110 protein-coding genes and 2 pseudogenes (2 of these 112 running past the window's edge) are annotated in these 113,017 nt (G+C 64.6%); 58 read left to right on the forward strand and 54 right to left on the reverse strand.

Annotation, left to right across the window (positions count from 1 at the left end):
- Both CI41S_RS20355 and CI41S_RS20360 read left to right on the forward strand, forming a co-directional pair.
- On the forward strand, positions 1-302 hold the final stretch of the coding sequence (locus CI41S_RS20355) for a bifunctional helix-turn-helix transcriptional regulator/GNAT family N-acetyltransferase (protein ID WP_139861297.1). 571 nt of this gene lie to the left of the window's left edge; only the last 302 of its 873 coding nucleotides appear in the window; its start codon lies off the left edge, out of view; the stop codon is at positions 300-302.
- Positions 303-379: 77 nt separating this feature from the next.
- Complete coding sequence (locus CI41S_RS20360) at positions 380-883, forward strand: peptide deformylase (RefSeq protein WP_139861298.1); 504 nt, start codon at positions 380-382, stop codon at positions 881-883.
- Positions 884-942: 59 nt separating this feature from the next.
- On the opposite strand, the gene CI41S_RS20365 is transcribed toward CI41S_RS20360, so the two are convergent.
- The 3 genes from CI41S_RS20365 to CI41S_RS20375 form a co-directional block, all read right to left on the reverse strand.
- Positions 943-1,416, reverse strand: coding sequence for a VOC family protein (locus CI41S_RS20365; protein WP_139861299.1), 474 nt, complete (start codon positions 1,414-1,416; stop codon positions 943-945).
- A 430-nt stretch (positions 1,417-1,846) separates the two neighbouring features.
- A complete protein-coding gene (locus CI41S_RS20370; protein WP_172628116.1) occupies positions 1,847-2,548 on the reverse strand; it encodes a methyltransferase family protein in 702 nt (233 codons plus the stop codon).
- 39 nt (positions 2,549-2,587) lie between these two features.
- A complete protein-coding gene (locus CI41S_RS20375; protein WP_139861300.1) occupies positions 2,588-2,875 on the reverse strand; it encodes a hypothetical protein in 288 nt (95 codons plus the stop codon).
- Between the two features lie 65 nt (positions 2,876-2,940).
- Between CI41S_RS20375 and CI41S_RS20380 the strand changes: the two genes are divergently transcribed.
- Complete coding sequence (locus tag CI41S_RS20380) at positions 2,941-3,402, forward strand: GbsR/MarR family transcriptional regulator (protein ID WP_139861301.1); 462 nt, start codon at positions 2,941-2,943, stop codon at positions 3,400-3,402.
- Between the two features lie 38 nt (positions 3,403-3,440).
- On the opposite strand, the gene CI41S_RS20385 is transcribed toward CI41S_RS20380, so the two are convergent.
- Positions 3,441-3,956 (reverse strand): hypothetical protein, encoded by a 516-nt coding sequence (locus tag CI41S_RS20385; RefSeq protein ID WP_139861302.1) that lies wholly within the window; start codon positions 3,954-3,956, stop codon positions 3,441-3,443.
- A gap of 12 nt (positions 3,957-3,968) precedes the next feature.
- Positions 3,969-4,799, reverse strand: coding sequence for a class I SAM-dependent methyltransferase (locus tag CI41S_RS20390; RefSeq protein ID WP_139861303.1), 831 nt, complete (start codon positions 4,797-4,799; stop codon positions 3,969-3,971).
- 86 nt (positions 4,800-4,885) lie between these two features.
- Between CI41S_RS20390 and CI41S_RS20395 the strand changes: the two genes are divergently transcribed.
- Together CI41S_RS20395 and CI41S_RS20400 are read left to right on the forward strand one after the other, a co-directional pair.
- Entirely contained in the window at positions 4,886-5,839 is a 954-nt protein-coding gene (locus tag CI41S_RS20395; protein WP_139861304.1) for a LysR family transcriptional regulator, read from the forward strand.
- Between the two features lie 99 nt (positions 5,840-5,938).
- Positions 5,939-6,577 carry a glutathione S-transferase family protein gene (locus tag CI41S_RS20400; RefSeq protein WP_139861305.1) on the forward strand — a complete coding sequence of 213 codons (639 nt, stop codon included), beginning with the start codon at positions 5,939-5,941 and terminating at the stop codon, positions 6,575-6,577.
- Positions 6,578-6,683: 106 nt separating this feature from the next.
- Here CI41S_RS20400 and CI41S_RS44495 read toward each other — a convergent pair whose 3' ends face one another.
- Together CI41S_RS44495 and CI41S_RS44500 are read right to left on the reverse strand one after the other, a co-directional pair.
- Positions 6,684-7,019: an SDR family NAD(P)-dependent oxidoreductase gene (locus CI41S_RS44495; protein ID WP_244626611.1), complete on the reverse strand. Its 336-nt coding sequence runs from the start codon at positions 7,017-7,019 to the stop codon at positions 6,684-6,686.
- A gap of 37 nt (positions 7,020-7,056) precedes the next feature.
- Positions 7,057-7,440: pseudogene (locus tag CI41S_RS44500) on the reverse strand (SDR family NAD(P)-dependent oxidoreductase); the annotation flags it as partial.
- Between the two features lie 559 nt (positions 7,441-7,999).
- On the opposite strand from CI41S_RS44500, the gene CI41S_RS20410 reads away from it, so the two are divergent.
- A complete protein-coding gene (locus tag CI41S_RS20410; protein ID WP_139861306.1) occupies positions 8,000-9,862 on the forward strand; it encodes a Vps62-related protein in 1,863 nt (620 codons plus the stop codon).
- 81 nt (positions 9,863-9,943) lie between these two features.
- On the opposite strand, the gene CI41S_RS20415 is transcribed toward CI41S_RS20410, so the two are convergent.
- The gene (locus CI41S_RS20415) at positions 9,944-10,834 is read right to left on the reverse strand and encodes a LysR family transcriptional regulator (RefSeq protein WP_139861307.1); all 891 of its coding nucleotides are present in this window, start codon (positions 10,832-10,834) and stop codon (positions 9,944-9,946) included.
- A gap of 328 nt (positions 10,835-11,162) precedes the next feature.
- On the opposite strand from CI41S_RS20415, the gene CI41S_RS20420 reads away from it, so the two are divergent.
- The gene (locus CI41S_RS20420; protein ID WP_139861308.1) at positions 11,163-11,897 is read left to right on the forward strand and encodes an SDR family NAD(P)-dependent oxidoreductase; all 735 of its coding nucleotides are present in this window, start codon (positions 11,163-11,165) and stop codon (positions 11,895-11,897) included.
- A 41-nt stretch (positions 11,898-11,938) separates the two neighbouring features.
- Positions 11,939-12,538 (forward strand): NADPH-dependent F420 reductase, encoded by a 600-nt coding sequence (locus CI41S_RS20425; RefSeq protein ID WP_139861309.1) that lies wholly within the window; start codon positions 11,939-11,941, stop codon positions 12,536-12,538.
- Between the two features lie 129 nt (positions 12,539-12,667).
- On the opposite strand, the gene CI41S_RS20430 is transcribed toward CI41S_RS20425, so the two are convergent.
- The 8 genes from CI41S_RS20430 to CI41S_RS20465 all read right to left on the reverse strand — a co-directional run bounded on the left by CI41S_RS20430 (position 12,668) and on the right by CI41S_RS20465 (position 30,990).
- A complete protein-coding gene (locus CI41S_RS20430; RefSeq protein WP_139861310.1) occupies positions 12,668-13,570 on the reverse strand; it encodes an HNH endonuclease in 903 nt (300 codons plus the stop codon).
- Positions 13,571-13,971: 401 nt separating this feature from the next.
- A complete protein-coding gene (locus CI41S_RS20435; RefSeq protein WP_139861311.1) occupies positions 13,972-14,748 on the reverse strand; it encodes an HNH endonuclease in 777 nt (258 codons plus the stop codon).
- Complete coding sequence (locus tag CI41S_RS20440) at positions 14,745-16,727, reverse strand: chromosome segregation protein SMC (RefSeq protein ID WP_172628117.1); 1,983 nt, start codon at positions 16,725-16,727, stop codon at positions 14,745-14,747. The genes CI41S_RS20435 and CI41S_RS20440 overlap by 4 nt, the downstream gene beginning before the upstream one ends.
- On the reverse strand, positions 16,711-21,522 hold the full coding sequence (locus CI41S_RS20445) for an Eco57I restriction-modification methylase domain-containing protein (RefSeq protein WP_139861312.1): 4,812 nt from the start codon (positions 21,520-21,522) through the stop codon (positions 16,711-16,713). The genes CI41S_RS20440 and CI41S_RS20445 overlap by 17 nt, the downstream gene beginning before the upstream one ends.
- Entirely contained in the window at positions 21,522-24,308 is a 2,787-nt protein-coding gene (locus CI41S_RS20450; protein WP_244626612.1) for a DEAD/DEAH box helicase, read from the reverse strand. Before CI41S_RS20450 ends, CI41S_RS20445 begins: the two co-directional genes overlap by 1 nt.
- The gene (locus tag CI41S_RS20455; protein WP_139861313.1) at positions 24,308-29,455 is read right to left on the reverse strand and encodes a DEAD/DEAH box helicase; all 5,148 of its coding nucleotides are present in this window, start codon (positions 29,453-29,455) and stop codon (positions 24,308-24,310) included. The genes CI41S_RS20450 and CI41S_RS20455 overlap by 1 nt, the downstream gene beginning before the upstream one ends.
- A gap of 40 nt (positions 29,456-29,495) precedes the next feature.
- Positions 29,496-30,380: a nucleotidyl transferase AbiEii/AbiGii toxin family protein gene (locus CI41S_RS20460; protein WP_139861314.1), complete on the reverse strand. Its 885-nt coding sequence runs from the start codon at positions 30,378-30,380 to the stop codon at positions 29,496-29,498.
- Positions 30,373-30,990 carry a type IV toxin-antitoxin system AbiEi family antitoxin domain-containing protein gene (locus CI41S_RS20465; RefSeq protein ID WP_139861315.1) on the reverse strand — a complete coding sequence of 206 codons (618 nt, stop codon included), beginning with the start codon at positions 30,988-30,990 and terminating at the stop codon, positions 30,373-30,375. The genes CI41S_RS20460 and CI41S_RS20465 overlap by 8 nt, the downstream gene beginning before the upstream one ends.
- A 279-nt stretch (positions 30,991-31,269) precedes the next feature.
- Between CI41S_RS20465 and CI41S_RS20470 the strand changes: the two genes are divergently transcribed.
- The 4 genes from CI41S_RS20470 (at position 31,270) to CI41S_RS20485 (ending at position 37,067) form a co-directional block, all read left to right on the forward strand.
- Complete coding sequence (locus CI41S_RS20470) at positions 31,270-32,466, forward strand: DUF932 domain-containing protein (RefSeq protein ID WP_139861316.1); 1,197 nt, start codon at positions 31,270-31,272, stop codon at positions 32,464-32,466.
- A 174-nt stretch (positions 32,467-32,640) separates the two neighbouring features.
- A complete protein-coding gene (locus CI41S_RS20475) occupies positions 32,641-34,752 on the forward strand; it encodes a ParB/RepB/Spo0J family partition protein (protein WP_139861317.1) in 2,112 nt (703 codons plus the stop codon).
- A 65-nt stretch (positions 34,753-34,817) separates the two neighbouring features.
- Positions 34,818-35,849 carry a DUF7146 domain-containing protein gene (locus CI41S_RS20480; protein WP_139861318.1) on the forward strand — a complete coding sequence of 344 codons (1,032 nt, stop codon included), beginning with the start codon at positions 34,818-34,820 and terminating at the stop codon, positions 35,847-35,849.
- A gap of 294 nt (positions 35,850-36,143) precedes the next feature.
- On the forward strand, positions 36,144-37,067 hold the full coding sequence (locus tag CI41S_RS20485) for a DUF2493 domain-containing protein (protein WP_139861319.1): 924 nt from the start codon (positions 36,144-36,146) through the stop codon (positions 37,065-37,067).
- A gap of 7 nt (positions 37,068-37,074) precedes the next feature.
- Here CI41S_RS20485 and CI41S_RS20490 read toward each other — a convergent pair whose 3' ends face one another.
- Positions 37,075-37,809, reverse strand: a complete 735-nt coding sequence (locus CI41S_RS20490) for a hypothetical protein (protein ID WP_244626613.1) — start codon at positions 37,807-37,809, stop codon at positions 37,075-37,077.
- Between the two features lie 311 nt (positions 37,810-38,120).
- Here CI41S_RS20490 and CI41S_RS43595 point away from each other — a divergent pair, with 311 nt between their 5' ends.
- The 16 genes from CI41S_RS43595 (at position 38,121) to CI41S_RS20560 (ending at position 48,040) form a co-directional block, all read left to right on the forward strand.
- Positions 38,121-38,288, forward strand: a complete 168-nt coding sequence (locus tag CI41S_RS43595; RefSeq protein WP_008125146.1) for a hypothetical protein — start codon at positions 38,121-38,123, stop codon at positions 38,286-38,288.
- Between the two features lie 127 nt (positions 38,289-38,415).
- Positions 38,416-38,859, forward strand: a complete 444-nt coding sequence (locus CI41S_RS20495; RefSeq protein ID WP_139861320.1) for a hypothetical protein — start codon at positions 38,416-38,418, stop codon at positions 38,857-38,859.
- Between the two features lie 561 nt (positions 38,860-39,420).
- On the forward strand, positions 39,421-39,747 hold the full coding sequence (locus tag CI41S_RS20500; RefSeq protein ID WP_025587398.1) for a DUF736 domain-containing protein: 327 nt from the start codon (positions 39,421-39,423) through the stop codon (positions 39,745-39,747).
- Positions 39,748-39,933: 186 nt separating this feature from the next.
- Positions 39,934-40,191, forward strand: a complete 258-nt coding sequence (locus CI41S_RS20505) for a helix-turn-helix domain-containing protein (RefSeq protein ID WP_139861321.1) — start codon at positions 39,934-39,936, stop codon at positions 40,189-40,191.
- Between the two features lie 93 nt (positions 40,192-40,284).
- Positions 40,285-40,551 (forward strand): DNA -binding domain-containing protein, encoded by a 267-nt coding sequence (locus CI41S_RS20510; RefSeq protein WP_139861322.1) that lies wholly within the window; start codon positions 40,285-40,287, stop codon positions 40,549-40,551.
- A 129-nt stretch (positions 40,552-40,680) separates the two neighbouring features.
- A complete protein-coding gene (locus CI41S_RS45375; protein ID WP_430650034.1) occupies positions 40,681-40,992 on the forward strand; it encodes a transcriptional regulator domain-containing protein in 312 nt (103 codons plus the stop codon).
- Entirely contained in the window at positions 40,940-41,437 is a 498-nt protein-coding gene (locus CI41S_RS20515) for a DUF2285 domain-containing protein (protein ID WP_139861323.1), read from the forward strand. The genes CI41S_RS45375 and CI41S_RS20515 overlap by 53 nt, the downstream gene beginning before the upstream one ends.
- Before the next feature lie 135 nt (positions 41,438-41,572).
- Positions 41,573-41,854 (forward strand): helix-turn-helix transcriptional regulator, encoded by a 282-nt coding sequence (locus CI41S_RS20520; RefSeq protein ID WP_139861324.1) that lies wholly within the window; start codon positions 41,573-41,575, stop codon positions 41,852-41,854.
- 11 nt (positions 41,855-41,865) lie between these two features.
- Positions 41,866-42,750: a replication initiator protein A gene (locus CI41S_RS20525; protein ID WP_139861325.1), complete on the forward strand. Its 885-nt coding sequence runs from the start codon at positions 41,866-41,868 to the stop codon at positions 42,748-42,750.
- A 208-nt stretch (positions 42,751-42,958) separates the two neighbouring features.
- Entirely contained in the window at positions 42,959-43,597 is a 639-nt protein-coding gene (gene parA / locus CI41S_RS20530; RefSeq protein ID WP_139861326.1) for a ParA family partition ATPase, read from the forward strand.
- Positions 43,594-43,848 carry a ribbon-helix-helix protein gene (locus CI41S_RS20535; protein ID WP_139861327.1) on the forward strand — a complete coding sequence of 85 codons (255 nt, stop codon included), beginning with the start codon at positions 43,594-43,596 and terminating at the stop codon, positions 43,846-43,848. The genes parA and CI41S_RS20535 overlap by 4 nt, the downstream gene beginning before the upstream one ends.
- On the forward strand, positions 43,845-44,366 hold the full coding sequence (locus CI41S_RS20540) for a DUF2840 domain-containing protein (RefSeq protein ID WP_139861328.1): 522 nt from the start codon (positions 43,845-43,847) through the stop codon (positions 44,364-44,366). Before CI41S_RS20535 ends, CI41S_RS20540 begins: the two co-directional genes overlap by 4 nt.
- Positions 44,363-44,908, forward strand: a complete 546-nt coding sequence (locus tag CI41S_RS20545; protein WP_139861329.1) for a S26 family signal peptidase — start codon at positions 44,363-44,365, stop codon at positions 44,906-44,908. The genes CI41S_RS20540 and CI41S_RS20545 overlap by 4 nt, the downstream gene beginning before the upstream one ends.
- Before the next feature lie 35 nt (positions 44,909-44,943).
- Positions 44,944-45,279 (forward strand): DUF736 domain-containing protein, encoded by a 336-nt coding sequence (locus CI41S_RS20550; RefSeq protein WP_139861330.1) that lies wholly within the window; start codon positions 44,944-44,946, stop codon positions 45,277-45,279.
- 3 nt (positions 45,280-45,282) lie between these two features.
- Complete coding sequence (locus CI41S_RS20555) at positions 45,283-46,059, forward strand: lytic transglycosylase domain-containing protein (protein ID WP_139861331.1); 777 nt, start codon at positions 45,283-45,285, stop codon at positions 46,057-46,059.
- 244 nt (positions 46,060-46,303) lie between these two features.
- The gene (locus tag CI41S_RS20560; protein WP_139861332.1) at positions 46,304-48,040 is read left to right on the forward strand and encodes a relaxase/mobilization nuclease domain-containing protein; all 1,737 of its coding nucleotides are present in this window, start codon (positions 46,304-46,306) and stop codon (positions 48,038-48,040) included.
- A 45-nt stretch (positions 48,041-48,085) separates the two neighbouring features.
- On the opposite strand, the gene CI41S_RS20565 is transcribed toward CI41S_RS20560, so the two are convergent.
- On the reverse strand, positions 48,086-48,301 hold the full coding sequence (locus tag CI41S_RS20565) for a hypothetical protein (protein WP_139861333.1): 216 nt from the start codon (positions 48,299-48,301) through the stop codon (positions 48,086-48,088).
- A gap of 163 nt (positions 48,302-48,464) precedes the next feature.
- Here CI41S_RS20565 and CI41S_RS20570 point away from each other — a divergent pair, with 163 nt between their 5' ends.
- From CI41S_RS20570 to CI41S_RS20630, 13 genes are all read left to right on the forward strand, one after another.
- Entirely contained in the window at positions 48,465-50,459 is a 1,995-nt protein-coding gene (locus CI41S_RS20570; RefSeq protein WP_139861334.1) for a conjugal transfer protein TraG, read from the forward strand.
- Between the two features lie 7 nt (positions 50,460-50,466).
- Positions 50,467-50,901, forward strand: a complete 435-nt coding sequence (locus tag CI41S_RS20575; protein WP_139861335.1) for a ribbon-helix-helix protein, CopG family — start codon at positions 50,467-50,469, stop codon at positions 50,899-50,901.
- Between the two features lie 216 nt (positions 50,902-51,117).
- Positions 51,118-52,053: a P-type conjugative transfer ATPase TrbB gene (gene trbB, locus CI41S_RS20580; RefSeq protein ID WP_430650035.1), complete on the forward strand. Its 936-nt coding sequence runs from the start codon at positions 51,118-51,120 to the stop codon at positions 52,051-52,053.
- On the forward strand, positions 52,050-52,382 hold the full coding sequence (locus tag CI41S_RS20585) for a TrbC/VirB2 family type IV secretion system protein (protein ID WP_028745376.1): 333 nt from the start codon (positions 52,050-52,052) through the stop codon (positions 52,380-52,382). Before trbB ends, CI41S_RS20585 begins: the two co-directional genes overlap by 4 nt.
- Positions 52,382-52,663, forward strand: a complete 282-nt coding sequence (locus tag CI41S_RS20590) for a VirB3 family type IV secretion system protein (RefSeq protein WP_139861337.1) — start codon at positions 52,382-52,384, stop codon at positions 52,661-52,663. Before CI41S_RS20585 ends, CI41S_RS20590 begins: the two co-directional genes overlap by 1 nt.
- An 8-nt stretch (positions 52,664-52,671) precedes the next feature.
- On the forward strand, positions 52,672-55,110 hold the full coding sequence (trbE, locus tag CI41S_RS20595; RefSeq protein ID WP_139861338.1) for a conjugal transfer protein TrbE: 2,439 nt from the start codon (positions 52,672-52,674) through the stop codon (positions 55,108-55,110).
- On the forward strand, positions 55,107-55,871 hold the full coding sequence (trbJ, locus tag CI41S_RS20600; protein WP_139861339.1) for a P-type conjugative transfer protein TrbJ: 765 nt from the start codon (positions 55,107-55,109) through the stop codon (positions 55,869-55,871). Before trbE ends, trbJ begins: the two co-directional genes overlap by 4 nt.
- Before the next feature lie 10 nt (positions 55,872-55,881).
- On the forward strand, positions 55,882-56,268 hold the full coding sequence (gene trbK-alt / locus CI41S_RS20605) for a putative entry exclusion protein TrbK-alt (RefSeq protein WP_139861340.1): 387 nt from the start codon (positions 55,882-55,884) through the stop codon (positions 56,266-56,268).
- Positions 56,269-56,272: 4 nt separating this feature from the next.
- Complete coding sequence (trbL, locus tag CI41S_RS20610; protein ID WP_139861341.1) at positions 56,273-57,631, forward strand: P-type conjugative transfer protein TrbL; 1,359 nt, start codon at positions 56,273-56,275, stop codon at positions 57,629-57,631.
- The gene (trbF, locus tag CI41S_RS20615; protein WP_054362435.1) at positions 57,631-58,314 is read left to right on the forward strand and encodes a conjugal transfer protein TrbF; all 684 of its coding nucleotides are present in this window, start codon (positions 57,631-57,633) and stop codon (positions 58,312-58,314) included. The genes trbL and trbF overlap by 1 nt, the downstream gene beginning before the upstream one ends.
- 2 nt (positions 58,315-58,316) lie before the next feature.
- Positions 58,317-59,339 (forward strand): P-type conjugative transfer protein TrbG, encoded by a 1,023-nt coding sequence (gene trbG / locus CI41S_RS20620; protein ID WP_244626687.1) that lies wholly within the window; start codon positions 58,317-58,319, stop codon positions 59,337-59,339.
- A complete protein-coding gene (locus CI41S_RS20625; RefSeq protein ID WP_139861343.1) occupies positions 59,336-60,547 on the forward strand; it encodes a TraB/TrbI/VirB10 family type IV secretion system protein in 1,212 nt (403 codons plus the stop codon). Before trbG ends, CI41S_RS20625 begins: the two co-directional genes overlap by 4 nt.
- 1 nt (position 60,548) lies before the next feature.
- A complete protein-coding gene (locus CI41S_RS20630; protein ID WP_139861344.1) occupies positions 60,549-60,779 on the forward strand; it encodes a DUF2274 domain-containing protein in 231 nt (76 codons plus the stop codon).
- 26 nt (positions 60,780-60,805) lie between these two features.
- On the opposite strand, the gene CI41S_RS20635 is transcribed toward CI41S_RS20630, so the two are convergent.
- Complete coding sequence (locus CI41S_RS20635) at positions 60,806-62,212, reverse strand: amidase (RefSeq protein ID WP_139861345.1); 1,407 nt, start codon at positions 62,210-62,212, stop codon at positions 60,806-60,808.
- Positions 62,213-62,357: 145 nt separating this feature from the next.
- Here CI41S_RS20635 and CI41S_RS20640 point away from each other — a divergent pair, with 145 nt between their 5' ends.
- On the forward strand, positions 62,358-62,921 hold the full coding sequence (locus CI41S_RS20640) for a TetR/AcrR family transcriptional regulator (protein WP_139861346.1): 564 nt from the start codon (positions 62,358-62,360) through the stop codon (positions 62,919-62,921).
- 57 nt (positions 62,922-62,978) lie between these two features.
- Here CI41S_RS20640 and CI41S_RS45380 read toward each other — a convergent pair whose 3' ends face one another.
- Positions 62,979-63,137: a DUF2867 domain-containing protein gene (locus tag CI41S_RS45380; RefSeq protein WP_244626614.1), complete on the reverse strand. Its 159-nt coding sequence runs from the start codon at positions 63,135-63,137 to the stop codon at positions 62,979-62,981.
- A 25-nt stretch (positions 63,138-63,162) separates the two neighbouring features.
- Between CI41S_RS45380 and CI41S_RS44505 the strand changes: the two are divergent.
- Positions 63,163-63,267 (forward strand): annotated as a pseudogene (locus tag CI41S_RS44505) (DUF2274 domain-containing protein); the annotation flags it as partial.
- A 36-nt stretch (positions 63,268-63,303) separates the two neighbouring features.
- On the opposite strand, the gene CI41S_RS20655 reads toward CI41S_RS44505, so the two are convergent.
- The 13 genes from CI41S_RS20655 to CI41S_RS20715 form a co-directional block, all read right to left on the reverse strand.
- On the reverse strand, positions 63,304-64,212 hold the full coding sequence (locus CI41S_RS20655; protein WP_139861348.1) for a LysR family transcriptional regulator: 909 nt from the start codon (positions 64,210-64,212) through the stop codon (positions 63,304-63,306).
- Positions 64,213-64,344: 132 nt separating this feature from the next.
- Positions 64,345-64,905, reverse strand: coding sequence for a DUF2867 domain-containing protein (locus tag CI41S_RS20660; protein ID WP_244626615.1), 561 nt, complete (start codon positions 64,903-64,905; stop codon positions 64,345-64,347).
- A gap of 7 nt (positions 64,906-64,912) precedes the next feature.
- Positions 64,913-65,719 (reverse strand): SDR family NAD(P)-dependent oxidoreductase, encoded by an 807-nt coding sequence (locus tag CI41S_RS20665; protein ID WP_139861349.1) that lies wholly within the window; start codon positions 65,717-65,719, stop codon positions 64,913-64,915.
- Between the two features lie 93 nt (positions 65,720-65,812).
- Complete coding sequence (locus CI41S_RS20670; RefSeq protein ID WP_139861350.1) at positions 65,813-66,598, reverse strand: acetoin reductase; 786 nt, start codon at positions 66,596-66,598, stop codon at positions 65,813-65,815.
- An 8-nt stretch (positions 66,599-66,606) separates the two neighbouring features.
- The gene (locus tag CI41S_RS20675) at positions 66,607-67,293 is read right to left on the reverse strand and encodes an NADPH-dependent F420 reductase (protein WP_139861351.1); all 687 of its coding nucleotides are present in this window, start codon (positions 67,291-67,293) and stop codon (positions 66,607-66,609) included.
- Between the two features lie 36 nt (positions 67,294-67,329).
- The gene (locus CI41S_RS20680; protein WP_139861352.1) at positions 67,330-67,791 is read right to left on the reverse strand and encodes a nuclear transport factor 2 family protein; all 462 of its coding nucleotides are present in this window, start codon (positions 67,789-67,791) and stop codon (positions 67,330-67,332) included.
- A gap of 48 nt (positions 67,792-67,839) precedes the next feature.
- Positions 67,840-68,607, reverse strand: a complete 768-nt coding sequence (locus CI41S_RS20685) for an SDR family NAD(P)-dependent oxidoreductase (protein WP_139861353.1) — start codon at positions 68,605-68,607, stop codon at positions 67,840-67,842.
- A 60-nt stretch (positions 68,608-68,667) separates the two neighbouring features.
- Positions 68,668-69,366: an NADPH-dependent F420 reductase gene (locus CI41S_RS20690; RefSeq protein ID WP_139861354.1), complete on the reverse strand. Its 699-nt coding sequence runs from the start codon at positions 69,364-69,366 to the stop codon at positions 68,668-68,670.
- A 187-nt stretch (positions 69,367-69,553) separates the two neighbouring features.
- Positions 69,554-70,465, reverse strand: coding sequence for a LysR family transcriptional regulator (locus CI41S_RS20695; RefSeq protein WP_210242686.1), 912 nt, complete (start codon positions 70,463-70,465; stop codon positions 69,554-69,556).
- A 144-nt stretch (positions 70,466-70,609) separates the two neighbouring features.
- A complete protein-coding gene (locus CI41S_RS20700) occupies positions 70,610-70,981 on the reverse strand; it encodes a DUF427 domain-containing protein (protein ID WP_139861355.1) in 372 nt (123 codons plus the stop codon).
- 106 nt (positions 70,982-71,087) lie between these two features.
- Entirely contained in the window at positions 71,088-71,498 is a 411-nt protein-coding gene (locus tag CI41S_RS20705; protein WP_139861356.1) for a nuclear transport factor 2 family protein, read from the reverse strand.
- Positions 71,499-71,595: 97 nt separating this feature from the next.
- The gene (locus CI41S_RS20710; RefSeq protein ID WP_139861357.1) at positions 71,596-72,393 is read right to left on the reverse strand and encodes an NADPH-dependent F420 reductase; all 798 of its coding nucleotides are present in this window, start codon (positions 72,391-72,393) and stop codon (positions 71,596-71,598) included.
- Positions 72,394-72,781: 388 nt separating this feature from the next.
- A complete protein-coding gene (locus CI41S_RS20715) occupies positions 72,782-73,663 on the reverse strand; it encodes a LysR family transcriptional regulator (protein ID WP_244626616.1) in 882 nt (293 codons plus the stop codon).
- A 263-nt stretch (positions 73,664-73,926) separates the two neighbouring features.
- On the opposite strand from CI41S_RS20715, the gene CI41S_RS20720 reads away from it, so the two are divergent.
- Together CI41S_RS20720 and CI41S_RS20725 are read left to right on the forward strand one after the other, a co-directional pair.
- Entirely contained in the window at positions 73,927-74,355 is a 429-nt protein-coding gene (locus CI41S_RS20720) for a nuclear transport factor 2 family protein (protein WP_139861359.1), read from the forward strand.
- Between the two features lie 179 nt (positions 74,356-74,534).
- Positions 74,535-74,822: a helix-turn-helix transcriptional regulator gene (locus tag CI41S_RS20725; RefSeq protein ID WP_139861360.1), complete on the forward strand. Its 288-nt coding sequence runs from the start codon at positions 74,535-74,537 to the stop codon at positions 74,820-74,822.
- Here CI41S_RS20725 and CI41S_RS20730 read toward each other — a convergent pair.
- Together CI41S_RS20730 and guaA are read right to left on the reverse strand one after the other, a co-directional pair.
- Entirely contained in the window at positions 74,788-76,044 is a 1,257-nt protein-coding gene (locus CI41S_RS20730; RefSeq protein WP_139862081.1) for a tyrosine-type recombinase/integrase, read from the reverse strand. The two genes, CI41S_RS20725 and CI41S_RS20730, sit on opposite strands and share 35 nt — an antisense overlap.
- A gap of 293 nt (positions 76,045-76,337) precedes the next feature.
- Positions 76,338-77,933 carry a glutamine-hydrolyzing GMP synthase gene (guaA, locus tag CI41S_RS20735; RefSeq protein WP_172628118.1) on the reverse strand — a complete coding sequence of 532 codons (1,596 nt, stop codon included), beginning with the start codon at positions 77,931-77,933 and terminating at the stop codon, positions 76,338-76,340.
- Positions 77,934-78,071: 138 nt separating this feature from the next.
- On the opposite strand from guaA, the gene CI41S_RS20740 reads away from it, so the two are divergent.
- Entirely contained in the window at positions 78,072-78,443 is a 372-nt protein-coding gene (locus CI41S_RS20740; RefSeq protein ID WP_139861362.1) for a nuclear transport factor 2 family protein, read from the forward strand.
- A 142-nt stretch (positions 78,444-78,585) separates the two neighbouring features.
- On the forward strand, positions 78,586-78,918 hold the full coding sequence (locus tag CI41S_RS20745; protein ID WP_139861363.1) for a DHCW motif cupin fold protein: 333 nt from the start codon (positions 78,586-78,588) through the stop codon (positions 78,916-78,918).
- Positions 78,919-79,090: 172 nt separating this feature from the next.
- Here the strand turns inward: CI41S_RS20745 and CI41S_RS20750 are convergent, their stop codons facing one another.
- Positions 79,091-79,543 carry a winged helix-turn-helix transcriptional regulator gene (locus tag CI41S_RS20750; protein WP_139861364.1) on the reverse strand — a complete coding sequence of 151 codons (453 nt, stop codon included), beginning with the start codon at positions 79,541-79,543 and terminating at the stop codon, positions 79,091-79,093.
- 105 nt (positions 79,544-79,648) lie between these two features.
- On the opposite strand from CI41S_RS20750, the gene CI41S_RS20755 reads away from it, so the two are divergent.
- Entirely contained in the window at positions 79,649-80,893 is a 1,245-nt protein-coding gene (locus tag CI41S_RS20755) for an MFS transporter (protein ID WP_210242689.1), read from the forward strand.
- 112 nt (positions 80,894-81,005) lie between these two features.
- Here CI41S_RS20755 and CI41S_RS20760 read toward each other — a convergent pair whose 3' ends face one another.
- Positions 81,006-82,304 carry an RsmB/NOP family class I SAM-dependent RNA methyltransferase gene (locus CI41S_RS20760; protein WP_139861365.1) on the reverse strand — a complete coding sequence of 433 codons (1,299 nt, stop codon included), beginning with the start codon at positions 82,302-82,304 and terminating at the stop codon, positions 81,006-81,008.
- 359 nt (positions 82,305-82,663) lie between these two features.
- On the opposite strand from CI41S_RS20760, the gene CI41S_RS20770 reads away from it, so the two are divergent.
- On the forward strand, positions 82,664-83,500 hold the full coding sequence (locus tag CI41S_RS20770) for a metallophosphoesterase family protein (protein ID WP_139861367.1): 837 nt from the start codon (positions 82,664-82,666) through the stop codon (positions 83,498-83,500).
- A 149-nt stretch (positions 83,501-83,649) separates the two neighbouring features.
- On the opposite strand, the gene CI41S_RS20775 is transcribed toward CI41S_RS20770, so the two are convergent.
- The 4 genes from CI41S_RS20775 to CI41S_RS20790 form a co-directional block, all read right to left on the reverse strand.
- A complete protein-coding gene (locus tag CI41S_RS20775) occupies positions 83,650-83,898 on the reverse strand; it encodes a hypothetical protein (protein WP_139482938.1) in 249 nt (82 codons plus the stop codon).
- Positions 83,899-84,065: 167 nt separating this feature from the next.
- Positions 84,066-85,088, reverse strand: a complete 1,023-nt coding sequence (locus tag CI41S_RS20780) for an NADP-dependent oxidoreductase (protein ID WP_139861368.1) — start codon at positions 85,086-85,088, stop codon at positions 84,066-84,068.
- A gap of 248 nt (positions 85,089-85,336) precedes the next feature.
- Positions 85,337-86,827: an IMP dehydrogenase gene (guaB, locus tag CI41S_RS20785; RefSeq protein WP_139861369.1), complete on the reverse strand. Its 1,491-nt coding sequence runs from the start codon at positions 86,825-86,827 to the stop codon at positions 85,337-85,339.
- A gap of 191 nt (positions 86,828-87,018) precedes the next feature.
- Positions 87,019-87,264 (reverse strand): hypothetical protein, encoded by a 246-nt coding sequence (locus CI41S_RS20790; RefSeq protein WP_139482941.1) that lies wholly within the window; start codon positions 87,262-87,264, stop codon positions 87,019-87,021.
- A 140-nt stretch (positions 87,265-87,404) separates the two neighbouring features.
- Here CI41S_RS20790 and CI41S_RS20795 point away from each other — a divergent pair, with 140 nt between their 5' ends.
- The 3 genes from CI41S_RS20795 to CI41S_RS20805 all read left to right on the forward strand — a co-directional run bounded on the left by CI41S_RS20795 (position 87,405) and on the right by CI41S_RS20805 (position 89,975).
- Positions 87,405-88,892, forward strand: a complete 1,488-nt coding sequence (locus tag CI41S_RS20795; RefSeq protein WP_139861370.1) for an MFS transporter — start codon at positions 87,405-87,407, stop codon at positions 88,890-88,892.
- A 322-nt stretch (positions 88,893-89,214) separates the two neighbouring features.
- Positions 89,215-89,673, forward strand: coding sequence for a phasin family protein (locus CI41S_RS20800; protein ID WP_172626881.1), 459 nt, complete (start codon positions 89,215-89,217; stop codon positions 89,671-89,673).
- 107 nt (positions 89,674-89,780) lie between these two features.
- Complete coding sequence (locus tag CI41S_RS20805) at positions 89,781-89,975, forward strand: hypothetical protein (protein WP_139861371.1); 195 nt, start codon at positions 89,781-89,783, stop codon at positions 89,973-89,975.
- Between the two features lie 27 nt (positions 89,976-90,002).
- Here the strand turns inward: CI41S_RS20805 and CI41S_RS20810 are convergent, their stop codons facing one another.
- The 3 genes from CI41S_RS20810 to CI41S_RS20820 all read right to left on the reverse strand — a co-directional run bounded on the left by CI41S_RS20810 (position 90,003) and on the right by CI41S_RS20820 (position 92,909).
- On the reverse strand, positions 90,003-90,830 hold the full coding sequence (locus CI41S_RS20810) for a Crp/Fnr family transcriptional regulator (protein WP_172628190.1): 828 nt from the start codon (positions 90,828-90,830) through the stop codon (positions 90,003-90,005).
- A 159-nt stretch (positions 90,831-90,989) separates the two neighbouring features.
- On the reverse strand, positions 90,990-91,679 hold the full coding sequence (locus CI41S_RS20815) for an RlmE family RNA methyltransferase (protein ID WP_139482946.1): 690 nt from the start codon (positions 91,677-91,679) through the stop codon (positions 90,990-90,992).
- Positions 91,680-91,865: 186 nt separating this feature from the next.
- A complete protein-coding gene (locus CI41S_RS20820; RefSeq protein ID WP_139484131.1) occupies positions 91,866-92,909 on the reverse strand; it encodes a Ppx/GppA phosphatase family protein in 1,044 nt (347 codons plus the stop codon).
- A gap of 201 nt (positions 92,910-93,110) precedes the next feature.
- Between CI41S_RS20820 and CI41S_RS20825 the strand changes: the two genes are divergently transcribed.
- Positions 93,111-95,483, forward strand: coding sequence for a xanthine dehydrogenase family protein molybdopterin-binding subunit (locus CI41S_RS20825; RefSeq protein ID WP_139861373.1), 2,373 nt, complete (start codon positions 93,111-93,113; stop codon positions 95,481-95,483).
- A gap of 448 nt (positions 95,484-95,931) precedes the next feature.
- Here CI41S_RS20825 and CI41S_RS20830 read toward each other — a convergent pair whose 3' ends face one another.
- Positions 95,932-96,726, reverse strand: coding sequence for a hotdog family protein (locus tag CI41S_RS20830; protein WP_139861374.1), 795 nt, complete (start codon positions 96,724-96,726; stop codon positions 95,932-95,934).
- Positions 96,727-96,859: 133 nt separating this feature from the next.
- Here CI41S_RS20830 and CI41S_RS20835 point away from each other — a divergent pair, with 133 nt between their 5' ends.
- The 3 genes from CI41S_RS20835 (at position 96,860) to CI41S_RS20845 (ending at position 100,372) form a co-directional block, all read left to right on the forward strand.
- Positions 96,860-97,354, forward strand: a complete 495-nt coding sequence (locus CI41S_RS20835; protein WP_139861375.1) for a YaiI/YqxD family protein — start codon at positions 96,860-96,862, stop codon at positions 97,352-97,354.
- A gap of 4 nt (positions 97,355-97,358) precedes the next feature.
- Positions 97,359-99,173, forward strand: a complete 1,815-nt coding sequence (locus CI41S_RS20840) for an ABC-F family ATP-binding cassette domain-containing protein (RefSeq protein WP_139861376.1) — start codon at positions 97,359-97,361, stop codon at positions 99,171-99,173.
- A gap of 119 nt (positions 99,174-99,292) precedes the next feature.
- On the forward strand, positions 99,293-100,372 hold the full coding sequence (locus CI41S_RS20845) for a D-TA family PLP-dependent enzyme (protein ID WP_139861377.1): 1,080 nt from the start codon (positions 99,293-99,295) through the stop codon (positions 100,370-100,372).
- A gap of 369 nt (positions 100,373-100,741) precedes the next feature.
- On the opposite strand, the gene CI41S_RS20850 is transcribed toward CI41S_RS20845, so the two are convergent.
- Positions 100,742-101,644, reverse strand: a complete 903-nt coding sequence (locus tag CI41S_RS20850) for a LysR family transcriptional regulator (RefSeq protein WP_139861378.1) — start codon at positions 101,642-101,644, stop codon at positions 100,742-100,744.
- A 92-nt stretch (positions 101,645-101,736) separates the two neighbouring features.
- On the opposite strand from CI41S_RS20850, the gene CI41S_RS20855 reads away from it, so the two are divergent.
- On the forward strand, positions 101,737-102,954 hold the full coding sequence (locus tag CI41S_RS20855) for an MFS transporter (RefSeq protein WP_139861379.1): 1,218 nt from the start codon (positions 101,737-101,739) through the stop codon (positions 102,952-102,954).
- Positions 102,955-102,956: 2 nt separating this feature from the next.
- On the opposite strand, the gene CI41S_RS20860 is transcribed toward CI41S_RS20855, so the two are convergent.
- The 8 genes from CI41S_RS20860 to CI41S_RS20900 form a co-directional block, all read right to left on the reverse strand.
- Positions 102,957-104,198, reverse strand: coding sequence for a BaiN/RdsA family NAD(P)/FAD-dependent oxidoreductase (locus tag CI41S_RS20860; RefSeq protein ID WP_139861380.1), 1,242 nt, complete (start codon positions 104,196-104,198; stop codon positions 102,957-102,959).
- 123 nt (positions 104,199-104,321) lie between these two features.
- The gene (locus tag CI41S_RS20865) at positions 104,322-105,239 is read right to left on the reverse strand and encodes an SDR family NAD(P)-dependent oxidoreductase (RefSeq protein WP_139484122.1); all 918 of its coding nucleotides are present in this window, start codon (positions 105,237-105,239) and stop codon (positions 104,322-104,324) included.
- A gap of 259 nt (positions 105,240-105,498) precedes the next feature.
- Positions 105,499-105,978, reverse strand: a complete 480-nt coding sequence (locus CI41S_RS20875) for a MaoC family dehydratase (protein ID WP_139861382.1) — start codon at positions 105,976-105,978, stop codon at positions 105,499-105,501.
- A 3-nt stretch (positions 105,979-105,981) separates the two neighbouring features.
- Positions 105,982-107,712 carry an AMP-binding protein gene (locus CI41S_RS20880; protein WP_139861383.1) on the reverse strand — a complete coding sequence of 577 codons (1,731 nt, stop codon included), beginning with the start codon at positions 107,710-107,712 and terminating at the stop codon, positions 105,982-105,984.
- 133 nt (positions 107,713-107,845) lie between these two features.
- Positions 107,846-108,733, reverse strand: a complete 888-nt coding sequence (mmsB, locus tag CI41S_RS20885; protein WP_139861384.1) for a 3-hydroxyisobutyrate dehydrogenase — start codon at positions 108,731-108,733, stop codon at positions 107,846-107,848.
- Positions 108,734-108,757: 24 nt separating this feature from the next.
- Positions 108,758-109,840 (reverse strand): enoyl-CoA hydratase/isomerase family protein, encoded by a 1,083-nt coding sequence (locus tag CI41S_RS20890; RefSeq protein ID WP_139861385.1) that lies wholly within the window; start codon positions 109,838-109,840, stop codon positions 108,758-108,760.
- A complete protein-coding gene (locus CI41S_RS20895) occupies positions 109,837-110,982 on the reverse strand; it encodes an isobutyryl-CoA dehydrogenase (protein ID WP_139861386.1) in 1,146 nt (381 codons plus the stop codon). Before CI41S_RS20895 ends, CI41S_RS20890 begins: the two co-directional genes overlap by 4 nt.
- Before the next feature lie 128 nt (positions 110,983-111,110).
- Entirely contained in the window at positions 111,111-112,607 is a 1,497-nt protein-coding gene (locus CI41S_RS20900) for a CoA-acylating methylmalonate-semialdehyde dehydrogenase (protein WP_139861387.1), read from the reverse strand.
- A gap of 121 nt (positions 112,608-112,728) precedes the next feature.
- Between CI41S_RS20900 and CI41S_RS20905 the strand changes: the two genes are divergently transcribed.
- Positions 112,729-113,017, forward strand: partial view of a LysR family transcriptional regulator gene (locus CI41S_RS20905; protein ID WP_139861388.1) — the beginning only. Its footprint extends 650 nt past the window's final position; the window shows 289 of its 939 coding nt (coding positions 1-289); its start codon is at positions 112,729-112,731; the stop codon falls past the right edge of the window.

The raw sequence follows: 113,017 nt of genomic DNA on the forward strand, positions 1-113,017 counted from the left end.
TCATCGTGGCGATGTCGGACGGCCTGCCAATCGGCTGCGTCGGGCTGAAAGGCGGCGCCGGCGAGTTCGCGGAGATCAAGCGGCTGTGGGTGGCGCCGGCCGCGCGTGGACTGGGTCTCGGCCGCCGCCTGATGGACGCAGCCGAAACCGCCGCGCGCGAGCTCGGCATCGCGGTGCTGCGGCTCGACACCAACAGCGCGCTGGCCGAGGCCGGCCAGCTCTATCGCCGGAGCGGCTGGACCGAGATCCCGCGCTTCAACGACGACCCCTACCCCGATTTGTTCTTCGAGAAGCGTCTCTGATCGGCGCGCCGCGATGTACTGCGCACCGAGGGATTGTGCGTGTTGTCCGCCGCCGCGTGCTGGCTTATGACCATCGCATGACCATCCGTCCGATCGTCCGCTATCCCGATCCCCGCCTCGACCTCGCGGCTGAACCGGTCGACGTGTTCGACGACCCGTTGCGCGAACTGGCGCAGGACCTGCTCGAGACCATGCACGCCGCGCCCGGCATCGGGATCACCGCGCCGCATGTCGGCATTGCGCTGCGGGTCGTGGTGCTCGACCTCGGCGCGGGCGAAGGGCCGCAGACCTATGTCAATCCGGAGATCATCCGGGCCTCGCCGGAGACGATCCTGCACAAGGAAGGCAGCGTCTCGATGCCCGGCATCAACGACGAGGTGGAGCGCCACGCCCGCGTCCGGGTCAAGTATCAGGACCTCGACGGTGTCGTGCAGTTCGAGGAAGCCGACGGGCTCCGCGCGGTCTGCCACCAGCACGAGATCGATCAGCTCGACGGCATGTTCTGGATCAAGCGGCTGTCCCGCCTGAAACGCGAGCGGCTGATCAAGCGCTACGAGAAGATCGCGCGCAACCGACACTAGCCGCGTAGCCCGCATCAGCGCAGCGACATGCTGCTATGTCATGCGTCGTAGTGACGTCCTCATCCCGCGGCAGCGCGCTCGATCGCGGCGATGTCGATGTTTTTCATCGTCAGCATCGCCTCCATCGCGCGCTTACCGGCGGCGCGATCGGGGCCGTTGACCAGCTCGAGCAGCCGCCGCGGCGTGATCTGCCAGGCAAAGCCCCAACGATCCCTGCACCATCCGCACGGTGCTTCCTGGCCGCCATTGCCGGTGACGGCGTTCCAGTAACGGTCGGTCTCCTCCTGGCTGTCGGTCAGGACCATGAAACTCACCGCCTCGTTCGGCTTGAAGTTCGATCCACCATTCAATCCGACGAAGCGCCGGCCGAGCACGGTGAACTCGACCGTCAGCTCGTCGCCCTGCCCGATGCCCGGGATCGGCGACACATGGCCGGCATCGACGTGGCTGTCGGGAAAGGTCGCAGCATAAAACTCCGCCGCTTCGCGGGCGCGGCCTTGATCGAACCACAGGCATGTCACGAGGTCGGTCATCGCGGTCTCCTTGTTGTCAATTGGCGTGTGGTGCGGAGCGCCATCAGCACACAACTCGGCGACAATAGTTTGGCGGGCCGCCATCAGTTCCGTCATCCTGAGGTGGCCGCTTCTTCAGCGGCCCTCGAAGGATCGACGGCCCCGCTGGTGGCCGATTCATCCTTCGAGGCTCGCGTTGCAGCGCAAGTGCGCTGCAACGCTCGCACCTCAGGATGACGGGTTGGTTTGCTCAGCTTGCTCGGTGTCATCACCCGGCTTGACCGGGTGATCCAGTATTCCAGAGACGGCGGTGATGGAAGCGAGAGGCCCCGGCGTACTGGATCGCCCGGTCAAGCCGGGCGATGACAACGGTAGATGAGGGCAAAGCTTCACACCCTCTCAGGATGACGGGTCAGGCATTTGCGCAAGTCACCGCATTCAACCACCGCCGTCACCACACGCCGGGCAGCAGCCGGTAGCGCGTTCGGCTTGCATAGTCGGCGTAGCCCGGCAGTTCGGCCTGCAGCAGGCCATCCTCGAACCGGGTCCGCACCACCAGCAACACGATCGCGAGTGCCGCCGGCAGCAATCCCCACCAGGAGCCCAGCGCCAGCGGAATGGCGATGAACATCGCGATCGCGGCGGTATAGCCGGGATGCCGGACGAAACCGTACGGCCCTGATGTGATCACGCGCTGCGCCCGCTCCTTCTGGATACGGACGCCCGGCTCGAAGAACGGATTGACCGCCTGCGCCCAGGTCGTGATTGCGATGCTGCCGGCGAACAGGAGATAGCCGAGCACGACCACCGAGGGCGGCACGGCGGACCATCCCATCCGGCCGGCATCGAGCGCCGCGATCGGGATTTCCAGCACCAACACCGGCAGCATGACGGACAGCAGGATCAAGTCCCACGTCTTGGTGCCCGGCTGGATCCGGCTGCGCGCGCGGTAGATCATCGGATTGACCTTGGCCAGCAGCAGCGCGGACAGGCCGAAGCCTGCGACGAGCGCCCCGACGAAGATCCAGCCTGGACGCCAGCCGATATCGCCTGCCGGGACGAAGACCAGCGCCAGGAGCATCAGGGGCAGCGAGATGCCGTAGAGCACCGCCATGGCGCGCGACATCGGTTTTGGGTCGACGACAGAGGTCATGATTTGCACTCCCATATGCCGGCACTTCGCCGTTGCCGGTCAGGCGTTCGCCGCTGCGCGCGGCCGGCCGGAAAACCAGCCGAAATACAGGCACACGGCAAACAGCACGAAGTGGATCGTCCCGCGCGTGAGGCTGAGCTGCGGCGACTGGACGGCGTTCGTCCAGATCAGCGGGACCGGAAGATCAGCCAGATAGAAGTAGAACTGCATCCCGCTGCTGACGAAGAACGCGCCGGCGAGAAACTTGCGGTACTCGCGGTAGCGCACCGCGACGTAGAACGTTGGCAGCCCGACGACGATGATTGCAGCCACGAGATAGGGAAGCATGGCGCCCTCCTGAACTCGGAACTTGCCCGCTATCCTAAATCCATTATATTCGGAATATGCCGAATATGTCAAAGAAAGAAAAACTCGGCAAGGCCGAGCGGAGTTTCATCGCGGATATGGCGCGCGTGCTGACGCCGTGGGGCGTGCCGCCCGCCGCGGCGCAGCTGTACGGCTATTTGCTGCTGTGCCCTCGCCCGGTCAGCCTCGACGAGATCACCGATAGCCTCGGCATCAGCAAGAGCAGCGCCAGCGTCGCGGCGCGCCTCCTGGAGAGCTACACGCTGGCGCGCCGGCACCGCGAGAGCGGAACCAAGCGCGCGCTCTACGCCGTCGCCGAGGATTACGAGACCATGATCCAGCAGCAGAACCGCCTGCTCGATGCGATGGCCGACCAGTTCAATACCGGACGGGCGATCACCGCCTCGAAGGAGGTGCGCGCCCGTCTCGGCGAGATGGCGGACTTTTACCGGATCATGCGCAGCGCCATGGACGACGCCATCGGCCGCTGGAAACGGAACCGGCCGTGATGTGATAGGCTAGCGGGTGAAGCCGCTGCCGGTCCGCGTCATCGAACGGGCGAGGCTTGCCGCATCTCCGCCGCAGGCTGCCGGACCAGCAGGATGAACGCCGCGACATGGGTGATCATCAGCAGCGGCACGTAGACGATCGGGATCACGTAGTTGGCGCCGAGCTCGCCGGCGATCGGCGCAAGGCCGATCTGGATGCCGTGATAATAATCGACGAGGATGTCGACCGCGCCCACGAGGTTGAAGCCGACGACGAACGCCCAGAACAGCGGACGGATGCGCACCGCGAGCAGCGCCAGCATGGCCAGCACGCCGGTGGCGAAATCGCCATAGGCGGCAAAGCTGGCGAAGTCGGCCGGCAGGTTGGCGCCGACCACGCCCGGCACCAGGAAGGACAGTCCGAAGAAGCGGAAGCTGTGCAGGGCCGCAATGGCGCGGTGCGCCGCGACGCGATCCATCGCCGCAAGCCTCGGCCACGCATAGACCGAAAAGCAGAGCAGCCACGGGACGTAGCCGAGCGCGAGATGGATCTGGAAGACGGTTGCCGTGGACATCTCAAATTCCTTTCAGGCGTTGATGGACACCGCTTCGAACACCGCGGTCAGGACGCCGAGCCGGCCTTCCATCAGATTGCGTCCGAGGTTGCTGGAGAGCTGCAGAAAGTCCGGCCCCATCACGACGCCGAGATTTGGCGACGGCGGCGGCCCCGACGCGCGCAGTTGCGCAAACCAGGCTTTGCCGGCCTCGGTGTCGTCCTGCCAGGCCAGGGTGCGAAAGCCCACCGGCTCGATCGCCGCGCGCGTCGCTGCGTCGGTCAGCAGAAAGCTGGTGGCCGGCGTGCGCGCCCACGGCACCGGATAAAGCGGCTCGCCGCTCTTCGAGACGATGTCGAAGATCGCAAGGCGGCCGCCCGGCTTCAGCACCCGGCGGATCTCGCGATAGAGCTGCGCGCGGTCGGCGATGTTCATCGCCACATGCTGCAGGAGCGCTGCGTCGAAACGGCCGTCGTCGAACGGAAGCTTTTCCGCGCTCGCGACTTGAAACGACACCTGCCCGCTCTGCCCGGTCCGCTCGGTCAGATAGCGCGCGGCATCGACGAACGGCTCGCTGAGGTCGACACCGGTCACCGCGCAGCCGCGGCTCGCGGCGAGAAAGCGCGCCGGGCCGCCGATGCCCGACCCGACATCCAGCACCGACATGCTGGCCGTGATCCCGGCAAGGTCGGCAAGCTCGGCGGTGGCAGGCAGCCCGCAGGTGTGGAACTGGTCGAGCGGCGCCAGTTGCCGCGGAGTCAGTTGCTGGTTTTCCGGCCCGAGCACGGCCAGCGCCGTCCTCAGCCGCGCGGTCAGGCCGGTTGCGCGATAATGGTCGCGCACGCCATCAAGAACATCGGTCATGTCGGAATTCCTCCGGGATTCAGGTCCTGGCCGCAGAGATAGACGCGCTTCCAGCGAGCGACTATCCGCGATAATGTTGTCAGGCCATGAAGCAGAACTTCACAGTCCGGCAAGGCGCGCTCGACGGCGTCGAGACCTTTCTCGCCGTGGCCCGGCAGCGCAGCTTTCGCCGCGCCGCGGCGGCGCTCGGCGTCACGCCGTCGGCCGTCAGCCAGGCGGTGCGCGCGCTCGAGGCACGATTGGGCGCGGCGCTGTTCGTCCGCACCACGCGCAATGTCGGCCTGACCGAGGCCGGCCAGCGCTTCTTCGAACGCGCGGCGCCCGCCTTCGCCGAGCTGATCGCCGCGGGCGAAGCCGCGCGCGACCTCGGGCAGCGTCCGGCCGGGCTGCTGCGCCTCGCCGTGCCCCGCGGCGTCGTGCCGCTGATCCTCGAGCCGATCATCGGCCCGTTCTGCCAGGCCTATCCCGAGATCGAGCTGGAGATCGCCGCCAGCGACGAGATGGTCGATCTCGCGGCCGGCGGCTTCGACGCCGGCATTCGCTTCGGCCAGTTCATCGCGGCCGACATGGTCGCGGTGCGGCTGACCGCGCCCTTCCCCTTCGTGGTGGTCGGCAGCCCCGACTATCTGCGCGCGCGCAAGCGGCCGGAGCGCATCGCCGACCTGCGCGACCACGCCTGCCTGCGCATCCGCCGCGCCAACGGATCGATCGCGCCGTGGTCCTTCATCGACGGCAACAAGACGATCGAGGCGATCGTCGCCGGCCCGCTGGTCGCGCACGACTATCCGACGCTGCTCGGTGCGGCGATCCAGGGCGTCGGGCTGGCGCAGGTGCCGGCGCCGATCGCCAAGGCGCCGATCGCGGACGGCCGGCTGCGCGCGGTGCTGACGCCGTTCGCGGTCACGACGCCGGGCGTGTTCCTGTATTACTCCGACCGGCGTCAGGTATTGCCAAAACTGCGGGTGTTCATCGAGCACGTCAAACTGCGCAACGCGGCAGCGCCGCGCGGCGGAACGCGCAAGCCGAAGCAGACCGCGTAGCGGCGCCCGCCGTGCACCAAAAAGAATTCAGTATCTGCTGTCGGGCGGCGCGCCAAGCGTTCGTCCTCGGACTGCCAGGCTGGAACGAGGAGAGACACGATGACCATCACCATCACCGCCTTTGAGCGCTCGCCGGACGGCGGCAAGGGACTGGCGCGAGACTCGCGGGTCCGCTGGGCGCTCGAGGAAGTCGGCCAGCCCTACGAAGTCCGGCTTGTCTCATTCCGCGCGATGAAGGAGAAGGCCCATCTGGCGCTGCATCCGTTCGGCCAAATCCCGACCTATGAGGAAGGCGACTTTGCCCTGTTCGAGACCGGCGCGATCGTGCTCCACATCGCCGAGCGTTACTCGGGCCTGCTGCCCGACGATGCCAACGCCCGCGCCCGCGCCATCAGCTGGATGTTCGCCGCGCTCAACACGGTGGAGCCGCCGATCCTCGAACTGGTCACCGCCCGAATTTTCGAGGCCGACAGGCCCTGGAGCAAGGACCGCCTGCCGCTGGTGATGGATCGCGTCCGCGAACGGCTGAACCAGCTCTCCGCGCGCCTCGGCGATGCCGAATGGCTCGACGGCGCCTTCGACGCGGGCGACCTGATGATGGCGTCGGTGCTGCTGCGGCTGCGCGCATCGGGCCTTCTCGACGAGTATCCGAACCTTGCCGCCTACGTCGCCCGCGGCGAAGCGCGGCCGGCGTACCAGCGAGCGTTCGCGGCGCAGCTCGCTGTGAATGCCCGCTGACCACTGACTGTCGCAGCCCGCACAGGCAACGCGAGATGCGAGAAAGCTGCGACGTCCTGTTGGGCGAGCCCCTGATATCGCCGGGCTCGTCCGTGTTGCTCTCCCGTCAGCTCGGGTTCATCGCCGCAAAGATCTCTTCGTAGCGGCCGTCGCGCTCGGCGCTTCGCCTGGCGCGGTCGCGTTCGACCAGCACCTCGCCGCGCGCGTGATCGCCCCGCGCCAGAAGCTGCATCACCTCGGCGACATAGGCATCGAGGGGCATGGCGCGCGGGTCGGACGCCTGCTGCGTGCCGGTCAGCTCCGTCTGCACATAGGGTGGTGCCAGTTCGAGCACCTCGATCGGAACATTGCGGAGCTGATGCCGCACCGATTGCAGCCAATAGTGCAGGAAAGCCTTGCTGGCGCAGTAGGTCGGGAAAATCGGCCCGCGGCACGAAGGCAAGGTTGGAGCTGGTCGCGACAATCGTCGCTTTCGGCTGCCGCTTCAGCAGCGGCAGGAACGCTGCCGTCGTGCGCAGCACGCCGAGGATGTTGGTCTCCACGATCGCCGCGGCATCGGAAACATCCCAGCCGTCGGCGGTCATATCCTCGGCGCGCGAGATGCCGGCATTCGCGATGAGCACGTTCAGCTCGGGGAATCGCGCGCGAACTTCGGTCGCGAGCCGCGGCAACGCGGTGGGATCGTCGAGATCAAGCGGCATCCCGACAAGCCCGGGCCGGGCCGCCGTGACGCGGTCAAGCAGCGCCTGCCGCCGTCCCGTGACGATGACGCGGTTGCCGCGTGCGTGAAATGCCTCCGCCAGCCCCCGGCCAATGCCGCTGGTGCCGCCGGTGACGAGGATCGTATTGCCAGTCATATTCATGGGTGTTGCCTTTCCATCGGGATCTGATCACCGGAAAGACGACGGCGGCCTGCGGCATGTGCCGGCCAGCCGACAGCACGCACCGTGACGCGGCCAGGCCGCGCCAACAATGGACACGTCGATCGGACAAGCGCCCGCAGAGGAGGAATTGGGTGGCATACCGTTGCGTCTTTCCGCCGAGATCTCCCTGCTGGGACCCTCTCGACCAAGGACGCGTTGGATGACGGTAACGCCTACGGCAGCGCGGGTTGACCGGCTGCGGGACCATGGGTAGCGGCGCAGGCCGAGATCGTCAAGACCGCAACACTGTAGCCGCAGAAGCGAAGCGACGCGCGGGACGGATCGCGTTGCGGGACGGCCCGGCCGGCCCCGGATATCGCTACGCTCATCCGGGCTACGCTTGCCGTTCAGCTTTCGAGCAATGCCAACACATTGACCTGCGGAAGCCGTTAAATCACCGCGACATACAACCATTTATAGTACACTTTTAGTTGAGTGGCTTTGCTCGCATGAATCGGCAGTATGACTCGCATACTTAGCGTCTTTGGGGAGCGGTCCGATGGCTTGGGGTTCTCTGACAGAAATTGTCGCGATGTTCGCACCGAGGGCGTTCCTGGACTCGCAGGAAGTGAACTTCCCCTCATCGACCAACGACTTCTGCGCCCAGGTCGGATATCAGGTCTCTGACGGACCGTACTTTCCGCCGCCGTGGCAGTGGAGTGACATCAAGACATTCGGCCCGCAGGATTTCCTGTCGGTCCCGCCCACGGTGCCCAGCACCTTCGTGGGCGGCAATCTGACCGACGCGACGGCCTACGTCCACGTCAAGGCCGTGCAGGGCCAGGCAAATCTGGTCGATATCCAGTACTGGCTGTTCTACAATTTCAACGGCGCGGAGACGCTGCGGGTCGAAGCGCCCCTGGTGAGTCCGGGCGAGATGCCGCTGCCGCAGTCCTACCATTTTGGCGACTGGGAATGCGTCACCGTGCGGGTGAACAGCAGCCAGCAGGTCGTGGCGGTCTGCTTCTCCCAGCATTCCACCGAGCAGTGGTGTCTGCCGAGCGAGGTGACCTTCACCGGCGCCAATCCCCACGTGTACGTGTCGAGGGGCTCGCACGCGAACCGCCCGGAACCGGGCGGGCCGTTCTGGATCAAGGCCATCGACGTCAACTTCATGACGTTTGGCCCTGTCGACTATGCCGACGGCGCCGGGAAGGTCGTGGATTACTGGAAATCGTTCGTGATCGTCGCCAACGATGCCCCGCAATACTTCCCCGACCAGCCGGCCGATCCCGGCTGGCTGAAGTTTCAGGGCACATGGGGCCAGCCATTGTCCACGCCGTTGACGCCGCAACAGGTCGTGGAGGGGATCCTGCTTGCGGCCAGCAAATCGCCCGTGATGGCTCCGTTCATATCGGTGCTCGGGACCATCGTGGGTTCGACCACCCTTGCCCTCGAATTCGCCGGCATTATCGACTTCTCGAAGAACGCTCCGACCAATCCGCCCACCAAGGGCCTGTGGCAGAATGCACTCCCGCTCGAACCGCCGCTGTCGAGCAAGTTCGCTCCCGCGCTGGCATCGTTCGAGCAGAGCTCGGACGCGATCGAGCTGGCGCTGGTGTTCGTCGTCAACGACAGCAGCAATGAGATCTGCACTGCGTCCACCACCGACGGGGTGGACTGGACCGCAGCGACCGAGGTCAAGCAGACCAGCCGGGCCGCGCCGTGCCTGGTGCCGTTCAACGGCGGCCTTTGCCTCGCGTTCATCTCCAACGACGGCGGTCACCGGATCCTGACCTGCCTGTCGACCGACGGCCAGAGCTGGGCAGGCAACTATCACACCGGGCAGACCAGCCCGGCCCGGCCCGCTTTGGCTGGCTTCGACAGCAAATTGTGGGTGGCGTTCATCTCCAACGACAGCAGCGACCGGCTGCTGATCTGCTCATCGGCGGACGGCAAGACCTGGTCGGACAACGAGCAGGTCACCGGGCAAACGACGTCGACCGGGCCGGCGCTGGCCTCGTTCAACGGCAAGCTCTGGGTCGCGTTCGTTGCAAACAACAGCAGCAATCAGCTGCTGCTGTGCTCATCGCTCGACGGCAAGGTCTGGGGCGCGAACGCGCTCGTACCATCGGCCGCCAGCCCGCAGCAGCCTTCGCTGGCCGTCTTCAACAACAAGCTCTGGCTGGCATTCCTCGACGATGACAACGATGTCTGGATCACCTCGTCCAGCGACGGCCTGCTCTGGAGCATCAAACCGCAGCCCACCAGACTTATGAGCCAGGCGGCCCCTACCCTAACGGTGTTCGACGAGACGCTCTACCTCGGGTGCATCGACAGTTCGAACCGGATCACACTGTATTCATCGCCCGACGGCGCGACGTGGTCGGAGGGATCGGTGATATTTCCGCCGGCGGTTTGAGGGAGTGGAGGACGCAATTTCCTTGCGGAGCGATGCCCTGCTCCCACTCGATTGTTCGCATCGTACCTAATGAGTTGCGCGTCAGTCGAGCGATATCGACAGCCCCGCGAGAAGCGGCGCGTACGCGGCGAGCCTGCGGGATACGAACTCAGTGAAGAGCCGCACGCGCTTCGTCTTGCGTGTCTCCCCCTGCGTGAGCAGCCAGAGCGTTCCGTACATGTGCAGGCCGGTGCCCGGCACCCTCACCAGCAGGGGGTCGGCATCGCCGACGAAGCACGGCAGCGTCGTCATCCCGATCCCCCGCCGTACCGCGGCGATCTGCGCCTCGGCGTCCGTGACCCTGAACGGAACCCCTGCGGTGCGAACCTCGCGGACCCAATCCGGGATTCCATGAATGCTGATGACGATCCACCTGACGGGATCAGGCGCGCCGCCACGCGACGCGGCGAGCCGATCGCGGGACATGTAGACGGCGCCGAACACCTCCGGCCCCTTCAGGCCGTGAAGATTGAGCGGCAGGGTTTTGCGGTCGTAGACAACGCGGATCGCGACGTCGGCCTCCCGGTTGGTCAGATTTGCCAGCTCGCCGGACGACAAGATGTCCATCTCGATGTCCGGATGCAGGCGCGCGAAATCGGCGAAGTCCGGCATCAGCAGGTGTGTCGCAAGCGGCGGTGGCAGCGTCACCCGCAGAAGCCCGCGCACGCTCTGGTCGCGCCCGAAGATGCGCGTCTCCAGCTGGTGCGACGAGGCTTCCATCTGATCCGCGAACTCGAGGACCTCCTCGCCCGCGGCCGTCAGGCGGTAGCCCGACGGCAACTTCTCGAACACGTGCACCCCGAGCCGTTCCTCGAGTTGGCTGACGCGTCGCAGCACGGTCGAGTGGTTCACCCCGAGGCGCTCCGCGGCAGCCCGCACCGAGCCTCCGCGCGCGACGGCAAGAAAGTAGCGAACGTCATCCCAGTCGATCATGGTGCAATCCGGCACCGCTGGGGTGCGCCATCCAAAGCCCCTGTCCAATACATCGAACAAGCACTTCGTATGTAGGTAGCACGGGCGGCCCATCACAGCCCTTGCCGACACGCGCGGCGTAATTCCGAACAGCAGACACCGATCGTCGCGGCCGGCTTCCGTCGTCCAGCCGGATCGATTTCGCACCACCGATGTGCGCGCTTCCGCACTCAACGGCCGACGCCGGCCGGCCTACTTCGAGCTTCAGGTTCTCGGGGCCTCCGCGGACGAGCCAAAGACGGGAGCCTGAAGGAAGTGTCACGTCGCAAATGGGAACAGAGAAGAAATCATGGGAAAGCTTGAAGGTAAGATTGCAGTCATCACGGGTGGATCGAGCGGCATGGCGCTGGCGAGCGCCAGGCGGTTCGTTGAAGAAGGCGCCTATGTTTTCATCACGGGCCGCAGGCAGCAGGCGCTCGACGAGGCCGTCAGGCTGATCGGCGGAAGCGTGACCGGCGTGCGCGGCGACGCGGCCAATCTCGACGACCTCGACCGTCTGTTCGATACGGTCAGGCGGGAAAAGGGCAGGATCGACGTCCTGTACGCGAGCGCCGGTATCGGCGAAGCCGTCCCGCTGGGCGAGATTACCGAGCAGCACTTCGATGCGACCTTCGGCCTGAATACGCGCGGCACGCTGTTCACGGTCCAGAAGGCGTTGCCGCTGTTCAACGATGGCGGATCGATCTTCATGACCGGGTCGGTTGCTTCGGTGAAGGGTTTTCCTGGTTACAGCGTGTATGCGGCAAGCAAGGCGGCATTGCACGCATTCGCACGCGGATGGCTCAACGAGCTGAAGGGCCGGAATATCCGGGTCAACGTGCTGCACCCGGGGCCGATCGCCACGCCGATGCAGGACCAGGTTCTCACCGAGGAGGCGAAGCGGATGTTCGAATCCCTGATCCCGCGGGGAAAGATGGGTCGTCCAGAGGAAATCGCGGCGGCCGCGCTGTTTCTTGCGTCAGACGATTCGAGCTTCGTGAACGGACTGGAGTTGTCCGTCGACGGCGGCTTCTCGGCGATCTGAAAGGCCGAGCAATCAATATCAACACAGATCGGAGAAGCATCATGAGCTATGCGATTGTAGGATTCGGTAAGGTAGGCCAGGCCCTCGCCCACGCCTTCGCCCGCAAGAACATCGAGGTGACCGTGGCGAGCCGCCGGCCGCCCCAAGCGTTGGCACCGCAGGCTCGCGCGATTGGACCCACGGTCGTCGCCAAGTCGCTGCGGGATGCACTCGAGGCCGACACGATCATCCTGGCGGTCCCGTTCGGTGAGCATCGCGAGGTTGCGAAGGCCCTGCCGAGCTGGAAAGGCAAGACGGTCATCGACGCGATGAACGCGCAAGTTCCCCTTGAGGAGCTGGATGGTCTCCTGTCCTCCGCCTTCGTCGCCAAGGCGTTCACCGGCGCCAGGCTCGTGAAAGGCTTCAATCACCTGATCGCGGCCAAGCTGGCTGCCGATCCGATCGTCGAGGGCGGGCACCGGGTCGTCTTTCTCTCTGGTGACGACGAGGACGCGATCGCTCCCGTGGCAGCCCTGGCCAAGCAACTCGGGTTCGCACCCGTCAAGCTGGGCAAGCTCGACGAGGGCGGCGCGCTGGTGCACGCACGCGGCCGCGTTTGGGGCCCGCTGATCTTCCAGGATTTGTTCAAGAAGGAGCAGTAGTCGATCTACGAGCGTGTGATTGGGCCCGAGAGACGAGCAGCCCGCATGAGCGCAGCGACATGCGGGGCCGGTTGCGATGCGCGCACAGGCCGGTCCCGGATATCGCGTCGCTCATCCGGGCTACGCTTCCTATTGCTTGAAACAGTTCTCGCGGTGCCACTTTAGGAAGTGTGGGTGCGGACGATCCGACAAACGGTGCGGTCCAAGCGCGCGACCCGACTTGTTGATGATCGACCGTATTCCCTCAGGGTCGTTCGTCTGGCGCGAGATCAATATCTCCAAATCATCGGCCAAGCCAATGAGACCGCGATCAAACATCCAGTGTGCCGTGCCCGAAAGCGCCAGGCCATTGCTGACGATATCCGGCCCGTTCGCTTCCACTGGTTGAATATGTGCAGCAGCGACTTCCGCTCGTCCTTTGCCATTAATGAGTCTGAGCCCAGTGATGGCGCAGCGTTCCTCGTAGGCACGGAGCACGACACGACGAAAAACCTGGTCGCGCATAATCCTCGACATCGTCACGCTTACACGGTCTCGTTCTTGGTCATGTATGAAGGGCGCTTGTGCTCCTTCGCCAATATCGAGAGACGGGACGTCATTGTCGGAACGAGGCAACAGAGGCGTTTCTTCCTCGAAGCCTAGTTTGACAATCCTAGCGAAGTCTTCAGGCGAGAGTGGACGAACCGCCGACTGAGCCCGTCCGGAAATGCGTCCCTGGTCATTGAGAACACCCCGCTCTACTGGTCCCGTGGCACTGTTGAAGGGGACGGGATTTGCGAAATCGAGATAGCTTCCAGGCTCGATCAGCGCGAGATACATCCCGGAGATGCCGGGGTCTGGGATAACTTGGCTCACCTTTGCGATAGCAAAGTAACCTTTTGTCTCAGTCACTTTGCTTGGCTCGTAGTAGACAATCCAGTCGCCAATACAGGCCTCGACGCGGCGCAAATACTGGCTGGGGAATTGATACTTTTCCGCAGGACTATCCTCGTAGATCGAGTCCGACCGATGAATGAATACCCCAAATCCCATAACTTCTTCGGCCCGGACTTCCTGATCTATTTGGCCTTCGTGACAATGCTCCAAGAACTTATCAGGCGCTTGGTCTTTCCAAGCGACGTCACTCCCACTCGATTGTTCTAAACCCAGCTAGGTCATTGATCTGGCTGGGTTTTTTCTTGTCTCCGGCGCCGAAAGCCGACCCATGGGCCGTCAAAATCTTACGATGTTGATTTTAAAGAGAAAATCGTCGGAAAAAAAATATCGCGATTTCGCCATCTATCGACATCAATCGCCCGATGACTACCGACGCGTCGCTCCACAGCGCCGTTCGGCGCGCCTCAAGAAGTACCGTCATTCGAGCCATATCACGCTTCATCAAGCAGCGCCATTAAGCCGCGGCCGGAGTATCGCGAGCGCTCCGCTTCCCTTGCCTATCTCTGCATCCAAACGTGGTTACGGTGATAGGCTAGATAGGGCCGATGCTCGTCCCGTAGTGCCAACCGTAGCGTCTTTCCTACACCTAGCGCTTGATACGCGGCGACCTCCAACTGAGGAGAGGTTAAAATCGCGCCGTGGTCGTCGAATGTCACCAGCCCCGAATCGAATGCAGCGTCCCACAAAGCGGACAGCAGAAGTCCGTTATGCACATCGAGGCGCTGCGCATCGGTCGTGCAATCGGACCATGGGATCATATGCGAGGCCCTCAGCAGCGCAGGACTCGAAATTCCACTCAACGGGCAGGTTCCGTTCCAGTATTCCATCAGGGCATCGCGAAAGATGTTCTGTCCGATCCTGAATTTTTGTGCACGTTCGCCTTCAGTCTCGCCGAGACCCGCGACAGCGTTTTCGTATTTCTCAAGGGGAAAGTTGGGCAAGCTAACCGACAGGCGGTACACAGCTTGGACCCCGGCATGCAACTCATCACGCGTGGCAAACACGAAGGCACCTGCGTGACCTTTGGCGCAAGGTGCCGCGGGTTGGGCGTCCAGCGCCCGCGCCACTCCCGGCAGCATCAGAGACAGAAAGAATGGACCGGTGCCGTTTGCGGCGGCCAGTGCGATCTCCCCTGGCGCGCTGGCCGACCGGAAGAAGATCCATCCACCAGCCTCTTCAGGACCAATACGGTATCCATGCTCGTTCGCGGCATCGCGCAACTCAGAAAGAAGGCCGAAGGGATAAGCAGGAAGACGCCCTTCGGTGCTGCTCATAGGTCAACCCCGAGCAAGCGCTGTGCCGGCGGATCGCCATGCAATTTTAGCTGCAGGTAGGGACGTTCCCTGAACTCGGTCGGAGGCGCCGTGGTTGTCGTTACGATGTATTGAAACAGTGGTTTTTCGCCGACGCGCTCCAAATCCTGAACGATATCGAAGAGCCGTCCATAAATTGACAAGCCAAGATCGGCCTCACGCGGGCTGTCGTGAAGCAGAAATGACGGCACCCGCGTCGCGCCTTCAATGCTCACGCACATCGCAGCGAGGTCGAAAGCCAGAACCTTGAGAGAGTCGATCGCGGCTGTCCTGCGGTCGCCGCCCATGTCTACCGACAGATCAAGCCCGTTCCCGCTAAGGGTGATCCGGCCCTTTGCATCGTGGCCGACCAGCCGTCGGACGATCGGGTCGAACTTCTCGCTCATGCGTCCGAAAACCCGGGCCTGTTTGTCACGAAAGGCGCCCAGCCGTTCTCTCTCAGTCTCTAGTTTTGCGCCCAATTCGCGCAGACGCTTGATACCCGCCTCCTGCGTTTCGAAGAGTTCTGCCAGGCGCTCAACATCGTCTTGGAGCCTGCGCGCGGAGTACCAAGTGGACTCTCGGGCATCCCGGGCCTTCTCGATGTTCGCGACGTGATCGACGGATCGATCGAAGTGCTGCTTGGCCAGCGCAATCTGCGGCAAGAGCTTCGTCTGCTCTTGCCGCAGATCCTCAACTCGCTTCGCTTGGGAGTCGTGATCAGCTTGTCGTTGATTCCAACGCTGCCGGCAGGCGTCGGCATCAGGAATTTTGTGCGAGAGCTTGCAGCCCTCTGCCAAAGCGCGGTCGATGGGGACTTCGCATATCGGGCAGATCGGGCTTTCAGCCTCGACTTTCGAATAGGAAAGCCCCGGCAATTCCCCGCGTATCATCGCCAATGTGCGTTCTTCAGCGGGGATTAGTGCCCCGATACGGATACGTTCGCCTTCAAGGCGCGCCAATTCATTTCTCGCGGCCTCTCGTTGCTCGCGTGCTGCGGTGAGTTCAGCGTCGCCACCAGTCGGAATCTTACTTGCCGACGCCAAGCGCGTACTGGCGGACCTGCGCATAAGCTCGATCAGCAATGGCATCTCTGGAAGCGACTGTCCCTCAAGGCCGAGGCCCGTAACGAGCCGTGTTTGCGTGCGTTCGATTTCCCACCGGCGATGGCCAATCTCTTGATCCAGGACTCGGCGCTCCTCGCTCAGGCTATTCACTTCACCACGCGTGGCCTGTTCCTCAGGCGTGATCGCCATCAGAAACGAACGGAGCGCCTCAAGCCTTGGTCCCTTCTCCTGTCCGCTCGCGGGCATCGGTGAATCGGAGTCCGAGCTCGGTGACCGCCAGTCAAGGACATCGTCAAATCGACACTCTTGGTCCCGCGTGAGCCAGGCGAGCGCGATCGGCCAAATAGGCCCGTTTGCTTGCGGGCGAACCAATTGGGCAAGCGCTGTGGTGACGATTTGCTGATCGATCGCCTCGACGAACGGCTCCATTCCCGTTGAAGCGCCCTCGCCAGCGGCGATCTCGTCGAGATTTCCGCCCGGTACAGCCATATGTCGCCGACGCACACCAAGTGGGCGAACGATCGCCCAGCAGATTCCGTCTAGTATGACCTCGGCACCCACGATGCCGTTCAAGAATGCAATGCCGATCCGATCACGTTGTGGCTCGGTGGCGAAGCGATCCTCGCCGAGGCAATAGCGGATAAGCCGGCAGAAAAGCGTTTTGCCGCTACCATGCCCGACGGCATTTGTTTGACCCGCCAAAGCGGCATCATCTGCTCCATCAGGTGACCAGACGATGTTCAGGCCGGGGCGAAGCTCGATGTCCCGCACCTTCTCCCCACCAGGCTCCTTCCATACGACAAGTCGTCGAACCCAAAGCCGTGGCCCCTCCAACCCTTCAGCGGGTGTGACCGTCAGAAGCTGCGGGTCGAGAAGGTCAGGCTGCTGCGGCATTGATCACCCACTGCTGTATGTCAGCGGGCAGCGAATCCACCGCCGCATCTAGGTTGATGTCCTCCAGCGCATCGAACACGAAGCCTGAGCGACCGTCTGGCCATCCAGAAGTGCCGATGGTGTCCAAGCCAGGACCAGGTGCCCATGTCCCACGCTCGAGATCCTCCACCAGCCGCCCGTTGCCACGGTGGTTTCGCAGAGCGCCACCCCACGCTGTGTTGTTCCTCGCGACGAACGTCGCGACATTGCCGGCAAGAGGATCGGCCTCCACCCCTATCAGGCGACGCCACTCAGCCGCTTTGGCGGGAGGCAGGAGCGGAACAAGTAGACGCGGCTCCATGACGAATGCAGCAGCGAGACGAACGTTTCGGATCAACCTCGGCCCATCCATCGCCTTGAGAACCGCAGCCAAGATGGCTCCCGTGTCTCCAGCGTTGGATTGTTGAGTCCGAGCCCATGCAGCATCTGGCAGAGTGACATCGAGCGACGTCGGCCGGATGGAGCGGAGCTCAATTGGTTGGCTTGCCATGTGCGATCCCGACAATCGGTCATAGGCTTCGAGCACAAGGCGGCGCGTGCGAAACTCGCCCAGGGCAGTCTCTTCGTTGCGCTTGAGAACGCGAAAGGTTTCCGAGGGATATTCCGCCCCATTGGTGTCGGCTGGATCGAGCACATAGCGAAGCTCATCCCGCGTAAGTCCGTATTTGATTGCAAACAACGCATCGAGGTCGGCACGCAAAGCCGCGCGGCGCAGCAAATCAAAGGCGAACGGCGGACCCGAATGACCAAGGTCTTCCGCCCAAAGGCGCATTGAGTGCGAGGTATATGTGAGTTCGAGCACGCGCGATGCGATGAAAGAATGATCCTCGCGGGTGAATTGGTGTGGGCCGAGAACAGGCAGCTGCTTCATGTAGTAATATTTAAAGGACGTACCACCAGCTTTCTGTCGTGCAGCGAAATCGAGTGGCAAGGAGATCAAATTCGCCAGAAGCGGGACCGCAGTCTCAACGCCGCGCGTATGATGCATCATCAAGATCTTATCGCCCGCTCCCACCTTCGGAAAGACGGACGCAATCACCGTCCGTTCGTCCGTGGAGCGACAGATATCTCTCCAGCCCATCAGCCAACGCGGTTGTTTACGACTAATAAGAGCGGCCGTGAGCGCAAGCGGGTCTGCGCCCTGCGCCTTGATGAAAGCGATATCGTCTTCCGATAATGGCGTCTCGCGGCCCATCTCGCGCGCGCCATCAGCGTTCTTGTTGAGCCAAGTCGCAAATGTGCCACCGACGATGCCGCGCTCAAGGGAACGGGGGCCCAGCACATCGCGCAAATGCGACCGCGCCCGGTCAGCGGAGCGCGCCAAGTTGCTTGCCTGGAGGTCGCTTGGGTCGAGTGTGCCGAGCACCCATTGCGCCAGCACCTTCAGGCAGCCCTCGGCATTGTCCTTCCGGAAGTATTGCTTAAGCCGAGCGGGTACGCGAGCTGCCCGCAGTTCCGTCTCGGCCAGCGGCACCCAGTACCAAGGATCCGCCTCATAGCTCGAATCGGCCTTGATCGCATCCGGCGTTGAGGGCAGTGAACCGTCGCCCGGCCGCTCGGAAAGACCGGCATACGAGCCGAAGCGGTGATCGAAATGATGAATCATCTTCGCTTCTAAGAGCGGAACATAGCGCCGCCCGTCGGCATGGCACCAGTCGGTCCTGTCACGTCGGAAGTTCTCCCCGGTAAGCTGAGCGGCTGTGCGGAAGTACCCACTGTCGTTCGACATGTGGAACAGCGTTTGAAAGGTAACGCCCCAGGGATTCACATCACCATCCGGATGACTGGGCCGATCGCGGATCAGCACCGGCGCGGCCCGGTAGAGCCTGCGGGTCAGATCGCGGTCGACCTTTGTGCGGAAAAGTGGCGCGGTGAGCGTGTTTGGATTGAACAACTCGAAATCTTCAGGTGTGAGTTCGATCTGCCTCCGCTCGTCGGCCAAATGGTCGAGTTGTCCGATCTCAAATGACGCACGAACTCCGCGGCTAGATTCGCCGATACTCAGCAGAGAGAAGGACTTTCGATCGTCCGTGGTTGGAAACCACCTCCTGATCTCGTCAAAGCTCAACAGCGTCGCGAGCTGGTTGTTCGCGACAAGATTGCCGAAGAAAGCACTTGTCGAACTATCGGTCGCAATCCCTGTCGGAACGATGACGCCAGCCCGTCCCCGCGCTCGGACCAGACGAGCAAAATGTTCCGCAAACAATGCATAGGTGTTCACGTCGCCCATGCCGCTGAGTGGGAAACGACCGCTCTTGCGCACAAAGACGCTGGCAGCCTCCGCGGCACGGCTTGCGAACTCAAACTCGGCGGCGAGATCTGCCCGAGCAGTGCCGGCTTCGGCCTGTTTCAGTGCCTTTATGAGCACTGAGCGCGCTGCCTTGTTCGGCGCCGTGGCAATCTCGGGATCGCGCGCTGCGAAGAACTCCTGCTCCTGCAGCTTGATCCTTTCCCATGGAGGATTGCCCACCACGACATCGAAACCGCCGCGTGCCATGATGGCGGGGAATTCAAGCGGCCAATGGAATGCACTCACCCCGCTTGCCGTCCTCTCGATCGTCCCTACGAGCGGGCCTGGGAGTGCGTCGCCCCGCGCTGCCGCCCACATGTGATCAGTTTCGGGCATCGTTGTCGCTATGTCGGCCGGCCCTGGCACAGCACCGGTCTTAGGCTGGAAGAACGCAGCCACATAAGCATCGCAGGCCAGTTTCAGATTGAACCACCCCGGCCCTTTGTGAAGTTGGTTGAAGGCCCTCTCTTTGGCAGCAATCTCGGCTAGTGTATTCTCGGGCATCTCCGCCAGCATGCGCGCTGCGTCGATAAGTGCTGCCGGTGGTTTAAGGCTGGCGAGGAAGCCCGTTGAGCCTTTGCCCTCGCGCTGTTCCTTATTGCGCCGAAGATAGACCTTCGAAAGTTCCTTGTCGTCTCCCGCCAAGGGCTCGTAAGCTTCATCGGGAATGCCGTCGCGCAACGCCTCGATACTGAAAACACCGATTAAGCTGTCGCCGCAGCGAATATGGTTGTCGAGAAAGGTAAGTGGCTTTCCTGGCTCCAGCGCCTCAATCCAAAGCGCGACCTTTGCGAGTTCAACCGCCATCGGATTGCGGTCGACGCCGTGGATCGAATGGCGGACGACATCGCGCATCGCCGCCGGGTAATCGGGAGCCTCGCTGTCGCGCAACTGCGCCACTCGCGCCGCCATCCGGCGCGCGGCGCCAAGCAGGAAATGACCTGAGCCGCATGCTGGATCGATCACCGAGAGCCTAAGGATCGCCTCGGCCCCTCCCTCCGCTTCCGCCTGCACGAGCACAGGTTCGAGCGTGGAATCGAGCAGCGTCTGCACGAGACTGTCCGGCGTGTAGTAACTGCCGGAAGTCTTGCGTGCATTGCCTTTCGCTTCATCGGCCTCGGCAAAGCCGAAGCGTCGTCCATGGTCCTCCCGAATAGGCACAAGCTCAAGCAAACCTTCGTAGACGGAGCCAAGCTCTTCCGTCGCCATGTCGCGCCAATTAACGCGCACGCGCCGCCCATCTTCGATGAGCCAGCTCAGGTGGAAGATAGCCCGCAGGAATGCTCGGTTCGGCAGTTTCGCATCGTCAAGATCGACAGTCTCACCGCGCGTGAAAAGGCCGCCTAACGCGGGCAATCCGAGTAGCTTCTCGCCGTGCTCCAGCCCCCGGAAGACGATCTTCGCTGCCTCCCAAGCGTCGTGATGGTGATCGTGCGAGGAACGTCGAGCCGACCGATCTCGCATATGGCTGAAGCCGTAAGCGGAAGCATAGAGACCACGAGCCGATTCCGATGCATCCGGCCCATGTAGAAGCTCACGATCCTCCGCGACCGCCAAGAAGATCAACCGATAGACAACGCGTAGGAGCTGCTCAAACCAGACATGCATGCTGGTATGATTTTCATCGAGCTTCCCCCGCAGGTCGGGGTTTGCATCCAGGAACCCTTGGCCAAGCGCCAGCAATGCTTCCTTGACGCTCTTTCCAAGTCGATCGCGCGCTGCCGTTCCGGCTCGTAATCCAGCCTCGCGCCAGCGCTCCAACGCGCAATCGGCGGCCGCAGCATTTTCCCCGCCGAAACGCGTCGCATGGATCAGCAGCCACGTCGCGGTGAAGTCCGCGAACATCTCGTCGCGGAATATCGCCCCCAAATCCGCTTCGATATAGGTTGGGCGGGTGAAGCTGGCGTTGTCCCGCATAAGGCGGAGGCGGTCGCCAGCAAAGACCAGACCCCATAAGAACTCGGAGTTCGCGTTGAGCCAGTCCTGGAGCAACACGCTCGGCGAACGCCTTGGGATCGTGCCGCCATGATCGTCGCCGAGGTGCGGAAGCGATTTAGTAAACGCATCTGCTTCAGACAGAGGTGCGGCCACGACGACGGGCACCCTGCCGCCCTTTGCCTCAAGGGTGATACGATAAGTATGACCATCCCGCTGGTGAAGATTTGGGCCGTGAAGGCCTTCAAACCCGAACGCCTCCTCAAGCAGGCTCTTAACAAAGGCGGTGGTCTGTTTCTCGGTCGGCGCTGCTAATCTGGCATATGCCTGCCAATGCGCTTGGCCGATCCTGAAATAACGCGTGATCTCGTCACGCAGGTTCGTTCCTTTGGGGCAGCCGTATTCCGCGGCCGCTTTCTGGTCTGGAGCAGTGGCGGCGATCACCGCAACCTGATCGGGCGAGATCAGTCCTCCCTCGATCGAGACGGCAGTGAGCCCGATATTGGCAGCGCGCTTGAGATGCCGGGCCATCACTCGCCCTCCGGAAGGAGGACGTAGAGACCTATGACGTCCGCCGGCAAAACAGGAACGACCTCGACCGTCGCTCCGCCGCGCGCGGCTTCCGTCAGCCGAAGATGGTCGGCAGAAAGCGCCGCTCCGCGTTCGGCGGCGAAGGCCTCTATCGCCGGCTGGTAGCTGACGAGTCGTTCGTGAGCTCTCTGGAGCTGACGCGCAGCGGCGAGTTCATCGAGATTTCCGGCCGCCTCCGCCTCGAGAAGCTCCAGGGCGGAATGGCCTTCGAGAATCGGCACCGGAGCCAATCCGCCGAACGCGATCCCGGTCGCTTCCTCGGCCAGCAGCAGGCGGTTTGTGCGACCGCTGGTGATGAGCTTGAAACGAAGGCGCAACAGCATCAGTGTCGTCATCTGGGCGACAGCGCGAGTGCGCCAGGCGCCGCACCGGCCAAGGGGACGAAATGCTGCCCCTTCCGGATCTAGCGCCCCCTCCGCCAAGCTTTCTGCCAAACTTGCAACCAGGGGGTGGACACGCCCGAGATGCGTCACACCCGGCGCCGGATCATCCTCAAAGCCAACCCTTCGCCTCCCACGTAGACCACGCGCTTCCAAGCGTTCCTTGATGGCGTCAGGCATCGCATCCAGATGCACCAGATGATGTTGACCGGCTTTCTCCAATGGTGCGCCCGCGCGCTTCAAAGCGCGTTCCGTAAAGCGCGCAACTTCGGTCGGACCCCCGTTTAGCGCCCGCATCTGCCGCCACTCCGGCAGCACGTCGTCGGGTTTCAGCGCACCTTGCGCGTAGCGCGCGCGACTTGCCTTTGCGTTTTCCTCGGCGTCGCGCCATTTGCCGTCGAGGCGCTCGCTTGAAAGGCCGAAATCGAAAGCCAACTGCTCTCGTTGTCCGCCAGCGCGAAGCATGAGTGCTTGCATGAGCGCGGAGGTCACGCCTTCGCTGTCTTCGGGCATCGGCACCGAAATGCCTGTCGCCTTACGAATAGCGTCCGCTTTTCGCAGGATGACCTGCAAGACTGCGCCATCAATCGCGCTGTTGTCGCCAAAGATCGTCACCGAGCGGACCACAGGCGAACGCTGGCCAAATCGGTCGACGCGCCCCTCGCGCTGCTGGTGACGGGTCGGATTCCAGCTTAGATCGTAGTGAACTACGGCATCGAACAGCGCTTGCAGATTGATGCCCTCGGACAGGCAGTCGGTCGCGACGAGGATTCGGCTCTCGGAGTCTTCAAGCCGATCGATGCGAGTCCGCCGCTCTTCAGGCGGCAGGCGTCCTGTCACGACTACCACGTCAGCCTTTGGCCAAGCGCGCTTGATCTCTTCGCCCAGCGCCTCCGCCGTTGCGATGAACCGGCAGAAGATGACCGGCTTGGCTCCTTCCTGAAGCAGCCCTTTCAGAACCTTGAGGAGCCGCGCCACCTTAGGATCCTCACCGCGACGGCGATCAAGGGATTCAGCAATCGCAATCAACTCGGTAAGTTCGCCGCGCTCTTCGGCATTGTCGCTAGCGGTACCCGGCTCCACGTCACCCTGGTCGAGCAGGCCTTCGTCTTCATCGAAGACGACGGGCTGCATCGCCTCTTCGTCGACCACACCGGACAAGCGATTGCGCAGTGCATTGATCGCGGCTGCCGGCGAGGAGCCGACGCATCGCATGAGTGCGAGCGTTCCCCAAAAAGCAAGCCGTCGGCTGCGCTGGTCAGCACCGGCGCGCTGTGTAACAGCAAGGCAATAATCCAAGACACGATCGTGGAAGGCACCGAATTCGCCGCTGAGACTGAAGGGCTCGTCCTTCACCTGATGAACAGGGAAAGTCCGTTTCTCGTGCCAGCCGGACTCCGTGATATCGGGTCGGCGCCGCTGGACATAATGTTGAGCGAGGCGGCGTGCATATCGCATGCGCGCATTCTCATCGCCTTGGGGACCTCCCGCGAAGTCCGGGCTAATGAGGCCCAGCAGACGATCGAACGCCGCTTCATCACCACTGTGCGGCGTTGCCGTCAGCAACAGCATGTGGCGTTCCTCATCAGAGGCGAGGCGTTCGAGAAGCTCGAAACGCTGATGTCTGCCGCGATCTCCGCCGATGCAGGCATGCGCTTCATCAACGATCACAAGGGACGGGCACGCCCGTGCAAATTCGTCGCGGCGGCTGTCAGCCTTGATATAGTCGAGGCTGACGACAGTGTGCGGATAGGCTTCAAATAGGCTTTGAGCCGCAGGAAGACCACGCTCCAGGCTGCGCGCCCTGGCCGAGGTCACCGCCACGGCGTCAATGTCGAACTTCTCTGCAAGCTCACTCACCCATTGCTCGACGAGATGGGGCGGACACAGCACGGAGAAGCGGTCGATCAGGCCACGGTCGAGCATCTCGCGAATGATCAATCCCGCCTCGATCGTCTTGCCGATCCCCACATCGTCGGCGATCAGCAGCCGCACCACCGGCAGCTTCAAAGCCATCATCAGCGGCACGAGCTGATAGGCGCGCGGCTCCACGCCGAGATGCGCAGCGCTCCGGAACGGGCCGGCGCCTCGGCGAAGCGACAGACGCAGCGCATCCGCTAGCAATCGCGCACCGTCCTGGGTGTCTCGCCGCTCAGGTGTTGGTGGAGCAAATCGCGCAGGCCTGACGGGATTGACTTCAAGCGCGAGCGCAATCCGTTGCGCATCGGCTTCTGAACCTGACAAGGGCCGCACATTGAGGATGTCGTCATCCGGAGACGGAAGGACGACCCATTCGCGTCCTCGCGCCTCGACAAGATCCCCCGGTGAAAATCTGACCGCTTCCACTACGCCGCCCCCAACAACTCAACCAAATCCCTCGGCGCGGCTTCGCCAGGCACCTCGGGAAGCTCGACGATATCCACCCCCAAGTCGGCGCATGCCGCAGCCAGCCTGTCCGGTACACGACCTGACACCGCGAGCACCTGAAAGCTTGGCCAATAAAGCTCGTATAAAGTGCCGTCGACCTTGCGCGGGGATGGTGCTGGCAATCCCCACCGGCCTATCGCACCAATCCAGCCGCTCGCGGCCTCCACCGGCTCTGCCTGCACGACCTCAGGCTCTGCAAGCTGGCAGAGAAAGGCCGTGACCTCCGCGTCTCGACGATCGATCAGATTATGGTCGGGCTGGTTGAAGTAGGAGAGCAGGCAGCGGTAACAGCCAGCGACACAAGCATCCGACCGCTCCTTTAGCCCAGTCCCGTCCGGCGCGAAATCATAGTGCATGAGATCCAGCGCCTGACGGGCGATCTCCGCCGTTCGGCGCGGATCGGAGACAAGGCGGTTCAGAACACCTGCTCCCCCCTCGGTCGCCTCGTAAAGCAGGATTGCCTTGCGGTCCTCGCGCGCAGGCAACGGCTCGCCCAAGAGCTCGCCTTCTTCAAGCTCGGCAACAATCTGGATGCCTCGCAGAAGAGCGTGCTGCAGGGTTGCCATTTGCCGCTCGTCAAAATTTGCAAGCGGCCGTACCAGAAGCGCGTTCTTATGGTCCTCGACGATCGGCACGATCCGCTGCGACTTCGGGACCGTGACATCCATGTCATCATCATCCCCGCCGTTGAGCGTATCCTTTACCCATCGGCCTGACGTCGGATCGATGCAGAACCCATTTATCGACTTGGACTTCCGACGGCGAAGTCCCTTGTTGACGCGCGATAGCTTCGCGCGCGCGCCATAATCGAGAAGCAGCAACGGCCCTGCTTCCGAACGCAAGGTGAGCGTGCGGATATCGGGAACGCCCTTTTCGAATTGCCACTGGAAAACGGTCTGGATCTCAAAGCCGCGCCTTTGCCGGTCTTCATCATTCGCCGTGATCCGAGACGACGGTGCGGTTTCGACATTGTCGATCCGATAGACATTGTCGAGCCGATCCACACCGGCCAACGACGCGCCGCACGCGTGGCATCGCTCGAGCTTGTCATCAGTGTGAGCCGCTCCGCACTCGCCGCATAGGATGAGGCTCGTGGTTGCCAGTTTGCCATCGTCGAGGCGACCGTGCGCCGGCAGCTTCGCACGGACAACCCGGTAGGCGCGCCCCTCGTGATAAATCAGGCTGTTGGGACCGAACTCGGAAATGGCGAGAAAACGCGGCCTTTGCAGCACGGCCGCACGTTTGGTCGCAGGGATGAAAGCATAGAGCGGGAGACGCGGGAAATTGTACCCCGGCAGAAATCCTTCGGTCGCCAGATATCGATAAGTGTAAAAATCGGAGCCGTTCGAAGCCTGTCCGCGCTCGAGCATGTCAAGTTCTTCAGTCGCCCGGAAATGGCGGCGCGCAGCCTCTTTGCGTTCGCCCGGTTTGAAGGACGTCTTCTGCTGGATTTGATGCGCCTCATCCTGCTCACGGCGTGCGCTTCGGTAGAGCTCCCGCCACCGACTGAAGCTGCTTGCGAAATTCTGCGCAGCTTCCCGGTTGGTTTCATCAACGAAGGCATCGATATCGGCCAGCCACGGAGCGTCGGCTAACTCGACCGCACTGACAGTCTGATCAAGAAGGCGGCGCATCGTCGGCTTTGCGGCTCCGCTTGCGGCAAGCTTTTCGAACGCCGCTTGGATTGGATCGGAGATCGGCATCTCCGGTGTTGCCATGTTCAAGTTTTCAGGGATGGCTGGCTTCAGCGGCACCACGGCAGCCGCCAGCCATTCGGCATGGAGGTGGCTCCGCAGCAGATCTCGATTGGCAAGATCGAGGGCTGGCGGCTTCACCACGCCCGCGACAAGCCCCTGCCGATTATTGAAGTAATATTGGTCGTGGGGGGACTGCGCAGCGCAATAGGTCACGACCAGCGCTGCTTGACCACTGCGGCCAGCACGGCCGGCTCGCTGCACATAATTTGCCGGTGTTGGCGGTGCGTTCCGAAGAAAGACAGCGTTCAGCGCGCTGATATCAACACCGAGCTCCATCGTGGGAGAGCAGAACAGCGCCGGGAGGAAACTCGCGGGTTCGCCTTCCTGGCGCATTTCGTCCCGGTTCTGGGCGATCCTTTCGATATCTGACTTCCCGAACCGGAACCGATCTTCACGCCAAGCACGAACTTTCTGGTCGACCTGGGCGGTATGCTCCCGAGCCTCGAAGGCGAAAGGCAGGTTGCCCTCCTGCGCTAGCATCTCCGCAACATCCTCGTAGAGCGCCCGGAAAAAGGGATTTTCGCGTTTCCCATCGGCCCTCTTGGTCGCCGGAAAGAGGCGCAAGGCGGTCGATGACAGGCGCCACGCAGGAGCTTCTCCGCCAGTGACGACCCGCCGGACGACCTGGTGGTTTTCGGCCGCACGCAGGAGCGTGGCGATAACATCGTCATACTCTTTGACCGGGAGCTGCTCCCCCCACAGATCCTTGCTGCGCAGGGCCTTACCCAACGCCGTCCGCCAGCCTGCTCGTACAATCAGTACATCTTCCGCCGCGCTGATCTCCGCCTTGCTCGGTGGATCGAGCATCAGGAATCCGGCCTGCCGCAGTTCCTGTTCTTCGTTCTGATCGATCAGCCAGGGATCGCGCAGGTGATTTCTGGAGGTCTCGGCGACCTGCAATATCCGCTGGCGATCCAACGCTTCGGTGGCGATCGCAAGGCCACGACGCATATAGTCGAAAAGCAGCGTGAAGAGCCGGGCCCGTAATTGGGGCGTGCTGGCCGCCAGTCGCGGATTGTCGGAAAACTCCTCGTCATCGCTTGCGAGTTCACTCAGTCCCGGAAACCGCACCTCCACGAGGCCGGCTTCTTCGAGATTGGGATTTGTGAAGCGCCAACCCTTCCGGAGATCCGCCCATACACGATGTGCCAAGATCGACGTCAGCACTTCCTCAGCGGCCTGCCGGTTGTGGAATCCCTTTACGCGCGGGTCGGCCATCCAATCGGAGAGCCGCTCAGACTCCTCCAAATCGAAGCCAAGCGCCTTGCGAACAGCCTCCCCGAACCGAACGTCGGCGAGGCCCTTTTCGCCTGCGTCCCGCACGGCACGTAAGATACCGCCACGGAGCAAGCTGACGAAAATGAAGTCGTTGAAATGCCCCGCCTGCAGGGCCGCATCTTGCCGATTGTCTGTGAAGCCCAGCAGCTTACGCGTGCTTTCCTCAAGTGTCCCGTCGGCTTCCATCCAAGCCAGGATGGTCGAGACGATGAGCGTCGTCGCCGAACTACGGCCTTCAGCCGACAAGCCCGCAAGCTTATTGATGTCGCGTGCCTGTTGAGGCGGCTGATGGCGGCAATGGGGACAGAAGCGATATTTGCCGCTGAAGAACCAGGCTGGCACCCCATCGTCGCCGAGCGACCCATCAGGCTTCACAAAAAGAAGTTGCCCCTCATGCTTGCCGCGGTGCCCTCCTTTAAGGCGTTCCTGGCCTGCCGGCGTGGTTTCCTGCCAATCGTCCGGATAGTCAGCGACAGCGCCGCCGAACTGAAAGTCGGCATTGACCGCGGGAATTAGGAAGCCGGTTCGTGAGCCGTCCGGTTCTGCGTCTTCACTCGCCGGCTCATCGATGGCCCGCGCAAGAACCCGGATACCATCGAGCGCATTTTCAATGCGGACGCTATGGTGTTCCTGGCCACATTCTCGGCAAAAGAAGACCGGATATAAGCGAGCATTCGGATCGGAGGGATGAAAGACCTGCCCGTCCAACACGACACGCCGGCCGCTGGCAGATTCGATTGTTGCGTAGGCATGCCCAGCGCCGGAAATAAAGCGATGAAGCTTAAACGCCAGAAATGCACGGTCGCTGACGCCGCCGCGAAGATCCTCGCGGCGGCCCATCAACGACAGCATCCCCGCGAGAGCGCTCCTGCATTCCTCTGAGGGAATCTTCGTCTGGGCTGCCAGTTTGGAGGTCGCGTCGCTCAACGTCATCGGGGGGCGACGACGTAGTTTTTCGCCTTCAGCGAGTCCAATCTCAGTCTCTATCCAGCAGGCAAGCGGATTGCTGTACAGCTCCTTGTCCCTGAGCCCGGCAGGGATTGGCGACCGGACCGCGTCGACGAGTGTTGCTCCGAGGCTTGTGCTGTTGATGCGGGGATCCGTCGCCCGGGCAAGATTTTCGTCGATGATCGAAGCCGAACTCAGTTCCTCCCCGAAAACTAGCTTGCCGACACGAGCAACGGCACCTGCTCGCTCGATCTCATCCTGCGCGCTCGACATCGTCGCCGAGGTGCCGATGCAGAGCAGCTTGCCCTCTTTAACGAGGCGGTCCTTGACGCGCCGCACCAGCATCGCAACGTCTGCGCCCTGCCGGCCGCGATAGGTGTGCAATTCGTCAAGCACCAGGAAATCCAAGCCGCACGCGTTGGCGATGACGGCGCGATCGAGCTCGTCCTGACGCGTCATGAGCAATTCAAGCATCATGAAGTTCGTGAGCAAGATATCGGGCTTGGCCTTGGCGATGGCCTGTCGCTCCGCATCGCTTTCCTGGCCCGTGTAGCGACCAAAGGTCGGGCGTAGCTCCTCTTCGACCCCTGAGCCGCCGATGAACTTTTCGAGCTCCTCAAGTTGGCTGTTGGCCAAGGCGTTCATGGGATAGATGATGATCGCGCGCGTCCGCTGGGCCTCGCCTGCGCGCCGCGCGCGCACGACTGCATCGACGATGGGCAGGAAGAAGCAGAGCGATTTTCCCGACCCCGTACCGGTTGTGACGATGAAACTCTCACCATTGCGCGCCTTCGCGACAGCACGCTCCTGGTGGCGGTGAAGTTTGATCGGCGCTCGGTCAGGACCGCTGGCGAATATATTGCTGAGGGCCGGATCCAACACGCCTTGAGCGACAAGCTGATCGACAGAATGACCGGCCTCGAAATGCGGATTGATGGTAATGAGCGGCTCCGGCCAAAAACGCTGCTCATTATATGCAGCATCGACCTGAGCGCGGATTTCCGGCGCGTGAATCTCCGAAAAGGATCGTGCGAACGACTCGTATCGCTCTATCAACGCTTGATCGAGATCGAATATATCCACGATGCCCCCTCTTCAGTCATCTCCAAAGGAGATATCTGAATTACAACTTTGAACTATTATTATTTGAGCCGCGCGCTTGTATAGCGTGCGGCATTAGAAACTCGGCCAAGCTGGTCACGACATCTTCCAAGCTTCCCGGATCGGCGGAAACGTCCCTGACAAAGGCGTTCCACTGTCGCTGTTTTTGTTCATCGTTGGCGAACGCCGACGTCAGGGCATCGGGCAAATCGGCAGGAACCGCTGTCTCGCGCCGGGCAAACGTTGCAGCGATCGCGCGAGCGAGCCTGTCGCCGGCGAAATCGAATGACTTGCTGAGGATCCAGATGTCGTAGAAATCCTTCATACGACTGTTCGCGCGTCCGAGCGCGACCATCGCCTGAAACTTCTCAGCAATAATAGTTTCACGCGCGTATGCACGCAGACGCGGCGCCGGAAACGCCAGCATGGACGGGTAGTCGAGCATCTCTGCCCCTGGCTCCATCGCGTCGCCGAAGCCGATGTCGATCGTCAGGTTGATCCTGGCGCCGCTGATCGAGGCGGTTGTCCGCAGCCTCAGCCCGCCATACTCGAGCTCTTCGCGAATGCGATCGACGCGAAGGGCGTCGACGTCAAATTCCACACCATCATCATCGTTGAGCGCCAGGATGTCCCGAAATGTCCCGAGCATCGCCTCAGGTTCAGGGTCACCAAACCCCAACAGATCGAGATCACGCGTGCCGCGATGTGGATCCTCGAACCAACTCATCATCAGCATCGCGCCTTTCAGAACGAAGCGGTCCGCATGCGGTGATTGGCTGAGCCGGAAGAGGAGCCGTTCGAGCGCAAAGCGCGTTAAGACAAGATCAAAGCTCTGGCCACTTGCCTTGGCGACCTGCAGGAGGCGGGCGCGCACCGAAGCGCCGATATTTTTGAGCTCCTTAGCCATTGGCGGTCAGCGCCTCGAGATAAGGTCGAATGACCGTCGCGATCGCTCCTCGCTCCGCTTGCCTGACGATTTCGCCAGGGGTTGTCTTGCGTTGACGCAGCGCCTCCTGGAGACCTTCAATCGCCACCGACAGGCCGATCTTGTTGCGATACCGGAAGCAGTCGGCGATTGTCTTCGCGACCTCAAAGACCTTTACGGGCACCCCCTCGACGGTATGGGATTCAACGCCCTCCGTGAGCAGACGGTCCGTGAACCGCACCAGCCGAACCGGTGTGCCATCTGCTTTTGGGGCCCAATCCTTTTGGCCGATGGCGATCCACACTTGCCTCGGGAGCTGATCGGTAAGCTGATGGAACGCCAGAGCCGAGACGAGACAGACTACGCCCTTAGGCACGCGTTTCGCCGCCTCTGCGAGGCTGTGGTGGGCGTCGAGAAGCGCATCCGGGAGCTGATAAAGCCCCCGTGCAAGCCGGAGCACCTCTCCATCTCGCTCCATGCGGCTCATGGTGGCCGCGGTCACCCCCTCCGCGCGCAGTTCCGCCAGACGAGCGATACCGCGCGCTTTCAGCACGGTGTGGGCAATTCGGCGCTGGGATGCGGGCTCGGGCAAGATACGTAGGCTCGGAGTGTGAGGTCTATTATCCGAGGATTTGTATCACCATCCACATGCCGTGAAAAGGTGCAAAAACCGAAAGGCTTGTTCCACAAGGAGACGATCGTCAGCCGGGGAAAGCCTTCCCCTGCGTCCGAGCCCGCGGTCTCGGCCGACCCCTTCTGCAGGGCCTGCCGCCCCGCAACGCCCCGCAAGAGAGTGAGAGTGCAGACCGAGTTTTCGTGACGGGTTGAGGGCTGGGAGAGAGGCTTCCAGCGCCCGTCATGGAGACGACCCATGACTCAGGTGGAAATTCTGGACACCGCTCGCGAACACGTCGGCGGCTACAAGGTGGACGTGAGCCGCGGCCAGCGTGTCGGCCGCGTTTCCTCGGAGTGGTTCGCGCGGCCGGCGGACGAGCGTTACCTATCCCTGTCCGACCTCCACGCTGCGGTGCGCGGCCGGGCCGAGCACAGCCGGACCCGGACGGTGGAGAGCGCGGCGATCCGCGTGGAGGCCAGCCGCGACGACGCCGAGCGCTTGGCGCTGATGCTGCCGGGCTCCGACACGCCGATCGCTCCGACCCACTGGAGCTTCGGCCAGCTCGCCGGCCTGGTCGGCGCGCCGGCGGCCTATCTGCGTCAGCTTCCTGCGCCGCTGGCTGGCATCAACCTGCAGTATGGGCTGACCTCCCATCGCGCCGAGCAGGTGAAGACGCTGGAGATCGAAGACGGTCGTGTCGAACTGCGGGCCGTCACCGGCCCCGACTACGGCCGCATCTTCGACCACGAACTGGTCGCCGCGGTTCAGCGCATCGCCGGCAACGGCACGGGTGATACCCGTTGGAAAGTGCCGGGGGTGCTCGACTGGTCGACCGGGATCTACAATCCGCGCGTCGATATCACCCAGGACACCACGACGCTCTACGCCTCCGATCGCGACGTCTTCCTCTTCCTGGTCGACGACCTCAATCCGATCGAGGCCGGGCGTCTTCCCGACGGCTCGCCGGACCTCTACTTCCGCGGCTTCTACTGCTGGAATTCCGAGGTGGGTGCGAAGACGCTCGGCATGGCGAGCTTCTATCTCCGCGCCGTTTGCCAGAACCGCAATCTCTGGGGCGTCGAGGATTTCGAGGAGATCACGATCCGCCATTCCAAATACGCTGCCTCGCGGTTCGCGCATGAGGCGGCTTCGGCGCTGACCCGCTTCGCCAACTCCTCGCCGTTGCCTTTCGTCAACGGTATCAAGGCGGCGCGGGAGAAGATCGTCGCGCGAAACGACGAGGACCGCAGCGATTTCCTGCGCAAGCGCGGATTTTCCAAGAGCGAGACGGCAAAGATCATTGAGACCGTCCTGGCCGAAGAGGGGCGCAAGCCCGAAAGCGTCTTCGATTTCGTCCAGGGCATCACCGCTGTCGCGCGAGACAAGACCCAGCAGGACGCGCGGCTCGACCTGGAGGCGCGGGCGAAGAAGCTGCTCGACCGGGCGGCCTGATACCCGGAAAGCCGGAGATGCGGAACGGCGTGTCTCCGGCTTCGTGCCTTTCCGTTTCTCCTGATCGTCGGTTCTGCGGCGCTGTCCTCCAGAGTGAGAGGGCGGCGCTGCGCTTCGTGACGGGTTGGAGGCCGAGAGAGAGGCTTTCGGCCGCCCGTCGCGGAGTATCATCCCATGGCGACTGCCGTTCAGAAGATCACCCTCTCGCCCTCGCGCGACATCCCCTTCAACAAGCTCTTGCTGAGCCAATCGAACGTCCGCCGCGTGAAGGCCGGCGTCTCGATCGAGGAGCTGGCCGAGGACATAGTCCGTCGCGGCCTGCTCCAGGGCCTCAGCGTCCGCCCCGTCGTCGACCAGGCCGGCATCGAGACCGGCATGTTCGAGATCCCCGCCGGCGGCCGCCGCTATCGGGCGCTCGAGCTGCTCGTGAAGCAGAAGCGCCTCGCCAAGACGGCGCCCGTACCCTGCATCGTCCGCGACAGCGGCATCGCCGAGGAGGACTCGCTCGCCGAGAACGTCCAGCGCGCCCCGCTGCACCCGCTCGACCAGTTCCGGGCCTTCCTGGCGCTGCGCGAGAAGGGCCAATCGGAGGAGGAGATCGCCGCGGCCTTCTTCGTCTCGGCCAATGTGGTGAAGCAGCGCCTGAAGCTTGCGTCGGTCTCGCCCGCGCTGCTCGACTTCTACGCCGAGGACGGCATGACGCTCGACCAGCTCATGGCCTTCACCGTGTCGGGCAACCATGAGCGCCAGGAGCAGGTGTTCGAGCGCCTGAAAGTTTCCTACGACAAGCAGCCCTATGTCATCCGCCGCATGCTGACCGAAGGCGCGGTCCGCGCCTCCGACAAGCGGGCGCAGTTCATCGGCGTGGACGCCTACGTGGCGGCGGGCGGCACGGTACTGCGCGACCTGTTCCAGGGCGACGATGGCGGCTGGCTGCAGGACGTTCCGCTCGTCGACCAAATGACGGCCGACAAGCTGAAGGCGGAGTCGGAGGCGATCGCCGCGGAAGGCTGGAAGTGGATCGAGGTCGCGCCCGACTTCGCTTACGGCCACGCCTTCGGTTTGCGCCAGGTGCGCGGCGAGACCGCTCCGCTGGCGGCCGAGGAGGAGGCGAGCCGTGATGCGCTCCAGGCCGAACTGGACCGGCTGTCCAACGAATACCAGGACGCCGACGACCTGCCGGACGCGGTGGACGAGCGCCTGTCGGAGCTGGAAACCGCGATCGAAGGCTTCGACAACCGACCCGTGCTGTTCGACGCCGCCGAAGTCGAGCGCGCCGGCGCCTTCGTCAGCATCGGCGCCGACGGCCAGCTTCGCGTCGAGCGCGGTTATGTTCGGCCGGAGGACGAGCTGCCGGCCAAACCGGAGACCGAGCTGTCCGCGGACGGCGAGGACGAGCGCGCCATGGCCGCCGGTTACGAAGGCCCTGAAGCCGCCGTCACGGCAGAGCCCGACGCCGACGCGGAGGAGGACGAGGGCGTTTCGCCGATCTCCGATCGGCTGATGACCGAGCTGACCTCGCACCGGACGCTGGGCTTGCGCCACGCGCTCGGCGAGCGGCCGGATGTCGCCTTCCTCGCGGCTCTGCATGTCCTTACGCTGAAGACCTTCTACCACTATGGTTCGGATAGCTGCCTCGAACTCGATGTGAAGAGCATCAGCTTCGGCACCCAGGCGCCGGGGCTCAACGACAGCGCCTCGGCCGAGGCGATCCGCGTCCGACACGAGAGCTGGGCGAAGGCGCTGCCGAAGGAGTCGGCCGACCTCTGGGAGGCGCTCCAGGCATGGGATGGCGACAGTCAGGCAGGCCTCTTCGCCCACATCGTTAGCCTCTCGGTCAACGCGGTCTACGAGCCCTGGAACCGGCGGCCGCGGGCGTTCGCCCATGCCGATCGGCTCGCTCAGGCCGTCGATCTCGACATGGCGGCCGCCGGGTGGAAACCGACCGTGGACAACTTCCTCGGCCGGGTGACGAAGGCCCGCATCCTGCAGGCGGTCGCGCAAGCGAAGGGTCAGCGCGCCGCCGACCGGATCGAGCATCTGAAAAAGGGCGACATGGCGGCCGAGGCGGAAACGCTGTTGGCCGACACCGCTTGGTTGCCGGAGCCGCTCCGCACCGTTGGTCAGCCGCTAACCCACGCTGCCTCCGCGGCAACCGAGCAACAACATGTCGAAGTGGGCGATGAATCGACGGCCATCGGCGGCGAAACGGCTATGGCCGAAGATGAGCCGACTGCGGAGAATGAGACGGCCCACGACGCCCCCCACGCGATCGCGGCCGAATAACCGTCAACGACTTACGAGACTGGCCCGCCGGTGACGGCGGGCCTTTTTCGTATGGGAGAACGACCATGGCGCAAAACCCGCATGATCTTGCGCGCCGTCTCGCCGATCGCGCCGAGGCGGTCTGCCGTCACTACCTATCCAGCGGTCGGCGCGAGGGCCGCTATTGGCTGGTCGGCGACGTGCGCAACACGCCGGGCCGCTCGATGTATGTGCGGCTCAAGGACTCACCCAAGGGCCCGGCCGGAAAATGGACCGACGCCGCGACGGGCGAGCACGGCGATCTTCTCGACGTGATCCGAGAGAGCTGCGGGCTCATCGACTTCAAGGACGTTGCCGACGAGGCGCGGACCTTCCTCAGCATGCCGCCATCCGAGCCGATGCCGGCAAACCCGCGTCAGGTCCCGGCACCGCATGGATCGCCTGAGGCGGCCCGCCGTCTGGTCGGCATGTCGCAGCCGATCATAGGCACGCTCGTACAGGCGTATTTGCGGGAACGCGGCATTACGGATTTACGCGGAACCGGAAACCTGCGCTTCCACCCGCGATGCTATTATCGGCCCGACGAGCATTCGCCGACCGAGACCTGGCCGGCGATGATCGCGGCCGTCACCGACCTCGACGGCAAAATCAGCGGAGCGCATCGCACCTGGCTCGATCCCCGACGCCTCGACAAGGCGCCGATCGACACGCCGAGACGGGCAATGGGCGATCTTCTCGGCAACGCTGTGCGCTTCGGAACGGCGAGCGATGTGATGGCGGCCGGCGAAGGCATCGAAACCGTTCTGTCGCTCCGGCAAGTCTTGCCCGACATGCCAATGCTTGCGGCGCTCTCTGCGGCACATCTCGCTGCCATCCTGTTCCCCGACACGCTGCGCCGGCTCTACATCGTCCGCGACAACGACCCGGCGGGTGACGGGGCGCGAGATGCGCTGATCGAACGGGCGAACGCGGCCGGGATCGAGGCGATTGTCATCTCGCCCGAGCTGGACGACTTCAACGAAGATCTTCGCACGCTCGGCCTGGATGCACTACGCATGGAAGCCCGGTTGCAGGTCGCGCCGCAGGACGTCGCCCGCTTTATGGCGTTGGCGGCATAGCCGGCAGGAGAACGGGCCTGCGGTTTCGCCGCCGCGCTCGGCGGATGCGTCAATCCATCGGAGGGGGACCGCGCCTCGGCCTTCGAGAGGGCGATCGGCCCACAAGCCGGCCAGCCGGGCAATGGCGGCGGTCGACTATTTTCCGGCGGCCCTGCGGGCCTTTCCATCGCGAGGCAAAATAGTCGGCCTTAGCCATCGAGCCCTGCGCTGCGCTCCGGGTGCCCGGCCGTCCGGCTGGTGGGCTTCGTCGCCATGAAGGCCGCGACGGTCGCGGTCCAACCGACGGAGCATCCCATGCGCGATCACGACGACTACGAACCGCACCACGAATCCTCACCCACCGACCATGTCCTCAACGAACTCCAACTTCACGGCTATCGCCCCTTCGCAGACGAGCCCGACCAGCGACTTCTTCCCGACGGCAACCAGGTCGCGGGCGCTGTCGCCGACATCTTCGACGCCCTGATCGGTACCCTGGAGGACACGCGCCTCGAACCCGACCTCGACGATCTCCTCTGGTCGACCACCAACGTCTTCCACCGCGCCACCGACCGTATCGGCCGGGAACTGGACGACAACGAGCAGGCCCAGAAGCGGGCGCAGCGCGAACAGGACGGCAGCGAGGTGAAATCCGTCGAACTCGAGCGCTTGATTGCCGAGGGCATGACGCTGATCGAGCGCCAGAACGCCTTTGAGCTAATGCGCGACCAAGCCGCGGAACACTATGAGCGCCACGTCGGAAAGACTTGGCTTCCGCGCAGCGGATCGAAGGTCAACCATCGCAATCTCACCTCGGCGATGATCGACAGCCGAGACTTCCTGATGGCGAAGAAGCGTGCAGACCAAGAGGTACTCCTGCCGCCGGGCCCGAAGATCGTCGTCACCGGCGGGCTCGACTTCGATGACCACCGGCTGATCTGGGCCAAGCTCGATCAGGTTCACGAGAAGCATCCCGACATGGTGCTGATCCACGGCAAATCGCCGAAGGGCGCCGAGAAGATCGCCTCGCTCTGGGCAAAGAATCGCAACGTCCCGCAGATCGGCTTCGCGCCCGACTGGACGAAGCACGGCCGGGCAGCACCCTTCAAGCGCAACGACGACATCCTGGAGATCGTGCCGAAGGGCGTGATGCACTTCCCGGGCACCGGCATCCACGACAACCTCGCCGACAAGGCCAAGAAGCTCGGCATCCCAGTCTGGAAGTTCGGCGGCGCGTAAGCGCCGCCTAGCTCAAGTCGATGTTCCAGAACCTCAGCACGTCCTCAACCTCAGCCTTCGGGTAATGGAGGTAATCGGCATTGGCCAAATCGGACCGCATCTTCGACTTCCGTTTCGCGATTTCGCGCTCAATGCGCTGCGTGAACGGTGCAGTGCCGGGCGGCAGGATATCCGGGCGATCAGGACTCGGCCAGCTTTTGGGGTAATCGGAGGGCGTCCAACCTGATCGGACCTGTTGCGCCTGCGGCTGCACGGATTCGTGCTCACACGCCCACCCGTAGAGATGGAACGAGCAGACCCGCAGCATCGCCTTGATCTCGGGAATTGTGTCGGTGAAGCCCTTCAGCGAGGTCGGCAACCACACCATGTTCGCGACGCATGAGAAATAGCGCGGATCCTGCACAACATTGCTGCGCTGAGCGAATGATGGATCGTCGTAGCCCCAGATATGACAGACGGTCCAATTCTTGGGCTTGGGCGTCGCCACATCGAGCGCAGCCACCAGCGCATTGAGCGCCGCCACGTTACCCTCGAACTTCTCGGCGGTTACGCCCGTCGCCTTCCGCGTGTTGGTATATCGGCGAGACCAACCGGCATCGTAGAGCGGGCGACCTCGCGCCGTGTGCGGCGCCCACACCGGCAGCGCATGGAACGTGTCCGGATGAACCCACCGGGCCGTTCGCTCAATGAGTTCGACGATCGCGGGAATGTCGGCCCGCAGCGCCTCGTTGCCATCAGGCACATGAAATCCACTTGCCACTGGTCCCCTGCCGATATTCTCGCCTCGGCTGCGCGAGACGTCCGGCTGAAGTCTTGGCACCTGGGCTGTTGAGTTATTCGTCGATTACCATTTCGGACCGGCCGACGCACCCCCGCCTATCTGCGCTGATCCTTGGTCAGACTGATCGCTTGACGCCATCAACCCGTGAAGGGTCGGCTATGCGAGCATGCCGCCGCTGCGGCTCCGCCTGCGCGGTGATTGCAGCGCTCAGCCCGACACATCGGGCGCCTGTCAGCGGGGGATGGTCCTCCGCTCGAACAGGAGCCGGATCGATGTCTCTCAACGACGCACACGCCTTCGCCTTTAGCCTCGCCACCACGCTGATGGCAGCCATCATCATCTTCCAAGCTGGCGACGGCACGCTGTCGGTCACGCCCGCCAGCGAATATGACGGTGACACCGCCGCCATCGTCCACGAGATCGACCCCTTCGCCCCCTGAGCCGGGCGACGGAAATCGCCGCCGATTTCCGCTCCCGGCACGCGCGCTCTTGCGTTATACTTCAGCCGCGCCGTGGTGGTGGTGGAAGGCGCGGCCGTCAGACCTTGTCCATACGGAGGCCACCGCCATGATCATCCTCGCAATACTTGCATCCCTCGCAGCGATAGGCCTGCTTTGCTGGCTGCTGTTCACGCTGGCCGTCTTCGCGCTGCCGGCGTTCGTCGGCGTGACCACCGGCGCTTGGGCGCACAGTACGGGCGCCGGCATCCCGGGCGCCATCCTGGTCGGCGCCGTCGCGGCGGCGATCACGCTCGCCGCCGGCCATCTGCTCATCACCTTCGTCCGGCCTATGTGGTTGAAGCTGATCGTCGCCGCAGCCTTCGTGGCGCCGGCGGCGATCGCCGGCTTCCATGCCACCCATGGCATCGTGAAGCACCTCATGCCGTCCGACGCGTGGCAGATTACCTTCTCCGTCATCGGCGCGGTCGCGGTCGGCATCACCGCCTTCGTGCGGGTCGCTGGAATGGCGACGGCTCCGGTCCCGTCCGGCCGGGACCTTGCACGGGCCTGATCTTCGTCATCGCCGTCAGGAGGATCAGGGCAGCCGTGGCCGTGGTCGCTCCCGTCGTCTGATGCTGGAACGATGGGCGTGTGCGACGCGGATCGACGCTCGTCCGGAAAGGCGGTCCTCGTTGGAGCGCTGCGGGAGCAGAGCCGTGTCTTGGCGGGCACCGGACATCGGCACGGCGATCTCAGTGGCGGCGGCGGAATGCCAGGATGCAGCAGCGTCGGCGTGGCGGGAGGAGACGAAGTCGGTGAGCATGCCGTGGCGCCGATTGCCGTTGCGGGACGGCCGCCATCTTCTCCGTTATCTGACCGTGCCTCGACCGCACCAAACGGCCTCTTCAATGGCCTGATCTGGCCGAAAGCCGGCTGCGCCTCGATCGCCTATGACGCAACAGCCGCGTCAAACTTTCTTCCCCTGCCGGCTGCGCCGTCATTCCTCGCGAGACAAGAAAGTCCTCCTTAGCTGTCAGGCCCCTTCGGGGTGCGCCGTCGATCGCCTCCGGCCTGCCGATCGCCATCGAGGCCGCAATGGTGCGGGCTCGGGAACGGAAAACGGAGACTTACAATGGCGACCATCGGCACCTTCAAGAAGACCGGCTCGAACGAGTTCACCGGCGAAATCGTCACCCTCAGCGTCCAGGCCAAGAGCGTGCGCATCGTCCCTGACCAGCGCGCCACCGGCGAGAACGCCCCTAGCCACCGGGTTCTGGTCGGCCGCGCCGAAATCGGCGCCGCCTGGTCCAAGCGCTCCAACGAGGGCCGCGACTATCTGGGCCTCAAGCTCGACGATCCGAGCTTCAACGCCCCGATCTACGCCAACCTCTTCGACGACGAGGAAGGCGACACCTTCTCGCTGATCTGGTCCCGTCCCAACGGGCGGCGCGGCGACTGAGGTCCCGCGTAAGGCCCCGGCCTTCCGGCCGGGGCCTTACGCGCTCAGGGCGACCGAATCAGTTCGTCCGCTCAAGCCGCGGGTATCGGGCTTAAGAGCGGCTTTCAGCTCGCCAAACCAGCCGAGAGCGACTATTATAGTCGTTTTCGTAGCGTGCGGAGTCCGGACTGTAGGAGGTGGTCATGCATGATCACCGCCCGACAGTCCCGGGCCGCCCGCGCGTTACTTGGTTGGAATCAGGAGACGCTCGCTGACAAGGCCCTGGTATCGCTGACCGCTCTGAAGCGCGTGGAGTCCGAGAACGGACTCGCCGTGCATGAGTCGACGCGCGACCAGGTCCGCCGAGCGCTTGAGGAGAACGGCATCGTCTTCCTCAACTCCGATCAGGGCGAAGGAGTGATGATTGTTCGGCAAGACCGCCCGCGGCCAGCTCGGCGCGCCTGAGCTCAACAATCCCGCATTGCACCGCCGTTTCTACGCTATGGCCGTCGTGCAAACTCCATCCGTTTCGGATATGACGCGGTGGGGACGTTAACTATGAGCGGTAAATCCGACTTTCTCGACCAGCCACCGACAGATGCGCGGCTCACTGATTATGACCGCGCGCACTTGGCGACCTACTTGCGCCTGCTCGATGCGGAACGCGAAGGCGCGCCCTGGGAAGAAGTGGCCAAGATTATCTTCGGCATCGATCCGAAGACCGATCAGTTGCGCGCCGAAGCTGTATACCAAAACCATCTGGCGCGGGCGCACTGGATGACCAACAACGGTTTCCGCGACCTTATACGAGCCAGTTTTCATTAACCCTTTCTACCTCAGTGATGCAGATCTTGCATCACCCACACGCGTCTTCGGGCTTCCCAAATCGCCACTCAACCGAGAATCGTTAGGGCTTGCAGTCCTCGCGTTGAGCGACGCAATGGGAGGCCAAGGATGCCGGAGCAAGGCACATGGCGGATCTCAACCGCCTATGACTATGTAAATGAATTGGACGCTCCGGACCTGGCCTGGGAATTTCTAAGGCGTAATCCCGAGTATCAACAAGACTACAATCGGTTGAAGCAAAGAGGTTTTGGGGAAGACGAGGCCGCTGCAGCTCTCTCGGCCAAATGGGGGTTATCCTTTCGCGGCCGACCCCGAACTTCCGGCACCCAGCGCGAACGCAGCTTGGTCGCCGATGGCCGATCCCTGGATGCTGATCCTGCAGGGGCTCCCGACCTGGGTTGCACCTGCACCTGCTGCTAACGGGGAAGCGCTGCCCGCATCTTCCGATGTCATCGACTCGCGCATCCAGGTCGGCGACGAGCTGATGCGCGCGCGCCGCCCGGGCCCGGTCGGCCAGGCGCCGCCTTCCGCCGCGATCGTCGTGCTCGACGACGCCACACCGGATCGGTTGGAGGCGCTCGCCCGCTATTGGCGCGGTCTGTGCGCGCCGCCCGCGCCGCCCGATCCGCGCATCACTCCGCAGCGGCGGCAGCGTCTACGCCAGATGCTGCGCGCCGTCGATGCCCGGCTCGAACGGGAAAGCTACCGCGCTATCGCGACGGTGCTCTTTCCGAAGCACCGCATCGAGGCGGCGTCCTGGGCAGGCGACGCGCTCCGCGAGACGACCATCCGTCTCGCCCGTGACGGCATGAAGCTCGTCCATGGCGGCTATCGCGATCTCCTAAAACGTCCGCGCAAACCCTAGCCGCACCGGCGCCCGCAAGGGGTGTCGATTATTCCCGCAAATCTTCGACATCGTGGATCGCGCCCTAGCGAACGACCGTGCGCTGGAACCGCCGCCGGCATCCGGCAGCCCCCCAGCACCACACGGAGCTCGATCATGGCCGAAAGTGCGACCGTACAAGTCCCTCCCCGCTATTTGCGCACGCCTGAAGCGGCGCGCTTTCTCGGCCTCTCAGGCCGGACGCTCGAAAAACACCGCACCTATGGCACGGGTCCCGTCTTTAGGAAGCTCGGTGGCCGTGTCGTCTACGCCGTCGCCGACCTGCAAGCATGGGCCAATCGCGGCACCAAGAACTCGACCGCCGATGGGAACACGGTCCTGCCGGCGAAGCGTCATCAAGCAACCGGCGCGGCAGGCGGCCACGCGCCGCAGCGCTGAGCCGATCGTAGATGTCGGCGCGCCATCACAGCAGCGAACGCGAGCAGCTCGATCTCTTCCGGGCACTGCCCGGCGATCTCGCGCCGCGCGACGCGCAGGACCTGATGGCGTACCCTTTCTTCGCACTGGGCAAGTCGAAGCGGATCGCGCCGATCGACTTCAAGGCCGGCTCCGTCGTCATCCGTGTGGAGGCGGTCCCCGAGCACGGCATGGCCACCATCTGGGATGCCGACGTGCTGATCTGGGCCGCCTCTCAGATCGTCGAGGCGCGTGATCACGGCCTGCGCCCGTCGCGTCTGATGGCGACCACGCCCTACGAGATTCTGCAGTTCATCGGCCGCGGCGTTTCCTTGCGCGACTACGACCGCCTGAAGGCCGCGCTCGACCGCCTTCAGTCGACGACGGTGGCGACATCGATCCGCCAACCAACGGAACGGCGACTGCACCGCTTCTCCTGGATCAACGAGTGGAAGGAGCGCGCCGACAGCAGAGGCCGGCCGCTCGGCCTCGAACTGATCGTGCCGGACTGGTTCTATGCCGCCGTTCTCGACGACGCGCTCGTGCTGACCATCGACCGCGATTATTTCGGCCTGACGGGCGGCCTCGAGCGCTGGCTTTACCGCCTCGTGCGCAAGCACGGCGGCAAGCAGGAGTTCGGCTGGAGCTTCGATTTTCCGCATCTCCACGCCAAGTCCGGCTCGCTCTCGCCGCTCAAGCACTTCGCCTACGACCTGCGGGACATCGTCCGCCGGCAGCCGCTGCCAGGCTATCGCCTGACCATCGAGCAGTGCCTCGGCGGCCCCGAAATCCTCTCCTTCAAACCCATCGATCCGAACGCGCTCGGCATCCCCCGCCAGCGCCGCCGCTCGACCAAGCGCCCTGGGGATAAGCTGTGAATCGTCTCGTGCTATCGGGGACCGGACCCATCGTGCCATCGAGGACCCGATCCTCGTGCTATCGGGGACCGGAATCGTCGAATCTTCTCGCTGAATCAGTAACTTGCAAGCTCCGTAACTTCTCTAACCTAGATTCCTTCGGAATCTTTCTAACGCAAACCGCATTTTCGCGGCGTGTGGACGAGTCCCCGATCGCCGGGAGACCGTCATGATCGTCGCGCTGCTCAACCAGAAAGGCGGCGTCGGCAAGACGACGATCGCGCTCCACCTTGCCGGCGAATGGGTGAAGCGCGGCCAGCGCGTCACCCTCATCGATGCGGACCCGCAGGGCTCGGCGCTCGACTGGTCCCAGCAGCGGGCGCGCGAAAGCCTGCCTCGGCTGTTCGGCGTGGTTGGGCTGGCGCGCGACACCCTGCATCGCGAGGCGCCGGAAATCGCCCGCGACGTCGACCACGTCATCATCGACGGCCCGCCGCGCGTCGCCGGGCTGATGCGCTCGGCCTTGCTCGCCGCCGACCTGGTGCTGATCCCCGTGCAGCCATCGCCCTTCGACGGCTGGGCGTCGGCCGAGATGCTGTCGCTGCTCGGCGAAGCCCGCATCTACCGGCCGCAGCTTGTGGCGCGCTTCGTCCTCAATCGCTGCGCCGCGCGCACCGTCATCGCCCGCGAGACCGCCGAGACGCTCGCCGACCATGACCCGCCGCTGCTCGCAGCCAGGATCGGCCAGCGCGTCGCCTTCGCCGATACCGCGCAGACCGGGCGATTGGTCGGAGAGCTCGACAGCGACAGCGCCGCCGCGCGCGAGATCGCCGCGCTCGTCACAGAGATCGGAAGGATCGCGCCATGACCGCGACCCCTCCGAAGCGGGCCTTCGCCGCCCGGCCAAGCGATGCGGAGACTTGGATCAGGTCGGCCGATGCGCCTGCGCCGCGCGTGCCTGATGCCGCGATCTACGCGGCACGGCTGACGATCGACGTCACGCCGGATCAACGCGCGCGGATCAAGATCGCCGCCTTCCAGCGCGGCGTCACCGTCGCCGACATGCTGCGCGAGCTGCTCGCGCGCGAATTCCCGCAAAGCAATGGAGACGCGACATGACCCGCGCCGCCGCCATCCATGACCGCGCCGAGCCCATACCGGCCGCGCCGCCTCCTCACGACCTGACCGAAGTGGAGCTCACCTGGATCGAGAAGCGTGTAGAGAACTGGATCAGGTTCGGCCGTGAGGTCGGCGAACAGATCCTCGACCGCCGTCGCCGCGTGCTGCGCTTTGCGCCGGACAGCGTCTTCGCCTTCGTGCGCTGGGCCGCCAACGACTACGGGACCATCGCCTCGAATCTCGACGTGCTGCGCACCGTCCGCGCCGGCGAGCCGCAGCAGACCGTGCCCTTCGTGCGTCCCGGCGGCGACATCCTGCTCAAGGTCGAAGGCTGGCCCAAGGTCGAGCGCGTGCTGCAGATGATCGATGCGATCGAGGCGATCGGCATCGATCCGAGCGACGTATCGCCCGATCATTGGCGGCACGTTCACAACAGGATGAGCGCCGGCGAACAGCCGCGATCCTACACGGCCGAGCACCACAAGGCCTTCCTGCTGCGTCGGAGGGCCGGATCATGAGCCGCTTCGGCTACGTCATGGTCACCTACTTCCTGACCGTGGGCATGGCGACCGCCGCCTTCGTCGACTTCCCGACAAAGCTGATCTGGAACGCCTCGGCGAGCACGCCGATCGGACTTTACAGCATCGCGCCGGCAGACCGCTTCGATGTCACCGATCTCGTCGCCATCCGCGCCCCCGAACCGCTCGCCGCCTTCATGGTTGAGCGCGGCTATATCGGCCGCGGCGTGCCCTTGATGAAGCGCGTCGCGGGCGTTCCCGGCCAACAGGTCTGCCGCCGCGATCACGCCATTACCGTGGATGGCGTGCCGATGGGCGATGCGCTCGACCGCGATCATCTCGGCCGCTCGCTGCCCGTTTGGAAGGGCTGCCGCCGCATCGCCGAGGGCGAGCTTTTCCTGATGAACTGGTCTGTCCGCGACAGCCTCGACGGTCGCTATTTCGGCCCGCTGCCGACCAGCGACGTGATCGGCCGGGCGACGCCGCTCTGGACCGATGAGCACGGCGACGGCCGCTACGTCTGGCGCGCGCCGACCCGCTGAACTGCCGCTTCCACCCCCAACTCAAGGAGACGACCATGACCCAGATCGGCCAATTCACTCGCACCAAGTCCGGCTATTCCGGGCGGCTCACCGCGCTCGGCATCGACGCCGAACTCGCTTTCGTTCCGGCCGAGGCGTCGGAGGCCGAGAACGCGCCGGACTACCGTGTCTTGCTCGGCGGGGACGACGGCATCGAGATCGGCGCCGGCTGGAAGCATGTCGGCGAACGTGCCGGCGACTACGTCTCCGTGCAGTTCGACAGCCCGCTGTTCCCGCGTCCGCTGCGCGCCAACCTCTTCCGCTCCGGCGACGACAACGGCACCTGGAGCCTCCACTGGTCGCGGCCCGCCAAGCCGCGCAAGGAGGACTGATCGATGCGCGGCCCGCATCGATCGCAGCATCATCGGAGCGGCACGGACAAGTCCCGTGCCGCCTCCCGGCTGCTCCTCCTTCTCCTTTCCGGCCTGCCGATCGCCGTTTCGCCAATGTCGCCGGCGCAGGCTCAGACCGTGCCGCCGGTTCCGGCCGAGGCGAGCACCCAGCTCGCCGGCTTCGTGAGCGAGGCCTCGCAGCGGTTCGGCGTTCCGGTCGCCTGGATCCGCGCGCTCATGCGTGTTGAAAGCGCCAACGACGCGCGCGCCGTCTCACCCAAGGGCGCGATGGGCCTGATGCAGATCATGCCCGACACCTGGGCCTATCTGCGCGCCCGCTATCGCCTTGGCAGCGATCCGTTCGATCCCCGCGACAACATCATCGCGGGCACGGCCTATATGCGCGAACTCTACGATCGCTACGGCGCACCGGGCTTTCTCGCGGCCTACAATGCGGGACCCGGACGGTACGACGACTACCTCGCGAATGGCCGCCCGTTGCCGGCCGAGACGCGCGCCTATGTCGCCCAGCTCACGCCCCTTGTCGGCGGCGAAGCGTCTCCGGCCATCGTCACTGTTGCTGCCGCCGATCCGCTGGCGTGGACGCGCGCACCGCTCTTCATCGGCGCCTCTGAACGCGGTCCGGGCGCAGGTCCGGTGCAGGCCGATGCGCGGGCGCGTGACGGCGACACCGCGGCGACACCGCGTGATGCGGCGACCGATGCGAACCCGACCGGCGGCCTGTTCGTCTCCCGCCGGGAGCCTGCAGGCCCGCGATGACTGTCTCACTCGTCCATCGCAGCGTGGCGAACCCCAGCGCAGAGTGGAGGGCGTTGGGAGGGAAAACCGCAAACACAACCGCACGATGGCAGGATAAAGGGGCGCGATGTGCGCTTCGATTCGGTTGTGCTTTTTCAAGGGGTTATGGCGCGATTTCGCGAGGTGCGCCTGATCGGCGCAGCCTGCGCATCGGCGCATTTTTCAAGAATATCATCGCGTTGGCGCGATGTGCGGAGCGTCGGGCATGACCGACGAGCACGACTTCCGCATCCGGCCAGGCCGCATCCGCTCGACCAGCGCGCAGCGGGCGAGGCCCTTCATCGCCCAGGCGCTGGCGGCCGTCCAGCGCGCCGGCGGCAGCGTCTCCCGGCAAGGGCAGATCGGGTCCGGCGCGCGGTCCCGGTTCGGGCGCGGCCAGCGCGCCTCGATCCAGGCGAACCGACTCATCACCGCCCGGTCGCGCGGTGCGGTCATTAAGGCGCGGGTCGTCCGTCATAGCGGGCGGTCCGCGCCGCTCTCGATGCATCTCGATTACCTGCGCCGCGATGGCGTCACCCGCGACGGAGAGAAGGCCCGGCTGTTCGGCCCGGGCGGCGATGACGTCGATGTCAAGGATTTTGCGCAGCGGTCCGAGGACGACCGCCACCATTTCCGGTTCATCGTCTCGCCGGACGACGCGCTGGAAATGTCCGACCTCAAGGGCTTCACCCGCGAACTGGTCGGCCAGATGGAGAAGGATCTCGGCACGCGGCTCGAATGGGTCGCGGTGGATCACTGGAACACCGAACATCCGCATGTCCACCTGATCGTGCGCGGCGTCCGTGATGACGGCGAGAACCTGGTCATCTCGCGCGACTATATTAAGGAGGGCATGCGCGATCGGGCGCGCGACCTGATCACCCAGGAGCTGGGGCCGCGCACCGATCAGCAGATCCGGCAGACGCTGGAGCGCCAGATCGACGCCGACCGCTGGACCAACCTCGATCGCCAGCTTGCCCACGACGCCTATCGCACCGGCGTCATCGATCTCGCGCCGCATGCCGATCGGCAGCCCGACGAATTCCATGCCCTGAAGATCGGGCGGCTGCGCAAGCTCGAAGGCCTCGGGCTCGCCGACGAGATCGGCCCGGGACAATGGACCATCTCGGACAAGGCCGAGGCGACCCTGCGCGAACTCGGCGAGCGCGGCGACATCATCAAGCGCATCCACCACGGCCTGACCGAGCGGGGCATCGAGCGTGGAGCGGCGAGCTACGTGCTGGCGTCCGAAAGCCTGAACGATCCGGTCATCGGGCGACTGGTCGCCCGTGGCCTCGACGACGAGCTGAAGGGCACGGCCTTCGCTCTCGTAGACGGTGTTGACGGCCGGACCCACCACATCAAGCTGCCCGATCTCGACGCGGCTGGCGACAGCGCGCCGGGTTCGATCGTCGAGCTTCGGAAATTCGATGACGCGCGCGGCCAGCGGCGCGTGGCGATCGCGGTACGCTCCGACCTCGACATCGAGCGGCAGGTCACCGCGACCGGCGCGACCTGGCTCGACCGGCGGAATATCGCCCGCGAGCCGGCGGCGCTGGGCGGCGGCTTTGGCGCCGAGGTGCGCGACGCTATGGACCGGCGGGCCGAGCACCTTGTTGGCCAGGGCCTCGCCGAACGCCAGAAGCGCGGCGTCAGCTTCCAGCCCGGCCTCGTCGACACGCTGCGGCGTCGCGAGCTGCAGGCCGTCGGCGAACGCATCGCCGCCGAGACCGGGAAGCCGCAGGTGAAACCTGAATCCGGCGAATATGTCACCGGCACCTACCAGCGGCGGCTGAACCTCGCGAGCGGCCGCTTCGCCATGATCGACGACGGGCTCGGCTTCAGCCTCGTGCCCTGGACGCCATCACTCGAAAAGCAGCTCGGCCGTCACGTCTCCGGCGTCGCCAGGGGCGACGGCGGGGTCGACTGGAGCTTCGGCCGGCAACGAGGACTGGGGCTGTAGGTGCCAGAGAAGGCGGTAGATATTCTCGATCAGGCCGACGCGGTCTTAGAATCTCCCGAGCTGCGCCGCTTCGAGCCGATCCAGATGCTCCTGGTGCTGCCCCTGCGCACCCTCGAATTGCGCCAGCATCTGTTCGGCCGCTTGGGTCGCGCGTCCGTTCGCCAGCAGCCGCCCAACGAGTTCCTGCTGACGAGCGACAACCGCCGCGCCGTCGCGCACATGCCTCCTGACCATTTCGATTTCTGTCTCGCCCTCGCGCATCGCAGCCCCCTTTGGCTCCTGCCGACAGTCGGGGCGCCCTTCCACGGAAGCATACGCCTGTTCCGGATCAGGTTCGATAGCAGAGGCGAAAGATCGCGCGCGATTAGCATCAGATGACGCCGCCCGTTCCGTTCAATCCCACACAATCGCTTGGAGATGAGAAATGTCCGCCACCAAGATCCTCTGGGGACAAATCCTAACCGTATTTGTCATCGTCATCCTGACGACATGGGCCGCTACGCAATGGACGGCCTACAGGCTCGGCTTCCAGCCACAGCTTGGGCCGCCATGGTTCATGCTCGGTCATTGGCCGATCTACTATCCGTGGTCCTTCTTTCCCTGGTGGTACTTCTACGACGCCTATGCGCCGCCGATCTTCGTCGAGGGCGCCTATATCGCAGCGTCCGGCGGCTTCATCTCGATCGCCGTCGCCATCGGCATGTCGGTGTGGCGAGCCCGCGAGGCGAAGAACGCCGAGACCTTCGGCTCGGCGCGCTGGGCCCGCCATGACGAAGTGCGCGGCGCCGGCCTGCTCGGCGAGGACGGCGTGGTGCTCGGCAAGTTCGACCACGCTTATCTTCGGCACGATGGACCCGAGCATGTGCTGTGCTTCGCGCCCACCCGCTCCGGCAAGGGCGTCGGCCTTGTCGTGCCGTCGCTACTGACCTGGCCGGGCTCGGCGATCGTCCACGACATCAAGGGTGAGAACTGGACGCTGACCGCCGGCTTCCGCGCCCGACATGGCCGCGTGCTCCTCTTCGACCCGACCAACGCGAAGTCGGCCGCCTACAATCCGCTGCTCGAGGTGCGCCGTGGCGAGTGGGAGGTCCGCGATGTGCAGAACATCGCCGACATTTTGGTCGACCCCGAAGGCAGCCTCGAAAAGCGGAACCACTGGGAGAAAACCAGCCACGCACTCCTGGTAGGCGCGATCCTGCATGTCCTCTACGCGGAGGAGGACAAGACGCTCGCCGGCGTCGCCGCCTTCCTCTCCGATCCGAAGCGGCCGATCGAGTCCACCTTGGCGGCGATGATGAAGACCGCCCATCTCGGGGAGAGCGGACCGCATCCGGTAATCGCGTCGGCCGCCCGCGAGCTGCTCAACAAGTCCGACAACGAACGCTCCGGCGTGCTCTCGACCGCCATGTCGTTCCTCGGCCTCTATCGCGATCCCGTCGTCGCCGAGGTGACGCGCCGCTGCGACTGGCGCATCGCTGACATCGTCGGCGCCAGGCGGCCGACCAGCCTCTACCTAGTTGTGCCGCCGTCGGACATCGCCCGGACCAAGCCGCTCATTCGCCTCATCCTCAACCAGATCGGTCGGCGTCTGACCGAGGATCTCAAAGCCAAGGGCAACCGGCATCGGCTGCTCCTGATGCTCGACGAGTTCCCCGCGCTCGGCCGGCTCGACTTCTTCGAATCCGCGCTCGCCTTCATGGCGGGCTATGGGTTGAAGGCGTTCCTGATCGCGCAGTCGCTGAACCAGATCGAGAAGGCCTACGGGCCGAACAACTCGATCCTCGACAACTGCCACGTCCGCGTCAGCTTCGCAACAAACGACGAACGGACCGCCAAGCGCGTCTCCGACGCACTCGGCACCGCGACCGAGATGCGCGCCATGCGCAACTATGCCGGCCATCGTCTCTCGCCCTGGCTCGGCCACTTGATGGTGTCGCGGTCGGAGACCGCCAGGCCGCTTCTCACCCCCGGCGAAATCATGCAGCTCCCGCCCGCTGACGAGATTGTCATGGTCGCTGGCACGCCGCCGATCCGCGCGAAGAAGGCCCGCTACTACGAGGATCGCCGGTTCAAGGATCGGATCATGCCGCCGCCGGCTCTCACACGGCCAACCCAGCCTGGGAAGGACGACTGGAGCAAGCTGCCGCTTCCGGCCCGGCCCGCGAGCATGGTGTCGGCCGACGCGGCAGTCGCCGAGGACGGCGCCGACGAAGATCCGACCGGATCCGAACGGCGTCGCCAGCCAGAGCTGGAACGCGCCGCGCCCGTCGAAAAGAAGGCGCCGATCGAGAACGAATTCGACGGCGGCTTCGACGACGAGGCCGATGACGACACGGCCCGGATCAGCCGCACCAACCAGATCATGCAGGGCGTGGCGCGTCAGGTCTCGCTCGATCCGAACGACGGCATGGAACTGTGAGGCGCCCATGACAAATCCGGCAAAGAAACAGCGCTTGTCAGTCTATCTCGAACCCGAGGTGATGAAGGCGCTCGCGGCCCATGCGGCCCGGCGCGATCAGTCGCGGTCGCTGATCGCCGAGGCGGCGATTGCATCCTTCCTCTCCCCGGATGCTGCCGAGCGCCAGGAAGCGGCGACGACCAAACGCCTCGACCAGCTCGACCGTCGCATGACCCGCATGGAGCGTGACCTCGGCATCTCGGTGGAGATGTTCGCCGTCTTTGTGCGCTTCTGGCTGACGACCAACCCGCCATTGCCAGAACCGGCGCAGGCGGCAGCACGCGCCCAGGCCGGCGAGCGATACGATGCGTTCGTCGCAGCGCTTGGCCGCAGACTCGCCAAAGGACCGAGGCTGCGGCAGGAGATTTCAGAGGACATCGATCCCGCGCGCGACGCGCAATAAGCAGCGATTGCGGCAACTCAAGTATTCGGCAATTCCGCCGATCGCCTGTTTTTGTACGCCACAGTACGACAAGCAAAACAACCTGTTGCCGATGACCGAATTCCGGTTCTCTTAATCATCCCCGATCCAGGGACGGCCTGACGCGGTCCCGCAAAGAACGGGGACGACGTGGCCGCTCCTTCCGAGAAATCCGAGGCGATACTTCGCGGAGCCCGCATGCTGCGGACCGCACTTGGCCCTGCCATCGCCGGCTTCCTCGGAGACGCCAGCGTTGTCGAGGTGATGCTCAACCCTGACGGCCGTCTCTGGGTCGACCGCCTCTCGGAAGGCTTGTCCGACACGGGCGAGCGGCTCTCGGCGGCCGACGGCGAGCGCATCGTGCGCCTAGTCGCCCACCATGTCGGTGCGGAAGTCCACGCCGGAAATCCCCGCGTCTCGGCCGAGCTACCGGAAACAGGCGAGCGGTTCGAGGGTCTGCTGCCGCCCGTGGTCGCGGCGCCGGCCTTCGCGATCCGCAAGCCCGCCGTCGCGATATTCACCCTCGATGACTACGTCTGGACGGGCGTCATGTCCGCCGCGCAGGCGGACATCTTGCGCCAGGCGGTCGCCGATCGCCGCAACATCCTGGTTGCCGGCGGCACCTCGACCGGCAAGACCACGCTCACCAACGCACTGCTCGCCGAAGTATCGAAGACCTCCGACCGCGTGGTGCTGATCGAGGACACCCGCGAGCTACAATGCTCCGCGCCGAACCTTGTCGCTATGCGGACCAAGGACGGCGTCGCAACGCTCTCCGATCTTGTCCGCTCCTCGCTTCGCCTGCGGCCTGACCGTATCCCCATCGGCGAGGTGCGCGGCGCCGAGGCGCTCGACCTGCTGAAAGCCTGGGGCACCGGCCACCCCGGTGGGGTCGGCACCATCCACGCCGGCACCGCGCTTGGCGCGCTGCGCCGCCTCGAGCAGCTCATCCAGGAAGCCGTCGTCACGGTACCGCGCGCGCTGATCGCCGAGACGATCGATCTCGTCGCGGTCCTTTCGGGCCGCGGCTCGACCCGGCGCCTGGCCGAACTCGGTCGCGTCGAAGGGCTCAGCCCCGACGGCGATTACCGCGTCCGCCCCGCAACCCAGCCCCCCGAAGGAGAACCCGCATGATCCGCCGTGCCCTGCATTTTCGTCGCCATGTGGCGACAGCCGCATCCGTCCTCCTGGCCAGTGTCCTGCTGGCCCCGGCCGCCCACGCTTCCGGCTCCTCGATGCCGTGGGAAGCGCCGCTGCAATCGATCCTCGAATCCATCGAGGGGCCGGTCGCCAAGATCATCGCGGTGATCATCATCATCGTCACTGGCCTGACGCTCGCGTTCGGCGACACCTCGGGCGGCTTCCGCCGCCTGATCCAGATCGTCTTCGGCCTGTCGATCGCCTTCGCCGCGTCGAGCTTCTTCCTGTCCTTCTTCTCGTTCGGCGGCGGGGCGCTCGTCTGATGGCGGGCCTGATCGAGAGCGGCGGCGACGTGCCGGGCTACACCGTCCCGGTCCATCGGGCACTGACCGAGCACATCCTGCTCGGCGGTGCACCTCGCGCCCTCGCCATCCTCAACGGCACGCTCGCCGCCGCTCTCGGTCTCGGTCTTCGCCTCTGGCTGGTTGGCCTCGGTCTCTGGGCCATCGGCCATTTCGCCGCCGTCTGGGCGGCCAAGCGCGACCCGCAATTCGTCGACGTCGGCCGCCGGCACCTCCGCATCCCCGGTCACCTGAACGTCTGAGGCGCGCCATGATGAACCTCGCCGAATACCGCCGCACCTCGACCCGGCTCGCTGACTTCCTACCATGGGCGGCGCTGGTCGCTCCCGGCGTCGTCCTCAACAAGGACGGCTCGTTTCAGCGCAGCGCGCGGTTCCGCGGACCCGACCTCGACTCCGCCGTGCAGGCCGAGCTGGTTGCCGTCGCGGGTCGCCTCAACAGCGCCTTCCGTCGACTCGGCAGCGGCTGGGCGATCTTCGTCGAGGCGCAACGTCACGCCGTCGGCGCCTATCCGGCGAGCCAGTTTCCCGACGCCGCCTCGGCCATGGTCGAGGCCGAGCGCAAAGCCGACTTCGAAGAAGACGCCGTCCACTACGAGTCGAGTTACTTCCTGACCTTCACCTTCCTACCGCCGGCCGAGGATGCTGCGCGTGCCGAAAGCTGGCTCTACGAGGGCAAGGCCGAGCGCGGAGTGGATGCCTGGGAAGCGCTGCGCGGCTTCGTCGACCGCACCGACCGCATCCTGCAGCTCGTCGAAGCCTTCATGCCGGAATGCGCGTGGCTCGATGATGTCGAAACGCTGACCTATCTGCACTCGACCGTCTCGACGAAGCGCTACCGCGTGCGCGTTCCCGAGACGCCGATGTATCTCGACGCGCTGGTCGCCGACCAGCCGCTGACCGGCGGGCTCGAGCCGCGCCTCGCCGAGGCGCATCTGCGCATCCTGACGGTCGTCGGATTCCCGACAGCGACGACGCCCGGCATCCTCGACGATCTCAACCGGCTCGCCTTTCCGTATCGTTGGTCGACGCGGGCGATCCTGCTCGACAAGACCGACGCCACGAAGCTTCTGACCAAGATCCGCCGACAGTGGTTCGCCAAGCGCAAGTCGATCGCCGCGATCCTCAAGGAGGTGATGACCAATGAGGCGAGCGCCCTGGTCGACACCGACGCCGCCAATAAGGCCGCCGATGCCGATCTGGCGCTCCAAGAACTCGGCGCCGACTATGCCGGCCAAGCCTATGTCACCGCCACGATCGCCGTTTGGGACAGCGATCCCCGCGCCGCGTCGGAGAAGCTCCGTCTCGTCGAAAAGGTGATCCAGGGACGCGACTTCACCGCGATGCCCGAGACGATCAACGCGGCGGATGCCTGGCTCGGCTCGCTGCCGGGCCACGTCTACGCCAATGTCCGTCAGCCGCCGATCTCGACGCTCAATCTCGCCCACATAATCCCGCTTTCGGCGGTGTGGGCGGGGCCGGAACGGGATGAGCACTTTGGTGCACCCCCCTTGCTGTACGGCAAGACCGAAGGGTCCACCCCGTTCCGGTTCTCCATTCACGTCGGCGACGTCGGCCACACCTTGGTGGTCGGCCCGACCGGCGCGGGCAAGTCCGTGCTGCTCGCGTTGATGGCGCTGCAGTTTCGCCGCTACGAGGGAGCGCAGGTCTTCGCATTCGACTTCGGCGGCTCGATCCGTGCCGCCGCCATCGCCATGGGCGGCGACTGGCACGATCTTGGCGGCGGCTTGACCGAGGGCTCAGCCGACAGCGTCGCGCTTCAGCCGCTCTCCCGAATCGACGAGGCAGCCGAACGCGCTTGGGCCGCCGATTGGATCGTCGCAATCCTGATGCGAGAGACCATTCAGGTCACGCCCGACGTCAAGGAGCTGATCTGGACCGCTCTATCGTCGCTGGCCAGCGCGCCCGTCGCCGAACGCACGATGACCGGCTTGTCGGTGCTGCTGCAGTCGAACGACCTGAAGCAGGCGCTGCGTCCATACTGCGTCGGTGGACCCTATGGCCGCCTGCTCGACGCCGAGAGCGAGCATCTCGGTATCGCCACCGTCCAGGCCTTCGAGACGGAAGGTTTGATCGGGACGGCCGCGGCCCCGGCCGTCCTCTCCTATCTGTTCCACCGCATCGAGGACCGGCTGAACGGCGAGCCGACGTTGATCATCGTCGACGAAGGCTGGCTTGCCCTCGACGACGAAGGCTTCGCCGGCCAGCTCCGCGAGTGGCTGAAGACGCTGCGCAAGAAGAACGCCAGCGTCGTCTTCGCCACGCAGTCGCTCTCCGACATCGACGGCTCCGCGATCGCGCCTGCCATCATCGAGAGCTGCCAGACCCGGCTCCTGCTGCCGAACGAACGGGCGATCGAGCCGCAGATCACCGCGATCTACCGGCGCTTCGGCCTCAACGACCGACAGATCGAGATCCTCGCCAGGGCCATGCCCAAGCGGGACTATTACTGCCAGAGCCGCAGGGGCAATCGACTGTTCGAGCTGGGCCTTGCCGACGTCGCGCTGGCGCTCTGCGCGGCGTCCTCCAAGACCGACCAGGCGGCCATCGACCGGATCGTCGCCGAACACGGCCGCGAGGGCTTCCTCGCGGCGTGGCTGCGCCATCGCGGCGTGGATTGGGCGGCAGACCTCATTCCCAACCTCACCAACCTGGAGAGTCAGCCATGAAACTGCGTGTCCCTCGCGCGGCGCTCGCCGCCGTCATTCTCGCTGCGCCGCTGTCGATGTCGCCGGTGCTGATCGCGCCGGCCTCGGCCCAGTGGATCGTCTATGATCCCACCAACTACGCGCAGAACCTGCTGTCGGCGACCCGCGCGCTGCAGCAGATCAACAACCAGATCACGTCGCTTCAGAACGAAGCGACGATGCTGATCAACCAGGCGCGCAACCTCACGAGCCTGCCGTTCTCCTCCCTCCAGCAGCTTCAGCAGTCGGTTCAACGGACCCAGCAGCTCCTCGGCGAGGCCCAACGCATCGCCTACAACGTCCAGAACATCGACCAGGCCTTCCGCACCAACTACAGCGCCGGCAGCGCCTCGATGAGCGCGTCGGACCAGCAACTCCTCGCCCAGGCGAAGGAACGCTGGAACAACACGGTCTCGGGCCTCCAGGACGCGATGCGCGTCCAGGCCGGCGTGGTCGGCAATATCGACACCAACCGCACGCAGATGTCGGCGCTGGTCGGCCAGAGCCAGGGTGCGACCGGCGCCTTGCAGGCGACGCAGGCCGGCAACCAGCTTCTCGCGCTTCAGGCCCAGCAGCTCGCCGATCTCACCGCCGTCGTCTCCGCCAACGGTCGGTCCCAGGCGCTCGCCGAGGCCGAGCGGTCCGCTGCGGCCGAACAGGGCCGCGAGCAGCGCCGCCGCTTCCTGACGCCGGGCGCCGGCTACCAGCCCGGCAACGCGCAAATGTTCCCAGGCAGCAACTGAGGGCGCGGCGATGGACGGAAAGCTTCTCGCGCGTGTCGGCGCCATCGGCTTCGTGACCTTCGCGATCACGGCGACGGCCATCGAACTCTCCCGCAAGGACGAACCGCCGCTCTATCGCAGCACCGCCGCGGCGACCGAAACGGGCGCCGACCCGCTGAAGATCGAGCTGCGGCGCTGCCAGGAACTCGGGGAAGCCGGCACCCGCGATCCCGCCTGCCTTCAGGCCTGGGCGGACAACCGCGACCGCTTCCTGAAACCGTCGCAGGCCCTGCAGGCGCAACCGGCGCCGCAGGCGCCAGGCCCGCATCGTCAGCCGCAGAACCCTCCGTCCGCCCGCGACCGCGTCGTCAACGAGACCGCGCCGGATATCGACTCTCACACGAACGAGGCGCGTTGAGATCATGGGCGGCACGGGCGTCATCGACCATTTCCTGGAGGTCTTCACCCGCTACATCGATAGCGGCTTTGGCCTCCTCAGCGGCGAAGTGGCCTTCATCGCCACCACGCTGATCGTGATCGACGTGACGCTCGCCGCGCTGTTCTGGAGCTGGGGTGCCGACGACGACATCATGGCGCGCCTGGTCAAGAAGACGCTTTTCGTCGGCGTCTTCGCCTACCTGATCGGCAACTGGAACAACCTGGCGCGGATCATCTTCGAGAGCTTCGCCGGGCTCGGGCTGAAGGCATCCGGCACCGGCTTCACGGTGGCCGACATGATGCGTCCCGGCCGCGTCGCGCAGACAGGCCTCGATGCGGGCCGGCCGCTGCTAGATTCCATCTCCGATCTCATGGGCTACTGGAGCTTCTTCGAGAACTTCATCCAGATAGCGGTGATGCTGCTCGCCTGGGCGCTGGTGCTGCTCGCCTTCTTCATCCTCGCCATCCAGCTCTTCGTCACCCTGATCGAATTCAAGCTGACCACGCTCGCCGGTTTCGTGCTCATCCCCTTCGGTCTCTTCGGCAAGAGCGCCTTCATGGCCGAGCGCGTGCTCGGCAACGTCATCTCCTCCGGCATCAAGGTGCTAGTCCTCGGCGTCATCATCGGCATCGGATCGAGCCTCTTCTCCGAATTCACTGCCGGTTTCGGCGGCCGCACACCGACGATCGACGAGGCGATGGCGATCGTGCTCGCGGCATTGACCTTGCTTGGCCTCGGCATCTTCGGCCCCGGCATCGCCAACGGCCTCGTGTCCGGAGGCCCGCAGCTCGGCGCCGGCGCTGCGGTCGGAACCGGGCTTGCCGCAGGTGGCATGGTCGCGGCCGGAGCTGCCACAGTCGGCGCCGTCGCTTCCGGAGGTGCGGCGCTCGCAGGAGGCGCCGCTGCCGCCGCCCGCGGGGGCGCTGCCCTCGCGGGCGGAGCTTCCACCGCATACAGCCTCGGCGCCGCAGGGCAGACGGGCGCCTCGGGCGTGGCGAGCGGCCTGGGCGGCGTCGCCCGGGCCGCCGGTTCCGCAGCCACGTCACCGCTTCGGCGCGCTGCCGAGCGCGCGTCGTCGAGCATGCGCTCCAGCTTCGCCGATGGAGCCCGGTCCGCCTTTGAGGCAACCGGGGGCTCCTCGACCATGGGCACCGTTGGCGAAGCTGCCAACGACGCCGCTCCAAGCCCTGCCGGTGGCGGTGATCAACCGCCCGCCTGGGCCCGCCGCATGAAGCGCTCGCAACAGATGAGCCACGCCGTCTCGACCACCATCCATGCGGTGCGCAGCGGCGACAGCCACGGCGGCGGCTCCTCCATCAATCTCTCCGAAGGTGACCGCTGATGTTTCGACGACCCTCGACCCACTATGGAAAAGCTCCCGAACCCGAGACACCGTACCAGCGTGCCGCCCAGGTCTGGGACGACCGCATCGGCTCTGCCCGCGTCCAGGCGCGCAACTGGCGCTACATGGCGTTCGGGTCGCTCTTCCTGTCGGCCGGGTTCGCGGCGGCGCTGGTCTGGCAGTCGGCGCGCGGCACCGTCGTTCCCTGGGTCGTTCAGACCGACCGGCTCGGCCAGGCCCAGGCGATCGCGCCGGCGACGGCGGACTACCAACCGACCGACCCCCAGATCGCGTTCCACCTCGCGCGCTTCATCGAGCAGGTCCGCTCGATCCCGGCCGACGCCATCATCGTCCGCCAAAACTGGCTGCGCGCCTACGACTTCACAACAGACCGGGGAGCAGCGGCGCTCAACGACTACGCGCGTTCCAACGATCCCTTCACCAAGGTCGGCCGTCAGCAGATCGCGGTCGACGTCTCGAGCGTGATCCGCGCGTCGCCCGACAGCTTCCGTGTCGCATGGACCGAGCGCCGCTACGAGAACGGCCAGCTCGCCGACACGACCCGATGGACCGCGATCCTCACGATCGTCGTCCAGATTCCGCGCAATGCCGACCGGCTGCGCGCCAATCCGCTGGGGATCTACGTCAACGCAATTTCATGGTCACGGGAGCTGGGGCAATGACGATGCCGATTTTCCGTAAAGCCGGAGAACCGGCTTTCCGTACTCACACATTGGCGGTTTTACTGCTTTCCGCCACGGCGCTTGCCGGCTGCGCGACGACGCAAAAGCCGCCCGAGATCAGCTATGACGATGCGCCTGCCGCCGTGCAGACCGTCGATCCGCCGGCACCCGTCACGGTGGTCGAGCTACCGCGCCCCCTGCCGCTGCCCGGCCAGATGAAGCCGGTCGAGCCATCGCGCTCGACGCCAGAGCCCACCGATCCCACCGCGCGCGTGAACCAAGCGAACGCGGCGGCGCGCATGCAACCGGTCCGCAACGGCTTCATCAATTCGATGCAGGTCTACCCCTTCACGCAAGGGGCGCTCTATCAGGTTTACACCGCCGTTGGGCAGATCACGGATATCGCGCTCCAGCCCGGCGAGCAGCTCGTCGGCTCCGGCCCGGTGGCTGCCGGCGACACGGTGCGCTGGATTATTGGCGACACGCAGAGCGGTTCCGGCGCCGCTAGCCAAGTCCACATCCTGGTGAAGCCGACACGGGCCGATCTGATGACCAATCTCGTCATCAACACCAACCTGCGCACCTACCACATGGAGCTGCGCTCGACCGAGCGCACCTATATGGCCTCCGTCTCCTGGCAATATCCGCAGGACCAGCTCATTGCGCTCCGCCGCCAGAACGCTGAAGCGCAGGCGACCCAGCCGGTGGCGACCGGCGTCGATCTCTCGCGCATCAACTTCCGCTACGAGGTGACCGGGGACCGCGCCGCATGGCGGCCGCTGCGGGCCTACGACGACGGTCGGCAGGTCTTCATCGAATTCCCCCGGGGCATCGGTCAGGGCGAAATGCCGCCGCTCTTCGTCGTCGGCGCAGAGGGCACCACCTCTGAACTCGTCAACTACCGGGTCCGGAACAACTACATGATCGTCGACCGCTTGTTCGCAGCCGCCGAACTGCGCTTCGGCTCCGGCGACACGCAGAAGCGCGTCCGGATCACCCGCACCGACGGGAGGCCCGCATCGTGAGCGACGACCGGAACGAGGAAGAGGAAGCCGCCGCGCCGCTTACGGGATCGGCGCCGGAGGCGGCCGCACCGATGCGGCTGCGTGCCGAAGCTCCGCGTGTCACGCGGCTGTCGCGCAAGGTGCTCGCCGGGCTCGGCCTGGCGACGAGCCTCGGCCTTGGCGGCGCGCTGGTCTATGCGCTCCAGACCCGCAACGGCGGCCGGGCGCCCGAGGAACTCTATTCGACCGACAACCGCTCGACCGCAGACGGCCTTCAGGGTCTGCCGCGCGACTATACCGTCGTACCCCAGCTCGGGCCACCACTGCCCGGCGATCTTGGCCGGCCGATCGTCGCGGCCCAAAACCGCGGGCAGCCCGTGCCGGCGCCCGGCGTCACGCCCGCGCAGCCAGGCATGAGCGCGGAGGAGCAGCGCCGTCTCCAGGAGATCGAGACGGCGCGGACCAGTCGGCTGTTCGCGGCGTCAGAAGCGCGTAATACGGCACCGACAACGACGACGAGCGCGCCGCCCCCTGCGCAGCCCGATCTAACGAGCCTTGGCCTCGCGCCGCCAGCGGCGACGCCGACGGCGCAGGAGCGGCAACAAGCATTCCTCAACGCGCCGGTTGACCGGCGCACCGTTGCGGCCGACCGGATCGCCGCACCGGCGTCGCCGAACATCCTGCAGGCGGGCGCGGTCATCTCGGCAGCGCTGATCACCGGCATCCGGTCCGATCTGCCGGGCCAGATCACGGCCCAGGTCACCGAGAACATCTATGACAGTCCGACCGGCCGCATCCTGCTAGTGCCGCAGGGAACGCGCGTCGTGGGTCAGTACGACAACAACGTCCAGTTCGGGCAAAGCCGCGTCCTGCTGGTGTGGAACCGGCTGATCTTCCCGAATGGCCGCAGCATCGTTCTCGAGCGACAGCCCGGCGCCGATGCCGAGGGCTATGCCGGCCTGCAGGACGGTGTCGACTACCACTGGTGGGATCTCGCCAAGGCCGCCGGCCTCTCTACGCTTCTGAGCGTCGGCGCCGAGCTGGCGACTAACGACGACGACCGGCTAATCCAGGCGATTCGCAACGGCGGCCAGGACACGATCAACGACGCGGGACAGCAAATCATCCGGCGTCAGCTCAACATTGCGCCGACCCTGACAATCCGGCCGGGCTTCCCGGTGCGCGTGATCGTCACCCGCGATCTGGTGCTCGAACCTTACGGAGGCTGAAATGACCAAGCTGAAGCTCGGCGCCATCGCCGATGATAAGCCGATCAAGGTGACCGTCGAGTTGCCGGCGCCCTTGCACCGGGATCTTGTCGCCTATGCCGAGGTCCTGGCCCGCGAGACCGGACAGCCGGTAACCGACCCCGCCAGACTGATCGCGCCGATGGTACAGCGCTTCATCGCCACCGATCGTGGGTTTGCCAAAGCACGCCGGACAAACCCAACAACTGAATAGCGCAGCCGGCCGCCACCCCGTCCTCGTCAAAGCTCCGGGCGCATCTCTCGGACAGTGCTGATGCTTTCCAATTGTGTCGCGACCGCCAGGATCGTCGATTCCGCCAGCCAGCTGCCGACGACCTGGACGTTGATCGGCATGCCTTCCCTGCTCGTGCCGAACCGCATCGAGATTCCCGGCAAGCCCGTGACGTTGAGCGGCACGGTCGCACCCTGCAAGTAAGTGGCGTCGACCGTTCGGCCATTGATGACGAACTCCTCCTGGCCGTGCTTGTGGGCGGGGAGCGGCAGCACCGGCGTGATCAGTGCATCGAACCTCTGGAAATACTCGGCAAAGCCATCCCGGAGGCGCTCCGCCGCCTGCTCGGCCTCGACGAAGTCCGCCATCGAGGTGTCGGGCAGCGACAGCATCGTCCTGGACATCTTGTACATCTGGTCTTCGTGGCCGTCGGTTGCCTCCGCGAAGGCCCGCTTCATCTCCATCACGTGGATGCGGTTGAACACGTCAAGCGCGAAGTCCTTCTCGAGCGCGGGAATACGCACCGGCTCGACATGCACTCCGAGGCTCTTGAGCGCTTCGGCAGCCGCTTCGACCACCTTTGCCACCTCGGGGTCGATCGGTCCGAAGCCCGGCTCGACCAGCCAGCCCACGCGAAGCTGCCGATCAGGCTGGCGGCCGATGCCGGCGTCGAACTGGACCGTACTAGTGGCGAAGGCGTCCTGGCCGTCCGGACCGGCAAGCTGCGAGAAGGCGAGCGCCAGGTCGCGGATGCTGCGGGCCATCGGACCCACATGCCAGAAGCGGCGGGGTGCGCGCGGATAAATGCCCGTCATCGGGACACGGCCATGCGTTGCCTTGATGGACGAGATACCGGTCTGGGCCGCCGGGCCGCGCACCGAGATGGCGAGGTCGGTGCCGAGGCCGATCGGCGACATGCCCGCCGCGATCGCGGCCGACTCGCCGCCGCTGGAACCGCCTGGCGTCCGGGTCAGATCCCAGGGATTGTTCGACCGGCCGGTAAGGAGATTGTCGCTTTCGATCCAGTAGGAGAATTCGGGAAGATTGGTCTTGGCGAGCAGGATGCCGCCGGCCTTCTTCATCCGCGCGACGCTGGTGGCGTCGGCATCGGGCGTGCGGCCCTTGAAGATAGGCGAGCCGCGTTGTGTCGGCACACCGGCGGTATCGATCGAGTCCTTGACCGTGAACGGCACGCCGTGAAGGACGCCGAGTTCGTCCCCCGCGCGGACCGCCGCGTCAGCCGCCTCGGCCCTTTCCAGAGCATCACCAGCGAGCGTGACGATCGCGTTGATCTTCGGGTCCACCGCCTGGATGCGGTCCAGATGGGCCTTGACGACCTCGACCGACGAGACCTCGCGGCTGCGGATCAGTTCAGCGAGTTTGGTCGCATCGGCGTAGATGATGTTCTGGCTCATGACTTTCTCTCTTGTCTGCCTCATATCGAACCGGCAGCTTCCCTACCTGGCGTTCGTTAGGCCACACAATCCCTTTCTTTTTGGCCCGTCAAGCCCTATCTAACGTTTGACAGGGCGGCGATCGCCCGATTGTTCAGGCTTTGAGATGACGACGAATTCAAAGGAAGCGATCTTGGCGACTGCTAGGCGGATCGCTCAGGCACATGGTTATGGTGGGCTGAATTACCGCGATCTCGCAGACCAGGTCGGGATCAAGGCGGCGAGCATCTACCACCACTTCCCCAGCAAGGCCGGCCTCGGTGCCGCTGTCGCGCGGCGCTACTGGGAAGATACCGAAAGCGAGCTCGAGACCTTGCTCAACGAGGCTGCCGATCCGATCAGCGCCTTACGCGAATATCCCAAAATCTTCCGAAGATCGCTTGAGAGCGAACATCGACTTTGCCTCTGCAGCTTCATGTCGGCGGAACATGATGATCTTCCCGATGAGGTGACGGCAGAGGTCCGGACCTTTGCCGACGTCAACATCGCCTGGATCAGCAAGGTGCTTGTCGCAGCCGGTACGGCGCGTCTGGAGAACAGTGCGGCGCAGGCACGCGCGATCTTTGCGGCGGTCGCCGGAGCGCAGCTCATGGCGAGAAGCCGCTCGGACATATCCTTGTTTGACGCGCTGATCGAAACCTATCAGGCGAAAGGGCTTCTGCCGGCATAGATCAATGGCAGTCGCTCAGTCCCGTCCACGCCCAATCCGATGTGCCGCTGGCGTGCCTCAGACCTGTCGGGACGGCGCAGCCGCCGGATGGCCGCTATCACCCGGCCATCCGCGCTTGTGCGCGCGATCGGGCGAGGTGCGCACGACCATGCGATGGAAGGGCGCGATAAGGGCAACGTAGGCGCGGCCCAGTAGGCGATTGTAGAAGACGAGCATGGTGACGATCAGCCGGCGCGGCCGGACCGGACAACCGGTCACCGATCCAGCGAAGCTTATTGCCCCGATGGCCCAGCTCTTCATCGCCACGGATCGCGGTTTTGCGAAAGCGCGCTGCCAATCCGCCTGAGTTCCAACTTGCGCTCTTGCGGCTGCTCAACGGGTCTCAGCGCTTCGCTTTCATGCGCCTTTCGATACTCATATCGATCAGGAGCTTGAGCGCGGGATTCTGATTGGTTGCAGACCAGACCGCGCTGAACGACAACCTCTCTTTGCCGCCGGCGATCGGGACGAAGCGAACTCCGGGGTATGCGATGCCAACGATCGAGTTTGTAGCAAGCGTGATCCCGAACCCCTGCGCAACGATACTCAGGAGATTCTCGCAGCCGATGTGCTGAACGGAAATCTTGGGGCTCAATCCGGATACGCACAGATGCCGCATGAGATAGTCTTCTATCTCAGGTCTTGTTGCATCCGCCCTTACAAGGAACGTCTCGTGGCTCACGGCTTCCCAGCTGACCGCATCCAAGGAAGCGGTCTGATGGGACGCAGGAACCGCGAGAAAAATTGTTTCATCCCACAGCCTTTCGACTCGGCACCCCGGTAGTTGTGGATCTCCAGGCATGAAGGCGACATCGAGCCGACCGTCCAACAAAGCGCTGGCATTTATTTGAGAGGTCGCCTCCTCGAAAATCACCTCGATAGCTGGAAAGCGGCGGTGATAAGCCGCGAGCAACTCTCCCAGAAAACCGTTCGCCAGGCAGGCCATCAGGCCGATGCGCAGCAGTCCGATGGAGCCGCGCTTGGCTTGGGCGATTGTATTTACAGCTTGGTTGAGATGCTTCGCGCCAACCGCAGCCTCTCTGAGGAAACGCTCGCCTGCCATTGTTGCGCGGGCGCCTGACCGATGCCTATCAAACAGCAGAATACCAACACGGCGCTCCAGTATCTGTATTCGTCGGCTAACGGTAGATTGTGATACTGAGAGTATTTCTGCCGCGCGTCGAAAGCTACCTTGCTCGGCCGCAAGGATGGCGTATCTCAGATAGCGCAAGTCAAAGGCGATATCCGGCACTGCCGACTCCTTTCGGAGCGCTCTGCATTGGCAGCATTTTTAAGTCTCCTTAACTGCCTAGCACCGGGCATTTCTTGGAAAGCGGCACCACGCGGTGAAAATGAAGCGTGCGGATCGCACTGGGACGGGTGCCTATGGGGAGGTGGAACTGCTCTGCACTTCTCCATCTCTCGCTTGAACAGCGCGGCTTAAATACGATCGGACAACAAGGATGTGAAAAGGCTTGATCAGGGCCAAATAAGCGCGCCCAAAAGTATTGTGACAATGAACGACGGTCGTTACGACGACTTCAAAAGCGTCCTCGTCATTCAGCGCTCCCAGCAGTATCGACGCCCTGAAATCAAGGTGTCGATCATCCACACCAAGCACCAGTTCGCTCTCCGATCGTGCAAGAATTGGGAAAAAGCTGATGGACTTCCTGTCGGGCGCGTTGCGTTGAAGTTCACCCGTCGTTTTCAAGCCAAAGCGAGCTACGGTCATATCGCGTGTCGCGAGGAGCCCGCGGACCCACCAGGCCGGACGGCCGAGGATCGCGTGCGCTACAGCTTCCGGGTCACGCGAGATTCCAGCACCGAAGGTCGTGGCAAAAGAATCGACCAGGTCGGCTCCGCGGTACCAGCCCGCTATGCTGCTTTGAGCGGGCGGCGCCACCGACCTCACGCCGCCGACCGCGTTGCACAGACTACCCGCCATGGCGCCGCTAGATCGCCATCACCGAGCCGCCATCAACCCGAAGATTTGTCCCGGTGATGAAGCTCGCCCGCTCTGACGCCAGGAATACGACCGCAGCAGCGACGTCCTCTGGATTACCGGGGCGGCCGACCGCGATATTGGGCCGAAGGGCCGGCTGAAAATGAGCGGCCAGTTCGTCAGGCAAGAGTTTCTCTGCCCCTTCCTGCTGCGCCAGCAAATCCCGTAGAATGGGAGTATCGACATAGGCGGGCGACACCACGTTCGCGACCACGCCGCGGCTCGCGTAGGTCTTCGAGATGCCCTTGGTGAGGATGTTCAGCGCGCTCTTGGCCGAGGCATATTCGAGGGCGACCGCGTCGGGCTGGATGCCGCTCTCCGACGAGATGTTGATGATCCGTCCCCATCCGCGTTCCGCCATCGCCGGCGCCAACGCCCGGGTGACACGCACCACGGAAAGGACGTTGAACTCCCAGGTCTCTAACCAATCCGCATCGGGGATGTCCTCAAAAGGCCGGAACAGCTCGCCCGTCGACGACCGAAGGCCACCCGCATTGTTCACGAGGATGTCGACCGGCCCAAGTTTCGCTTCGATTGTTGCAAGCGCTTGCGCCAGGCTCTCTTCATTGGTGACGTCAGCGCCGACCGCCAGCGCTCGCTCGCCAAGGGCGTCGGTGATCGCCGCGAGTTTCGCTTCGCTGCGGGCCAGAAGCGCCACCTTGGCGCCCTCGGCGTGCAGTGCCCGGGCGATCGCCTCACCGATGCCTTGGCTCGCTCCGGTCACCAGAGCGGTACGACCATTGAGTTGCGTGTCCATTCCTGCCTCCTTCGAAGGGACGCAGCACCTCTTTCGTGGAGCCCTTCATGTGGCTCCTGGCCTGCCGCGTAGGGGTGTTAAGGGAAGTCGGGCCTAGCGATAGACGAGCCCGCCATCGGTCAGGATCGCCTGACCGGTGATGTAGTCGGCGTCGTCGCTACAGAGGAACGCGACAAGAGCCGCGACATCTTCCGGCGTCTGGGCGCGGCCGAGCGCGATACCCTCGACATACTTCTTGTAGGTTTCGCCTTTCGGCGCGCCGGTGAGCTGCGAAAAGCGCTCGTCGATCTCGACCCACATGTCGGTCCCGACGATGCCGGGGCAATATGCGTTTACCGTGATCCCGGCACTCGCATATTCCTTGGCCGCAGCCTGCGTCAGAGCGCGAACAGCGAACTTCGTTGCGGAGTAGACGCCAACCATCGGGAAGCCTTCATGGCCCGCGGCAGACGATGCATTGATGATCTTGCCCTTCGTGCCCCGCGCCTTGAACGTGGTCGCAGCGGCTTGAATGCCCCACACGACGCTATCGACGTTGACCCGAAAGATGCGCTCCAGGTCTTCGGGAAGGACGTCGGCAAGCGGCTTCACCTGCGCGATACCCGCATTGTTGACGATCGCGTCGAAGCCACCAAGTCCCTTCTCGACCTGCTGTACCGCCCCAAATACCTCATCGCGTCGGCTGACGTCGGCGACCACTGACAAGGCCTTCGCGCCGAAGGCCTCGACCTCTTTTTCTACGCCAGCGAGCTTGTCCCCTTTCAGATCGACCAGTCCGACGTTCGCGCCGTCTCTAGCAAGGCGCAACGCGATCGCTCGGCCGATGCCCTGGCTCGCTCCTGTTACGAGGACGACCCGTCCTTTTGGCTGCGTGACCATAGGTCCTCCTACGGCTTGCCGATGCTGCTGTTGGGGAATGCGCGGAATTCCGGCTTGCGCTCCGGACTCGCCGCGGCCAGCGCCCTGCGGACGCCTTCCGCATCCAGATTGGCAGCATAGACCGGGGTTCCCGGCTGCTGGCGCCAGGACTCGTCGAGCGGGCCGGCATCGATACCGTCGTATCCGAGTTCGTCGAACAGTCGGATGACCCGCGCTTTGTGGGCCTCGCTATCGCCAGCGACCGGCAGTGCGATGCGGCCCGGCGTGCCCGCAGGCTTGCCGCCATCGAGGAGGCCGCGCCAGTGCAGGTTGTTGATGGCCTTGAGCACCGGCCGTCCGAGTTGATCCGCGACCCAACGGCTTTCAGCCGCACCCTCTTCGATCGGGTCGATCCGCCCATCCCGCTCCTGGGGATAGTAGTTCCCCGTCTCCACGACGGCGACATCGGCATCGACACCGTCGAAGAGATCCTTCGGCAGGTCGGCGATCCGCCATGCCGGGATCGCTACGAAGACGATCTCGCCGCTGCGCGCGGCCTCATGGACGGTCACCGCCTTGGCGCCGGTCTCGGCGGCGAGATCTGCAAGCGAGGCAGGACCGCGCGAATTGGCGATGGAAACTTGGTGGCCTAACTTCGAGAGCCGGCGGGCCAGAGAGCCGCCAATTTCTCCACTTCCTATGATTCCAATGTCCATGAATGGACCCTTTTTAGCTGGTTGACTTGGTGCTGGTCAGCGTTGCGTGGCTTCCACGATCGCTGGCGGGGTAACCGCTCTGGGCAGATCGAAGCCCTGATTGTGCAGATAGATGGCGAGGTCGAGAGACGCGTCGGCCGTGTCCCAGTGTGTGACCTGGCCATTTTCCAGTCGGAGCAGGAAACACTCGACGGATGTCCCACTCTCGCCCGTTGGGGCGATTCCGTAGAATGGCTCGCCGTCGTGTTTCCAATGCAAATTGACCGTCACCAGGGCTCTATCGCCGGCGACGAAGTGCTCGATTAAGTCAACGCGCGGCCGAAAGGCCGAGTGAAACGCTGCACCGAACGCCTTGAGCGCATCGATCCCGACTATGTCTCTACCCGCCGGACTGTTCAGCTTGACATCAGGGCGGATGACCGCGTCCCAACGATCAAGCTCGTTGTTCGCGAACGCCTCGTAGATTTCGAGGGTGAGGTCAGTTCCTGTCTTTGTCATTGAACACACCGTGTTGGATTGTTGAAGAAGCCGATCTCAACCGTTGGATTAGAGCTTGTAACCACCGCTCGCTTCGATGACCTGGCCGGTCACCCAACGGCCTTCATCCGAGGCCAGGAAGGCCACGACATTGGCGATTTCCGACGGCTCGCCAAAACGTCCGAGCGCGGTGTCAGCCTCGATCGCCTTGACGATATCGGCATTGTCACGGACGGCGGCATTCATGTCGGTCCGCGTCCAGCCCGGCGCGACGGCGTTGGCCGTGATGCCACGGGAACCCAGTTCGATGGCGAGCGAATGCGTGAAGACGTTGATACTTCCCTTGGCCATCGAGTACATCGACGCCATCGGCGAGGGCCGTGTGGCAAAACCGGAAGACACGTTGATCACGCGTCCGCCATCGCTCAGGCGGCTGAGTGCGGCCTGAACGACGAAAAAGGGCGCACGGACGAAGACGTTGAACATGGCGTCGAAGCTTTCGGGCGTCGCATTGTCGAGACCGCCGAAACCGCTGCCGCCGGCATTGTTCACGACGATGTCTAGCGTTCTGCTGCCGTTGCGGCTTTCGAGTTCGGCATCAAGCGCCTCGAACAACGGCCCAATCGAGCCCGCGTCCAGCAATTCAGCTTTCAGCGCGAAGGCGCTGCCACCGGCTTTTTCGATTTCGGCGACGGCCTCCTCGGCACCGGTCTTGCTGGAGTTGTAAGTCAGTGCGACGGTCGCGCCGTCGGCGGCGAGACGCTCTGCGATAGCGCGACCGATGCCCCGCGACCCTCCCGTCACGAGAGCAGTTTTTCCATTGAGAGACTGCGACATAGAATTTTCCTTCGTTAGCCGAAATGCGATTTCAGTGATTTGACGAGCTGGCGCGCGGGTTCACGCGATCCGTTCGCGCGTGATCGGGCCCGGATTGGCTTCGACGACCGCGAGCGCCAAGCGGATCAGGTCAGCGTCGCCGCCATATTCATTGTCTGCGACGTGATGCAGAAGCACGCCGACCTGTTCGAGCTGCCGGGCGCCCTTGAGATTGCCGGCGTTGACGGGCTTGAAGCCCGCGTCGGCAATGAGGCCCCGCGTTACGTCGCCAGCGGCACTGTCGTCGGTTGCGTAGAAGACGTTGGCCTGCACAGGCGCCGCAGCCCATGCCGCCGCTTCAAGCGACGGAGCCGCTATCAGGTTGAAGCCCTTGACGATGCGCGCCTTCGGCAAGCGCCGCTGCAGGTCTTCCGAAGTCGAGCTGTCGCGCATGAACTCCAGATCGTGGAAGTGCACGAAATCGGCGGTAACGCCGAGCGGGTTCATGGTCTCGATCACGACCTTGCCGTCGAGCGCGTCGCCGACCTGGCTCACGATCGCCTCGACCCGTGGCCAGTAAATCGAGAAAAGTACGACTTCACCGAACTCCGCCGCCTCGCGGATCGTGCCGAGCCGAGCCTTATCGCCCAGTTCCGTAAGCAGTGGTTCGATCTTCCGGTCCTCACCATCCTTGGCGATGACGAGTTCATGACCTGCGGCTGCCCAGGCGCGGGCCAAACGACTGCCGATATTCCCGGCGCTCAAAATTCCGATCTTCATTAGATATCCTATTCACTTCAACGTTCGCGCTTCCTCTCGGAGCGGTTCGGTTGGAAGGTAGGATATCGCTCAGGAATAGATTAGATGCCCGACGAACCTCAGTCTGTTGTTCGTGCGAGCAACAATGTTGAACCGGCGCTCAGTCACCGGGATGGCCTTGCGCGCAATTCCGAGCTTCAGCGAGCCCTCACTGTAGGTTGGCGTCACTACCATCCCCGAAAGCATCACGGCAAAGATCAACGAAGCCACGTACCTTCGGATCCATGTAGCGCGTGGAGGCAAAAACAGCGTGAACCGGCATCGGTATGCTTGCCCAACCGGGCAAAACCCTCACCAAGCTTCCCTCCGCCACATATGGTTCAGCCATGAACCGCGGAAGCTGGGCCACCCCCAAGCCGGAGACGGTCAGGTTCTTGGCGGCAACGATGTTATCGAGCGCGCAGCGTGGAGCCTGCGAAACCTTCTCTGTTGCTTGGCCATTCACAAGGGTCCAGCTTGCGCGGCCGCTGGACGTTTTCATAATCAGGTCCTGGCGCTTCAAATCGTCGACGGTCCGGAGCGCCGGAGCTTCCTTCAGATATCCAGGCGCGGCATAGAGACCGTAGGTTATCTCTCCAAGCTTGCGGGCCGACAGATCAGAATCTTGCAAGGTGCCGATGCGGATCGCGACATCGATCCCCTCATGAATGATATCGACGAACCGAATTGAGTATACCGCTTCCACCGTGACCTTCGGCCACTTGGACAAATAGGCGGCGATCCAATTGTCGACCCGCGTTGTGCCGAACTCTGGTGTCGCTGTGATCTTAAGACGGCCCTTGGGCTCCTGGCTCTGCTGGGCGACCGCGGCTTGGGCCGCCTCTGCGGCGGCGAGGATCGAAGACGCGCGCTCAAAATAGTCCCGTCCGACTTCCGTAACGCTGAGCCGACGGGTCGACCTGTTCAGCAGCCTAGCGCCGAGCTTTTCCTCGATCCGCTGCACGATGCGGCTCACCCGAGCCTTGTCAGTTTCGAGGCGATCGGCCGCAGCGGTGAAGGACTCCTCCATCACCACTGCGACGAAGACCTGCATTTCGGAAAAGCCGATTGTTGATGTCATAGACAACTTTCTGTCACGCGCCGCTCGAACTATCAATCAGCGCGAACCCTATACCTCCGACATTAATGGGACGAATATGGAAGTACTGTTGTCGTGGGAACAACGACAGAATCCGGCTGATTTGCTGGGTCGATGATTCAGCCCTCAACCGCGAGGCGTTGCTTCGATTGCATCGACGCGGTCCGGGTAGAACGCGAGGTATCCCTTGATGATCAGCATGTGGTCGAAAGGGTCCTCGTAAGACCAGGCGACATCCCTGACGGCGCCACTTCGCGCGCTGAAATAGCTGGCGTCGCCCTTGTAAGGGCAGTGGGTGCTGGTGTCGCTGGGGCTGAGTTCGCTCATCGCCACGTCAGCGCGCGGGATGTAGTAGACCGGCTTGAGGCTCGCCTCCTTCAGGACGAGGGCGTTGCGGCTGTCGGCGAGGACGGCATCATCGAGCTTGACGACGACCCTCTCCCCCGCCGGAGCGATGGTGATCGGATGGTCCGGACCTGGTATTCTTCCACCTTGCATATCGTGTTCCTTCCTGTTCGCCCGCCGCGCACAAGTCTCGCGCCGCGCTAACCGTGCGTGGCGAGGCGTCCGCCCGGCCGCTTTCTGTGGACCTGATTTGGTGTGGCTACTGGTCGATTGGAACGAGACGCATCGCCTTTCCACCGAGCTTCGGGACGAGCCGCTGCTGGACCGCGACGACGGCGGGCAGCGGGCGCCATGCGATAGTCATGGTCCCGATGCGGCCGTCCTCACCCAAGCGAACATGGTCGAAAGCGTCGATCACATGGTCCTCGAACCGGATCGTGAGGACGGCAATGACATCGGCACCGTCGCGCATCATCATCCGCGGTTCGAAGGCGTCGATCGTGGAGAGCAGTTCGGTGAGGACGGCGACGACGCTGGCTCGTCCCTTGAACGGCGTGGGAAGGATTGGGCTGTTGAGCTCGACGGTTTCCGACAGATGCTCGCTCGCGCGCGCAATGTCGCCCTCGTGCATCGCTTCAAGGAATGGGGTGAGATGGTCTTCGCTCGGCATCGCTGCGGCTCCTGAATATACGGGCGGCCCGGCGAGCTTCGCAGGGCCGCCGTAACCATGCCGGACGCCTTTTGGGGTGGCGGCGTCCGGCGGGGGGTTACTTCGCTGTGGTCGCGGCGCTGGCCTGGGCCATGAAGAGGTCGACGTGGACCTGCGGCATACCCTCGAACGTGCCGCCGATCGGCGACGGGCGCTTTGCCTCGTCAATCAGGCGCTGAGCAACTTCGCGCGACACGGGCGTACCAGGCTGCGTGTAGGCGCGCTCGGCTTCCGGGCCGGTCGCCTGCAGGTCTACTTTCGGAGCGTAGGCCCAGAAGTAGATCGGCGTGCTCGGTTCGATGCGCCAACTATCCGCGAGCGAGCCCGCGTCGATGGTATCGAAGCCGATCTTGTCGAAGAACTCGGTCACCGCCTGCTTCGCTCCGACGTCGTCGCCCGCGATCGGCAGTGTCGTGCGGTTCGCCGAACCCTTCGGCGTCGCGTTGGCCTTCATGTGGAGCCAGCTGAGGTTATGAAAGCCCTTGACGACCTTCGCTCCCGGCAAGCGCCGCTGGATCAGTTCACTGGAGGTCACCTCAGCCTTGTCGAGGACGTCATTGTTGCCGAATGCCGGATAGTAGTTCGTTTGGTCGAGCACGACCTTGCCCGCGAACTTGTCGGCAGGCAGTTGCTCGGAGGCTGCGATCGGGATCGAAAGCGTGACGATGTCACCCGCCGCGATGGCCTCTTCGGTGGTGCCGGCGCTCGCCAGCGGACCAAGCTCTTCAATCAGGTCCTTAATGCTGTCTGCGCCGCGGGAGTTGCTGATCACCACCTTGTAGCCAGCTGCGATCGCGAGGCGCGCGACTGCCTTGCCGACGAGGCCCGAGCCGATGATTCCGATTGTTTGTGTCATTTAAGATGTCTTTCTTCATTGGGGCGATAGCCGCCGACGGGATTCATGCGCCCGCACTGTCTTGCGCGCCCTTCGACGGCGAGCGCCACAGCAAGCGACACGAGCGAATCTATGAATTTGATAGGGGAGTTAACAGTCGGGCCGAGGGCAACACACTGTTGTCCCTCTAACCGACAATACAACTTCGAGCCTGACGACGCCCATTGGCTATTTGCGTGCCCGAATTTTGTCGACGACCTAGCAAGGCAATCGGATCGAAGGCATCAAACCGGCATACTCAGCTCGCCTTTGCTGAACGCTGCCACGACCGGCGATCGCGGTCAGGTCCGGATCGTTAGAGCAGCTTTCACCCCGTTAAAGCCCAACGACGGTGGAGCAGCGGGACACCTCAACTTACGCCTTCGACATCACTCCCGAAGCCATCACGGCAGAGGTCGACAAAACCCCGCACCCTCGGGTCCATATAGCGAGTCGAGGCAAAGACGGCGTGGACCGGCACGGGAATGCGCGCCCAACCCGGCAAGACTCTGGTGAGGGCGCCTTCGGCCACATGCGGCTCGGCCATGTATCTCGGAAGCTGCACGATCCCCAAGCCCGACAGCGCCAGGTTCCTGGCGGCTATCGTGTTATCGACGGCGCAACGCGGTGCGTGCCACACCTTCTCCGTCCTCTCACCATTCACCAACGTCCATCCCGGACGACCGCGGGGTGCATGCATGATGAGGTCGTGTCGCTTCAGATCATCGACGTTGCGGATAGAAACTGCGCTCCGCAGATATTCTGGAGAGGCATACAACCCGTAGGTCAACTCTCCCAATCTGCGAGCCGAGAGCTCCGAATCTTGCAACGGACCGATGCGGATCGCCACATCGACACCTTCATGAATGATATCGACGAGCCGGTTTGTGTATTCCGTTTCGACGCTGATCTTCGGCCACTTGCGCAAGAATGCAGCAATCCAGCCATCGACCCGCATCGTTCCAAATTCAGCCCCAGCCGTAACTTTCAGGCGGCCCTTCGGTTCTTGGGTCCGTTGAGCCACTGCGGCTTCGGCGGCTTCAGCAGCCGCCAAGATCGACGAGGCGCGTTCGAAATAATCGCGCCCCACTTCCGTCACGCTGAGATGCCGGGTCGACCGATTCAAAAGCCGCGCGCCGAGCTTCTCTTCCATTCGCCGCACTATGCGGCTCACGCGCGCCTTATCCGTTTCCAGGCGTTCCGCTGCGGCGGTGAAAGACCCTTCAGTCACCACGGCGATAAAGGCCTGCATCTCCAAGAAATCTATTGTTGTCGCCATTACAACAGTCTGTCATTTTTCGACTGAATTATCAATGTGCAAACAACTGTCATTCTGGTCAACGGCGGTAAGCAAGCCGCAGACTCGAACGGGCCTGAGGATGTGCATCGAGGGGATGACGAAGATACGCAGCGAGGCGTTCGGCAGCGCCCTTTATCGGCATCGTCATGGCCGTTGCAGCCAAGCCGGACGCCTGACCACCGGACGATCTGCGATGAGACAAAGGCGCTAACACCATGCCCGACACGCCAAACATCGTCGCCGCGAAGGGCTTCTTCAGCGCGCAACACTGCGGCGATCTGGATGACGCTTTTTGCGACTACGTGCATCCGGATTTCCGGTTTGTGGTCTCCTGCGCGTGCAACGACGAACTGCGCGCCGCTATCCCCTGGGCAGGCTACGAGCATAGGGGCCGTGAAGGGTATCAACGCTTAACCACGCTGCTGTTCTCCGAGTACGAGCTGCTTGCGCATGAGACCACGCGATATACCGATGCCGGCAACCAGGTCTTCGTCGAGGGTCATTTTCGCTTACGGCACCGCGAAACAGCGAGGATCGCCGACAGCGATTTCCTCGCCCGATTTGAGATGCGTGATGGAAGGATTGCCTGCGGCCAGTTTTACGAAAACACCGCTGCTGTTGCCGACGCACGCCGCGCCGACTGAATCCCATCCTGATTGAAAAGAAGTTTCAGAAACGATGGGCGATAACGCCCCGTCGCCTGAGTGGCCGTCCTATTTGCACGCTATGATGCGATATTCCCGCACACAGCGCTGGCGGGTCTTTCATGTTACAGGGCCTATTGCTTTCTATCTCGGACTACCCGAGCAACAGGAGGCAAACAATGGCCAAAGCAAATCCCGGCGATGCACTACGTCGGACTATACGGCGCCATCAGCTGCGCGAGATGATCCCCCTCGCAGACAGCACCATCTACGAAATGGAGCAGCGTGGTGAATTTCCCCGCCGCTTTGCACTGTCGCCCAGATGTATCGTCTGGGACTTAGCTGAAGTTGAGGCTTGGCTGCTCGCGCGCCGCGCGGTGCCGATTCGACGCGCTCAGCACCCGGACGTTGCAAAGAGGAAGACGCGGCCGGTCAAAGGGCGGGATCAAGCTCCATCAGAGGCATAGCCGGCGGCAACAGCACGGGTGTGTGCTTACGTCCATCCACCCACGCATCGATGATGTCCGACCATTCCTGCATCATATGGCGGCGCTGCACCTCGTACTCAGCTTTGTTATAGACGCCACGCGACGAACGTCCGTCCTCGTGCGCCAAGCACTTCTCAATCCAATCGCTATTGAAGCCCAGCTCGTTGAGCAGGGTCGAGCCTGTGCGTCGGAGATCATGGACGGTAAACGGCTCCAGCGGCAACCCCTCCTTCTTCGCCTGTTCGACAACCGCATAGGTCACGCGATTGAATGTCGCGCGCGACATCGGTGCGTCAGCATCATACCTGGACGGCAGCAGGTATCGCGAGTTGCCGGCGCAGGTCTTGAGCGCGATCATGATGTCGAGGGTTTGGCGCGAGAGATATACGTTGTGCGCCTTCGATCGCTTCATGCGCTCCTTCGGAATCGTCCAAACGGCGTTCTCGAAATCCACCTCGTCCCAGACCGCGTCCTGCAGTTCGCTCTTGCGGACCATAGTGAGCAGATAGAGCTTCATCCCCAACCGGATCGTCGGCAGCGTGGCGACGTTCTCGAGCTGCCTGAGCATGATCCGGATTTCGGTGGGGGATAGCGAGCGATCCTTCGGTGCAAAGGTCGCGATCGACGCCGGTCCGACGTCGTCGGCCGGGTTTGCAACCTTCTCGCCATGCAGGATCGCGAACCCGTAGATTTGCTTCAGGATGTCGCGTACATGGATCGCGGTAGCAGGCGCGCCGCGATCGACGATCTTTCCGCAATGCGCGCGCAGGTCGTCTGGCGTGATTTCCGTGAGGAGCCGATTGCGCCATACCGGCAGCAGCTCCCTTTCGAAGATAGACCGTCTCATAGCGCGAGTGCTGTCGGCCATCGGTGCATTTACGAGCCACTTTTCGCCGAACTCGCCGAAGCTCTTGGCTTCCTTGATCCGCCGCTTTTCGCGCTGCTTCTCGATCGCAGGCGACCGTCCTTCGCTGACGGCCCTTCTTGCATCAATGCAGAGTTCGCGGGCCCTGGCCAGTGAGATCCCATCGCGACCGTACTTCCCAAGGTAGACGGTTTCGCGCCGCCCGTTCAGGCGATAATCGAGGCGAAACGAGATCGCTCCCGATGGCATGACTCGAACGTACATGCCGTCCCGGTCCGCCATTTTGTACATCTTGCTCTGCGGCTTCAGCGCCTTGATCGCAGCATCCGTAAGCATTTCCGCGCCACCTCCGAAAAGTACCGTCACGTGGTTTTCGGCGTGCCTTGGCGGAATTTTATGTTTCTTTTCATCTGGTTATGACGAAAAAAGTACCGTCAAGGACGTCATCTGTCCTGACGGTACTCGTGATTTTGGAGCTGATCAATATGGGGAAGGCCCGTCACGTGGGCCGCCATCACCGATCTCTGGCTACCGATAGCTCTCGATAGGCGGAGAACGATTATTTATTATTTTTCAGAGTGTTACATCGTATTGTGGCGTAGTTTCGGATACCGCCGGGTGGGCAAAAATCATTCCCACTCGATCGTCCCCGGCGGCTTGCTCGTCACGTCGTACACCACCCGGTTCACGCCCTTCACCTCGTTGATGATGCGCGTGGCGGTCTCGCCCAAAAACTTCATGTCGAACTGGTAGAAGTCCGCGGTCATGCCGTCGGTCGAGGTGACGGCGCGGAGGCCCACGACGTATTCGTAGGTGCGGCCGTCGCCCATCACGCCGACGGTTTTCACCGGCAGCAGCACCGCAAACGCCTGCCAGATGTCGTCGTAGAGGCCGTGCTTGCGGATCTGGTCGATGTAGACGGCGTCGGCGTTGCGCAGGATGTCGAGCTTTTCGCGCGTGATGTCGCCGGGGCAGCGGATGGCGAGGCCGGGGCCCGGGAACGGGTGACGGCCGACGAACACTTCGGGCAGGCCGAGCTCGCGGCCGAGCACGCGCACCTCGTCCTTGAACAATTCGCGCAACGGCTCGACCAGCTTCATGTTCATGCGTGCCGGCAGGCCGCCGACATTGTGGTGCGACTTGATGGTCACCGACGGGCCGCCGGTGAAGGAGACGCTCTCGATCACATCGGGATAGAGCGTACCCTGCGCCAAGAACTCAGCGCCGCCGATCTTCTTGGCCTCAGCCTCGAACACGTCGATGAAGAGCCGGCCGATCGTCTTGCGCTTCACCTCGGGATCGGTGACGCCTTCGAGTTCGCCCAAGAACTGCTTCGACGCGTCCACATGGACCAGCGGGATGTTGTAGTGGTTGCGGAACAGGTCGACGACGGTCTTAGCCTCGTCGAGCCGCAGCAGGCCGTGATCGACGAACACGCAGGTGAGCTGGTCGCCGATCGCTTCATGGATCAGCACCGCGGCCACCGCGGAATCGACGCCGCCGGAGAGGCCGCAGATCACCTTGCCCTTGCCGACCTGGGCGCGGATTTTTTCGATCGCCTCCTCACGGAAGGCGCGCATGGTCCAGTCGCCGGTGAGGCCGGCGATCTTGCGCACGAAGTTGCGGATCAGCTTGGCGCCGTCGGGCGTGTGGACCACCTCGGGATGGAACATCAGGCCGTAGTACTTGCGCTTTTCGTCCTGGATGATTGCGAACGGCGCGTTCGGCGAGGTGCCGGCCACCGTGAAGCCCGGCGGCATCTTTGTGATGCGGTCGCCGTGGCTCATCCACACCTGGTGCTTTTCGCCAAAGCCCCAGACGCCGTCGAACAGCGCGCTGCTCGTCTTCACCTCGACATCGGCGCGGCCGAATTCGCGATGGTGCCCGCCCTCGACCTCGCCGCCGAGCTGTGCCGCCAGCGTCATCTGGCCGTAGCAGATGCCGAGAACGGGAACGCCGGATTCGAAGATCAGCTGCGGCGCGCGGGGCGAGCCGGTCTCATGCACCGATTCCGGGCCGCCGGAGAGGATCACCGCCTTCGGCTTCATCTCGTTGAAGGCGGCCTCCGCCTTCTGGAACGGCACGATCTCGGAATAGACGCCCATCTCGCGGACGCGGCGGGCGATCAGTTGGGTCACCTGACTGCCGAAATCGACAATCAGAATCTTGTCATGCGCCGAGGCCACGGGGGGCGTCGACTCCAGGTTTTTCGGTGCGGCTGTCATGGCAAGCAAATACGCTGCTACGCCCGCCCCCGCAACCGCGCCCGGCTCTGCGCCCACATGCTTCTTTGGGCATGGACAAATCCATATACGTCAGTATTATTGACCTAATTTAGTCAAGAGCAATAGCGGAGGAAACCCATGCCAGACCACCACGAACCGGCGCTGCTGGCGGCGCTCGGCCGCGACTGGATTGCGGCCTGGAACGCGCGCGATCTCGAGCGGGTGCTGACGCTCTATGCCGAGGATGCCGAGATGACCTCGGACCGGATTCCTGTGCTCGGCTTCGGGGCGTCAGGCACGGTGCGCGGCAATGACCAGCTGCGCGCCTACTGGGGCACCGCGCTGGCAAAGCTGCCGGAGCTGCATTTCGAGCTGATCGACCTCTACGTCTCGCCGGACAGCGTGGTCGTGTTCTATCAGAACGAACGCGGCAAGAAGATCTGCGAGTATCTGCGGCTCGATGCGGCGGGCAAGATCGTGCAGGGCTCGGCGAACCATCTGGTGGCGTGAGGCGCCGATCTCTCCGCGTCATTGCGAGCGGAGCGAAGCAATCCATTTTCGCCGCCAGTGTGGAGCGATGGATTGCTTCGCTTCGCTCGCAATGACGGCGGATGGGCCGTATGGTGGACAAAAAACATCAGGACCTCCTCGCATGAAAATCCCCACCCTGCCCTTCACCGTCACCGACTGGAGCCGGATCGAGCCGACGGAGCATCCTGGCGACACCGGACAGGCGCTGTGGCGCACGCTCGATATCGGCGATCTGCGGGTGCGGATGGTCGAGTATTCGCCGGGCTATCTCGCCGATCACTGGTGCGATCGCGGCCATGTGCTGTTCGTGGTGCAGGGCGAGCTCGAGACCGAGTTGCGCGACGGCCGCAAGTTCACGCTGAAGCCGGGTATGAGCTACCAGGTCTCCGATTTCGGCGACGCCGCGCATCGCTCGTCGACGGCAACGGGCGCGAAGCTGTTCATCGTGGATTGAGTATTTCCGAGGCCTCGCATCCGATCCGTCATCCCCGCGTAAACGCTCCGCGTTTGTCGCTGGAGGTGCGAGCTCTTGCGAGCCTCGAAGGATGAATCGGCCACGGGCGGGGCCGTGCATCCTTCGAGGCTCGCCGAAGAGGCTCGCACCTCAGGATGACGGTCAGACATTGTCAGCGCTTGCGCGCGGCGACCTTCCTCACCTTCGTATCCGACCACGCCAGCGGCCGTCCGGCCTTCGACGGCAGCACGAGCTGGCCGACCCGCTCGCCCTGCGCGTCGACCAGCACGGAATGCGGCTCGCCGCGCGCGAACAGATTGGCTTCGCCCCATTGCCGCAGGCTGACCACGACAGGGAACAGCGCGTGCCCCTTCTTCGTCAGGACATATTCCTGGTAGGCGCTGCCGTCTGACGCGGCGACCTGCTCGAGCACGCCCAGTTCCACCAGCTTGCGCAAGCGCGCCGTCAGCATGCCCTTGGCGATGCCGAGATTCTTCTGAAAGTCGCCGAACCGGCGCAGGCCGTCGAACGCGTCGCGCACGATCAGCAGCGACCACCAGTCGCCGATCGCGTCCAGCGCGCGCGCCACCGGACAGTCGGCCCCAGCGAAACCGGTGCGCTGCATCGCGCCCTCCTCGTTCACGATTTCGAACTGGTCTTAAAATAGGACTAGACAGCGCGCGATGCAACTGGTCTCATGATAAGACCATATGGCAGACGGAGAATGATGATGACGAGCCAGCACGTAGCGGCCGCACAGGCCACCACCAGCGAGGCGTCCGCCGGCCGGCTTTCGCCCGCGATCGTGCTGCTGTTTGCGATCGCCTGCGGGCTCAGCGTCGCCAACATCTATTTCGCGCAGCCGCTGCTCGACGCGATGGCGCAGGATCTCGGCATCGCGCCGGCCGCGATCGGCATCGTGGTGACGCTGACGCAAATCGGCTATGCCCTCGGCCTGATGCTGATCGTGCCGCTCGGCGACCTCTGGGATCGCCGCCGCCTGATCGTCGGCCAGACCGTGCTGTCGGCGGCAGCGCTCGTCGTCGTCGGCACGGCGTCAAATGCCGCGGTGCTGCTGGCCGGCATGGTGCTGGTCGGGCTGCTGGCGGTCGTCGTCCAGGTGCTGGTGGCCTTTGCCGCGACGCTGGCGACGCCGGCCGAACGCGGCCGCACCATCGGCACGGTGACCAGCGGCGTGGTGTCCGGCATCCTGCTCGCCCGCTTCGCGTCGGGCGCGCTGGCCGATATCGGCGGCTGGCGCACCGTCTATCTGGTATCGGCAGCGCTGATGCTGGCCGTGGCGGCGCTGCTGGCCTGGGTCCTGCCGCGCCGGCAGCCGCAGGCGATGCATGGGTCATCCTATCTGCGCCTGCTGCGCTCGGCCGCCATGCTGTTCGTCGAGGAGCCGATCCTGCGCGAGCGTGCGATGTTTGCGCTATTGATCTTTGCCAATCTCAACGTGTTCTGGAGCGCGATCGTGCTGCCGCTGTCGGCGCCGCCATTCGCGCTCTCGCACACCACGATCGGCATGCTCGGGATCGCCGGCGTCGCCGGTGCGCTGGCGGCGCGCAATTCCGGCCGGCTCGCCGACCGCGGCTGGGGACAGCGCACCACCGGGCTGTCGCTGCTGCTGATGCTCGCGGCCTGGCTGCCGCTCGCCTGTCTGCATCAATCGCTGTGGCTGCTGGTCGCCGGCGTGCTGATGCTCGACTTCGCGCTGCAGGCCGTGCATGTCACCAACCAGAGCCTGATCGTCGCCGCGCGGCCCGAAGCGTCGAGCCGGCTGATCGGCGGTTACATGGTGTTCTATTCGATCGGCAGCGCGCTCGGCGCGATCGCCTCGACGGTGGTCTATGCGGCGGCGGGATGGATCGGCGTCTGCGTACTTGGTGCTACGATCAGCGCCGCGGCGCTGCTGGTGTGGATCATCACGGTGAGCCGGGCGCCGGCGGTGTGCTCGGCCGCGGGATCGTAGGGTGGGTTAGCCGAAGGCGTAACCCACCGTTCACCGCAAGAAAGATGGATGGTGGGTTACGCTGCGCTAACCCACCCTACGAAGCTGCGCTCGCAACGACGCGGTGAAAGCGTCACCCCTTCTTCAGCACGGAGACGAAAAATCCATCCGTGCCCGTGCGGCGTGGCGTCATCAGCCAGCCTTCGTCCGACCGCAGCGCGGCGCCGGCAAAGGCCTCGGCCTTGTCCCACACCACGCTCGCGGTCTCTTCCGGCGGCTGCACCGAAAATTCCGGATGTCTTGCCACGAACGCCCGCACCTGTTCGCCATTCTCCTCAGATAGCACCGAGCAGGTGATGTAGGCGATCCGCCCGCCGGCCTTCACCAGCGGCGCGGCGCGCGCCAGCACCTCGGCCTGGTCCTTGAGCCGCACCTCGAGCGCGCCGGGGCGCATGCGCCATTTGGCGTCGGGGTTGCGGCGCCAGGTGCCGGTGCCGGTGCAGGGCGCGTCGATCAGCACGAGGTCGGCGGAAGCCTTGATGTCGGAGAGCACGTCGGCCTCGCCGCGCGGCGTGCGGACCTCGCAATTGTGCACGCTAGCGCGCGACAGCCGCTCATGGATCGGCGCGAGCTGGCGCTTGTCGTGGTCGGTGGCGATCAGCCGGCCCTTGCCGCCCATCATGGCTGCGATCGCCAGCGTCTTGCCGCCGGCGCCGGCGCAAAGGTCGATCACCTGCTCGCCGGGCTTGGCCGCCGAGAACAGCGCGGCGAGCTGCGAACCCTCGTCCTGCACCTCGATCGCGCCCTTGATGAAATCCTCCTCGGCATTGATGCCAGGGTTGCGCGCGTCGGCGCCGAGCGCAATCCGCAGGCCGAGCGGCGACCACGGCGTCTCGGTGGCGCCGAGATGCGCCAGCCGCGGCAACACCTTCTCGCGCTTGCCCCGCAGCGTGTTAACCCGCAAATCGAGCGGCGCGCGGCTCGCCATCGCGGTCGCTTCCGCCGCGCGGTCGTCGCCGAACACTTTTGCCAGATACGGATCGAGCCATTCCGGATAGTCGCCGGCGACGGCGGCCGGCGCGTCGGCGAGCGAGCGCGAGGTCAGCGCCGCCTCCTCGGCCGTGCTGAGCGGCTCCGGCGCGAACCGGCTGCCGTCGCACAGCGCGGCGATGGTGGCGAGGTCCATGCCGCGCTCGAGCTTGAGCATGCCGAGCAGGCGCGCACGGGCGCTATCGTCGTCCATCAGGTAGGCGGCGGAGGATTGCCGGCGCAGCACGTCCCAGATCAGGCCGGAGATCGCGGCGCGATCGCCGGAACCGGCATAGCGGTGCGCGGTGCCCCATTCCTTCAGCGCCTTGGCGGCGGGAATCCGCTGGGCGTCGATGGTGGCGATCAGGTCGATTGCGGCGGAGAGCCGGGCAGCAGGGGTCATCGATCTCTTTCGGTTGGGCGCACGAGGGCCTCTTAGAGCTATTTCCGTTCCGATGGAATCGGAACGGAGCTCTAGATTCTTGTTTTGACGCGTTTTCTTCACGCGAACCGGTATCCACTTCGCTGGAAAACGCTCTAGCGGTCAGACCCGATCCTGGCAATCAACTGCCTAGCGAGCTCATTGAACCATGATCCAAGCTCGGTTGGCCAACTCACAGGAATGAGGACGGTTTCAGTCCCTGTAGGTGCGATCGAACAGGACTTCAAACAAGACCTCAAACAACGCAGCGAATCGCGCGGCGGAATCGTCATCGTTCCGACTTCTCGTCCGGCCTATGATCCGGCGGAAAGGATCGACGCATGACCGAATTTCGCCTGACACAGATCTCCGACACCCACCTCGCCCGCCGTCTCAAGATCCTCACCGACAACTTCCACCGCGTCGCCGAGCACATTGACGCGACGCGGCCCGACCTCGTGCTCAACACCGGCGACGTCTCCTGGGACGGGCCGACCAGCCGCGCCGATCTCGTCTTCGCCAAAGAGCAGCACGACGCGCTGCCGGTCGATCGCCGCTATTTGCCCGGCAACCACGACATCGGCGACAACCCGACCGCGGTCGGCCCGGCGCCGTCGCAGCTGCCCACCACCGAGACCTGCAACGTGTTCACGTCCGTGATCGGCGAGGACCGCTGGCAGTTCGACGCCGCCGGCTGGTGCTTCATCGGCCTCAACTCGCTGATCATGAACACCGGCCTCGACCGCGAGGCCGAGCAGTTCGACTGGCTCGGCGAGCAGCTCGGCAAGGTCGGCGGCAAGCCGGTCGCGCTGTTCCTGCATAAGCCGCTCTATCTTGACCTGCCCGCGGATCCTGAGCGTGTGGAGACCGCGATCCGCTTCGTGCCGCAGCCGGCGCGGCGGCGGCTGATCGAGATGTTCGGCAAGGTCGATCTGCGCCTGGTCGGCAGCGGCCATGTGCATCAGCGCCGCGACTACACGTTTGCGCATGTCCGGCAGATCTGGGCGCCCTCAGCCGGCTTCATCATCTCGGATGCAAGGCAGGAGCGGATCGGCATCAAGGAGACCGGCCTGGTCGAATACCGCTTCCGGCCCGACAGTTTTGAAGTGCGCCACGTCAAGGCCAAGGGTCAGGCCGACATCGACCTCGACACGCTGATCGCCCAACTGCAGTCCTAAACGGCCGTGGTGGTTTGCATTCCCGTCATTGCGAGCGAAGCGAAGCAATCCATCCGTCCGCACATGCGGATCAATGGATTGCTTCGCTGCGCTCGCAATGACGGGGATGGAGCGGCAGACGCCGGCTCGGACAGCATGAGCGGCCTCAGCTACCGCGCCGCGTCGTGCAGATCCCGCTTGATGACGGTGAGCAGCGTCTGCAGCGACTCCGTGCCGGGCTGCGGCGCCGCCGGCCGCGCGGGAGGCGCTGGCGGCATCGCACGCACCCGCTCGATGTCGGGCCGCTCCTCAACGAACTTTCCGTGCAACACGTCGTCGCGCCGGCCCATGACGAACATCGCCGCCCAATAACCGACGGCGAGCAGGATAACCCCGCAAACAACAAGCTCAAAAATCATGGCTACACCTGAAATATAGCCATATTGATTCAATTCCTGCGGGTTCCGGTCAAGCAAATGGGGGCTAAAAAGCCCCCAAATGCCGCCGATTGTGGCGCTTTTGATACGATTTTGCGCGGAATGGGACCTTGAAGCCCCCTTTCGGGGGCCTCGCGAAGCCCCTACGCTCAGGCCTTGTCTGGCCCGACCCGGACTAGCTGCTTGCCGAAATTGGCACCCTTGAGCAGACCCATGAAGGCCTCCGGAGCGCTGTCCAGCCCCTCGGTCACGAACTCCTTGTACTTGACCTTGCCCTCGCGAACCCATTGCGACATGTCGCGCAGGAAGTCGCCGTGCATGGCGGCAAAATCGCTGACGATGAAGCCGCGGAAGGTCAGCCGCTTGGTCAGGATCGCGAACATGATGGTCGAGGCCCATTTCGGTGCCCTCGCCTCCCTGTCGTTGTAATGCGCGATCAGGCCGCACACCGGCACGCGCGCGAATGCGTTGAGCTGCGGGTAGACCGCCTCGAACACGGGACCACCGACATTCTCGAAATAGACGTCGATGCCCTTCGGGCACGCCTCCTTCAGCTTGGCCGCCAAATCCGGATCGCGATGGTCCAGGCAGGCATCGAAACCGAGCTCATTCTTCACATAGTCGCATTTGTCCTTGCCACCCGCGATGCCGACCGCACGCGCGCCCTTGATCTTTGCGATCTGGCCAACCGCCGATCCGACCGCGCCGGACGCGCCGGCAACGACCACGGTCTCGCCCGGCTTCGGCTTGCCGATCTCAAGCAGGCCGGTATAGGCGGTCATGCCGGGCATGCCGAGCACCCCGACGGCCGTGGAGATCGGCGCGATTTTGGGATCGATCTTGGCGAGGCCCTGGCCGTTGGACAGCGCATGCGTCTGCCAGCCCGCGCGCGACAGCACGATGTCGCCCTTGGCAAAGCCCGGGTTGTTCGAGGCGATCACCTCGCTGACGGTGCCCGCCTCCATGACGCCCCCCACGGGGACCGGCGCGGCGTAGGACGGACCATCGTTCATGCGGCCGCGCATATAGGGATCGAGCGACAGCCAGATGGTGCGGAGCAGGACCTCGCCCGCACCCGGCGTCGGCGGCGTGTAATCCTCGAGCCTGAAGTTGGCCGCGGTGGGCTCACCCTGGGGGCGTGAGGCGAGAACGATGCGCTTTCCTTGGGACATGCTTTTTCCTCCGAAACGATTGGTTACGTGGCGCAAACGTAGTCATGCAATCCAGCTCCCTGCAAGGGAGATGGATTTGCTCGTTCAGATGCAGCGTTTGAAATTCTGTTTGAAATGACGGCCGTCATGCCGAAGCGCAACGCACGTCATTCCGGGGCTCGCGCAGCGAGAACCCGGAATCTCGAGATTCTCAGGCGCGCAATTGCGCGCCATAGTCCGCTTCGCGCCTCGGAATGACGTGGAGAGCCTTACACCCCGCCCGGATAGTTCGGGGCTTCCCGCGTGATCGTCACGTCGTGGACATGGCTTTCGCGCAAGCCGGCGCCGGTGATGCGGACGAACTGCGCCTTGGCGTGGAAGTCGGCGATGTTGCGGGCACCGACGTAACCCATCGCGGCGCGGAGACCGCCGGCGAGCTGGTGCATGACGTTGGCGACCGGGCCCTTGTAGGGCACCTGGCCCTCGATGCCTTCAGGGACGAGCTTCAGCGTGTCCTTGATGTCCTGCTGGAAGTAGCGGTCGGCCGAGCCGCGCGCCATCGCGCCGACCGAGCCCATGCCGCGATAGGCCTTGTAGGAGCGGCCCTGCCACAGGAAGACTTCACCCGGCGTCTCGTCGGTGCCGGCGAGCAGCGAGCCGACCATCGCGATGTCGGCGCCGGCGGCCAGCGCCTTGGCGAGATCACCGGAATACTTGATGCCGCCATCGGCGATCACAGGCACGTCCGCCTTCTTCGCTGCGGCCACCGCATCCATGATTGCGGTGAGCTGCGGCACGCCGACGCCGGCGACGATGCGGGTGGTGCAGATCGAGCCCGGCCCGATGCCGACCTTGATGCAGTCGGCGCCGGCATCGATCAGGGCCTGCGCGCCGTCCTCGGTCGCGACATTGCCGGCCACCACCTGCACGGAGTTGGAGAGCCGCTTGATGCGGTTGACGGCGTTGAGCACGTGCTGGGAGTGGCCGTGCGCGGTGTCGACCACGACGACGTCGACGCCGGCATCGATCAGCCGCTCGGTGCGCTCATAGCCGGTCTCGCCGACCGTGGTGGCGGCGGCAACGCGGAGACGGCCATGCTCGTCCTTGCAGGCGAGCGGATGCGCCACTGCCTTCTCGATGTCCTTCACCGTGATCAGGCCGACGCAGCGATACTGGTCGTCGACCACCAGCAGCTTCTCGATGCGATGCTGGTGCAGCATCCGCTTCGCCTCGTCCTGGCTGACGCTCTCGCGCACCGTGACGAGCTTCTCATGCGTCATCAACTCCCGGACCTTCTGCCGGGGATCGCTGGCAAAGCGCACGTCGCGGTTGGTCAGGATGCCGACCAGCTTGCCCGGCACGTTCTTCTCGGCGCCGGTGACGACCGGAATGCCGGAGATGCCATGGTCCTTCATCAGCGCCAGCGCATCCGCCAACGTGGCGTCGGGGCCAATAGTCAGCGGATTGACCACCATGCCGGATTCGAACTTCTTGACCTGCCGCACCTGCGCGGCCTGGCCATCTGGATCGAAGTTGCGGTGGATGACGCCGAGGCCGCCGGCCTGCGCCATCGCGATCGCCATGCGCGCTTCGGTGACCGTGTCCATGGCCGAGGCCATGATCGGGATGTTGAGCGGGATGGCGCGGGTGACGCGCGAGCGAATGTCGACTTCGGAGGGGAGAACGTCAGACAGACCGGGCTTCAGAAGCACATCGTCGAACGTAAAAGCTTCGCGGATAGCCGGAAATCCCGTGGCCATTGCCAACTCCTTTCGGCGGCCTCAGCCGCTTGCAAATCTGACGATGAACGCCTCCTGCGGCGACGCTGGCAGCGTCACCGGGGAATCGGTGCCCATCGATGGGGTTGACGCCGGTCGATAGCATGGCGGCATGACGAATCAAAGTGTTTGCCAGCCATGCACAGGCTTTTTACGGCGCCCGGTAGCCCCTTCTAGCGGTAGCCCTGCGGCGGCCCGTGGCGGCGGATCGCCTCGACCACCTCGCGATGGCGCCGGTCCTCCCGCTTCATGTGCACCACGATCACGGCATGGGCCGAGGGCACCAGCAGCAGGACATGGAAAAACAGCCCGAAAATCGCACAAAACACGATCAGGACCAGATTGAAGATGGCCGAAAACGGCTGTCCGTTCAGGAGCAGCCCGATCGGCGGCAGCAGGACAGCGAGCACGTAGATCAAGGCACACCTCTTTACGCCGGGGGATGCATACCAGCGTCACGCTGGATCTAGGTGGTTTGGCCGGTTCCGCAATGGCATGGCTGGCGGCAGGATGATATGGCCCCCTCGCCCGCCCTTTTCAGCACAGACGTCCCATTTCGATGAACAAAGAACGCCTGATCCCGCTCATCGTGGCCACCGCTCTCTTTATGGAGAACATGGACTCCACGGTGATCGCGACCTCCCTGCCGGCGATCGCCGCCGACATCGGCACCAGCCCCCTGACGCTGAAGCTGGCGATCACGTCCTATCTGCTGTCGCTCGCGGTGTTCATCCCGGCGAGCGGCTGGACCGCCGACCGCTTCGGCGCCCGCATCGTGTTCGCCGGCGCGGTCGGCGTGTTCATGCTGGGCTCGATCGGCTGCGCGCTGTCAGGCTCGGTGACCGATTTCGTGTTCGCCCGCATCCTGCAGGGCCTCGGCGGGGCGATGATGACGCCAGTCGGGCGGCTGGTGCTGCTGCGCTCGGTCGACAAGAGCGCGCTGGTCAATGCGATGGCCTGGGTGACGGTGCCGGCGCTGATAGGGCCCGTGATCGGGCCGCCGCTCGGCGGCTTCATCACCACCTATTTCTCCTGGCACTGGATCTTCCTGATCAACATCCCGATCGGGCTGCTCGGCATCTTCCTGGCGCTGAAATACATCGACCCGATCAAGAGCGTCGATCCCGAGCGCTTTGATCTCTATGGCCTGGTGCTGGCCGGCATCGGGCTTGCCGGCATCGCCTTCGGGCTTTCGGTCGCCGGGCTCAACCTGCTGCCGTGGCCGATCGTCGCCGCGCTGGTCGGGGTCGGCACGGTCTCGATGACGCTCTATGTCATTCATGCCAAGCGCACCGGCTCGCCGGTGCTGGATTTTTCGCTGCTGCGGCTGCCGACGATGCGCGCCTCGATCGTCGGCGGCTTCATGTTCCGCCTCGGCATTGGCGCGCTGCCGTTCCTGTTGCCGCTGCTGATGCAGGTCGGCTTCGGCCTGTCACCGTTCCAGTCGGGTCTCGTGACCTTTGCCTCCGCGGTCGGCGCCATGGGCATGAAGACGCTGGCGGCGCGCATCATCAAGGCCTTCGGTTTCCGCAACATGATGACGGTCAATGCCGTCGTCAGCGCGGCCTTCCTCGCCGCCTGCGCCCTGTTCACGGCGACGACGCCGCTGATGCTGATCTTCACCATCCTTGTGGTCGGTGGTTTCTTCCGCTCGCTGCAGTTCACCGCGATCAACACTGTGGCCTATGCCGAGGTCGAGGCGCCGCAGATGAGCCGCGCCACCACCCTGGTCAGCGTCAACCAGCAGCTCGCGGTGTCCGCCGGCGTCGCGGTCGGCGCGTTCTCGGTCGAAACCACACTGGCGCTGCATCACCAGACCGAGCTGTCCGCCGACGTGTTCGGGCCGGCCTTCATCGTGGTGTCGCTGATCTCGGCAGCCTCAGCCTGGTTCTTCTGGCAGATGCCTGCCGATGCCGGCAACGAGATCGCCGGCCGTAAGGCGATCGACATCTCGAGCCGCAAGGGCGCCGAGAAGCGTGCTGCCACTGACGCCGTCAAGGCCGCAACCGAGGACACCCAGAACGCGCGGGATCAGCGGCTGGGGTAGTCGATCAAGACCTCGTCCCGCGCGGCCCGGTCAGGCCGGTGCCGGGCCGCCATTTTTCCGCGGATTGCTGGCGATACCGGCCGGCCCCACCGCGGCCGTTCGTCACGACAAAAAATCTTCGCGAGAGTCAGAAAGCGAACGGAAGCGCCACCGCCGATCCGGCATAGTCCGGCTCAGGCGGGCACGCAGTGATCCCGCATCAGCAGAAAATCACGCGGAGGAAACGCTCCGGGTCCCTTCCATGGCGTCCTCGCCATGGAAGGGCCGGGCCATGCCAATTTAGCCCTTGCCAATTTAGCCTTTTCTGAAGGGATCAGAGCCAGTGAGTGATGCGCATACGACGGAAGTGAACGAAAATCCGAAAGCCGACGGCTTCAATCTGCCCCTGTTCGCCCTGCCCGAAGCGTTCCAGGGCGCTGCGGAGCAAAACGCGACACGGGCCAAACAGCAGATCGACAAGGTGAAGGAGGCGTCGACGGAGGTCGCCCTCCTGCTCAAGGAGGCATACGCAATCAATGCCAAGGGCGCTGCGGATTACGCCGCCAAAGTGATCGAGATATCGAGCACCAATACCAGCTCGGCTCTCGCATTGATGACCGATCTCATCGGCACCAAGTCGCTGTCGGAGGTGATCCAGCTTTCGGCCAACCACGGCCGCAAGAATTTCGAGGTCATCGCCGCGCAGAACAAGGAGCTTTGGGACCTCACGAAGAAGGTCGCGAAGGAAGGCTCCGAGCCCCTCAAGAAGGGCTTTGCAAGGGCGCTGAAGACCCTGTCCTGAGCCGCCCTCGCCCGAAAATCGGCTGGAAGCCAAGCGTTTCCATTGAGAAGGAACGCACTCCGGCCGACGGTGCGCGGGTTCGACAATCTACATTGCGGAGGAGCGAGATGGGCGTGATCATGATCAAGTGCCCGCGGTCGGGACGCGCGATCACAACCGGCATGAACACTGACCGCGAGACATTCCAATGCCGCGCGTTGTTCTTCTCGCGCACCTACTGCACGACCTGTCGCATCACCCACGAGTGGTTCGCCCGGGACGCCTGGGTCTACGAACCCGAGGAGATGCCCAAGGCAGGCTGACGCCAGCCTGCGAACGAGACTCTGATTTCAGTGGCGACTTGTTCGCTCGCCTGCGATACGTGCTCCAGCCTTATCAACATTGGTCCAGGCGTGCCCGTGGGAACGCGTCGGTCCATGCGCCGGCGCGCCACGACTGGACTGTCTCATCCCTTCGGCCGAAACGATGCGATCGATCCTGCTCCGCATGATCTCGTAGCACTCGCAGACGGCAGCCTCGAGCCGTCCCCTGTCCACCTCGATCGAGCTCCGGCGGTTTGATCGGATCGCCCCCGATCCGCGAAGCTTGGACACGACATGGGTCACGGTCGTGCGCCGCACGCCCAGCAACTCCGATAGCGTGTCCTGCGTCAGCGGGAGCGTGTCGTAACCGACCTGATCGTGAACCTGCAAAAGCCAGCGGGCCAGGCGAGCCTCCACCGAGTGCAGCGCATTGCACGCGGCGATGTGTTGGAACTGCACCAACAGCGACCGCATATGGAGCTGCACCGCATCCTCGAGCGCGCGGCTGTGGCTGAGCGCGGCATGAAATCGCGCCGGTGAGATCTGCCATGTTGTCCCGGCCACGCGAACCACCGCCGTCATTGGCGAGCGTATCGACCCGAGTGTCGACAGGACGCCTACCGCCCCCTCATTGCCGACCATCGTCGTCGCGACCGACTGCCCGTTCGGCATGTCCATGACGAACGCGATCAATGCCGTGCAGGGGAAATAGATCTGCTGGACGGGATCACCCGACCGCACCAGCACGACGTCACGCTCGAGCGATATCCTGCGCAGATGGGGCACAAGCAGCTGGAAATCGGCGGGCGACAAGGCCGCCAGGAGACGATTGCCTATGTTCGACCTGCGCTCCATCACGGGGAAACTCCGTGAGGCACGGCTCACTGCGCAAACCAGTCGGGGGCGCCGGGCTGCGCTACGCAACGGACAGACCGCACCGAGAAAGTAGAATACGCCTTAGGGGCAAGAGTTCCAACGGTTTCGGACGACGCACGTCGCCGGGCGGCGCGGCGGCTAGCCTCTGCCGGGCTGTCCGCGAAATCCCGTCGCCAGCACGTAGCGCTCCGACGAATCCTGCCGGCTGGCCGCCGGCTTGACGTGACGCACCGTGGCAAAATCGCGCTTGAGCTGCGCCAGCAGTTCGGCATCGGCGCCGCTCTGGAAGACTTTTGCCAGGAACGCGCCGCCGGGATTGAGCACCTCGCAGGCGAAGTGGGCGGCGGTCTCGACCAGGCCGATGATGCGGAGCTGGTCGGTCTTGCGGTGGCCGGTGGTGTTGGCGGCCATGTCGGACATCACGATGTCGGCGCGGCCGCCCATCATCGCGATCAGCTTTTCCGGCGCGTCATGATCGAGGAAGTCGAGCTGCGCGAAGGTGACGCCGGGGATCTCGCCCATCTCCAGGAGATCGATCGCGACCACCTTGCCCTTGCCGTCGGCTGCTCCCGTGCGTTTCGCCGCGATCTGGCTCCAGCCGCCGGGCGCCGCGCCGAGGTCGACCACCGTCATGCCCGGCTTGAGCATGCGGTACTTGTCGTCGATCTCCAGCAGCTTGAACGCCGCGCGCGAGCGATAGCCCATCGCCTTGGCCTTGGCGACGTAGGGATCGTTGAGCTGGCGCTCCAGCCAGAGTTTTGACGACAGCTTTCGCTTGCCACCGCTCTTGACCGTGACGTGCAGCCGCCCGGTGGTGTCTTTCGCCATGATGGTTCTTGCGTCTCGGTGCGTTGTTACTCCCTCTCCCCGTTCTTACGGGGAGAGGGCTGGGGTGAGGGGCTACTTCCGCATAGACGGTGAGAGATGAGTTCGTGGAGAGTCCCCCTCACCCGTATCGCATTTCATGCGATCCGGCCTCTCCCCGCAGGCGGGGAGAGGCGAAGAAGAAAGCGTCTAGCACGCCCGCAGCGCGCCGTCCTCGCGCATCATCTCGACCAGCATGCCCTCGCGCAGGCCGCGGTCGGCGACGCGCAGCCGCGGCAGCGGGAAGGCATTGCGGATCGCATCGAGGATGGCGCAGCCGGCGAGCACCAGGTCGGCGCGCTCGACGCTGATGCAGTTGTTGTGGACGCGCTGCTCATAGCTCATGCAGAGCAGCTTCTGGATCGTCGCCGTGACGTCGAAATCGTTCATCCAGATGCCGTCGATGCGGCGGCGGTCGTAGCGCGGCAGATTGAGGAACACGCCGGCGAGCGTGGTCACGGTGCCGGAGGTGCCGAGCAAGTGCATGTCGCGCAGATCCTGGCCGTGCTCAGCCGCGAACGGCGCGACGTGCTGGGCGACCTCATCGATCATGCGGGCATACAGATTCGGCGTGACGTTCCTGCCGCCAAAATGCTCCGCCAGCGTAACGACGCCGAGCGGGATCGACATCCACGCCTTGATGCGCGGCGGCGCGTCCGGCGTCGCGGGATCGCGCTCGATCCGCACCAGCTCGGTCGAGCCGCCGCCGATGTCGAACAGGATGGCCCCTCGCCCCCTCGGGTCGAGCAGCGGCGAGCAGCCGATCACGGCCAGCGTCGCCTCGGTCTCGCGGTCGATCACTTCGAGCTTGATGCCGGTCTCGGCGGCGACGCGGGCGCGAAAACTCTCGGCGTTGCCGGCGGCGCGGCAGGCTTCGGTGGCGATCAGCCGCAGCCGGCGCGCCTTGCGATAGCGGATCTTGTCGCTGCAAATCGAGAGCGCGGCGATGGCGCGCTCGATCGCCGCCTCGCTGATGGAACCGGTCGCGGCGATGCCCTCGCCGAGCCGGATGATCCGCGAGAAGGAATCGACCACGCGGAACCCGTCGCCCGCGGGACAGGCGATCAGGAGCCGACAGTTGTTGGTGCCAAGGTCGAGCGCTGCGTAGACACCGGTCTCGGCGCCCGCCGCAGCGAACCTTGACAGGGCTTCGGCGGCCGGAATGCCGTCGCAAAGCCGCACTTCGTCATTCATCAAACTGTCTTTCCGCGGGACCGCGGTTCGAGCCCGCCGAAGAAATTGTCGTTCACGGAAACTTTAGCAGCGCCAAGGGCCTACGCAAACTCTGTTCACATTGGCTCCATGTCCAATCGGGCGTTGTCGTTAAGAGGGGTGTGCGTTATCTCGGGAATGCCCGCAAAACCCACCAAATCCGGGCATTTCAGGTCATTTCCGATGCAAGATCATACGTCGCCCCGCTCGCTCGAGAACTCCATCGCACTGCAAAAACACGGTGTCGGCCAACCGGTCCGACGAAAGGAGGACGACATCCTGGTGCGCGGCAAGGGCCGCTACACCGACGACTTCTCGCTTCCCGGCCAGGCCTACTGCTGGATGGTCCGATCGTCCCATGCCCACGGCATCATCAAGGGCATCAACACGGCGGCCGCCCGCGCGATGCCGGGCGTGCTCGGGGTATGGACCGGCGCCGACCTCGCGGCTGCCGGTTACAAGCCGCTGACCTGCGGGATCCCGTTCAAGAGCCGCGACGGCTCGCCGCTGCTACAGACCAACCGCCCGGTGCTGCCGACCGACAAGGTGCGCTTCGTCGGCGATCCCGTCGCCTTCGTGGTCGCGGAAACCGCGACGCAGGCGCGCGATGCGGCGGAGGCCGTCGAGCTGGACATCGAACCGCTGCCGGCGGTGACCGATGCCGCCGAGGCGGCAAAGCCCGGCGCGCCGCAGCTCTATGACAACATCCCGAACAACGTCGCGCTCGACTACCATTATGGCGATGCCGAGAAGATCGACGCGGCGTTCGCCAGTGCCGCGCACGTCACAAAGCTCGACATCGTCAACACCCGCGTCGCCGTGGTCTCGATGGAGCCGCGCGTCGCGCTTGCCGCCTACGACGGCAAGACCGAGCGCTATACGCTGCAGGTGCCGACCCAGGGCGTGTCCGGCAACAAGGCGATTCTGGCGCGCATCCTCAACGTGGCGCCGGATAAGGTGCGTATCCTCACCGCCAATGTCGGCGGCTCGTTCGGCATGAAGAACCTCAACTATCCCGAATACACCTGCATCGCGCATGCGGCGAAGGCGCTGGGCCGGCCGGTGAAGTGGCTGGACGAGCGCTCGACCAGCTTCCTCTCCGACAGCCACGGCCGCGCGCAGCTGATCCACGCCGAGCTGGCGCTCGATGCCGACGGCAAGTTCCTGGCGGTGCGGCTGTCCGGCTACGGCAATCTCGGCGCCTACATCACCGGCGTCGCGCCGGGGCCGCTGTCGGTCAACACCGGCAAGAACCTGGCCAGCGTCTACCGCACGCCGCTGCTCGGCGTCGACATCAAGACGGTCGTGACCAACACCACGCTGATGGGCGCCTATCGCGGCGCCGGCCGGCCCGAAGCGAACTACTACATGGAGCGGCTGATCGACGCCGCCGCCGACGAGATGGGCATCAACCGCCTCACCTTGCGCAAGCGCAATTTCATCAAGCCGCAGCAGCTGCCGTTCCCGGCCGCGTCAGGCGTGACCTATGACAGCGGCGATTTCGGCGGCGTGTTCCAGAAGGCGCTGGAGATCGCCGACTATGAGAATTTTGCCAGGCGCAAGAAGGAGAGCAGGAAGAACGGCAGGCTGCGCGGCATCGCCGTCGGCTCCTATCTCGAGGTGACCGCGCCGCCGAGCGGCGAGCTCGGCAAGATCAGCTTCGAGCCTGATGGTTCGGTGAAGCTCACCACCGGCACGCTGGATTACGGCCAGGGCCACGCCACGCCGTTCGCGCAGGTGCTGGCGGATCAGCTCGGCGTCCCCTTCGAGAAGATCACGCTGGAGCAGAACGACAGCGACCTCGTCCGCTTCGGCAACGGCACCGGCGGCTCGCGCTCGATCACCGCGACAGGGCAAGCGATCGTGGAAGCCTCCGCGCTGGTGGTCGAGAAGGGCAAGCAGGCCGCGGCGCACGTACTGGAAGCGTCCGAGGCCGACATCGAGTTCGGCGGCGGCCGCTTCACCATCGCCGGCACCGACCGCTCGATCGGCATCATGGAGCTCGCCGAGCGGATGCGCGAAGGCAAGCTGCCCGAGGGCACACCGGATACGCTCGACGTCGACCACGCCACCAAGGAGACTGCGTCGACCTTCCCGAACGGCTGTCACGTCGCCGAGGTCGAGATCGACCCTGATACGGGCGTGATCAGGATCGTGCGCTACGCCGCGGTCAACGACTTCGGCACCGTGGTCAACCCGATGATCGTCGCCGGCCAGCTGCACGGCGGCGTCGCGCAGGGCATCGGCCAGGCGCTGATGGAGGAAGTGAACTACGACGGCTCAGGCCAGCCGATCACCGGCTCGTTCATGGACTACGCGCTGCCGCGCGCCGGCGACGTGCCGTCGATGCAGATCGGCGACCACCCTTCGCCCGCCAAGTCGAACCCGCTGGGGACCAAAGGCTGCGGCGAAGCCGGCTGCGCCGGCAGCCTGGTCTGCATCGTCAATGCGGTGGTCGACGCGCTGTCGGAGTACGGCATCAAGCACATCAACATGCCGCTGACGCCGGAAAAGGTCTGGCGCGCGATCCAGAATGCGAAAAAGACGGCGGCGTAAGGGCGCCCTGCCTGCCGCCAACACCACTGTCATCACCCGCGAAAGCGGGTGATCCAGTATTCCAGAGACAGCTGAGCTTGAGCCGAGAGGCCGCGGCGTACTGGATACCCCGCCTACGCGGGGTATGACAGTTGTGAATGGCGCGAGACCTCGCCCCACCCAATGCGGGTCATGCGCGGGCTTGACCCGCGCATCCATCAATCTACGAAAGACTCTTACGAAGCGGATGGATTGCCGGGTCAAGCCCGGCAATGACAAGATTGAGCTACGCCGCAGCGCAGGTCCCTCCGCTCCCTCGCCCCGCTCTTGCGGGGAGAGGGTTGGGGTGAGGGGCTTCTCTCCGGCCAGCACTGTCGTTGCTATTGACATTGTGCCTTGCCCCTCACCCGGATCGCATCTGCGATGCGATCCGACCTCTCCCCGTCAAGAACGGGGAGAGGTAAAGGGACTACGCTGCCGCCTGCTCGCGCGGCTGTGTGATTGCGATGTGCCAGCAATGCGCCAGCGGGGTGGTGCCGTTGGCGACGACCAGCGCGTCGAGCTCGACGAAGCGGTGGCCCTTCTTGTCGTAGTTGGCGGTGACTTTTGCTCGCGCGGTGAGCTCGTCGCCGATCCTGGCGGCCGACAGCAGTTGCATCCGTGTGCCGACGTGAATCCAGGGGCCGAGGATGGCGTTGTCGACCAAGACCTTGTTCATCACCCGCGGCAAGAGACCGGGATGGCCGAGGCCTTCGCGGAGGTAGATCGGGTCGGTTTCCCTGATGTCGGCGAGATACTCCTTGGCGGCATCGCCGGACCAGTCGCGGGGGATGGTGCCGAGCCATTTGTCCTGCTCGTAGGACGACGCGCTCACCGGCTTGCGCTCGGCGACCGCCGCGACCTGCTGATAGTCGCCGATCGCAAACTTCGGCGCCTCGGCCGGCAGCGAGGCGGTGCCGGTGGCGCAGAGTTCGCCGCGGCTGTGCAGCTCGATCGTCATGCCGTTGCCGGTCTCCCGTCCGGCCAGCTCCGCGATCTCGCCATCATAGACCGGCTTGACGAAGCGCGCCTCGATCAGGCCGCGCTCCAGGAAATCGCGGCCCCATGTCTCGACCGGCAGGTGCATCATGTAGGCCATGACGTCGACGCCGGGCACCAAGCCACCGGAAAAGCCGAATTTCCGCGCCACCGTGTCGTCGTGAATCTTGTTCTCGGACAGTTTTGAGGTGTTGTACGCCGAGACGCGGTAGGTCTGCGAAGGCATGCGGTTTCCCCTTATTTTGGTGGTTTTTCTGATGCAATCGTAGTCGAACCGAACACTGTGGCAAGCCTCTCGTTTTGCTCGCAATTTTCCGCACGATGGAGTACACGGGGCGCGCCTGCCAACCGTTGAATCGATGATCGAAAGCACAGCCCCCACCCGCATCTATGTCGATGCCGACGCCTGCCCGGTGAAGGACGAGATCTATCGCGTCGCGATCCGGCTCGGCGTTCCCGTCAGCGTGGTCGCGGGCAATTTCATCCGCGTGCCGCAGGATCCGCTGATCGAGCGCATCGCGGCAGGCGCCGCGATGGATGCCGCCGACGACTGGATCGCGGAACGCGCCCATGCCGGCGACGTCGTGATCACCGCTGATATCCCGCTGGCGAGCCGCTGCGTGAAGGCCGGCGCCGAGGTGATTGCGCCGAATGGCAAGCCGTTCACCGAGCAGTCGATCGGCATGACGCTGGCGGTGCGCAACCTGATGACCGATTTGCGATCGTCGGGCGAAGTTACGGGCGGACCGAAATCGTTCTCGCCGCGCGACCGCTCGACCTTCATCTCGACGCTCGACCAGACCATCCGCCGCATCCAGCGCCGCCGCGCCGAGCAGGCGGCGAACCAGGGTTAGCGCGATGGCTCCGCCTCTCATCCAGCTCAAGGACATCAGCCTGACCTTTGGCGGCACGCCGCTGCTCACGGGCGTCGAGCTGTCGGTCTCCGCGGGCGAGCGCGTCTGCCTGATCGGCCGCAACGGGTCCGGCAAATCGACGTTGCTGCGGATTGCTGCCGGGCTCGTCGAGCCTGACGCCGGCAGCCGCTTCGTGCAGCCGGGCGCCACCATCCGCTACCTGCCGCAGGAGCCGGATTTCGGTGACCACAAGACGACGCTGTCCTATGTAGAAGCCGGCCTCGGCCCCGGCGACGACCACTACCAGGCGCGCTATCTGCTCGAGCAGCTCGGCCTCACCGGCGAGGAAGACCCCGCGCACGTCTCCGGCGGCGAGGCGCGGCGCGCGGCGCTCGCTCGCGTGCTGGCGCCCTCGCCCGACATCCTGCTGCTGGACGAGCCGACCAACCATCTCGATCTGCCGACCATCGAATGGCTGGAGGCCGAGCTGGAGAGCCGCCGCTGCGCGCTGGTGCTGATCAGCCACGACCGCCGCTTCCTCACCAACCTGTCGCGCAGCACGGCCTGGCTCGACCGCGGCCAGATCAGGCAGATCGACCGCGGCTTTGGCGCCTTCGAGGCCTGGCGCGACGAGGTCTTGGACGAGGAAGAGCGCGAGCAGCACAAGCTCGACCGCAAGATCGTCAACGAGGAGCATTGGCTGCGCCACGGCGTCTCCGGCCGCCGCAAGCGCAACGTCAAGCGGCTCGGCAACCTGTTTGCGCTGCGCGACCAGCGCCGCAACTATCGCGGCGCCACCGGCAACGCCACCCTCACCGCTTCGGAGGCCGACAAGTCCGGACGCCTCGTGATCGAGGCGAAGAACATCAGCAAGGCGTTCGGCGACCGCGTGATCGTCGACGGCTTTTCCACCCGAATCCAGCGCGGGGACCGGCTCGGCATCGTCGGCCCGAACGGCGCCGGCAAGACCACGCTGGTGCATCTTCTGATCGGCAACGATCCGCCCGATAGCGGCTCGGTGCGGCTCGGCGCGAATATCGAGATGGCGACGCTGGACCAGCATCGCGAAAGCCTCGATCCGAAGCTGACGCTGGCGGAGGCTTTGACCGGCGGCCGCGGCGATCACGTGATGGTCGGCGACAAGCCGAAGCATGTGATCGGCTACATGAAGGATTTTCTGTTCGCGCAGGAGCAGCGCGGCACGCCGCTGGAGGCGCTGTCCGGCGGCGAGCGCGGCCGGCTGATGCTGGCACGCGCGCTGGCAAAACCGTCGAACCTGCTGGTGCTGGACGAACCAACCAACGACCTTGATCTCGAAACCCTCGACGTGCTCGAGGAAATGCTCGGCGACTACGAGGGCACGGTGATCCTGATCAGCCATGACCGCGATTTTCTCGATCGTGTCGTGACCTCGGTGGTGGTGCCCGAAGGTCAGGGCCGCTGGATCGAATATGCCGGCGGCTATTCGGACATGCTGGCGCAGCGCGGCACTGACGTGAAGCGCGAGACGGTGAAGGCGCAGGCCACCGTCGAAGAGAAGAAAGAAGCGAAAGTCGCGGCGCCCGAAGCGGCACCCAGACGCCGGCTGAGCTTCAACGAGAAGCACGCGCTGGAAACGCTGCCGAAGACGATCGACAAGCTGCACGCCGAGATCGCAAAGCAGCAGAAGCTGCTCGACGACCCGAACCTTTACAGCAAGGATCGCAAGACATTCGACGCCGCATCGGCAGCGATCGCCAAGGCGCAGGAAGAATTGACCGCCGCGGAAGATCGCTGGCTCGAGTTAGAGGTGCTGCGCGAGGAGATCGAACAGGCCTAGCTATTTCCACCGTCATTGCGAGGAGCGATAGCGACGAAGCAATCCATCGACCCGTTATGCCGAGCCATGGATTGCTTCGCTCCGCTCGCAATGACGAAAAACAAACTGGAGACGCCCCGATGACCACGCCCCTCGCCGCCAAGATCGCCAAGGAGTACGGCACGCCCTGCGCCGTGATCGACATGGACAAGGTCGAGCGCAACATCGCGCGCATCCAGGCCGCCTGCGATGCCGCCGGGATCGCCAACCGTCCGCACATCAAGACCCACAAGAACCCGACCCTGGCGCAGCTGCAGATCAAGGCAGGCGCAAAGGGCATCACCTGCCAGAAGCTCGGCGAGGCCGAGATCATGGCCGATGCCGGGATCGACAACATTCTGATCTCCTACAATCTGCTCGGCGACGAGAAGATGGCGCGGCTCGGCGCGCTGCAGGGCAAGGCGAATGTCACCGTCGCGGCCGACAACTCGGTCGTGGTCGGCGACCTGCCGAAGGCCGCCGCCGCATCGGGTCGTCCGCTCTCGGTGGTGGTCGAATGCGACACCGGGCGCAAGCGCGCCGGCGTCGAGACGCCGGCCGAGGCAATCGCGCTGGCGCGCGAGATCGCGGGCTCAAAAGGCCTGAGCTTCGCGGGCTTCATGCTGTATCCGACCGAGACCGGCTGGGTCGATGCGCAAAAGTTCTACGACGAGGCGCTGGCCGGCGTCCGCGCGCACGGCCTCGATGCCAGCATCGTCTCGACCGGCGGCACGCCGAACCTGAAGAACCTCGGCAAGCTGAAGGGCGGCACCGAGCACCGCTTCGGCACCTACATCTACAACGACCGCATGCAGGTCGCGGCCGGCGTCGCCACCTGGGACGACTGCGCGCTGCATATCTATTCCACCGTCGTCAGCCGCGCCGGCCCCGAACGCGGCATCCTCGATGCCGGCTCCAAGACGCTGACCACGGATACCGGCGGGCTCGAAGGCCACGGCCTGATTCTCGAACATCCCGAGGCCAAGATCGCCCGCTTTGCCGAGGAGCACGGCTTTCTCGATCTCTCCCGCAGCAACACCCGCCCCAACGTCGGTGATGTCGTGCGCATCGTGCCCAACCACGTCTGCGTCGTCGTCAACATGATGGACGAGGTCGTGATGGTGCGCGGCGAGGAGATCATCGGCACGCTGCCGATCGCGGCACGCGGAAAGCTGCGGTAGCCGCACACGCCCGCGCATCCTTCGAGGCTCGCCCAGCAGCGCAAATTGCGCTGCAAGGCTCGCACCTCCAGCGACAAAGGCGAAGCCTTTGCGCGGGGATGACGCTCTCTCGAAGCCGCCGTCACCCTGAGAGGGTGTGAAGCTTTGTCCTCACCACCGCTGTCATCGCCCGGCTCGACCGGGCGATCCAGTACGCCGCGGCCCCTCGCTTCTATCACCGGCGTCTCTGGAATACTGGATCACCCGGTCAAGCCGGGTGATGACACCGAGCAAGCTGAGCAAACCAACACCGTCACCCTGAGGTGCCGGAGCGCAGCGGAGGCCTCGAAGGGCGGCGGCGGATGCAGATCGCGCTGCCCACAAACCTCGCTACCCCCGGAGCAGCGCCTGCAACTCCCGCTCCAGCGCTGTGCGAAACACCTCGATCGGCCGCGCCAGGCGGCCGGCCGGCGGGCGATGCACGATCCAGGCGCGAACCGCGGGATTGAAATCGGCGATCTTCACGATCTTGAGCTTGCTGCGCAGCGCGCTGCGCTTCAGTGCCACCGGCGTAACGAGGCCGACGCCGAGCCCGCGCGCCACCAGCGACAGCCTCAGCTCGCTGTCGAGCGCCTCGACCGCGACGTTGAACGGCAGATGCGCCGCATCGAAGTGGCGCTTCAGCACCTGGCGAAAGCCGCAACCGTCCTGGTTGATCACCCAGCCGATCCGCGACAGCCATTCGAGATCGACCGACTTCGGCGTCTTCATGTCGCGCGCGACCACGAACACCACCGGCTGCGCGCCGAGATCGTCAGCGACGAGATCGGCCGGCGGCGCCACGCCGTCGGGCAGGCAGATCGCGGCCGCATCGAGCTCGTTGCGGCTGACGCGCTCTGCATGATGCGGCGACCAGCCGGAGACGACGCGCACCGCGAGCGCGGGAAATTCGCCGCGCACGGCGTCGAGCGGCCCGGTCAGCCCCGCCTCCGACAAAAACGGCGTCAGGCCGAGCCTGAACTCGCCGCGCACCACGCCGTCGTTCGCCACCCCGGTCTTGAGGTCGTCGAGCATGCGCAGCACGCGGCGGCCCTGCTCATAGGCCTCGACACCGGCCGCCGTCGGCTTCAGCGGTTTTGACAGCCGGTCGAGCAGCTGCGCGCCCAGCATCTCCTCGAGGTTCTGGATCCGACGCGTCACCCCGGGCTGCGTCAGGTTGAGCCGCGCCGAGGCCGCGACGATCGATCCGGTCTCGACCACCGCGACGAACGCGACCAGGTCATGGGTGTTCATAACAATCTCGCATATTCTTTATTGGCTTATTTGAATTGTAGCATATTAGCCCGATCCCCTAAAGGGGCCTCGCAATCACCTCGCGAGGTTCCATGACCATCTCCGACGCCACGAAGCTTTCACCCGCCGGCGCGGTCTCCGTGCGCCCGCTGATCTGGATCGGCGCCATCACCACCGGCACCGTCGTCACCAACCTCTTCGCGCCACAAATCCTCGTCGGCCTGATCGGCAACTCGCTCGGCATGACCGCGTTACAGGCCGGCCTTATCTCGACGCTGACCCTGCTCGGCTATGCGCTGGGGCTGCTGCTCTTGGTGCCACTGGTCGACCTCGTCGAGAACAAGCGGCTGATCCTGCGCACGCTCGGCTGCGCCATCGTGGCAGCGGGCGGCACCGCGCTGGCGCCGACGCCGCTGATCCTGCTCGTTGCAACCTTCATCCTCGGCGCGTCCTGCGCGGCGATCCAGATGGTGGTGCCGCTGGTGGCCTCGATGGTGCCGCCGGAGCGCCGCGGACAGGCGATCGGCGACGTCATGAGCGGATTGATGATCGGCATCCTGCTGTCGCGGCCGCTGGCCAGCCTGATCGCGGATGCCTGGGACTGGCGCGGCTATTACGTCACGTCAGCCGTCCTGATGACGGTGCTGGCCGGCGCATTGGCACGCACGCTGCCGACGCTGCAGCCCGCGGCGCAGGTCGGCTACGGCGCGCTGCTGCGCTCGTTCCCAAGACTGCTGCGCGAGGAGCCGGTGCTGCGTGTCCGCGCATGGACCGCGGCGTTGGTGATGGCGTCGTTCACCGCGTTCTGGGCGGCGGTCGCGCTGCGCCTGCCCGACGCGCCGTTCCACCTCGACGCCAGGGGCATCGCGCTGTTCGCCCTGATCGGGGTCGCCGGCGCGGTGGCGACGCCGCTGGCGGGCCGCTGGGGCGACCGCGGCTATGCGCGGCCGATGCTGATCGGCTCGCATCTCATGATCATCGGCGCGCTGGCGCTGTGCGCCTGGGCCGCCGTGCTGGAGTCGCGGATCGCAGCGCTGCTGGCGCTGAGCGTCGGCACCATCCTGCTCGATCTCGGCATCTCCACGGATCAGACGCTCGGCCGCCGCGCAGTCAACCTGCTGCGGCCCGAGGCGCGCGGCCGGATCAACGGCCTGTTCGTGGCGTTGTTCTTCATCGGCGGCGCCGTTGGCGCTGCCGCCGCCTCCGCGGCCTGGAGCTTTGGCAGCTGGACCATGGTCTGCGTGGTCGCCGGCGCCTTCGGCGTGCTCGGCCTCATCACGGACATCGCGACGAAGACCGGATCGTCGTGATCCTATCCATCTTGCGGATCGAGCCACCTCAGCGCGCCCCTCCCGGCGGCCACGCCGGTCGCGAATGACGCCTGCAGCAGATAGCCGCCGGTCGGCGCTTCCCAGTCCAGCATCTCGCCGGCAGCGAAGACGCCCGGTAGCTTCCGCAGCATGAAGTGCTCGTCGAGCTCGGCGAAGCTGATGCCGCCGGCACTCGAGATCGCGCGCGCGATCGGTGCCACACCCGTCAACCGAACCGGAATTGCGTCGATCAACTGCGCGAGCTCTGCCGGCGAGAACGATGCCAGCGGCCGGCCGGACGCAATGGCTGCCTCCTGCGTCAGGCCGATGCCGACAGGAGAGAGTTGCGCCGCCTTGCGCAGGAAATTCGCCAGCGACTGCTTGCCGCGCGTCCCCGACAGGCGCCTGGTCAGCGCGGCGACGTCGAGGTCCGGCCGCAGCGCGACCGTCAGTGTCGCCTGCCCGACACCGAGCACCGCGTCGCGCAGCTCAGCCGATAATGCATAGATCGCGCCGCCTTCGATGCCGGAGCGGGTGATGATCGCCTCGCCTCGCACGGTGTGCGCTCCGATCGTCAGCCCGACGCCCTTGAGCGGCTGGCCCTCGAAGCGATCACGGAAGATATTTGACCAAGCGACGGTGAAACCGGAATTGGCCGCGCGCATCGGCGCGATGGCGATGCCCTTCGCGGCGAGGATTACCGTCCACGCGCCGTCGGAGCCGAGCCGCGGCCAGCTCGCGCCGCCGAGCGCAAGCACCGTCGCATCGGCCTTGACCGCGCGCGGACCATCCGGCGTTGCGAACAGCAGCCCGCCGGACTCGTCCCAGCCGAGCCAGCGATGCCGGAATGCAAAACGCACCCCCGCGCCATCGAGCCGCCGCAGCCAGGCACGCAGCAGCGGCGAAGCCTTGAACGCCTTTGGAAACACGCGGCCGCTCGAGCCGACGAAGGTCGGCTGCCCCAGCGCCTCGGTCCAGGTGCGCAACGCATTTGGCGGAAACGCCTCGATCGCCGCCTTGAGATGCGGCATCGCCTCGCGGTAACGCGCGAGAAAATCCGGCAGCGGTTCGGAGTGGGTGAGATTGAGCCCGCCGCGGCCAGCCATCAAGAATTTGCGCCCCGCCGACGGCATCGCGTCGTAGACGGTGACGTCGGCGCCGCCCTGCGCCAGCACCTCGGCCGCCATCAGGCCGGCGGGGCCGGCGCCGATGATGGCGGCTTGTTTGGCGGAAGAGGAGGACATGGCGTGAGTGTAGGCCCAGCTCGGCGCCACGACAAAAGCGTCATTCCGGGATGGTGCGGAAGCACCAGACCCGGAATCTCGAGATTCCGGGTTCGCGCTCCGCGCGCCCCGGAATGACGGGACCTACAGCTTGATCCCCGCCCTTGCCGCCGCCTGCGCCACGTATTTCTGCGTCTGCTCGAAGGCGCCCTGCAGCGCCTTGGCGGTCGACATGTTGCCGATCTCGGCAAAGTTTGCGGCGATCGCGTCGGGCGTCCATTCCGATTGCGGCAGGTTGACGCCTTCGGTCTCCAGCACCTTGATCACGGCGAACGAGCCGGCGCCGGCACCCATGATGGTGCGGGTCGGCGCGTCTTCGCTGAGCAAAAATTCCACCGCCGGGGTGATCGCTTCCGGCCGCATCAGTTGCAGCGCCTGCGGCGGCAGCAACTCTTCGGTCATGCGGGTCGCCGCGGTCGGCGAGATGGTGTTGACCTTGATGTTGTTCTTGCGGCCCTCTTCGGCCAGCACATTCATCAGGCCGACCATGCCGGCCTTCGCGGCACCGTAATTGGCCTGGCCGAAATTGCCGAACAGGCCGGACGACGAGGTCGTCAGCACGATGCGGCCGTAGTTGCGCTCGCGCATGCCGGCCCACACCGCCTTGCAGCAGTAGAAGGTGCCGGTCAGATGCACGCCGAGCACCTTGTCCCAGTCGGCGACCTCGAGCTTTGCGAATGACTTGTCGCGCAGGATGCCGGCATTGGCGCAGAGCAGGTCGACGCTGCCCCACTCCTTGGTGGCGCGTTCGACCATCGCGGTGACCTGCTCGAAATTGGAGACGTCGGCGCCGTCGGCCATCGCGGTGCCGCCGGCTTTGCGAATTTCCTCGACCACGGCTTCGGCCGGCGACAGCGAAGCGCCGGTCCCGTCGCGCGCGCCGCCGAAATCATTGACCACCACCTTGGCGCCGCGGCTGGCCAGCCCCAGCGCATGCGCCCGCCCAAGACCATTGCCCGCGCCGGTGACGATAGCGACGCGTCCGTCAAACCTGATTGCCATTGTCGGTTCCTGCTGTTCTTCCCTTCTCCCCTTGTGGGAGAAGGTGGCGCGAAGCGCCGGATGAGGGGTATCTCTCCGCAGATGAGCTCGCGGAGAGATACCCCTCACCCGGCTTCGTCTCGCTTCCGCTCGATTGCGCCACCCTCTCCCACAAGGGGAGAGGGTGCACCGCCCGGGCGGCCTGAAAAGTTGGAGACGTTTTGAGCAGCGATGGATGGCCGGGTCAAGCCCGGCCGTGACGGCCAAGGGGTGGCCGAAACTAGTTGAAATAGATCAAACCGAGCCAGTCGGCGACCAGCGCCGGCTTCTCCTCGCCCTCGATCTCGACCGTGACGCTGGTGCGTGACAGCAGCTCCTTCGGCTTGCGCAAGGTCGCCTCGGCGAGCACGAAACGGCCGCGGACGCGCTTGCCGGAGCGGACCGGCGAGAGGAAGCGGAGCTTGTCAAAACCGTAGTTGACGCCCATCGCGGTGCCCTCGACGACCGGCATCACCTCGTAGGACATGATCGACATCAGCGACATCGTCAGAAAGCCGTGCGCGATCGTGGTGCCGAAGGCGGTCTCCTTCTTCGCCCGCTCGGGATCGACATGGATGAACTGATGATCCTCGATCACCCCGGCATAGGTGTCGATACGGCCCTGATCGATCAGGTGCCAGGACGACACGCCGATCTCCTTGCCGACCATGCCCTGGTAGGTTTCCAGCGACACCGGCGGCTTCTTCCAGACTTCGTTCATTGATCAGCTCTCCGATCCGGCCGTCCGCACCCTCTGCAGCTCCGGAAATTCTTCCTCGCGGAACTCTTTTCCGCGCAATGCATCGCTCCGGTTATCGTCATGTTCGAGCCGGCGCAACTGCACGCGGCGGATTTTTCCGGAGATCGTCTTCGGCAGCTCGGTGACCAGCTCGAGCTTGCGGATGCGCTTGAACGGCGCCAGCCGCGTGTGCAGGTGCTTGAAGATCGACAGCGCCGTCTCCGGCGTGCGCTCGACGCCGGCCACCAACAGCACATAGGCCTTCGGGATCGCGAGCCGGATCGGATCCGGGCTCGGCACCACCGCGGCTTCCGCAACCGCATCGTGCTCGAGCAGCACGCTCTCCAGCTCGAACGGCGAGATGCGGTAATCGGAGGATTTGAACACGTCGTCGGTGCGGCCGACGAAGGTGAGATAGCCCTCCTCGTCGGTGAACACGACGTCGCCGCTGCGATAGATCTCGCCGTCGGCACCAACGAGCTTGCCGTCGTCGCCCTGGTAGCCCTGCATCAACCCGGCCGGCCGGTCAGCGCCGAGCAGCAAGGTCACCTCGCCCTCGGTGGCGGCATGGCCGTCATTGTCGGTGACCTGGACGCGATAGCCCGGCAGCGGCCGGCCCATCGAGCCGACCTTCACCTTTTGCCCAGGCGAGTTGCCGGCGAGCGCGGTGGTCTCGGTCTGGCCGTAGCCGTCGCGGATGGTCAGGCCCCAGGCCGCCTGCACCTGGTCGATCACTTCGGGATTGAGCGGCTCGCCGGCGCCGCAGACCTCGCGCAGGGAGACCTTGAAGCTCGAAAGCTGCTCCTGGATGAACAGACGCCACACCGTCGGCGGCGCGCACAGTGTGGTGACGCCGCAACGGCCGATAGTGGCGAGCAAGCCCTTGGCGTCGAAGCGCGGCTGGTTGACCACGAACACGCACGCGCCGGCATTCCAGGGCGCAAAGAAGCAGCTCCAGGCATGCTTGGCCCAGCCCGGTGAGGAGATGTTGAGATGGACGTCGCCGGGCTGCAGCCCGATCCAGTACATGGTCGAGAGATGGCCGACCGGATAGCTGCGCTGGCTGTGCCGCACCAGTTTTGGTTTGGCCGTGGTGCCCGAGGTGAAATAGAGCAGCATCGGGTCGTCGGCCTTGGTCGGGCCGTCGGGCGTGAACGCCTCGGGTGCCTTCGCCGAATCCTCGAACGACAGCCAGCCGTCGTATGTTTGCGTCGCGCCGACCACGATGCGCGCGAGCTTCTCGCTGCCGAGGCCCACGAACTTCGCGACCTGGTCCTGGGTCGCCACCACGGCCTTGGCGCGTCCGCGGTCGAGCCGGTCGCGCAGTTCATCCGGGGTCAGCAGCGTGGTCGCAGGGATCACGACGACGCCGAGCTTCATCGCCGCCAGCATGGTCTCCCACAGCGGCACGACATTGCCGAGCAAGAGCAGCAGATGATCGCCGCGCTGCAGCCCCTGGGCGCGCAGAAAGCTCGCCACCTGGTTGGAGCGGCGCGACAACTCGGCGAAGGAGAGCTTGGTTTCGTTGCCGCTGGCAGCATCGACGATCCACAGCGCCGGACGCTCGCGGCTATCGGCAGCGCGTCCCAGCTCGTCGAACCAATCCAGCGCCCAGTTGAACGGCACCGGATCCGGCCAGCGAAACTCCCTCACCGCGACCTCGTAGTCGGTGCGATGCTCAAGCAGAAAAGCGCGTGCGTCCTGGAATGTGGTCATCTTCGTCCCAGCCCGTCGAATGTACGTTCAACGTAGCCCGGATGGAGCGCAGCGCAATCCGGGTTCGGTCGCGCAAGCTGGCAAGCTTGTCCCGGATTTCGCTGCGCTCCATCCGGGTTACGGCGGAGCCCCGCTATTTGCCAGCGAGGCCGCGAACGTGCTGGATAATCCCGGAAAAGTCGACCCCACCATGGCCGGACGCGTCGAAGGTCTTATAGAGCTCCTGCGCATGCTTGCCGAGCGGCGTCACCGCGCCTGCGGCATTCGCCGCGTCCTGCGCCAAGGTCAGGTCCTTCACCATCAGGTTGGAGGCAAAACCCGGCTTGTAATCGTTGTTGGCCGGCGAGGTCGGCACCGGGCCGGGAACCGGGCAATAGGTGGTCAGCGACCAGCATTGCCCCGACGAGGTCGAGGCGACGTCGAACAGCGCCTGATGCGACAGGCCGAGCTTTTCGGCCAGCACGAAGGCTTCGCCGACCGCGATCATGGAGATGCCGAGGATCATGTTGTTGCAGATCTTGGCCGCCTGCCCGGCGCCGCCGCCGCCGCAATGCACGATCTTCTTGCCCATGTTGGCGAGCACCGGCTGCGCCGCCGCGAACGCCTTGGCCTCGCCGCCGCACATGAAGGTCAGCGTCGCGCCCTTGGCGCCGCCGGTGCCGCCGGATACCGGCGCATCGACCGAGGCCATGCCGTGCTTGGCCGCCAGCGCATGCGCCTGCTTGGCGCTCTCGACGTCGATGGTCGAGCAATCGATGATCAGCGTGCCCTTGCTCATCGCGGGCAGCACCTCGTTCCAGACGCCGAGCACGTGCTTGCCGGCCGGCAGCATGGTGATGACGACATCGGCGCCCTTCACCGCGCTGGCGCCGCTGTCGGCGATCGCGGCACCATCGCTCTTGGCCTGATCCCGCGAGGCCGCGACCAGATCGAACGCCGTCACCTTGTGGCCGGCCTTGACCAGATTGGCCGCCATCGGCCCGCCCATATTGCCGAGCCCAATGAATGCGACTGCTGCCATGACGGTTCTCCCCTTGCGACGTTTCTATTTGCTGTCTGGAAATTTCAATTCGTCAGCGCCGATCTCGGCGAAGTAAGGCGCGACCATCTCCGGCGTCACATCCTCGATCCGATCAGGCTGCCATTTCGGATCGCGATCCTTGTCGATCACGGCGGCGCGCACGCCCTCGCGGAAATCGTCGCTGGCAAACACTTCGAGCGCGGCGCGATATTCGCGCACCAGGCACTCTTCCAGCGTCGCGGTCGCCCGCGCCAGCCGCAGCAGCTTGAGCGTCACCACCATGCCGCGCGGCGACTTCTCGCCCAGCGTCTTCAAGGTCGCCTGCGCCAGCTCGGAGCTGTCGGCCTGCAACGCGGCGACGATATCTTCCATCTTGCCGCGCGCGAACCAGCCGTCGATCCTGGCCTGCATCGCGGCGACGGGGCCTGCCTTCTCGCCGGTGGCAAAACCCGCGATCAGCCGGTCGATCTCGGCGGAACTGGTGCGAGATGCAACCTTGGTCAGCGCCTCGCGCAGCGCCGGCAGCCTAGCGCTCGGCACCACGGCGTCGGCAAATTTTGCGTAGACCGCGTCGGGGCCGTTCATCGTGGTGCCGGTCAGGCCAAAATAGCTGCCGGTCTCGCCGGGCGAGCGCGACAGCAGATAGGTGCCGCCGACATCCGGGAAGAAGCCGAGGCCGACCTCGGGCATCGCGAGCTTGGTCTTATCCGTCACCACGCGATGCCGCGCATGGGCCGACAGGCCGACGCCGCCGCCCATCACAATGCCGTCCATGAAGGCGACGTATGGCTTCGGAAACTTCTTGATCCGCGCGTTGAGGATGTACTCGTCGCGCCACAGGATCTTGCCGAGATCGCCCTTGACCTTCGAGCTCTCCCAGAGCGCGCGGATGTCGCCTCCGGCGCACAGGCCGCGCTCGCCGGCGCCTTCCAGCACGATCACCGCCACTTCGGGATCGGCTTCGAAGGCGTCGAGCGCGCGGTCGATGTCGTGAAACATCTCCAGCGTCACCGCATTGATCGCCTTCGGCCGGTTGAGGCGGATGATGCCGGCCGTCCCCTCCCTGCGCGCGATCAGGTCTCCATCGGCAATCGTCGCATCATTCATCGCGCGCCCTCGATCAATTTGCGCGACACGATCAGCCGCATGATTTCATTGGTGCCTTCGAGGATCTGGTGCACGCGCAGGTCGCGCACGATCTTCTCGACGCCGTATTCGCTGAGGTAGCCGTAGCCGCCGTGCAGCTGCAGCGCCTGGTTGGCGACCTCGAAGCCGACATCGGTGCCGAACCGTTTTGCCATCGCGCACAGCATGCCGGCATCCGGATCCTTGCGGTCGAGCGCCGCCGCGGCGCGCCACAGGAAGGTGCGCGCCGCCTCCAGCTCGGTCGCCATGTCGGCAATCTTGAACTGCAGCGCCTGGAATTCGTCGAGCCGCTTTCCGAACGCCTTGCGGTCCTTCATGTAGGCCAGCGCCTTGTCGAGCGCCGCCTGCGCGCCGCCGAGCGAGCACGCCGCGATGTTGAGGCGGCCGCCGTCGAGGCCGGCCATCGCGATCTTGAAGCCGATGCCCTCCTCGCCGAGCCGGTTCTCGACCGGCACCCGGGCGCTCTCGAACATCACGGCGCGGGTCGGTTGCGCGTTCCAGCCCATCTTGCGTTCATTGGCGCCGAACGAGACGCCCGGCGTCTTGCCGTCGATGACGATGGTCGAGACGCCGCCCGGGCCATCGCCGCCGGTGCGCACCATCGCGACCAGGATATCGGTGTCGCCGGCGCCGGAGATGAACTGCTTCTGGCCGTTGAGGACGTAATGATCGCCGTCGCGCACGGCGCGGGTGCGCAGCGCCGCGGCGTCGGAGCCGGCACCCGGCTCGGTCAGGCAGTAGCTCGCCAGCAGCTCCATGGTGCAGAGCTTTGGCAGCCATTTGTGGCGCTGGGTGTCGTTGCCATAGGCATCGATCATCCAGGACGCCATGTTGTGGATCGAGATGAAGGCCGAGGTGGTCGGGCACCCCGTCGCCAGCGCCTCGAAGATCAGCGCCGCGTCGAACCGCGTCATCGCTGAGCCGCCGACGTCGTCCTTGATGTAGATGCCGCCGATGCCGAGGCTTGCCGCTTCGCGCATCACGTCGACGGGGAAATGCTTCTCCTCGTCCCAGCGAAGCGCGTGCGGCGCGATCTTCTCCGCCGCAAACGCCCGCGCCATGTCGCGAACCGCGATCTGGTCCTCGTTGAGAGCGAACTGCATCTCGCCGCCTAATCCTCGAAGGCTGTTGCTCGTCATTGCGAGGAGCGAAGCGACGAAGCAATCCATTCCTCCATGCGGGGATAGATGGATTGCTTCGCTGCGCTCGCAATGACGGCCAGGCTACACCATCACTTCATCGTCGGGATCGAGAACTCCGCACCCTCCTTGACGCCGGACGGCCAGCGCGAGGTCACCGTCTTGGTCTTGGTGTAGAAGCGGATCGAATCCGGACCGTGCTGGTTGAGGTCGCCGAAGCCCGACTTCTTCCAGCCGCCGAAGGTGTAATAGGCGATCGGCACCGGGATCGGCACGTTGATGCCGACCATGCCGACATTCACCTTCGCGGCGAAGTCGCGCGCGGCGTCGCCGTCGCGGGTGAAGATCGCAACGCCGTTGCCGTAGTCATGCTCGGACGGCAGCGCCAGCGCCTCGTGGTAGTCGTGCGCGCGCACCACCGAGAGCACCGGGCCAAAGATCTCTTCCTTGTAGATCCGCATGTCCTTGGTGACGTTGTCGAACAGCGAACCGCCGAGATAGAAGCCCTTCTCGTAGCCCTGCATCTTGAAGCCGCGGCCGTCGACCGCGAGCGTCGCGCCTTCCTTGATGCCGATGTCGATGTAGTTCTTGACCTTCTCGACCGCCTCGCGCGTCACCAGCGGGCCGTAATCGGCCGACGGATCGACCGAGGTGCCGATCTTGAGCGACTCGACGCGCGGGATCAGCTTTTCCATCAGCCGGTCGGCGGTGGTCTTGCCGACGGGGACGGCGACCGACACCGCCATGCAGCGCTCGCCGGCCGAGCCGTAGCCGGCGCCGATCAGCGCGTCGACGGTCTGGTCCATGTCGGCGTCGGGCATCACAATGGCGTGGTTCTTGGCACCGCCGAAGCACTGGCAGCGCTTGCCGGTCTGCGCCGCGCGCTCATAGATGTACTGCGCGATCGGGGTCGAGCCGACGAAGCCGATCGCCTTGATATCGGGGTCGTCGAGGATGGCGTCGACCGCCTCCTTGTCGCCGTTGACGACGTTGAGGATGCCGGGCGGCAGGCCAGCCTCGATCATCAGCTCGGCGAGCTTCATCGGCACGCCAGGATCGCGCTCCGACGGTTTTAGGATGAACGCGTTGCCGCAGGCGATCGCCGGCGCAAATTTCCACATCGGGATCATCGCCGGGAAATTGAACGGCGTGATGCCGGCGACCACTCCCAGGGGCTGGCGCAGCGAATAGATGTCGATGCCGGGGCCGGCGCCCTCGGTGTACTCACCCTTCATCAGATGCGGGATGCCACAGGCGAACTCGGCGACTTCGAGGCCGCGCTGGATGTCGCCCTTGGCGTCGGGGACAGTCTTGCCGTGCTCGCGCGCGAGCAGCTCGGCGAGCTTGTCATAGTCGCGCTGCACCAGCTCGACGAACTTCATCATGACGCGGGCGCGGCGCTGCGGGTTGGTCGCGGCCCATTCGCCCTGCGCCGCCCTGGCGTTCTCGACCGCGGCGCGGACTTCGGCCTTGGAGGCCAGCGCCACCTTGGCCTGGACCTCGCCGGTCATCGGCTCGAAGACGTCGGCCGTGCGGCCCGACGTACCCTTGACCTCCTTGCCACCGATGAAATGTCCGACTGAGCGCATGAATAACCTCCCTCTGGGGACCTGAATCGCCGCTTCCAGCGGCAGGATCGCTTTACAAACTCTATTGACCCTGCATTTTACAGGATACAAGTCCGATAAATTGCACCATAGATGTGCGGAAATGCTGGATCAAGGCGGCGGCACCATCGACTGGGACGACTTCCGTTTCGTGCTGGCCATCGTGCGCGGCGGGTCGGTTTCGGCTGCCGCCAAGCAGCTCGGCGTCGATCATGCCACAGTGATCCGGCGTGTCGACCGGCTGGAGCGCCACCTCTCGGCAAAACTGTTTGATCGCCGCAAGACCGGCTACTTGCTGACGGAAGCCGGCCAGCGCGTCGCCGACAGCGCCGAGGCGATGGAATCCACCATCGTCGCCAACCAGGAGGCGGTCGGCGGCTCGCGGGCGCATC

It is taken from the genome of Bradyrhizobium ivorense, assembly GCF_900696085.1.
Lineage (GTDB): Bacteria > Pseudomonadota > Alphaproteobacteria > Rhizobiales > Xanthobacteraceae > Bradyrhizobium > Bradyrhizobium ivorense.

Coding starts and splice junctions, on each gene's coding strand:
- CI41S_RS20360 (WP_139861298.1), top strand. CDS start 380: ATGACCATCCGTCCGATCGTCCGCTATCCCGATCCCCGCCTCGACCTC.
- CI41S_RS20365 (WP_139861299.1), bottom strand. CDS start 1,416: ATGACCGACCTCGTGACATGCCTGTGGTTCGATCAAGGCCGCGCCCGC.
- CI41S_RS20370 (WP_172628116.1), bottom strand. CDS start 2,548: ATGACCTCTGTCGTCGACCCAAAACCGATGTCGCGCGCCATGGCGGTG.
- CI41S_RS20375 (WP_139861300.1), bottom strand. CDS start 2,875: ATGCTTCCCTATCTCGTGGCTGCAATCATCGTCGTCGGGCTGCCAACG.
- CI41S_RS20380 (WP_139861301.1), top strand. CDS start 2,941: ATGTCAAAGAAAGAAAAACTCGGCAAGGCCGAGCGGAGTTTCATCGCG.
- CI41S_RS20385 (WP_139861302.1), bottom strand. CDS start 3,956: ATGTCCACGGCAACCGTCTTCCAGATCCATCTCGCGCTCGGCTACGTC.
- CI41S_RS20390 (WP_139861303.1), bottom strand. CDS start 4,799: ATGACCGATGTTCTTGATGGCGTGCGCGACCATTATCGCGCAACCGGC.
- CI41S_RS20395 (WP_139861304.1), top strand. CDS start 4,886: ATGAAGCAGAACTTCACAGTCCGGCAAGGCGCGCTCGACGGCGTCGAG.
- CI41S_RS20400 (WP_139861305.1), top strand. CDS start 5,939: ATGACCATCACCATCACCGCCTTTGAGCGCTCGCCGGACGGCGGCAAG.
- CI41S_RS20410 (WP_139861306.1), top strand. CDS start 8,000: ATGGCTTGGGGTTCTCTGACAGAAATTGTCGCGATGTTCGCACCGAGG.
- CI41S_RS20415 (WP_139861307.1), bottom strand. CDS start 10,834: ATGATCGACTGGGATGACGTTCGCTACTTTCTTGCCGTCGCGCGCGGA.
- CI41S_RS20420 (WP_139861308.1), top strand. CDS start 11,163: ATGGGAAAGCTTGAAGGTAAGATTGCAGTCATCACGGGTGGATCGAGC.
- CI41S_RS20425 (WP_139861309.1), top strand. CDS start 11,939: ATGAGCTATGCGATTGTAGGATTCGGTAAGGTAGGCCAGGCCCTCGCC.
- CI41S_RS20430 (WP_139861310.1), bottom strand. CDS start 13,570: ATGGGATTTGGGGTATTCATTCATCGGTCGGACTCGATCTACGAGGAT.
- CI41S_RS20435 (WP_139861311.1), bottom strand. CDS start 14,748: ATGAGCAGCACCGAAGGGCGTCTTCCTGCTTATCCCTTCGGCCTTCTT.
- CI41S_RS20440 (WP_172628117.1), bottom strand. CDS start 16,727: ATGCCGCAGCAGCCTGACCTTCTCGACCCGCAGCTTCTGACGGTCACA.
- CI41S_RS20445 (WP_139861312.1), bottom strand. CDS start 21,522: ATGGCCCGGCATCTCAAGCGCGCTGCCAATATCGGGCTCACTGCCGTC.
- CI41S_RS20460 (WP_139861314.1), bottom strand. CDS start 30,380: ATGGCTAAGGAGCTCAAAAATATCGGCGCTTCGGTGCGCGCCCGCCTC.
- CI41S_RS20470 (WP_139861316.1), top strand. CDS start 31,270: ATGACTCAGGTGGAAATTCTGGACACCGCTCGCGAACACGTCGGCGGC.
- CI41S_RS20475 (WP_139861317.1), top strand. CDS start 32,641: ATGGCGACTGCCGTTCAGAAGATCACCCTCTCGCCCTCGCGCGACATC.
- CI41S_RS20480 (WP_139861318.1), top strand. CDS start 34,818: ATGGCGCAAAACCCGCATGATCTTGCGCGCCGTCTCGCCGATCGCGCC.
- CI41S_RS20485 (WP_139861319.1), top strand. CDS start 36,144: ATGCGCGATCACGACGACTACGAACCGCACCACGAATCCTCACCCACC.
- CI41S_RS43595 (WP_008125146.1), top strand. CDS start 38,121: ATGTCTCTCAACGACGCACACGCCTTCGCCTTTAGCCTCGCCACCACG.
- CI41S_RS20495 (WP_139861320.1), top strand. CDS start 38,416: ATGATCATCCTCGCAATACTTGCATCCCTCGCAGCGATAGGCCTGCTT.
- CI41S_RS20500 (WP_025587398.1), top strand. CDS start 39,421: ATGGCGACCATCGGCACCTTCAAGAAGACCGGCTCGAACGAGTTCACC.
- CI41S_RS20505 (WP_139861321.1), top strand. CDS start 39,934: ATGATCACCGCCCGACAGTCCCGGGCCGCCCGCGCGTTACTTGGTTGG.
- CI41S_RS20510 (WP_139861322.1), top strand. CDS start 40,285: ATGAGCGGTAAATCCGACTTTCTCGACCAGCCACCGACAGATGCGCGG.
- CI41S_RS45375 (WP_430650034.1), top strand. CDS start 40,681: ATGCCGGAGCAAGGCACATGGCGGATCTCAACCGCCTATGACTATGTA.
- CI41S_RS20515 (WP_139861323.1), top strand. CDS start 40,940: ATGCTGATCCTGCAGGGGCTCCCGACCTGGGTTGCACCTGCACCTGCT.
- CI41S_RS20520 (WP_139861324.1), top strand. CDS start 41,573: ATGGCCGAAAGTGCGACCGTACAAGTCCCTCCCCGCTATTTGCGCACG.
- CI41S_RS20525 (WP_139861325.1), top strand. CDS start 41,866: ATGTCGGCGCGCCATCACAGCAGCGAACGCGAGCAGCTCGATCTCTTC.
- parA (WP_139861326.1), top strand. CDS start 42,959: ATGATCGTCGCGCTGCTCAACCAGAAAGGCGGCGTCGGCAAGACGACG.
- CI41S_RS20535 (WP_139861327.1), top strand. CDS start 43,594: ATGACCGCGACCCCTCCGAAGCGGGCCTTCGCCGCCCGGCCAAGCGAT.
- CI41S_RS20540 (WP_139861328.1), top strand. CDS start 43,845: ATGACCCGCGCCGCCGCCATCCATGACCGCGCCGAGCCCATACCGGCC.
- CI41S_RS20545 (WP_139861329.1), top strand. CDS start 44,363: ATGAGCCGCTTCGGCTACGTCATGGTCACCTACTTCCTGACCGTGGGC.
- CI41S_RS20550 (WP_139861330.1), top strand. CDS start 44,944: ATGACCCAGATCGGCCAATTCACTCGCACCAAGTCCGGCTATTCCGGG.
- CI41S_RS20555 (WP_139861331.1), top strand. CDS start 45,283: ATGCGCGGCCCGCATCGATCGCAGCATCATCGGAGCGGCACGGACAAG.
- CI41S_RS20560 (WP_139861332.1), top strand. CDS start 46,304: ATGACCGACGAGCACGACTTCCGCATCCGGCCAGGCCGCATCCGCTCG.
- CI41S_RS20565 (WP_139861333.1), bottom strand. CDS start 48,301: ATGCGCGAGGGCGAGACAGAAATCGAAATGGTCAGGAGGCATGTGCGC.
- CI41S_RS20570 (WP_139861334.1), top strand. CDS start 48,465: ATGTCCGCCACCAAGATCCTCTGGGGACAAATCCTAACCGTATTTGTC.
- CI41S_RS20575 (WP_139861335.1), top strand. CDS start 50,467: ATGACAAATCCGGCAAAGAAACAGCGCTTGTCAGTCTATCTCGAACCC.
- trbB (WP_430650035.1), top strand. CDS start 51,118: ATGCTGCGGACCGCACTTGGCCCTGCCATCGCCGGCTTCCTCGGAGAC.
- CI41S_RS20585 (WP_028745376.1), top strand. CDS start 52,050: ATGATCCGCCGTGCCCTGCATTTTCGTCGCCATGTGGCGACAGCCGCA.
- CI41S_RS20590 (WP_139861337.1), top strand. CDS start 52,382: ATGGCGGGCCTGATCGAGAGCGGCGGCGACGTGCCGGGCTACACCGTC.
- trbE (WP_139861338.1), top strand. CDS start 52,672: ATGATGAACCTCGCCGAATACCGCCGCACCTCGACCCGGCTCGCTGAC.
- trbJ (WP_139861339.1), top strand. CDS start 55,107: ATGAAACTGCGTGTCCCTCGCGCGGCGCTCGCCGCCGTCATTCTCGCT.
- trbK-alt (WP_139861340.1), top strand. CDS start 55,882: ATGGACGGAAAGCTTCTCGCGCGTGTCGGCGCCATCGGCTTCGTGACC.
- trbL (WP_139861341.1), top strand. CDS start 56,273: ATGGGCGGCACGGGCGTCATCGACCATTTCCTGGAGGTCTTCACCCGC.
- trbF (WP_054362435.1), top strand. CDS start 57,631: ATGTTTCGACGACCCTCGACCCACTATGGAAAAGCTCCCGAACCCGAG.
- trbG (WP_244626687.1), top strand. CDS start 58,317: ATGCCGATTTTCCGTAAAGCCGGAGAACCGGCTTTCCGTACTCACACA.
- CI41S_RS20630 (WP_139861344.1), top strand. CDS start 60,549: ATGACCAAGCTGAAGCTCGGCGCCATCGCCGATGATAAGCCGATCAAG.
- CI41S_RS20635 (WP_139861345.1), bottom strand. CDS start 62,212: ATGAGCCAGAACATCATCTACGCCGATGCGACCAAACTCGCTGAACTG.
- CI41S_RS20640 (WP_139861346.1), top strand. CDS start 62,358: ATGACGACGAATTCAAAGGAAGCGATCTTGGCGACTGCTAGGCGGATC.
- CI41S_RS45380 (WP_244626614.1), bottom strand. CDS start 63,137: ATGCTCGTCTTCTACAATCGCCTACTGGGCCGCGCCTACGTTGCCCTT.
- CI41S_RS20660 (WP_244626615.1), bottom strand. CDS start 64,905: ATGGCGGGTAGTCTGTGCAACGCGGTCGGCGGCGTGAGGTCGGTGGCG.
- CI41S_RS20665 (WP_139861349.1), bottom strand. CDS start 65,719: ATGGACACGCAACTCAATGGTCGTACCGCTCTGGTGACCGGAGCGAGC.
- CI41S_RS20670 (WP_139861350.1), bottom strand. CDS start 66,598: ATGGTCACGCAGCCAAAAGGACGGGTCGTCCTCGTAACAGGAGCGAGC.
- CI41S_RS20675 (WP_139861351.1), bottom strand. CDS start 67,293: ATGGACATTGGAATCATAGGAAGTGGAGAAATTGGCGGCTCTCTGGCC.
- CI41S_RS20680 (WP_139861352.1), bottom strand. CDS start 67,791: ATGACAAAGACAGGAACTGACCTCACCCTCGAAATCTACGAGGCGTTC.
- CI41S_RS20685 (WP_139861353.1), bottom strand. CDS start 68,607: ATGTCGCAGTCTCTCAATGGAAAAACTGCTCTCGTGACGGGAGGGTCG.
- CI41S_RS20690 (WP_139861354.1), bottom strand. CDS start 69,366: ATGAAGATCGGAATTTTGAGCGCCGGGAATATCGGCAGTCGTTTGGCC.
- CI41S_RS20695 (WP_210242686.1), bottom strand. CDS start 70,465: ATGACATCAACAATCGGCTTTTCCGAAATGCAGGTCTTCGTCGCAGTG.
- CI41S_RS20700 (WP_139861355.1), bottom strand. CDS start 70,981: ATGCAAGGTGGAAGAATACCAGGTCCGGACCATCCGATCACCATCGCT.
- CI41S_RS20705 (WP_139861356.1), bottom strand. CDS start 71,498: ATGCCGAGCGAAGACCATCTCACCCCATTCCTTGAAGCGATGCACGAG.
- CI41S_RS20710 (WP_139861357.1), bottom strand. CDS start 72,393: ATGACACAAACAATCGGAATCATCGGCTCGGGCCTCGTCGGCAAGGCA.
- CI41S_RS20715 (WP_244626616.1), bottom strand. CDS start 73,663: ATGCAGGCCTTTATCGCCGTGGTGACTGAAGGGTCTTTCACCGCCGCA.
- CI41S_RS20720 (WP_139861359.1), top strand. CDS start 73,927: ATGCCCGACACGCCAAACATCGTCGCCGCGAAGGGCTTCTTCAGCGCG.
- CI41S_RS20725 (WP_139861360.1), top strand. CDS start 74,535: ATGGCCAAAGCAAATCCCGGCGATGCACTACGTCGGACTATACGGCGC.
- CI41S_RS20730 (WP_139862081.1), bottom strand. CDS start 76,044: ATGCTTACGGATGCTGCGATCAAGGCGCTGAAGCCGCAGAGCAAGATG.
- guaA (WP_172628118.1), bottom strand. CDS start 77,933: ATGACAGCCGCACCGAAAAACCTGGAGTCGACGCCCCCCGTGGCCTCG.
- CI41S_RS20740 (WP_139861362.1), top strand. CDS start 78,072: ATGCCAGACCACCACGAACCGGCGCTGCTGGCGGCGCTCGGCCGCGAC.
- CI41S_RS20745 (WP_139861363.1), top strand. CDS start 78,586: ATGAAAATCCCCACCCTGCCCTTCACCGTCACCGACTGGAGCCGGATC.
- CI41S_RS20750 (WP_139861364.1), bottom strand. CDS start 79,543: ATGCAGCGCACCGGTTTCGCTGGGGCCGACTGTCCGGTGGCGCGCGCG.
- CI41S_RS20755 (WP_210242689.1), top strand. CDS start 79,649: ATGACGAGCCAGCACGTAGCGGCCGCACAGGCCACCACCAGCGAGGCG.
- CI41S_RS20760 (WP_139861365.1), bottom strand. CDS start 82,304: ATGACCCCTGCTGCCCGGCTCTCCGCCGCAATCGACCTGATCGCCACC.
- CI41S_RS20770 (WP_139861367.1), top strand. CDS start 82,664: ATGACCGAATTTCGCCTGACACAGATCTCCGACACCCACCTCGCCCGC.
- CI41S_RS20775 (WP_139482938.1), bottom strand. CDS start 83,898: ATGATTTTTGAGCTTGTTGTTTGCGGGGTTATCCTGCTCGCCGTCGGT.
- CI41S_RS20780 (WP_139861368.1), bottom strand. CDS start 85,088: ATGTCCCAAGGAAAGCGCATCGTTCTCGCCTCACGCCCCCAGGGTGAG.
- guaB (WP_139861369.1), bottom strand. CDS start 86,827: ATGGCCACGGGATTTCCGGCTATCCGCGAAGCTTTTACGTTCGACGAT.
- CI41S_RS20795 (WP_139861370.1), top strand. CDS start 87,405: ATGAACAAAGAACGCCTGATCCCGCTCATCGTGGCCACCGCTCTCTTT.
- CI41S_RS20805 (WP_139861371.1), top strand. CDS start 89,781: ATGGGCGTGATCATGATCAAGTGCCCGCGGTCGGGACGCGCGATCACA.
- CI41S_RS20810 (WP_172628190.1), bottom strand. CDS start 90,830: ATGGAGCGCAGGTCGAACATAGGCAATCGTCTCCTGGCGGCCTTGTCG.
- CI41S_RS20815 (WP_139482946.1), bottom strand. CDS start 91,679: ATGGCGAAAGACACCACCGGGCGGCTGCACGTCACGGTCAAGAGCGGT.
- CI41S_RS20820 (WP_139484131.1), bottom strand. CDS start 92,909: ATGAATGACGAAGTGCGGCTTTGCGACGGCATTCCGGCCGCCGAAGCC.
- CI41S_RS20825 (WP_139861373.1), top strand. CDS start 93,111: ATGCAAGATCATACGTCGCCCCGCTCGCTCGAGAACTCCATCGCACTG.
- CI41S_RS20830 (WP_139861374.1), bottom strand. CDS start 96,726: ATGCCTTCGCAGACCTACCGCGTCTCGGCGTACAACACCTCAAAACTG.
- CI41S_RS20835 (WP_139861375.1), top strand. CDS start 96,860: ATGATCGAAAGCACAGCCCCCACCCGCATCTATGTCGATGCCGACGCC.
- CI41S_RS20840 (WP_139861376.1), top strand. CDS start 97,359: ATGGCTCCGCCTCTCATCCAGCTCAAGGACATCAGCCTGACCTTTGGC.
- CI41S_RS20845 (WP_139861377.1), top strand. CDS start 99,293: ATGACCACGCCCCTCGCCGCCAAGATCGCCAAGGAGTACGGCACGCCC.
- CI41S_RS20850 (WP_139861378.1), bottom strand. CDS start 101,644: ATGAACACCCATGACCTGGTCGCGTTCGTCGCGGTGGTCGAGACCGGA.
- CI41S_RS20855 (WP_139861379.1), top strand. CDS start 101,737: ATGACCATCTCCGACGCCACGAAGCTTTCACCCGCCGGCGCGGTCTCC.
- CI41S_RS20860 (WP_139861380.1), bottom strand. CDS start 104,198: ATGTCCTCCTCTTCCGCCAAACAAGCCGCCATCATCGGCGCCGGCCCC.
- CI41S_RS20865 (WP_139484122.1), bottom strand. CDS start 105,239: ATGGCAATCAGGTTTGACGGACGCGTCGCTATCGTCACCGGCGCGGGC.
- CI41S_RS20875 (WP_139861382.1), bottom strand. CDS start 105,978: ATGAACGAAGTCTGGAAGAAGCCGCCGGTGTCGCTGGAAACCTACCAG.
- CI41S_RS20880 (WP_139861383.1), bottom strand. CDS start 107,712: ATGACCACATTCCAGGACGCACGCGCTTTTCTGCTTGAGCATCGCACC.
- mmsB (WP_139861384.1), bottom strand. CDS start 108,733: ATGGCAGCAGTCGCATTCATTGGGCTCGGCAATATGGGCGGGCCGATG.
- CI41S_RS20890 (WP_139861385.1), bottom strand. CDS start 109,840: ATGAATGATGCGACGATTGCCGATGGAGACCTGATCGCGCGCAGGGAG.
- CI41S_RS20895 (WP_139861386.1), bottom strand. CDS start 110,982: ATGCAGTTCGCTCTCAACGAGGACCAGATCGCGGTTCGCGACATGGCG.
- CI41S_RS20900 (WP_139861387.1), bottom strand. CDS start 112,607: ATGCGCTCAGTCGGACATTTCATCGGTGGCAAGGAGGTCAAGGGTACG.